A 115,343-nucleotide genomic window follows, 5' to 3' on the forward strand; every position below is an offset into this window, starting at 1 on the left:
AGATCTGTCGGGCTTTGGAGGTCTGCTTGGGTCATGGTCGGCATCCTTGTTGGAGGTTGGAAACATCTAGCCGCGCGGTGCGCGAGGAATCTTTCCGGCGCGAAAGATCCTTTTTGGATCGCACGCCTGCGAGGGGCGCCCGCCGGCGCGCAGCGGGTTCATTTCGTTTGGGTCCCCCTGTCCCGCAACGGCAGAAGCGACATCGATGCGAATACGCCATCGCGACGGATCAATGCGTGGAACAGCCCCGCCGCCAGATGCAGCAGCACGAGGGCAAAGAACGCGAACCCGACATAGACGTGGGCATTCCAGAGCAGCGTGTGCATCAGGTCGCTCTGCGGCAGCAGCGCGGGAATTCGGATCCCGCCATACAGGATGACCGGATAGGCCGCAGCCCAGAGCATGCCGATACCGAGCAACGGCATGACGATCATGAGGCCATACAGCAGCTGGTGCGACAATCCTGCTCCCAACTTCATGGTTTTCGAAAGATCGGCCGGCAATGGCGGCGCACCGTAATGCAGGCGCAAGGCCAGCCTGATCAGAACGAGGACCAGCAGGATGAATCCGGTCGTCTTGTGAACCAGGATGAGCGGGAGATATTTCGGCGCGACGGTGGAGACCATGCCGACGCCAATGAACAGCATGGCGAGGACGCAGACCGCCATCAGCCAATGCAGAACGCGCTGGATCAGGGCAAAACGATGAGGAGCGCTGGTCATGGCTTGGCCGTCTCGGTTCGCGGATAGTCCCTGGCTTCGGCCGCACGCAGATCGTAGGATTTGCGGTAGACCGACGAGCGTGCAGCCGGGAACGGATCATCCGACACCCGGATTCCCTGCGGCAGGACGGTCGGATCGAAATTGATGTCGCGGCACGGTCCATCGCGTTCCGGCTCGATCCGCTGCACGATCAGCGTTCCGACCTCCACCTTGCGACGGTTCTCCGGCCAGGCCTTGCTCGGGTCCGCGGTCGGATCCCCGGGATCGGCGACGGTCGTGACCATGGTCCAGCGTTGCGGGCCGGCCGTGCGGACCCGCTCCACGATCTCCTGCTCGAGAAAATCCGGGCCGCGTTTTTCCAGATCGGCTTGCGAGACCGGCACGCCCTTCGCCATCGGCACCAGCGACCATCGCACCGCCCGCTCGCCGCCCTTCGCGTCCGTGAAGATGAAGCTGTTGAGGCCGTTGTAGAAATCCTCCGCATAGCTCGTGGTCCAGGGCGCTGTCTTGGCCCAGGCTGCGAAGGCAGCAAATTCCGGATTTGCCTGGATGAAACTCTTCATCGCCTCCGGATCCTTCTTGCCGGATGCAATCAGCAGCTCGTGAAACGCCTGCGGCGTCGACACTGCAAAAACCGGCGGGTTGATCAGCGCCATCCGCCACTCTTCGCCGTCCGCCGCTGCGATCTGCAATCCCAAACCGCGCACGCGCACAGTCGCATCCACGGCGTTCGGGTCGGCCGTGCCAAGATTGAAGCGGCCCAGCGCCGGATACGCGCCTCGCTCGAAGACTCTGGCCTTCGAGAGCTCCGCGCCATTTCCATTCGCCTCGAATGTCCCGGTGAAGCAGATTCCCTTGGCATGATTTCGCCGGTGCCCGAGCGGCGGACCGCTCGGAGGCGTCAACGCCGCGATCATCCGTTCCGGCGTCAGACGCTCCGGCGAGAGCCATCCCGCGGTGTATGCGAAGGCAGCCGCGCCGCCGCCGAGCACGGCTGCAATCAGGACGAGGGATCCAAGCCCCGAACGTGGTAGCTTGCCTTGGTTCATTCGGTCTCCTTTGCGATGCCCGGACCGCCCGGCGATCGGGTGCGCGCGGCACTCTTTCGAGCGACGCAGCTTCCTTGTAGCCGGCGACCAGGGCTCGATCTTTTCGAACCCACCGCCAATTTCGCGAAGGCACGCCTGAGCTGTCTTCGGCGTTCGCCGGACCCGGCTTCGGGCATTCTCGAAATTTTTCGTGCAATTTGACAATCGATCGTGATGCCCGAAAAGACCCACCCTGCGCCCCGCCCTATTTCAGATGCGCTTCGCACGATGGCGGCGGTCGACTCCCGAACGATGGACCGTGTCGCGACGGGGCCGCCAGCGCCGCAGAGGCTGGAATGCGATTGGGAATCGAATGAGCAAAGTGATCATCGTCACGGGTGCTGCAAACAGCATCGGGCGAACCACCTGCCGGCAACTGATGCAGGCAGGCCACACGGTCTACGTTTCGAGCCGGGAAATGAGTGGCCCTATTGCGCAGGAGATCGAGGAGGCTGGATCAATTCCCGGCCAGCCCGGCCCCGATCTACGCACGATCGAGTTCGACGTCTCTTCGGAATCCTCAGTGACCTCGGCCGTTGAGACCATCATCGCCGAAAACGGCCGCCTCGACGTGGTCGTGCACAATGCCCGGCAAGTCGTTTACGGACCCGCAGAAGCCTTCACGCCGGAGCAGCTCGCCGAGCTCTACGATACCAACGTCCTGATCGCACAACGCCTCAATCGCGCGGCATTGCCACAATTGCGCAAGCAGGGTCAGGGCTTGCTGATATGGATCACGTCAAGCAGCTCGCGGGGCAGCTCGGTTCCGTTCCTCGGCGCCTGTGCTTCAACGGAAGCCGCCCTGGATTCCCTGGCGCTCAGTTACGCCGGCGAACTCGCGCGTTGGGGCGTCGAGACGACCATCATCGTCCCCAGCGCTCTCGGACCCGGCCACTATGTCCGATCCGGCCGGCCGCAGGATACTGTTCGGGCGGAAGAATACGCAGATGGTCCAACCGCCGATTTGAGTGAAATCGCGCTTGCGGGTCTCGCGCAGCTTTCGCCGAAGGATACGGCCCCACAAGATGTCGCAAGCACGGTTGCGAATGTCGTGAACATGCCGTTCGGACAACGTCCGCTGAAAGTTCATTTCGGCCCGGATGACGATGGGGCGGCAGCTGTCGACGCCGTCGCCGACCGCGCTCGCACGGAACTGTTCCGCCGGATCGGCCTGGAGGATATTCTCAAGCCGGTGTTGATCCGATGAGATCAGCCATCGGCGGAGATTTGCCCAATCGACGGTCGTTTCCTGAAAAATCAGGACTCTCCCGGAGTTCCCATCCCTCCGGACGAAAGTGATCAGCGACATCCATCGGTGATACTTTACCGCGATACTGGCGGATGTTACGTTCGAAGCTGCCACCGCGGTCACACGTTTCGGCCCGAGTTCAAGTCCCCGAGTTCAAGTTATGGAGTCGACGAGTCGGTCGTCGGATTTGATATTTCCAAATGGTCCACCGCTGGCAGAGCAACGCCACAACAGCCACGACCGGACCCTCTCTCCAGGAGAGCTCCGCTCAAGAGATTTTCGTCTTTGGGCCGTTCCGTCTGGATGCCTCGCAGAGACGTATCGAGAAAGATGGCAATCCGGTCCATCTGTCGGCTCGCGCATTTGACCTGCTGCTGACACTGATCCGGCATGCGGGCGACGTCGTCAGCAAGGGCGATCTGATAGCGAGGACTTGGCCCGGCTGCAGCGTCGATGACAACAGCCTGCGCGTCCATATCGCGGCACTCCGCAAGGCGCTCGGGGACGGCACTGCCGGCGCCAAATATCTGAGCACGGTCTCGGGACAGGGTTATTGTTTCGTCGGTTCGGCCGCGAGCCCGGAGCAGAATCAACCTGCACCAACCAAGCCTGTTCGCGCGCACAACCTGCCGGCACATCCCTGGCAGATGGTAGGCCGCGAGCAGACCATCGAGGATATATCGGAAAGGCTCAAAGCCCAGCGTTTCATCACGGTCGTCGGCCCGGGCGGCATCGGCAAGACGACGGTCGCTGTTTCCGCGGGCCACGCCCTTCTCGCGGAATTCGCCGGCCAGGTTCACTTCGTCAGTCTCGGCGAGACCCGCGACGCCGCGCTGGTTCCGGCCATTGCAGCATCTTCGCTCGGGCTGCGGGCGCGATCGGACGATCCCTCAAACAGTCTTGTGGCATTCCTGCGCGACCGGCGGATGCTGCTCATTCTGGATTGCTGCGAGCATGTCGTCGATGCCGCTGCGGCGCTGGCCGAGCGGCTCTACCAGGAGGCACCGCAGCTGCACATCATGGCCACGAGCCGGGAGCTGCTGCGGGTCGAAGGCGAGCACACATATCGTCTCTCGCCTTTGACGAGCCCGCCGGAAAACGCCGTTCTGACGGCCGAGAGCGCGATTGCCTACACCTCAGTAAAGCTCTTCGTGGAGCGCGCAGCCGCGGCTGGAGGTGAGTTCGGATTGACGGATGCGAACGCGTCGGACGTCGGCAACCTCTGCCGTCGGCTCAATGGCATCCCGCTCGCGATCGAGCTCACCGCCGGCCATGTGACCGCATACGGCGTCAAGGCCATGGTCCAACTCCTCGACAAGCACTTCAATCTGCTGTGGGAAGGACGACGCACGGCGCTGCCCCGGCACCGGACGCTTCGCGCAACCATCGAGTGGAGCTACGATCTCCTATCCGAGCCCGAACGGGTGGTTCTGAGCCAGCTATCCGTGTTCGTCGGCAGCTTCACCGCCGATGCGGCCCGAGCGATCGCCGGCAGCGATGCGACCGGCGACGACACGACCATGGCTGCGCTCGACAACCTCGTGGCCAAGTCGATGCTTGCCCTGAACCAGGGCTCGCAATCGATTCGCTACAGGCTCGCGGACGCGACGCGGGCCTACGCGCAGGAGAAGCTCGCCGCCAGCACCGACGCCGAAATCGTGCCGCTACGCCACGCGTCTTACTTTCGGGATTTGCTTGAAAAGACTGCCGACGAGCCGAACGAAGGCCTGTCGTCGATGGCCGATCAATTCGGCGACATACGCAGCGCACTGGCGTGGTGCTTCTCGGATCGAGGCGACCGTAGAACCGGCGTCGGCCTCGCTGCCGCGGCGATCCCCATGTTCTTCAAGCTGTCGCTCTTCACCGAATGCCAGCTTTGGGTCACGCGCGCAATCGAAGCGCTTCAAGAGACGGGCGGAAGTGTCAGGCACGACCTCGCACTTCATGCCGCGCTGGCGTCGGCACGGATGCTGACGGGACAAATCGACGAACTGGGTGTCGGCTATCTCGACAGAGCGGTCGGGTTGGCCGAAACAATTGGCGATGTCGCCGGCCAAATCCGCCTGATTGGCCGACTGCATCTGCTCCAACTGCTCGTCGGCAATTTTGACGACGCGCTGGCCACCGCAAAGCGCGGCGAAGCGATTGCCCTCGCCAAAAGCGATTCCATCGGGGTGGCGCGCATGCGCATGTTGCTCGGAACGTCCTGCCATTATCTGGGCGAAGTTGCCGCGTCTCGCTCCTACGTCGAAGCGGCGCTGTCCCATCCGGGCCTGGAGGGCGACTCCCGTGGCGGACTGACGTCCGATTACCCGAGGCGTCCTCAAATCACCCTCGCCCGCATCTTATGGCTCGAGGGACATCCCGATCAGGCCACGGCGACGGCGCGCCAAGCCATCTCCGATGTGATCGCCATCAACCATCCGACCATACTGTGCATAGCGCTGCCCTGGGCATTCGGCGTTTTTCTTTGGAACGGGGATGTGGGCGTGTGCGAAGAGCACATTGACAGGCTCCTCGTGGAGACCCGCAAGCACAATCTCGCCACCCTCCAGACGGTCGGCGACGCTATGAAAGGGATTGCGCTATTGGCCCGCGGCGAGAGTGATGTCGGGCTGGCCATGCTGAACGCATCCGTCAAGAAGCTGCAGAGCCAGCGCTACGGCGCGGCGGCCGGACTTTGCGTGCCGCTCGCGGAAGCTCTGGCGGCGTCAGGTCGTGGAGATGAAGCACTCGACATCCTCGATCAGGCGATTGCCCGGGGCCGGCGTCGCAACTTCATGGTGGAGATGCCGGACATGTTGCGGGCAAGGGCGGATGTGCTGATCCGCAAGGACAATCCCGACTTCCTGGAGGCGGAGCGGAGCCTGGCGCAATCACTTGACCTGGCCCGACATCAGGGGGCGCTCGGTTTTGAGTTGCGCACGGCAATCAGTCTTGCAGGGCTATTGCAGCATCGGGGCCGACGCAGAGAAGCGCAAGACGTGCTTGCTCCAATCCATGGACGATTCACCGAGGGGTTCAATACGCCTGTCCTGAAAGCGGCCAGCGGATTGCTGGCCGAATTGGCCTCTCCGCCTTCGGGCTCGCTCGCCGCGAGTTGATGGCTGCGCAACAGCCGCGCCTAAGGGTGCGCGAACCCGCAGCGACATGCGGCGTGATCGCAATCCCCTGTGGGCCGGGTCGTGCGGCTGGCCGCGATGCCGTGCAATCCGGATAGAAGCGCGCGGCGTGGAAAGACCGCGTCGACGGGCCGGCGCATTCTTGGTCCGGCAATAGGACTTCGAAGCCAATGTTCTGGAGCACGGGGGATGCGGCGCTCGCAGAGGCCGCACCTGCGTCCGATGATATGTATCGGACGCCGCCCCCGGGGCATCCCGTGGCACCGCGCGTCAGCTCTATGAGGTCGAAAACTCAGTCATCATTGCTCTCGCGAGCCTGAGATCCGCGGTCTCGAAACCTTCGGTGAATTGGCCGTACACGAAAGCCAGGGTTTGGTGTGCATCGGCGGGACGGCCCTGACTCGTCCTCAACCGTGCCAGGCTGATGGCCGCCCTCAGCTCCCAGAACAGCGCACCTTGCCCGCGCGCCACTTCGAACGCCTTGTCGAAGCACTGCTCGACGGCGATAGCCGAGCGACGCTCGCCGGGATGCCGGAGCAACTCGCCCTTGATGCGCCAGAGCTCGGCCGCGTACCACCGTTCATCCCTCGCCTCGCAGCGCGCAAGCGCCTCGTCCACGGTCGCGAGCCCCAGCGATACTTCGCCGACCTCTCCGAGACATGCCGCCAGCTCGCCGAGAGGAAGCAGGAAGCGCGGCAGGAAACGCGCCTCGCCCGCCAGCTCGAGCGCCTTGCGCAGCAACGTCAGTCCGGCGGCGACATCGCCACCTCGCGCCATCACCATGCCCCTGAAGGCGCGCGCCCACACGTTCCACAGACGGATCGGATGACGTTCGGTGTGCTCAAGCAGCATGGTGCAATAGCCTTCCGCAGCATCGAGATCGCCGGCCAGGAAAGCAATCGGACAGGCACCCTGGCCAAGCACGCTGCAGAAGGTCAGAGCGTGACCACTCGCACGGCCCTCCTCGACATTGCGCTCCACGACGCTGAGTGCCTGATCCGCCAACCCGAGAAGCCACAGGATGCGCGCCTGGAAATAGCGCGCCGAGGCTCGCAGATCGAACCTGAAACGGATCACCTGAGGCTTCGCCGCCAGATCGGAAAGGCGAGACAAGGTCCGCCCAATGTGATGATGCGCCAGCCGCTGGTCACCGAGGTAGTGCAGCGTGGTGGCAAGCAGCCGATCACCCATCATCCGGTCGACGGAATTGTTGGAATCGGCCACGATATCCGCGAAGCGGTGCGCGAATTCCAACGCCTTGCGGAACTCGCCGTTGTTGAATTGATCGATGCACAGCCCCCAAAGCGCACGCAACAGATAGTCGCTGTCGCCGAGCTGCTCGGCCAGCTGCAGGGTCGCAGCCCAGGCCGGACCGGCCTCCCGAGCCCTGCCGACGCCGTACATCAGTGACCAGCCAAGCGCGGCCGACAATTGCATGCGGAGCCGCAATGCGCCCGCGGCGCTGTCGTCGAGGCTGGCCAACGCCAGTTCGGTCCGCTCGCGGCACTCGGCGAGGAGCGACAATTGTACCCATAACGGAACGGCCCCTGCGGTCAGCGCCACTCCGATCTGCGCATCTCCGCCGGGCGAGAAAGCCCAATCGAGGCTGGATCGTACGTTGTCGATGTGCTGGCCATAGAAGCCGAGCCACTCCGCCTGCGGCTTCACTTCGCTGTCAGCTTCCGCATTCACAAAGAACCCGCAATAGTATCCGGCCTGGCGGCGCGCTATGCCGGGAAATTCGCCGTTGGCGTGAAGCTTTTCCAGCGCGTAGGCGCGCGTGGTGTCCAGCAGGCGATAGTACGGGCGCTCGCCGCGAATATCCGCAAGGACGAGCGACTTTGCCACCAGGTTGGCAAGCTCCGCGGTGACATCGCCCATCCCTTCGCTCGCGACCGCGATCACGGCATCGAGCAGAAATTCTCCGGCAAACACGCCGAGCCGCCGCAGGACTCGCGCCTCGGCGTCCGGCAGTAGATCGTAGCTCCAGTCGAGCGTCGCGCGAAGCGTTTGCTGCCGGGGCAACGCGGTACGCCGGCCGGTCGTCAGAAATTTGAACCGGTCGTCGAGAAGTGCCGCGATCTTCGGCGGACTGAGCATCACGGCGCGTGCCGCCGCGAACTCGATCGCGAGCGGAATGCCATCCAGCCGGCGGCAGATGGCTGCGACGGCATCGAGGTTCTCTTCGTCGAGCGCGAAGCTGGAGCCCAGCGCTTTCGCTCTGGTCGTGAACAATTCCACCGCCGTGTAGGCCGATGCGGCATCAGATCCGAGCCGGACTTCGGGCGGCACACCCAGGGGCGGAACGCGATAGACCTGTTCGCCATCAATGCGTAGCGCTTCGCGACTTGTCGCCAGGATGGTCGTTCCGGAGCAGTGGCTGACGATCGTCTCGGCAAGTTGGGCCACGGTATCAACGACATGCTCGCAATTGTCGAGAATGAGCAACAACGGCCTGGCACCAATCGCGCGCGCGATGGAATCCGGGGTGATCTCCTCCCCTTCGAGCTTGATACCGAGCATACTGGCGACGGCCGAGCACACGAGCTTGGGATCGGGCAGCGAGGCCAATTCGACCAGCAACCGGTCGGCCGCAAAACCGGCTGGCAGCGTCCTGGCGGCTTGTAGTGCAAGTGCTGTCTTGCCAATCCCGCCAGGCCCGACGAGGCTCACGACGCGATAAGCCGACAGAAGGTCCCACAAACGCGCGAGCGCGGTGGTGCGGCCGATGAGAACGAATGATGCATTGGGAATGTTGGTCGACGGCAGTGGCTGGGGTGCGGCAGATTGTAGCGGGGCATCCATCTGCCGGGTCCGCCATGAACCCAGCAGGCGATAGCCCCGGCCGACCGTTGTCGCCAGCATGTCACGATCCGAACCAAAGGCCTTCCGGATCGCCGCGATATGGACCCGAAGTGCACTCTCCTCGACGAAGACGCCGCGCCAGACACGCTCCGTCAGGTCATTCTTGGTGACCAGCCCGCCTTCGGCCTGAGCCAATTCCGCAAGGATCTCAAAGGCACGACCGCCCAGAGGAACGGACTCTCCCATCGAGCGCAGTTCGCGTCTGGCAAGATCGATCTCCCATTCAGCGCAGGCGTAGACGGGGCGCTGGCTTGGCTCGGCCATCATCGGCATAGCCCCAGGCAGTTGCTTGATCTTGCGCCCAGCGTATCACCAACGCTTTCAAAATACACAACGTGTCCGGCGACCAAGGCCGCCAGACATTCGCCGCAAATATCGCAATGCTCGCGCGTCAGCAGCCGCGACAGATGGATCCTTCCAGCATTTTCTCGACCCGTGCGTCCTCCTTGTCGATGGTCGCATCCGAGCCGAGCAGCGGTCCCTTCGTCGGATGACCAACCCCCTCCGATGACGGGAGCGCGGTGCCGAGCGAGTTCGTTCCCGGCGCAGCAGCGCTGGTACCGAGCGCGCCGCCGCTCTCCATCGACATGTGGGATCCCATGCCGCCGCCGCGGGCAGATGCAACGCCCGAGAGCGCAAGGCTGGCGACGACGCAGAGACACCAGAGCAGTCTCATGGCTCACACTCCTCATGTTGTATGACCTGCACCTAGAACTGGACCTCGCACACGATTCAACCATGCACGATCGCGCGAGCAACTATGACAATTGTGACAAAGTTCGGCTTCGAGGACGCATCAGACCTTGGTAACCGCGCGCCCTGCCTGATATTCCCGTCATCTTCTCGCAGGAGTGATGCACTGCAAGCGGGGTTTTCCGGCCGGACTGCCTATATAGCCCGGTATAGAAAGCAATTCCGGAAACGCCACCAGCCGAGCAGCGACCATCGCCAAGCGACTCTCCGCACATCACAAGCAATGGAGAATCGCTATGAGTGCATTCAAAACCCTGATCGCCGCAGTGCTGCTCTCAACGGCAACGATATCGTCCGCCTCCGCGGCCTGGTCCTATGCCGATCAGGAGCCCGCCGCATTTGCATCAATGTATCCCAACCGCGACGTGCTGAATGGCGGCGCATTGACGCCGGCAGGACGAATGGGTCTCGAGCGGTCCGGTGGCGCGGCTCCGGTGTTCGGAGCGGGCCAGATCTACAACCGCCACGGGCATCGGTGAGCGGCGGCAACACGCAAAGGCGAATTGCCGCGTAACCATGCCTGTCCGTGCCCCCGCTCGGAGTGCGACCGCGCCATGCGGCGCACGCCGCGGGTCCGGAGCCTCGATAGATATCATCGGCCCCGAACGTTTGTTCGCCACGACGGCGTAGAAGGCCCCCCAGGTCGGGCGCCGGTGACGGGCCAATCCTACGCACACCATTGTAAAACTTCACAGTTCTTCAGCTTCTGTAATCCGGCTCGCGGCGGGTCCCGCGCTACACTCCGGCTATCGACTGTTGGACGAGCAGGCCCTCCATTGGCGCTATACCGCCGCCCGGCAGGCACGATGACCAGCAGCGCCATGGAGGCATCGCTTGATCACCAGTGGAATTGGCCATTTGAGTCCGGGCATTGCGAGGCGTCTGCGAACACTAGCGGTCGTCACCGTCATATTTGCAGCCGGCGCAGCCAGCGCCTCTGCGCAACAGCGATACGATCCCGGCGCGAGCGACACCGAGATCAGGATCGGCAACATCATGCCCTATAGCGGCCCGGCATCGGCTTACGGCATCATCGGCAGGACGATGAGTGCGTATTTTCGCATGGTCAACGACAACGGCGGCATCAACGGCCGGACAATCGAGTTCATCTCCTACGACGATGCCTACAACCCGTCCAAGGCGGTCGAGCAGGCACGACGGCTCGTCGAGGACGACGAAGTGCTCGCGATCTTCGCCCCCTTCGGTACCGCGAGCAACGCCGCCATTCAAAGGTACATGAACAATCGCCACGTGCCGCAATTGTTCGCCATATCGGGAGCATCTCGCTGGGCTGATCCCGTCCACTTTCCGTGGACGATCGGCTGGCTACCGAGCTACCGAACCGAGGCACGCATCTACGCAGACTATATCCTGACACATCACCCCGGCGCCAGGATCGGCATCCTCTACCAGAACGACGACTTCGGACGCGATTATCTGGCCGGCCTGAAGGACGTGCTGCAAGACAGGTACGCGCAAATGGTGGTTGCGAGCCTGCCATATGAAATCAGCGAGCCGACAATCGACTCGCAGATCGTGGCGATCAAGGCGGCCGCCCCCGACATTTTCATCAATGTCGCCACGCCAAAATTCGCGGCTCAGGCGATCAGGAAGCTCGCCGAGCTGGACTGGCATCCCGTCCACATCATGACGAACGTCTCGGTTTCGGTCGGCTCGGTGCTGACGCTCGCAGGACTGGACAACGCGAAGGGAGTTCTGAGTGCGGGTTACCAGATGGACGTGACCGACCCGCAGTGGGACTCATACCCGGGCATGCAGCATTTTCGCGCGTTCATGGCGAAATACTATCCGGACGCAGATAGATCCGAAAGCGGCCCGCTGGTGGCATTCAATATGTCGAGCGCGCTCGTTGAGGTGCTGAGGCGCTGTGGCGACGATCTCACGCGCGAGAGGATCATGCAGGTGGCGACGGACCTCGACATCGAGGGTGCGGCCTATATTCCCGGCGTCCGGGTCAAGACATCGCCGACGGATTTTCACCCGATCGAGCATCTCCAAATGATGCGCTTCACCGGCGAGAAGTGGGAATGGTTCGGTCCGCTCATGAATGGCCATGCGGACCAGATAACGCTTTCGCCCGGCTAGCGAGCGACCGCGTTCGAGATAACGCACGGCCGACGACTTCGTGCAAAGGCGAAAATGATCGTTCAATTGATACTGCTCATCCGACACATGCGTACACATGTCTGGCAGGCGAGCCGAGGCGTTCCCGGCGTCGCTTTGTCAAGGAGACGTGCAATGACTACACTGAAGCTCTTGTCGGCCGGACTGATGGTTGCGGCCATGATCGCCTCCCCCGCGATGGCTCGTGAAGGCAACAACCAGGCGCGTCGGACCGATGCCGACGCCTATGCGTCGGTTCAGCGCGTTCCGGTGACGTCCAAGCGCAACTGTGTTCGCGCTCCCGACGTCGGTGCGTACGCGAGCGACCCCTGGCGTCGGCCTCCGTGCGAGCCCAAGTCGGGCTATTGAGCACCCCAACCGGGGCGAGCCCCCTTACCGCGAGGCAATCGTCAGCGCTGACTTGAAGAAGTTCATCTCGGCGTTTGGCTTCCGTCTCACGGACGTGACTGGAGGAGGAATGGCGGCCCTATGAAGCCCCGTTCTTCCGACCGGCCATCGCTATCCGTCAACCCACATATTTATCGGATGCGATGCCAGCTCCATCGCGGGCTGCACCAACTTCGTCGTTGCAGTCTCCGCCCCCATGGGGCCGCTCGCGGCGATGGCATCAAAGATCGACCCCGGCCGCAGCGGCATCTCGCCATCGACTTGGCGTGTCACCTGCGAAGCGCCTGAACGTCGTCGTGAAGTGGGCCTGGCTCTGAAAACCCACTGTGAGCGCGACCTCAACAATCGGCATCTCGCAATCCAGCAACAAGTCCTTGGAGCGCTGTATGCGGTGCCGCAAGATATATTCGTGCGGCCTGCAACCCGTCGCGGCGCGGAATTGGGCGGCGAAATGCATCCGGCTCAGGCCGGCGGCCGCGGCAAGATCCGCCAGCACGATTTTCTTGCGGAAGTGAGTCTCGATATAGTCGAGCACCCGCTTGAGCCGCCACCTCTGCAATCCCTGGACCGGCCTTTCAGAACTGCATTGGCCGACGCGGGCTCGCTCGTCGAACTTCGGCTGCGCCTCGGACCGCAAGGCAAGAAGCCGGGCAATGACGGCAAATCGCAGGGCGTCGACACAAAGAGCGCTATCGGTGGCCTTCAATCGCTCCACCGCGACGAGCGCTTCGGACAGGCGCTGAACCACCGGATCATCGTCGTTACAAATGGGCGCCGTTGTCACAGAGTTGGGTGTCGTGTCGCGCGCCGGATTACACGGGGATATGCTGGAGCTGCGCCGTGGCCGCCCTTCGATCGCAATGACCAGACCGAGCCGCTCGAAGGCAATCGTCGTTGCATCAAGGGGGGACAGATCGTCCCTGCCCGAAACGATGGCGGGGGCGATGACCTTCGGAAGCGGCGCAATCGACGCCATTGTGATGGCCGAGCGGAAATCTGTTTCGTCCGCGGCGACGGTCGCCTGGGTGTAGCCATGCTTCGGTTGTCGTGACGATATTGGCTGAGACATGATCTTACTCTGGCAAGGATAATCCAAACGATGACGCCCCATTCCGGCGAAGCGCATCGATCGAAGAGTAAGGTAGCAAGGTATGGCCCGATCGCGAGTTAAGAGGCGCAAAATCAGGAAACTTCAGGCTCTCCTTCGCCGACATGCCGACACCGTCGAAGCGATACGTCGTGCCATCGTTTCAACCGAGATGCCGCGCGACATCCTGCAAGTCGCGATGTGAACAGGTGTTGCTTCGACCGATCGATAACGAAGAGACCAAGCAGGCTGCCGAGCTTCTGAACCGTCGCGACGCGAAATCCCCTGCCCTGTGCTGCTGTCGGGATGTGCTGCACGCTCCTTCCGGCCCGCTCTCCCATTTTGGCACTCCCATTCGTCCTCACGAACTCGTGTAGCAGGCAACGAGCGTTTCCGACGCATGCATCGAGCCATGGCGAACAGCCGCCTACTGAGAAGGTCGTCTTGACACCCCAACGGCCTCCCCTGTAGGACACCTGGGCATACTGACGCTTTCAGAATCTTGCAGGGGCGGTGATCTTTGGGGGTCTCGTCACTCTCCTAGATTGCGGCAGTGAAGCTGATTCACGGACCCCCCTTATGTCGCCTTCGCCCGCTGTACGAACCTACTCTTTCGGTAACTGGCTCATCGATTGCCAGCGGAGAGAGCTGAGGTGCGACAACATCACGGTGCCGATCGGAAGCCGCGCATTCGAGATTCTCGAGAAACTGGCGGGTTGCGCCGGTCATTTGGTGACCAAGGATGATTTGATCGGAAGTGTCTGGTCAGGCCTGGCCGTCGAGGACAACACGCTCCAGGTCCATATCTCCGCCGTCCGCAAGGCGCTGGGCAAAGATCGCGATCTCCTCAAGACGATCTCGGGCCGTGGATATACCCTCGCCGGGACCTGGCGAAGCGGTCATTTGGATCAGCCCGCGGCGACAACGGTATCCGTCCCGGCCATCGAATCCTTTTCGAATAACCTGCCGAACACGCGCGCTCCTCTTATCGGGCGCGAGGATTGCGTGAGCGAAATTGCCGAACTGATGTTCGCATATCGGGCCGTGACTTTGGTCGGCCCGGGAGGCATCGGGAAAACAAAGCTAGCCATCGAACTTGCGCGCCGGGCCGCATCCTCATTCGATGGTTCGGTGGCGCTGGTCGAGCTCGCGACCTTGCATGATCCGGCACTTGCGACATCGACCACCGCCCGTGCGCTCAAGCTGGCCTTGAGTGACAAGGAGTTTTCGGCCGCCTGCATCGCCCAGGCCATCGGGTCACGGCGTCTGCTTCTCATCTTGGACAATTGCGAGCATGTCATCGACATCGCTGCACAGATCGCGAGTGCTGCACTTCGCTATTGTCCCAATGTCACTATTCTTTCGACCAGTCGGGAAGGCCTCCGCATCGATGGCGAATACGTCGCGGCGATCCCGCCGCTGTCGGTTCCGGACTCTGGTTTGCGCGATCCCGGTTTGCTGTTGCAGGCAAGCGCCGTGCAGCTCTTCGTCACTCGCACACGGGCGCTCCGCGCGAACTTCGCTCCGGGCGCGGACGATCTGCTGAAAGTGGCTGCCATCTGTCGCCGGCTCGACGGAATTCCGCTTGCGCTGGAATTTGCCGCGGCTCAGGCCGCGAATCTTGGGGTAGACACCGTCTTGCTTCGCCTGGACAGGCGAATGGAGTTGCTGAGCGGCGGCCGCAGGGACCAGCTGCCGCGGCACCAGACCCTGCGAGCAACGCTGGACTGGAGCTACGATCTGTTGTCGCCCGACGAGCAAAGGCTGTTGTGCTGGCTCGCGGTGTTTCCGGCAGGTTTCACTCTCGATGCGGCCATTGCAATGATGGACGACGCGTTGTCCCGGTCGGACGTCATCGAAACACTGTTCAATCTGGTCGGAAAATCGCTGGTCTCGCTCGATCCCTCCTTCGAAGGGCGGTGGCGTCTGCTTGAGACCACCCGCGCTTACGCCCTGGAGAAGCTGGCAGAAGCAGGGCTGTGCGAGCAGGCCAGCAGACGGCATGCGGGCTTTCTCAGGCAGCTCATCATGCCACTTGGCGATGCCTCCCCCGCCTCCGACGATCTCACCCGCCTTGCCCAGGAAATTGGAAACGTGCATGCGGCGCTCGACTGGGCCTTCGCCCCCGGCGGCGATGCCGCGCTCGGCGTAGAGCTAACGGCCGGCTTTGTGCCGGTGTGGATGCAACTGCTGTCCTTCATGGAATGCTCGACCCGGATCGAGCACGCTCTCGCCCATCTCGACGGAAAGCTGACCTGCAATCCAAGGCTCAAGGCGCAGCTCTATGTCGCGCTGGGGTTCGCGCTTCTCAATACGACTGGCTCGGCGGATCGCATGAAAGCGGCCCTGAACATCGGCCTTGCGCTCGGCGAAGAGCTGTCCGATCTCGAGCTTCAGCTCAAGGCTGTTTGGACGCTGTGGAGCTATAATCTCAACTCGGGCCAATACGACGCGGCCAAGAGTGTCGGAGAGCGATATCTGGAGATCGCCCTTCGCACGGGAAACCCCGCCAACGAGACGGTAGGCCGCCGCCTGATCGGCGCCGCCACCCATTTTTACGGCGCGCAGGAGGAAGCTCGACGCGAACTGACCCTGTCCCTGGACCACTCGGCTCACGGATTGAAGGACGGCACGAACCAGATGTGGTTCCTGCTCAACCAGAGCGTCCTGGCAAAGGCCATGTTAGCCCGCGTGCTGCTGCTCCAGGGAAAGATCGCCCAGAGCAGATCCCTGGCCGCGGAATGCCTCGAGGAGGCGCAGCGGGAGAAGGACAAGCTCGCTATCGCTTACGCGCTGCGGAACGCCGTGTGCCCCATTGCGCTGATGACGCATGATGTCGCCACTGCCGATCAGGCGATAGCGTCTCTCCTCGAGCTCGTCACGCGCGAGGGAATAGCTTTCTGGACGAGCTGGACGTCCTGCCTGAAGGGGCAGTTGCTCGTCCTGCAAGGCAGACATCACGATGGAATAGAGCTGCTGCGCAGCGGACTGAAAGCGCGGGCCGAGAACGGTTGGCTGATGCGCAATCCCGAATTTCTCGGATCGCTCGCCGAAGGACTGTTCGCGGTCGGCGAGACTGCGCAAGCCCTGGCCGCCGTGGAAGAAGCCCTGACTATCTCCCGGCAAGGCCAGCAATTGTGGTGCCTTGCTGATCTGCTGCGGATCAAGGGCGAGATCCTGCTTGCCGATGGATCGTCAGATCAGTCCCGCTCGGAAGTCCTGTTCTCCGAGGGCCTGTTCGTTGCCAGAGAGCAGCAATGCCGCTTCTACGAGCTGAAAGTCGCGGCAGCCTGGGCAAGGATCATGGCGGCGTCGGACCGCCAGCAGACCGCGCTCGATCTGGTCGGTCCGGTCAGCGCTCTGTTCGATCGGGAGGTCGATCTTCCCGCGCTCGCCTTTGCGCGCGGTCTCGCTGCAAGTCCGGGCATCTCGATTTCGACCTGCGGCGACGACGGGCCCGCGTCCTGCACCTGCCACTAGGTTGCTGATCTTTCGACCGGGACGACATGTCCTGCAGCGCTGGACCAGCCCTCACACTCAATCCTCCGGATCCTACCAGATGAGCATCTCCCGACGACAGGTCTTAGGCGGTGTTGGCGCGTCGGTGTTTTCGCCCGGCATCATCCGCGCCCAGGGCACGAGACCGATCAGGATCGGCGAGATCAACTCCTATAGCAGCGCGCCCGCGTTTACCCTGCCCTATCGTCGCGGCTGGCAGTTGGCGGTCGAACAGCTGAATGCGAGCGGGGGCCTCCTCGGGCGAGAGCTGCAGGTCATCAGCCGGGACGACGAAGGCAAGCCGAGCGTCGCGCTGCGTGCCGCCGAAGAACTGGTGCGGCGGAATGACGTCGATCTTTTGGCCGGCGCATATCTGTCGAATGTCGGACTGGCGATCAGCGACTTCGCCCGGCAAAACCGGATCCTCTTCGTGGCAAGCGAACCGCTCACCGACGCTCTCGTTTGGGAGCAAGGACATCGATATTGTTACCGGCTCCGCCCCTCGACATACATGCTGGCAGCCATGCTGGTGGAGGAGGTAGCTCAATTGAAGGCGACGCGGTGGGCGACGATCGCCCCGAACTACGAATACGGGCAGTCGGCCGTAAGATGGTTCACGCAGCTTCTCAGCCGCCGCCGTCCCGACGTCGAGTTCATCAACAGTCAGTGGCCGCCGCTGGGCGCCATTGATGCCGGCGTGGTCGTCAACGCTCTCGCGCAGCAGAAACCCGAAGCGATCCTCAACGTCACCTTCGGACCCGATCTCGCCAGATTTGTCCGGCAAGGCAATGACCGCGGCCTGTTCGAAGGGCGACACGTCGTATCGTTCACGACCGGCGAACCCGAATACCTTCTTCCCCTCGGGCAGGACGCGCCGGAAGGATGGATCGTGACCGGCTATCCGGTGACCGAGGTTTTGGATCATGCCAACCGCGCCTTCGTGTCGGCCTATTCCGCGCGATATGGCGAGGCTCCCACGATGGGGTCCGTGGTCGGTCACGCCTTGATCAGCTCCATCGTGGCACCGATTGCGAAGCTTGGGAAATTCGATACCGAGGCGATGGCCGACGGCTTTGGCAACGTCGGCTTCGAAACGCCGTTCGGCCGGGCGATTTGGCGTTCCATCGACCATCAGAGCACCATGGGGACCTTCGTCGGCCGCACCGCTGTACGGGGCAACAAGGGCGTGATGGTGGACTGGAAATACCGGGACGGTGGAACGATGCTGCCGCCCGACGCCGAAGTCTTGAAGCTACGCCCGGCAACGTGAAGCGCCGGTACGGCCAAGGCTACGCGAGCCGACGTGTCGTCGCCCGATCCGCACGCGGTGCGGCGGGAGTCCTGTAGCGGCGCCGCCTCAGCATCCCGGCGGCAAGATCGGCGACACTCCCGGCGTTGGCGCCGCGCCTGAGGCGTTGGCCGGCAACACGGTCGCAGGCGCTGCGAGGTTCATCGAGACGCCTTCCGCGCAGGCCGTGCTGTTCGGGCTCGGCATGACGGCGGCGTTTGGATCGATGCCCGTGCCGCCAGCGGCGCTGGTGTCCGCCACGATCGTGCCGGGCGCGAGACTGGACGACACTTGCGGGATCGAGAGCGGCAGGGTCGCAGCGCTCGCCGCGAGGCCTCCCGGCGTCGAGCTGCATGCGACCGTCGTCCCCGTTCCCGCCGGTGCCGCTGCGGGAATTGTTCCGGTGGTGCTGGCGGTTTGCCCTGTGACCGGCAATAGCGGAGCGCCGATGCCTGACGCTGACGAGCCGATGCTCGATACGATCGGGGTCGCCGGCACCGGCATCGGAGACGTCAATGGGGTGGCGCAGACGACGACCGTGCCCGGCGTCGTCGGATCCGAGGCGAGCGGAACAGGCGCCAGCGTCGTGTCGGGAGCGCCAGGCTCGGTCGTTGCGGAAAACGGACCCGGACTATTGAGCGGCGAAGTGACGATCGCCCCCGGTACGGTTGGAAGGCCCATCGCCGTAGTGCCCATCGTTGAGACCTGCGCCTCACTCGAGGAACAGCCCAACAGCAGGACGATCATTGTTGCGAGCACGGCCCGGATCATGCCTGTGCTCCTAACTGACTTCGACCTTGCGAATGGTGACCTTGCTGCCCTCCGCCAGGTTCACCGCCGGATTGAGCACGACCTGATCGCCGGGCTGGAGGCCCTCGCGCACTTCAACCGTGGTGCCGAAGTCCCTTGCGATCGCGACGTGCTGCAGATGAACGGTGCCATTCCGCACGACCGCGACATGAAGACCGTTCTGATCGAAGACGAGCGCATCGGACGAGACTGTCATCGACGGCGTCTTGCGCGGGATCGACAGCTCGACCGTGCAGTAGATACCGGGACTTAAGGCACCGTCCGGATTGGGCACGTCGATCTCGGTCAGCAGAGTCCGGCTTCCCGGCTGCAATGCGCTTGCGATACGTGTGACTTTCCCCGGAAACGTCCGCCCCGGAATCTCGGGGACGCGAATATCCGCGTCGACGCCCGGCGCGACTCCGAAGGCCTCGTCCTGCGGCACGAAGACCTGGGTTCGGATCACGTTGGAATGCATCAGCGTGAACATGAAGGTCGACCCGGCCTGCACCAAGCTGCCATTGTCCACGTTGCGCTGTGTGATCACGCCGTCGAACGGCGCCACCACGCGCTGATAGGCCTTCTCCTGCTGGAGGACTCGAATCTGGGCTTCCTGCGCTGTGATGTTCGACTGGGCGACGCCCACGGCCGCCTGCTGTGCACGCAGGGTGAGACGATCGTTGTCCCCCTGCTGTGCCGTCAGCCAACCTTGCTTGACCAGATTGCTGTCCCGCGCGTTGGTGACGTCGGCAAGCTCCCGGCTCGCTTGCGCCTGCTGCAAGGCGGCCTGGTTTTGGGCCAACGTCGCCTGGGCCTGGGCGATCTGCTGGTCGAGCTCCGGAGCGGTGATTTCCGCGAGAAGATCGCCTTTCTTGACGCGATCGCCGATATCCACATAGCGCTTTTCGATATAGCCGCTGGTCCGCGCGAAGATATTCGCTGCCTCGAACGCGGTCGTCGTCGCCGGCAAGGTAACCTTCATCAGGTCCCCGCTGGGCCGGACCGCCGCCACCCGCACTTCCGGAATGGCGGTTCTCACCTGCTCCGCCACTGCAGCGACCTCACGCGCCGCCTGATAGTGCCGCCAGCCGCCAATGCCGAGACCGCCCGCGAGCAGCAGAAGCATCCCTCCTCCGAGCAGCGCGCCGCCGTAACGGCGTCCGGATGGCGCGCCCTTGCCGGGGAGCTCGACGATCCGGCGGCTCTCCGCGTCGGGCGGGTCCCTTGCCTCGTCGTCATTGGTCCGCACACGAACGTCGCTCATTCCGGTTGCTCCTCGAATACGCCGTGGTGAGGCTTGCCATCGTTACCTTTGCGCAGCATGGCAAAGAGGTACGGCACGATCAGCAATGTCGTCGGGGTCGCGAACAGCAGTCCGCCGATCACCGCGCGCGCGAGCGCGGCGTTCTGCTCCTCGCCCGGACCTCCGAGCGCCATCGGGATCATGCCCACGATCATCGCGGCGGCAGTCATCAGGACCGGACGGATCCTGGTGCGGCCCGCGCTCAGCGCTGCCTGGAACGCGGAATGTCCTTTCAATTGCTCATCACGCGCGAACGTTACGAGCAGGATGGAATTCGCGGAGGCAACGCCGACCGCCATGATCGCTCCCATCAGCGAGGGCACGTTCAGCGTCGTTCCGGTGATGAACAGCATCGTCACGATGCCGCACAAGGTAGCCGGCAGCGCCATGATGACGACGAAGGGATCGCCGAAGTTCTGGTAGTTCACGACCATCAGCAGGTAGACCAGGATGGCGGCAAACAGCAGGCCGAGTCCGAGATTGCGGAACGACTGATTCATGCTCTGGATCTGTCCCAGGACCTGGATCGAATTGCCCGGCTGGAGCTGCTTCTGGAGTGTGGACGTGACCTTGTCGATATCGGCCGCGACGCCGCCGAGATCGCGGCCCTGGACGCTTGCATAGACGTCAAACACCGGCTGGACGTTGGCCTGGTTCGAATTGGTGGGGACGCTCCCCCGCTTGAACGTCGCGACATTGCTGAGGAGGCCGGGCACCGTCTGCCCGCTCGCGGCAACCGAGGCCGACACCGGCGTGTTTCCCAGTGCGTTCAGCGAATTGGCCCTGTATTCGGGCGTCTGCACCGCCAGGTAATACGGGATGCCCGACGTCGGATCGGTCCAGAAGTTCGGCGAGACCTGAGCCGACGAGCTGAGGCTGACATTGATATTGGTCGCCACCGTGCTGGCGTTGAGCCCCAGCTGCGCGGCCCGCGTGCGGTCGATGTCGGCATAGAACGCGGGAGCATCGACCTCCTGCTGCAGATGCGCATCGACGACACCGGGAATTGCCGCGAGAGACTTCTGCAGCTCCTTGGCCACGGACAGATTGTTGGCGCCGTAGCCAACCGTGCGGACATCGATCTGCGCCGGAAGGCCGAAGTTCAGGATCTGCGTCACGATATCGGCCGCCTGGAAATAGAACGTGTCCTCCGGGAATGCCGCCGGCAGCACCTGGCGCAGCTTCCTGACGTAGTCCGCGGTCGGCTTGTGTCCGTCCTTGAGCGACACGAGAATGGTGCCGTCGTTCACGCCGATCGTCGAGCCGTCGGTGAATGCGAGATTATAGGGACGCGCCGGAAGCCCGATATTGTCGACGATCAGCGCCCGGTCCCGCTCCGGAATCACTCGGCGGATCTTGTCTTCGACCGCCTGGAAGATCGCTTCCGTCTTCTCGATGCGGGTGCCCGCGGGCGCGCGAACGTGGAGCTGGATCTGGCCTCCGTCGATCAGGGGATAGAAGTCCCTGCCGACATAGACGAACATGGTGGCGCCGAGCGCCAGCACCAGCACCGCGACGACCGGCACGACGACGCGATGTCGAAGCAACGTCAACAGCAAATCGGAATAGCCGTTGCGCAGGCGTTCGAATCCGCGCTCGAACATCGCAGAGGCGCGGCCGAAGATGCCCGACCGGCTTCCGCCCTCGCCATGGCGCCGTTCGCCCTTCAGCAGCAGGCCAATGGTGATCGGCGTCAGCGTTCGCGACAACGCATACGACGCCAGCATCGCGAACACCACCGCCAGACCCAGCGGGGTGAAGAGGTATTTGGCCGGCCCTTCCAGAAATACGACCGAGGTGAACACACAGCTGATGGCGAGCGTGGAGACGAGCGTCGGCACCGCGATTTCAGCCGCCCCGTGCAGTGTCGCATCAGCCAACGGCAGGCCTTCCTCGGTCCAGAGCCGGTGCGTGTTCTCGATCGTCACCGTCGAATCGTCGACCAGGATGCCGACCGCGAGTGCAAGCCCGCCGAGCGTCATCGTGTTCAAGGTCTCGCCGAGACAATACAGCACGACCAGCGAAGACAGCATCGCCAGCGGGATCGAGATCAAGACGACCAATGTCGATCGCCACGATCCCAGAAACAGCAGGATCATCAGCGCCGTGAGGCCGGCCGCGATCGCGCCCTCGCGCAGCACGCCATCGACCGAATGGGTGACGAAAACCGACTGGTCGAACAGCTCGTTGATCTTCAGCCCTGCAGGAGCCGACGCGCGAATCGAACTCAAGGCTTTCTTCACCCCATTGACGACAGCGAGCGTCGAGGCATTTCCGTTCTTGATCACGCTGAGCAGGACGGCGCGATGACCGTCCTCGCGCACGATGTTCTGCTGGACCTGGGAGCCGTCCCGGACCTGGGCCACGTCCTTCAGGAAGATCGTGGCCCCGTTCACGAACTTGACCGGGATCATGTTGAGATCCTTGATCGAGGCCGGCGTGGCGTTGGTTCGAACGGTGTACTGGGTGTTACCGATTTTCGCCGTGCCGGTGGGCAGGGTCAGATTCTGGGTGTTCACCGCATTGACGATGTCGAGCGGCGTCAATCCGCGCGACAGGAGCTTGTTCGGATCGATGTCGACCATGATCTGGCGGTACTTGCCGCCGGCAGGCGTGGGCAACGTCACGCCCGGAACAGGCGCCAATTGCTGCCGGATACGATAGATACCGAAATCGTATAATTGCTGCTCGTTCAGACTATTGGACTCGAGGCTGAGCTGCAGCACCGGTACGCTCGATGCATTGAACTGCACGATGATCGGCGGCTGAATGCCCGGCGGCATCAGGGCGCGGATGGCGTTGGTTGCCGAGACGATCTGCGAGATCGCGAGGTCGAGATTGACGTCCGGCTGGAAGTAGATCTTCTGAACCGACAGGCCGTTGAGGGTTTGCGCCTCGATGTTCTTGATACCGCTGACATTGGCGCTGATCGAATACTGGCTGTAGGTGCTGACGCGCTGCTCCATCTCAGGCGTCGACAGGCCGGTGTAGCTCCACACCACTGTGACGACGGGAATGCGGATCTCCGGAAAAATGTCCGTCGGCATCGACCAGATCGCGATGCCGCCGAGGAACAGGATCAGCGCTGCAAGCACATAGAACGTGTGCGGAAACCGCAGCGCGAAGCGAACAATTCCCATGGTGGTTCTGCCTGAAGCAAGTTGCGCGGGATCATTGAACAGATGAGGACGGGCGGGCATCCGTTCAAATGAAAACGAATTCAGATGCTCCGCGGCAGGACAGACATCATTCGTACCGGCATCACCGCTTCTCGATCGCTCATGGAGCGGTGAGCTCCCGCGGCCGTGAGCCCGGGACGCCGTCGGGGCGCTTGCGCGCCGCATCCTGCACGGCAAGAATTGCGGCTCGCCTGACCTTGGCAAAGGCGCGGATCTCGATCTGCCGAACCCGCTCGCTGGAGATCGAAAGCTCAAATCCGAGTTGGTCCAGCGTAACCGGGCATTCCGCCAGCCGCCTCGCCTCCAGAATATGACGCTCGCGCGCCGTGAGCATGCCCAGCGCAACGCGCAAGGCGTTGGTACGGCGCTCTGTCTGCTCATGATCGGCAAGCACCGTCTCCGCGTCGATCGCCTGATCGACCAGCAACGCTTCCCATTCGGTTCCTTGCTCGTCGTCGCCAACGCGCGCGTTCAGCGACATGTCACCGTTCAGGCGGGAATCCATCTCGATCACCTCACGCGCCGTGACGTCGAGCCTTTCTGCAATCGTCTCGGCGACATCGGGCGTGAGCGCCGCCATAGCGCCGCCCGCGGCTTTCCTCATCTCGCTGCGGAGCCTGAAGAACAACTTCTTCTGTGCTGCCGTCGTGCCGATCCTGACCAGAGACCAGGAGCGCAGGATGTATTCGTGAACCGAGGCCTTGATCCACCAAACCGCATAGGTGGAGAACCGCGCACCCCGGCCGGGTTCGAAGCGTGACGCCGCGATGACGAGGCCGAGATTTGCCTCCGCAATCACGTCCGCCAAGGGCAGACCGTACCCCTTGTAGCCGCGCGCCACTTTGGCTGCGAGCCGGAGATGGCTCGTGACGAGCGCGTTCACGGCACCGCGGTCCCGCGTCTCCTGCCAGCGGCGTGCAAGCTGCTGCTCGTGACCGGGCTCAAGCAGTTCATAGCGCTTGATGGCCGCGGAATAGGCGCTGAGGAAAGGGGGCGATGGGGCTCCGGCCGCTACGGCCACAGCACTATTCCTCGCGACTTCGTGGCGGATCTGCATCTGTCACTCCCACATACGAAACCGGCGAGCGGACTCTAGAAAGCCTCCGAAGGAGGAGGCCACTGAATTGAGCGTAACAAACCTGAATTCGCCTTCAGACATTCGGCATGTCCTGGCATCGAGAACATCGCGCATCATGAGCGGCATCACATCTGGTTGACGGTTGCGAGAGTTGGGGTGCGGGACCGGCATGCGGCGGCTTTCCTCGCCCTCCCGGTCCAGGCAAGGATCTCGATCCGCCCGCCAGGAGCCGGACCGATGATCAATCGAAAGCCATGCAGCTTGACGATGGCAGCCACCAGGCTCAGTCCCAGCCCAACCCCCGGCGTGTTGCGCATCTTGTCGGAGCGATAGAATCGCCGCAGCACCGCTTCGCGCTCCTGCGTGCTGATGCCGGGTCCGGTGTCACTTACGCGCACGAGCGCCGTGTCGTCTTCCGACACCAGTTCGAGCCTCACCTGGCCGCCGGGCGGCGTGAACTTGACGGCATTGTCCACGAGATTGGCCATCGCTTCGAACAACAGGTCCCGATCGCCCCACACCTGCACATTGCGATCGATGACGACGCCAAGCCCGATACCCTTGTCTTCGGCAATGGGCTCGTAGACATCGCACACCTCGCGCAGGATCTCGTCGAGCGCAACGTTACCGAAGCCGGCGGTGCGGCGGCTGTTCTCGATCTCGGTGAGGCGCAGCAAGGCGGTGACGATCGCGAGCGACTGATCGATTCCGGCCATTGCCTTGTCCGTGACCTCCTGGAGTTGCTCCAGGGTGGTCGCATGCGTTCGGCCGCGCTCCAGCGCCAGGCGTGCGCGCGTGAGCGGCGTCCTGAGGTCATGGGCGATATCGTTGCCGACACCGGCCAGCGCGTTGATCATGGTCTCCATCTCGGCGAGCATGCCGTTGACGATCCTGGCCAGTCGCGCGAACGGATCGTCGGAATTGTCCTCCGGAAGCCGCTCGCGCAACTCCCCGGCCACGATCCGCTGCACCCGCTGGTTCACCTCTTCCACGCGTCTCTGGGCGCGAACGCTCAGCCACGCACCGGCCAGCAGACAGAGGCAGAACGCCGGCAGCAGGCCAAGCGCGAGCGCCTGCCCAACGACACTGGAGATTTCGCGCGTCTCATCGACGTTCCGTCCCATCACCAGGACGTCGCCGTTCTCAAGACGCCTGCCCACGACCCTGATGACCGGTCCGTGGACCGCCGATTTCTCAATGAGGTCGAGCCGCACACCCTGCGCCGCTCCGCCGAGATCGAGCGCGCGCGGCAAGCTGTCGATGTTGCCGGCAAGCCGGGTGCCTGCACCATTGAAAAGTCCAGCGTACTGCACACCTCTGGAATCCTGCTCGAGGTGATCGGAGATCGCTCCGATGCGGCGCGCCGACGGTAAATCGGCGATGAAGTTGATCCGGGTCGTGATCATGCGGTCGGATCGTGCGATCAGATAGTCGTCGAGCTTCCAATAGGTGAACGCGAACAGCCCGACCACGAACAGCGCAAATGCGGCCGCCACCGCCAGGGCCCAGAGGAACGTGTTCGAACGGATGAACTGAATCTGGCGCATCGAACCGGCACTCGATATTCGTCCGAGATGTGCTCCGCGAGCCCCTGGGTTTCGCGTGTCTATGCGCGCGAACGCAGAATGAAGCCGGAGCCGCGAACATTGTGAATGAGCTGCGTATCGCCGGGACCGTCCACCTTGTGGCGCAGCCGGCCCATATGCACGTCGATCAGATTCGTCGTTGCCGGAACGAACTTGTAGTTCCAGACCTCTTCGAGCAGCATCGCGCGCGTGAGCAACTGATCGCTCCGGCGCATCATGTATTCGAGCAGGCGGAACTCACGCGGCAACAGGTCGATCTCGCGTTCGTCCCGTCGCGCGGTCCGCTCGATCAGGTCGAGTTCCAGCGGCCCGACATGCAACGTGGTCTCGCGGCTGTCCATCGGACGGCGCAGCAATGCCTCTATGCGCGCGACGAGCTCGATGATCGCGAACGGCTTGGTGAGATAGTCGTCTCCCCCCATACGCAGTCCGCGTACCCGATCGTCCACGGCGCCGAGCGCACTCAGAACCAGAACCGGCGTCCCGACCCGATCCTTGCGCAGGGCCTCGATGACGGTCAGTCCGTCCATTCCGGGCAGCATGCGATCGACGATCATGGCATCCGGACACGCCGCGCGCGCCCGATCGAGACCGTCGACGCCGTCAGGGGCCCATTGGACCTCGAAACCGCGATCGGCGAGTTCGGCGACGATCACCTCGGCGGTTTCGGCATCATCTTCGATCAGAAGAATCCGCGTCATCATCCTGCTCCCACGTTCTGCGAGGCGTTTCGGCCTGCGGCGGAGGAGCACGGGCTCGGCGGTCCGGGGCGTCATGTTCAATGCCCGCCCGCTCTGAACGCGCGGCGCCGCGCCAGCCTGCCATAGGCCACTCGTTGTCTGACGAGATAGTCCTGCGGAGAATGGGGCACCACTAAATAGCGATTCAGGAAGCGCGCCGTGCCCGTCGCCAACAGGGCCAGCGCGATGGCCATACGCCTCGCTGTCGTCGTGATCATCTTCCGCCTCCATTCTGAACTGCGCTTTCATGAACATATGCCTGTGATGCGCTCCCTGTTACTCTCAAGGCAACGGATGTTGCGCATTCGCACGATCGTGCTTGCAACGCCGCGCCGGCTCACAGGCCGTTGAGATCCGGTGAGCAATTCGTGCATTTGGACAACGCCCGACCGTCCATACTTTGATGGGGAGCCGCTTGGTCGGCCTGATGTCATCAAGGAGAAGCCGAATGACCACTCTCAAACTCTTGTCGACGGGATTGATTGCAGCCGCCGTGCTCGGGGGACCCGTCATGGCTCGCGAGCACCATGCCGTCATGCGACAGCCCGCGATGACAACCGATACGGTCGCATCGGGTGCGCCCTTCTATCAGCAGGGAGGCCGCGTCTGCGTTCCCGCGCCGCGCGTCGGCGCTTTCGCGACGGCGCCGTGGACCGGCAACAACGTGCCTTGCGAGCCCGGCACGGGCAGCTTCTGATCGCCGCATTTCCTTGGCCGGCCGGGCGCCTCGGTCGGCCGCTCCTCATCGAACGACGGGGGCGGGCTTGAACGTTCAGCCCGCCCCTTCTGTGGGCCGCGGCCCCCGCGGCAGGATCACCTTCCCTACCGGCGCGCCTCGTTCCTGAAGTCGAATTTAGTGGGATTGCCGCGCATCGCTCCTACCTCTCATTTCATCACGAGCCTTGTCATCAGGAGCTTTGGCGACGGCACGACGCGGAAGCGGACTGCATGGATGACCAGGCAGATCGACACGAAAGGAGTGTCCCATGAAACGAGCAATCATGATTTTGGCAACCGCGGCGCTTGCCTCGACCCTGGCCATCGGCGTAGCGGAGGCGCATGGCGGTGGCGGCGGGGGCCACGGTGGTGGCTTTGGCGGTGGCGGCCACGCCGGTTTTGGCGGTGGTGGCTTTGGCGGCGGACACATGGGCTTCGGCGGCGGCGCGCATTTCGGCGGCATGGCGCATGAGGGAGGCTTTGGCGGCGAACATCTCGGATTCGGCGGTCGTGCCGGCGGCATCGGCCTGCGCCAGCATGCGTTTCACCGCTTTGGTCACTATCGATCCGGATACGGATTCTACGGCGCCTATCCAGATTGCTACGATTGGTACGAGTTGCACCCCGACCAGCCGTTGCCGCTGAGCTGCAGCTAGTCTGCACACACAGCGCTCCGCCGTCGGTCCAGACCTACCGCGGAGGTTGCGGCGCCGGCCCGCTCACGACTGACTTGGCCGAGCCTGGCTCGGCCATTTTGCGATGCTGCTTCGCCAATAAGCGCTAGGAGGGGCGGAAGCCCGGAGGCATCGTTCGCCAGACTTTGTCTTTGAGGCAATACGCACGGACGCCCTCGGGAATATCTTCGGCGGCGCCGCCCTCATATTGCTCGTAAAGGAGCGCCGGGAACAGCCTCCCCTTGATGACTTTAATCATATCACCGCGTCGAATGTCCGCGCCGGCCGTTCCCGTCAGAACCGACATGATCCCTCGCCAAGCGCACGTAGGATGCCAAACGAGCTCGTCGACCGGACGGGCTTGTCTGAAGCTATCTCGAAGCGGAACGGTCTTCCAATAACCCGAAAGGACTACTCCCTGATCGGGCCGTCCTTGCGGCCGGATGCCGGAGGCGCCGCGAGGATCCGGCTACGGAGCGCGCGCAGGCGGTTGGTTTTGAGCAACAGCGGCCCCGCCAACGCGGTTACAATATAGCGGGGCCGCCTGCCCTACGGACGTCGGTGTTTAACCTGGGTCCGAAGGCTGCCGTATTCTACGCCGAGCGGCCGAGAACGAGGACTGGTCGAAAGAGGCACCCATTCGGAGCGTCCAGACCGGCATTCTGATTCAGATAGCCCCTCTTTCTGAAGCGGAAGGGCAGCGGAAGTGGCGCGACCGGACCATCTATTCGACCGTCACCGACTTCGCGAGATTCCGCGGCTGGTCTACGTCGGTCCCCATAATCGCGGCACTGTGATAGGCAAGGAGCTGCAGCGGCACCGCGAGAGCCAGCGGCGCCACGATCTGGGGCATATCCGGCAACGCCAGGATCGAGCAACCACTGGATGCGGCGAGTGAAGCACCTTTCTGGTCGGTCAACAGGATGATGCGCCCCCCACGGGCGATCACCTCCTGCATGTTCGACATGGTCTTCTCGAACGTTGCGTCGCACGGTGCAATGACGATGACCGGCAGGCCCTTGTCGATCAGCGCGATCGGTCCATGTTTGAGCTCACCGGCCGCATAGCCCTCTGCGTGAATGTAAGTGACCTCCTTGAGCTTGAGGGCTCCCTCCAATGCCAACGGATAATTGGTGCCCCGGCCTATGAACAGAGCGTCTCTGGCCCTGGCGATCTCGCGCGCGAGCTCATGGACTTTCGGCTCCAGTTCGAGTGCGCGGGCCATACAGCTTGGAATCTCGGCAAGGGATCGGACGAGCGAGCGCTCGTCTTCGGCCGAGAGCACCCCGCGACGGCGACCGGCCGCGATCGCAATGCAGAGCAAGGTTGCCAGCTGACAGGTGAACGCCTTCGTGGATGCAACCCCAATTTCCGGACCGGCCAATGTGGGCATCACGATGTGGCTCGAACGAGCCATCGTCGAGGTTTGCACATTGACGACCGCGAGAACGCGCTGGCCGTGGGTCTTGGCGAACTCCAACGAGGCGAGCGTGTCGGCCGTTTCGCCGGATTGCGACACGAAAATCGCCAGATTGCCCGCGCCAAACGGAACGTCGCGATAGCGGAACTCCGATGCAATATCGATCTCGACCGAGAGCTTGGCGTAGCGCTCGAACCAGTACCTCGCAATCAGACCGGCGTAGAAGGCGGTGCCGCAAGCTACAATCGAGACGCGATCGACTGTCGCGAAGTCCACATCCACGCCCGCCGGCAGCCTGATTGTCCCGTTGGGCGCGATGTATTGTGCAAGCGTCTGCCCGACCACGTCCGGCTGTTCGTGAATCTCCTTTGCCATGAAGTGGCGATGCTCGCCCTTGTGAACAATCACGGCCGCGCCGGCAATTTTGGCCGACGCACGGCGCAGACGCGCGCCGTTCACGTCGATAAACTCGATCTGCTCCCGGGTCACGACGGCGAGATCGCCGTCCTCGAGATAGGCGACAATGTCGGTCAGAGGTGCGAGCGCCATCGCATCCGAACCCAGAAACATCTCGCCGCACCCGTAGCCGACGGCAAGCGGCGAGCCCTTTCGGGCACCGATCAGGAGATTGTCGTGCCCCTCGAACAGGAAGGCGAGCGCGAACGTTCCGTTCAAGCGCGGGAGCACCTTACGCACCGCTGCGACCGGTTCGCATCCGTTCTTCCGCTCGCGGCTGACGAGATGCGCAACCACCTCGGAGTCGGTTTCGGTCGTAAAGTGCGCGCCGGCCGCTTTGAGATCATTGCGCAACTCTCGATGGTTTTCGATGATCCCATTGTGCACGATCGCCACGCCGTCAACCATGTGAGGATGCGCATTCGTCTCATCGGGACGGCCGTGCGTTGCCCAGCGCGTGTGACCAATTCCAATCCGCCCGGCAAGCGGCTCCGAGTCGAGCCTATTCTTGAGGTTTGCGAGCTTTCCGACCGCGCGACGTCGCGTCAGCGAACCGTCCTCGAGAGTGGCAATACCGGCCGAGTCATATCCCCGATATTCAAGCCGCTTCAGCGCATCCAAAAGGAGAGCAGAGGCTGGGCCTCGCCCGACGACACCAACAATTCCGCACATGGCCTCTCTCCGAGCATCTACCAACGGCCCCACGAAGCGCAACCGCGATCGGGGGCAACCTCCTTAATGCGACGGCAGCGGCTTGGCGCCCTCACCTTTGGCCTGCCCTGCTACGCATGCTTCAGCGAGACGCTCAAGCTAGCCGCCTCCCGGCCGCCCGCGCGCCTGTCGAATATCGTCGACAACATTGGCGAGTAGTATCGTGGGACGTCAATTCTAACACACGCAGCCGCCGATTGTATGATGATGACGGAGTAGACCTCTTGCCCCTAGGCTCTGCACTTGATCGCTACACCGGCACCTGCATGTCCTATCGTGGCAGCAGACACCGCCCGAGCCGCCATCAGCATCTCTCGACGCGCCGGTCATTCGTGCCGTGGCAAATTCGTTCGATTTGCCGCGGCCCGTTCGAGAGCTCGGCGGCTATGCTATTGAGCTGATGAAGCGCTGGAACTTGCGTTGACCGGAGCAGATTGAATGCAAGATGCTCCTTCCGAAACATCGAAAACAGTGAGACTCCTGCCGAGTTCGTTGCCAGCGCATAATCCACCACAAAGGCAGCGGCGATCTCGGTGAGGTCGCCCCGGTATCCCATCTCGTGAAGGCCGTTCAGTATTTCTTTCTCCGATCCTAGCCTTGCGACAAACGGATTGACGCTCGAAAATGATCCATACGTGACAAACGTCCTGCGCAGCATGGTCTCCGTCGATCTCTGAAGATTCGGCTCGAACGGATTATTCGCGATCTGTATCAGCCGGTAAGGTAGCGATTCATGGAGGCCGTCAATTCCGCCCTCGTTATTGCCTGCAATCGAAATTGCCCGGGCCTTCCCGTCCTGGACGATGCGCTCGACCGCTCGAATGATGTCTTCGCGAACGACCTCTTCGCGGGTAGGACGGTGGAGAGCAAGCACATCGACATAATCCGTGCGAAGTCGCCTCAAGCTGTCCTCGATGCTCGTCCTGATCAGCTCGGCCGATAGCGGCACCTTGAAGGGCTTCGACTTCATTGCGGAGAGGCGCGGTTGGATCCCGGGAAACGCCGCAAGAGCGGCGCGCGCCATCGGCTTCAGGATCCGCATAGCGGCGGAGGTATCACGCGGGCGCATCCCGACCTTTGTGCAGATATAGACGCTGCCGCGCTTCGCGGATGCGAATTGGCCCAAAATCGACTCGGCCATCCCATCGCCATACGAAGGTGCCACGTCGTACCAGGTTATTCCGGCGTCGTACGCGCGCTCGAGCCCCTCGATCCCCCTGCGAGCCCCAACGCGCCCTCCGAGCGACGCGCAGCCGAAACCGATGCTCGATACGTTCGCGCCGAGAGCATCAACACGGACCATCTTCATCGCAAACACCCCTGACCACGCCGTTTGCGCTCAAGTCACCGACGTCGATCGTGCGACGCCGCGTACTTCCAAGCCGACGGCCACGTCCGGCAAGCCGACGCTGAAACAACTCTGCAGGTTTGCCTCGCTTCATCTTCATGCAAATGGATGATGACGGGGTTCGCTGGGACATTACATACGCTACGCCCCTGGAATTTGAGACAGTGGCGAGGATGCACGGAGTAATCCGTTCGAGCGGCCGGTGGCGGCTTGGCTCCGCCGCCATCGTCAGGTGCGCTCATTTGCGCAGTCGAGATGCGGCGCGATTGAGAGTTAACTTGCTGCGATCGGTGGCGCCTTGTTCGCCGTTCGAAACTCCATCAAACTTGGACAGCGAATGTCATCTCGCTCAGAGCAAGTTGCCGACGACGTTCTGGTGACCGGAGCTGCCGGCTTCATCGGTTTTCATGTCGCCCGTCGGCTGCTCGATGAAGGGCGCCGCGTCGTCGGATTGGACAACATCAACAGCTACTACGATCCCGCCCTGAAGCGCGCGCGCCTCGACATTCTGCGCCGCGATCCGCGTTTCTCCTTCGTGCAGATGGATCTCGGACATCGGTCGACGATGGCCGAGTTGTTCGCAAAGCATCGTTTTGCGAGAGTGATCCATTTAGCCGCTCAGGCCGGCGTCCGGTATTCGATCGATCAGCCGCACGCCTATGTCGACGCCAATCTCGAGGGGTTCCTCAACGTCCTCGAAGGCTGCAGGCATAACGCCTGTGGTCATTTGATCTACGCATCGTCATCGTCCGTGTACGGCGCCAATGCGGAGTTGCCATTTTCGACCCGGCATAAAGCCGACCACCCCGTCAGCTTCTATGCCGCGACGAAGAAAGCCAACGAGCTGATGGCCCATTCGTACAGCCACCTGTACCGCCTCCCGGTCACCGGCTTACGGTTCTTTACGATCTACGGCCCGTGGGGCCGGCCCGACATGGCGATATTCCTGTTCGCCGACGCGATCGTCAAAGGCAGGCCGATCAAGCTCTTCAACCATGGCAGGATGCGGCGCGACTTCACCTATGTCGACGATGTCACGCGCGTCGTCTCGCGGCTGATCGAGCGCGCTCCGGAGGACAACGCCGATGCGGCGGGCGCACCGGCCAAGCTCTACAACGTGGGCAATAACCGCCCGGAAGCGCTGATGCACGTCCTTGACTTGATCGAGAAGGAGCTCGGACGAACCGCAGCGAAGGAGATGCTGCCGATGCAGCCTGGGGATGTTCCGGAAACGTTTGCCGACGTTGGCGATCTCATGCGCGATACCGGGTTTTCGCCCTCCACCCCTATCGAAACCGGTATATGCAATTTCGTCCGCTGGTATCGCGACTATTACGCGATATGACCTTTTCGAGATGATGTCCCCCAAGGGCCGAACCGTCCACACCCGACCGATCGGCGTGTTGGTTGCAATTTCTGCGCGGCGGTGATGGACGACCAGGCGGGAGTTGAGAAAAGGGCGCGGCCCCGGCGGGGGCATTGGGGATTCGCAGGGCCGGGGCCGCAGCGCTGCGCCGAAGTGGGCTCCGTCGACGCAACATCATCGTAGTCCTCGAGAAGCAATTGTTCATTCTGAATTCGTGGTCATACCGATCAACGTCGGAGTACCCATCAATGATGATTGAGCCCTCCTAGAATAGCCGCTTGCTATGCTCCCCCCGGCGATGCGAAATCTCGACCGTGATGCGGGGGGCTCGCTGCAGTCATCGGAATGTTCGCGTTGTCCGGAGACGTCCATGCCGCGGTATTTCTTTCATATCCACGACGGTCATTCAGTGCTCGACGATGTCGGACTTGATCTCCCCGACATTTCCGCGGCACGGACCACTGCGATCGAATTGAGCGGCGAGATCCTCAAGCACGACGTGATGGACCCACTCCTTCATTACATTTCCTGGCAGGTGGAAGTCAGCGACAGCCCCGAGCTTGGCGGCCGGTCGCTGTTCGTTCTTCAGTTCTCTGTCGAGGGATAAGAGAGCGAAAACGCTGCTTTGCCGGCGCTTGCGCAATCTGACGGTGCAATAGTCGTTCGGCTGCGCTTCGAAAATGCCCGCATATCGCGCTGCAACAGCGCGAGCTGATATCTAACGTCCCCCGGGCACCGGATCCGATCCAGCACGCGCCGGTTTGTCCTGCGCCGAATTGGCGCGGTCATCCTGCGAGATGGCGAGGGCAGCAAGCGCAGTGCGATTGCCGATTTCAAGCTTCTGGAAAATGTTGTGGAGGTGAACCTTGATGGTGCCGTCTGCAATGTTGAGCCGGCGGCCAATTTCCTTGTTGGACAGACCACGAGAGACCAGTCGCATGATCTGCCGCTCGCGCTCGGTGAGTACCGCGAGCGCACTTTCCGGATTCGGACTGTGCTCGCGAGGCGCGGCCTGATCGGTGGGCGATAACGGAACAACGGTCTGGCCGTTGGCAATGTCTCGCAAGCCTTGCACCACGGCTTGGCCAGTCATCTCCTTCAGAAGGACGCTGTACCCGGCGGGGGCGCCCGCCAACACAAGATCGCAGTCCTCGCTGGGCGCGAAGAACACAAAGCGCGTTGGTCGGCTGTCCGAATGGCCGAGCGAATTGTTCATCAGAGCGGTCAGCTCCGGCATTGCCGCATCCATGATCGCAATGTCGGGCGCAAGCGTCAAAATTGCCTGGATGCAGCTCGCAGCATCGCCGCAGGATGCAACGACCTCGAAATCGGGTTCTGAACCGAGAACACTTGCGAGACCCTGCAAGACCATTGGATGTCGGTCTGCAATCACTACAGTCGCACGACGCATCGGGCGCTCCCTAACCTGCCGCCCCCAAAATTCCCGCGATTGAAGCTACGGGCCCCCGCCCTTGCCGCTCCAACATTAATTGATCACCAACAAATAAACTTCGAACAATTCCCTAAAGTATCATTTGGCGAAGCGGACCTATGAGGCAAATAACCGCACGAGTCTGTGATCGCAATATACATCAAGTTCGCCGGATCAAAGGGCCGTATGAACCCGGTGGTCTCGGCTCATAAAAGCTGGCGAGCGGTCTATCCATTTGCAAATTTGGCAAATCCGAAATCATCGCGTTGGAGCAAGGCTTTCGCGAACGGATTCACCCGCTCACGGCGAACATTCAAAGGTTGAATCTGTATTCTCTTTCGCTCCCAAGTCAATCTCCGACGACCGTTCACCAACAGCTCGGGGACCCATCGGCCTATAACCAAAGGTATATAGGCAAAATCGAAAGATCGAATCTAACCTTCAGCAATTATTAACTAAACGGCGCCCGGCTTCTGCAAATCAGAAAAAACGGGCCATGTGACGCTTTGTTCCTTTTCCTGCGTGTTTTTCATTCAAGTTGTGTCATTGCGTTGGTTGCGGAGGGTAAGATGAGGAGGCGGCAGTCCTGCAAAGTTGTTTTGATCGGACGAAATATTTTGCTGCGAGAGGGAATTTCACAAATACTGCATGCGGCAGATTTTCAAATTGCGGTGTCGGCCTCGAGCACCGATGAAGTTACAAGCACACTCCAGGCACATCAGCAGCTCCTGTTTGTTATTATCCACAGCACCGGCGAATTCGATGCAGCCCTGAAGCACATCGGATTTGTAAGAGAGCACTATCCGGACGCGCGCGTAGCGATCGTTTCGGACCACTACCGGCCGGATGAGTTGATCGCGGCCTACAAGGCCGGCGCCAGCGGCTATTTCGTCGACGTCAATTCATGCGACGCATTCATCAAGTCCATTGAGCTCGTGACGATGGGCGAGACGGTGTTTCCACCGGCCTTCCTGTCATTCGTGCTCGATAGCGGTCTAGATCGCGAGCCTCAGCTTCAGCCCGCGATCGAAGAGCGATCAAATCTCCTCGTTGCGGCCGAAGAACGGATAGCACCTCATCTGTCACCGCGAGAGCGGGCGATTCTCTCCTATCTGATCGAGGGCAATTCCAACAAGTGCATTGCGCGAAAGATCGATATTGCCGAGGCGACCGTGAAGGTTCACGTCAAGGCGATCCTGCGCAAGATACGGGTCCAGAACAGGACGCAGGCCGCAATTTGGGGAATGAACAACGGATCACTGGTGCGGGTCTCGAATGGTCACGCGCTGCCGTTGTCAATCGATCGGGAACCTACGCTCAGCCTTGTGCCAAGCGACCGCGGACGTCACGAAATCGGCGCCTCGGAGCCGGACTAGCCTGGCCGATCGGCCTGACGTCCCATCAAGCCCTCAATAAATTCCGGGCGGCGCCCATACGCGCCGCCCGGCTAACCGCGCCGGACTGATCTCTCGAGCGAGAGGATCAGAACCTGCCCGTGGATCGGCAACATTTCGCGGGGCGTCTCCTGCATTCAAATGATGCGCGCGGCGACCGAGCAGCTAGAACGCATCGTCGAACCAGTATTTCTGGTCGCCGCAGGAACCTGGTGACCGGCAAGCATCGAACCTCATAGCGGTCGCTTGCCCACCTGGATGATCCGAGCCCCCTGCTTGCCATGGAGCATGATACGGATGTCTCCGTCCCACTACACGCGAATTGGCCTGGCCGGCGCCGCGGCCGTCGTGCTTGCACTGGCGGGCATCGCTGCCGCACAGACGCTTGGAAAAACCAAGCTGACGACTGCCAGCAGCATGAACCTGCCCGACTATCTCGTTCCGGTCACCGACCCCGACACCGGCGCCACGATCGTCCGGATAACAACCCCGGGGCCCTTGGGCGCTGGCTTGGCCTGTCAGCGAGCCTATTGCACCCACCGATATTCGAGCGCGCAGGCCTGGAACGCCGACCAGACTTTGCTTCTGATCGCCAACGGCTGTAACGGGCTCTGCTTTCTGGACGGACGGACATACGTTCCGCTGTTCCGCCGGCAACGCGAAGACGAGTGCGAGTGGCACCCGCGCGATCCCGAGCGCATGATATGCGTGATCGGTCGCAAGATCTCGCTCTGGACGCCGAGAACCAACGCCGAAGAGATCATGCTGATGGCCGATGGCTATCGCGGCCTTCAGTTCGGACCGGGCAAGGGCAATCCCTCTCAGGACGGCCGGCGCATCGCCGTGCGAGGCACGCGCGCCGACGGCGTCGTTGTCGCATTCGCGTTTGACCTCGTGAGCCGACAGAAGTTTCCGGATATCGAAGTGGGAAAACTGCCCGGGCGAGACGGCGTTTGCGAGATATCTGCCCTGGGCAGCTACATCAGATGCAGCCGATGGGTCGACGGAAAGGATGAGGCATTCATCTTTACCGTCGCAGGCGATCTGGTGCAAAGCTGGACCGAACATCACCGTCCGAGTCATGGCGACATGGCCGTGGACGCCGACGGACGCGAGGTATACGTCGGAATCAGCAAATCTGATCCCGACATATACCAGGTGATCAAGCGCCGGCTGGATGACGGCGTGGTGACCGCCCTTGCTCCGCGTGGAGAGGCCTCGCATGCGTCCACGCGCGCGATCCACTGGCCCGGCTGGGTGATTCTAAGCTATGGCGGCGATCCAGCCGAGATCGCCCAGCTACCAAAGTTTGCGCCGTTCGCTCGGGAAGTCATTGCTCTGCGAATTGACGGCAGTGGCGAATTCCGACGCATTGCGTACACACGCAACGTCCCGCACGACTACTGGAACGAGACTCACGGCTCGCCGTCGCCCGACGGTTCCCAGGTGATCTGGTCGAGCAATTGGGGGGTAGCGGGCGGCCCCGTGTTCGACTTCGTAACACGTCTCGATGGCCCTGATCGGACCAGCGCCTTGTCCCGATAATGATCAGCGGCGGCTCCGTCAGGCGTGACCCACGCGAGCCAGTGAGCCCGCTGCCGATGTACGCGCTCGCGCCCGGATCGCCTTGTTGGCTGCCTTGATAACCGAGGGACGCAGGATCTGGAGCGCGTCCCGGATCGTCGCCCCCCAGGACTGGTGGCGAAATCTTCCGCGCAATCTTGCAACCCGTAATGCACGCACGACCGTTTCGGGATCCGGAAGTCCTTGCTTGTCCTCGACCAGGCTCCAGGTCAGATTCTTGAGATCAAGGGTCTCCTCATCGATCTGAGTGAACGATTTGGACGCGGTAATGTTCTCGTGATCCGTCATATCGTAGAAGATCAGGCCGTCGTCGATCGCCACCATGTCGCCATGACAGGCGAGGTCGACGAAGAACAGCTGGTCCACTCCCCACCTGATCGACTTGTAGTTTCGCATTAAGCAACCCGCCTGGATGACCTCGCTGCTGATCAGCAGGGTCGACGGCACGATCCCCAGCACCCGGGTCTTGCCGACCAAATAGAGATCAGTCAGGCACTGCTGGCTCGAATACAGCGTAACCTGCCCTCCCCGGCGGTATTTTATGCCTTCATCCTGAACGAGATGAGATGTGGAAGTCATGAACGCAGCGGCGGGGTACGTCCTCGCCAATTCCGCAAAAGTCTCGAGCGATCCCGGCACGAGCCAGTCGTCGTCATGCAACACTTTGATCCAGTGGCCGCGACAGGCGAGCATCGCGCTGTTCGTATTCTCAACCTGGCCCCGTCCTCGGTGGTTCTCGACAATCCGAATACGGGAATCGCTCCGCGCGTATTCAGACAGAATGCTCCAACTGACGCCCTTTGGGCCTTCGTCGTCGCTGATCACCAATTCCCAGTCGGAGTAATTCTGCTGCAGCACGCTTTCGATCGCACGGCGTATCATATCCGGTCGACGGAAGGTTGGTATGGCCACCGAAATCATGGGGCGGGCGTCCGGATCTCGAATGCCCTCCGACCCGTCGGGCTGCAACAAGTTCATCGCTTTTCCCTCAAGCTCAGCTCGATGAACGGTATGCTGACTGGAACGCCCAGCCATCCTTCATTTGCATGATGGTATCGATCGGTCGATTCTAACTCTCCCGGCGCCGCCGTGTTTCTGCCAACCGAGCTGACCGCGAAACTTCGCGCCTCGGAATGATCATCGTCATGCAAATGAAGGATGGCTGGGCGCTCCGGTCAGCCTACGCTCTCCCGAGCAGCTAACCGCTAGAGATGGGTGGCCCCTTGCACAAATTGCATCAACTGCTCACTCGCATTCGAGAGGAGCCCGACAAGGCTCGGTTCCTGCTATCGCGCGGACTGTGGGTGAGCGGATTGTGCCGCTTTATCACCTTCGGCTTTCCCGCCGGATACAGAATGCGCTTCTATCCCAGCTCCATGTCCGCAGGACTCTGGCGCAACCGAAACCTTCGCGCCGATGACGCCGACTTCGTCGGATCTTACCTGCAACCCGGAGAAACCTTCGTCGATGTCGGCGCGAATGTAGGACAGCTGAGTCTCGCGGCGGCCATGCGGGTTACCCGATCCGGACGAGTCATTGCTATCGAAGCACATCCGCGCATCTGCAAATACCTGCTGGGCAACATTCGCCTGAACGGATTGACCGTCGAGGTCCACAACACGGCGATCGGCAGCACCGAAGGCGAACTCGTCTTCACGGACTTTCGGAGTGATGACATGAACTTCGCATGCGCTACGCCTCCGGCCGGCAGCGCGGCGCTCCGAGTACCAGTACGAACCCTCGATTCGATCGTCGAAAATCGGGTGATCGACCTTCTGAAGGTCGATGTCGAAGGATTCGAAGTCGATCTCCTCAAGGGCGCCGCCCAGACCATTTCCAATTGCCGATGTCTGTACATAGAGGATTCCGAGCTCAACCTTCGGCGGGCCGGCACCTCGCGTGCGGAGCTGTATGACCGGCTGACCGATCACGGGTTTGAGCTCTTCCATCTCAGAGCGGGACGACTCGAGCCGGCGTCTCCCGACATACCGGGCCCGGACGACGATAACCTGATCGCCGTCAGACCATCCGCCTTGTCGGACCTGCTCGCGCGGACCGGCCTTCGGCTTGCACAGCTCACGTCCCCATCGCCTGTAGATCGGCGTCTCCCGTCGGCGCGGCTTGCGTGAGCATCCATCATCCGCCCACAAGCCACGCGCATCACAGCCGGGGTCCGGCCCCACGATCGGGCTCCATGCGTCGTCTATTCCGCAAACGCGAGCTGTTCATGCAAACCCTCCTTCGATTCCGCGACACTTCAGTCAACGTCATGCGAACGAATGATGGCGCGAACCCCACTCCATCCTACGATCGAACCGAAATAGATTGCACAGTCGTCGCGACGATCTTGCCCTTTTTAAAATGAATTCTGGACCGAGGAAGTTCTTCATGGCCGCGAAACCGGCGACCGGTCCGACGCGGACAGGAGCCCTTGTTCGTGCGGCGGCGGGCGTCTCCGCCCTCGCACTCACCGGCCAGCTCATGCTCGTAGCGGCCATTCCCATCCTCACCCGGCTCTATTCGCCGGAGGATTTTGGAATCTTCACGATCTATCTCTCAATCGTGAACATCGTCGGCGCGATAGCCGGACTTCGCTTCAGCACGTCTCTTTATGTGGTCGAGGACAGAGCTCACGCGCTGGTCGCGCTCAAGCTCACACTCGTGGCGGTCTGCTTTACGACCTCCGTTGTGCTCACCGCGGGATACATGCTGTCGGACGTCGTGCCAGGACGACTGCAACATCTTACCTACCTCGTACCCATCGGGATGGCCGCGGTCGGCGTTGCCGACGCAATGAACTGCTGGTGCTTGCGCTTCAATCATATGCGTGACTTCGGCATGGGCCGCCTCATCCTGCCGGCGTCGATGGCACTGCTCCAGGTGAGCTTCGGCCTTGCGCACCTCGGGGACGATGCAATGATCCGAGCCCACATCCTGAGCCAGGCTGTGCTGATCACATTTCTCTGCGTCCGGCTCCTGAAATGGGAGGACATCCGCCGCATCGCGCAAGCCTCGTGGGGCTCGGTCGCGGCGACGGCGCGGCGAGAGTACAAGTTTCCCCTGTTCGAGCTGCCCTCGGCCCTTGCGGGATTCGCGATCATCAATCTCCCCGCAATCTTCATAGGCTCGCTATTCGGTACCGCATTTGCCGGGCATTTTGGCGTCGCCGCCCGTCTCGTGACGGGTCCGGTCACCCTGATCGCCTTGCCGCTCAGCAATGTCTTCGTGGCCGAGGCCAGCAAAGACTTCGATCGTCATCATCTGCTCGGCACCGCATGCGGCCTGTTGGTCGTTGCGGCCGGCCTGATCGTTCTGCCGGTGCTCGGCCTTGGATTTGTCTCCCCCTACGTCGTCGTTCCGCTGCTCGGAGAATCCTGGATACCTACGGGTCAGATCATGGGCGCCCTGGCGCTCATGTGCGCCGCACAAGCCTTGTCGACGCCCATTCAAGAAGTCCCGACGCTTTTTCGTCGTCAGGAACTGCGTCTGCTGGTCGATCTGGTGCGGGCCGTGTTCGTATTTGCCCCGCTCCTCATCGGTGCTCATCTCGGCCTCGACCCGTTGCAGGTGATATACATGATGGCCGCCGGAGGAGCTACCGGCTACGCCCTGGGAATTATCGTGGCGCTGTTTCTCTTGAATGGGCCCGGCGGCGCGCGGACGTCGGGCGCGCCGATCAATGGGCCTGTGTGACCCAGAGGGTCGAAAGAGCACGCCCCGAACGTCGCGTCCGCTCGAGGAGGCGGGACATGGAAGACAGATGCACTGGGGCGAAAATAACCGATTTCTTGGGCGCGACCATATGCTTCATGCAAATGAATGATGAGAGGATTTTCAACGTCTTCATACTCCAATTTTGGAGCTCGGCCGGTCGGTTGCATTCCAATGAAACTACGACCATTGATTGATACAGGCGAGGATCTGGCTTCTCCGCCCTCGTGCATTGCGGCGGCGGCGCCGCCCGTGCTTTTCCTACTGCCCGGCTCACTTGGTTATGGAGCCAGCCTTGCCGCCCTGACAGCCTCAATGCGCGAAATTGCACATGTCGTTCCGATCCGCTACCCGGATCTCGGCAAGATATTGCAGGGTCAGGACAACGTTTGCGATATGGCTGCTGCTGCCGTGGAGCAGATCAATCGCATCCAGCCACGGGGCCATATCAGACTTCTCGGTCATTCCCTCGGTGGGGCGGTCGCCTTCGAGGTCGCGACGCGAATGTTTGCCGCCGGCCGCTCGGTGAAGTTCTTCGGAATTCTCGACACCAGTCTCATGGGCGAGCGCAGTTCTGCATGGGAGACGTTGACCCGCACGATCCGTCGAATCCGCAACAACCGGGTCACCGCGCCCCGGATGGTCTGCCGTGCCCTCGCCAAGGCAACCGTTGCGCTCGGCCATCAAGCTAACCTGGCCCGGATGCTCGATCGCCGCACGAAGGGGCAGTTCGATCTCACGTCTTTCAGGCTCAAGCAGGAATTGCAGGAAGTCTTGCGCGCGAAGGCCTACTTCCGCTGGTTGGCGGAGCCGAAATCGATGCTGCCGTTCTCCGCCGTTCTGTTCCGATGCCAGCGAAAGAAGATGCCGCAAACTTTGGGATGGGATCGTGCGTTTGCCCAGATCGATGTCGTCCCAAGCGCAGGCACTCACACCGATCTGGTCATGCCGCCTTACCTCGCGATGAACTTGCACCTCGTCCAGAAGGCGCTGTCGCAAACCTACTCACCGGCCGAGTTCCCCCAGAGAGAGGCGGATTGTTCACGTGACCTTGCAAGCAGCCCACAGCCAAACCGAACCCGCGTTCAGTAAAGACGCCCTGGTCCTGGATGCGCCATCGGAGGTCGCGCGCATCGTCGCGTTCTTGCGCGACCGCGTCCTCGGCGTACTTGGCCGACGCGGAGCCATCGTCGGACTTTCCGGCGGCATCGACAGCTCCGTGGTCGCAGCGCTCTGTGCACGCGCATTTGGAAATACGAAGGTCCTCGGTCTGCTGATGCCCGAGCGCGATTCGTCTTCCGATGCGCTGAGGCTCGGCCGGACGGTTGCTGCGCAGCTGCGCCTCACGACAGTCGTCGAAGACATTGCACCGGCGCTCGAAGCATTGGGTGCATACCGCCGGCAGCGAGAGGCGATCCAAGCCGTCGTACCCGAGTACGGAACCGACTGGAAATGCAAGCTGGTACTCGGCTCGGGTTCGGAGAGCGCCGGCATCAACATCACCCGCCTGACCGTACAAAGCCCGGACGGCGAAACCTCCACCGTGCGTCTTCCGCCCGAGGTCTACCTGCAGATCGTTGCTGCAACCAACTACAAGCAACGGGTCCGCAAGATGACCGAGTACTATCACGCGGACCGCCTGAAATATGCCGTGATAGGTACGCCAAACCGGCTCGAGCACGATCAAGGCTTCTTCGTGAAGCAGGGTGACGGGGATGCGGACGTCATGCCGATTGCGCATCTCTACAAGAGCCAGGTCTACCAACTGGCCGAGTACCTTGGCATCGACGACGAGATCAGGCGACGGCCGCCGACGTCCGACACATTCTCGCTGCCGCAGAGCCAGGAGGAGTTCTATTTCGCTGCCCCCTATCGATTGACAGATGTTTGCATGTACGCGGTCAACCACGGCATTTCCGCCGACAACGTGGCCGAGGCCGTAGGTATAGCCACAGCGCAGGTGCAGAAGGTCTTCAAGGACATCACCTCCAAGCGTCGCGCGACGCGCTATCTTCACACCCCGCCTCTGCTCGTTGATGCGGTAATCGAGGACTAGACGGCATGTGCGGCATCGCCGGCATCGTGGTGCTGAGTGCGAACGCTCCCAGTCCTTCGCGGAAAGCGCTCTTGCGGATGGCCGGGGCGCTTGCACATCGCGGACCGGACGAACGGGGCCTCTACCGGGACCAACGCGCGGGCCTGGCGCACGCCCGGCTCTCGATCATCGACATCGCGGGCGGGCAACAACCTCTCTCCGATCCCGGCGGGCCCGCCTGGATCGTGTTCAACGGCGAGATCTTCAACTATGTCGAGCTGCGCGAGCAGCTGATCTCGCTCGGCCATCGCTTCCGCACCCGCAGCGACACGGAGGTCGTCATTCAGGCCTATCGCGCCTGGGGCGAGGCAGCATTCGAACGGATGAACGGGCAATGGGCGCTTGCCATCTGGGACGCCTCCGCCGGCCGCCTCGTCCTGTCCCGTGACCGGACCGGAATCTGTCCGCTCTATATCTGCAACCATCAAGGCCAACTCTACTTCGCCAGTGAGATCAAGGCCATCTTCGCGGCAAATCCGGCAATCCCTCGAGCGCTCGATCCAGCGGGCATCGACCAGACCTTCACCTTCTGGAGCAGCGTGCCGCCGCAAAGCGTGTTTCAGGGGATCACGGAAATTGAACCGGGACACGTCCGTAGCTACCTGCGCGGCGCGGTCCGGGACCGCGCATTCTGGACTCCCTGCTATGCGACCCGGTCCGACGAGCATCGCATTTCGTCCGCTGGCTGCAATGACGATGTGATCAATGCCGTGCGCAGCGCACTGGAAGCGGCTACGGCGCTACGAATGGTGCGGTCCGACGTCCCCGTGGGAAGCTATCTCTCCGGTGGCCTCGACAGTTCGCTTGTTGCAGCACTGGGAAGCCGGTTCGCAGGCAGGCGCTTCCAGACGTTTTCCGTGCGCTTTTCCGACGCTGAGTATGACGAGACCTCCTATCAGCGCCTAATGGCACGCACGATCGCGAGCGAGCACCACGAGCTCATGGTCTCGCGGCAGGATATCGCCGAGGTATTTCCCAAGGTCATCTATCACACTGAGCGGCCAATTCTGAGGACCGCCCCTGCACCGCTGTTCCTGCTCTCAAAGCTCGTGCGCGAGCGCGGCATCAAGGTCGTGCTGACCGGCGAAGGCGCAGATGAAATGTTCGCCGGCTATGATGTGTTTCGGGAAGGCAAGATCCGCCGTTTCTGGGGCCGCCAACCGGCCTCAACGCGGCGCGCCGCCCTTCTGAGCCGGCTCTATCCCTACATCTCGCGATCGCCGGTCCACATGCAGGCCATCGCGCTCAAGTTCTTCGGACACGGCATTTCTGCCCCAGATGCGCCCGGCTTTGCTCACTCTCCGCGTTGGCGCAGCACCAGCGCGATCAAGCGCCTGTTCTCCGAAGACATGCGCGCGGCGACTTCGCGAGCCGACCCGGTGACCGAATTGCTCGATCGTCTGCCGCCGGATTTTTCCCGCTGGACGCCGCTTGCACAAGATCAGTACCTCGAGACCAAGACGCTCCTGGCCGGATACCTGCTCTCCTCCCAGGGAGACCGGATGCTGATGGCGCATTCGGTCGAGGGACGCTTTCCATTCCTTGACGACGACGTCGTCGAGCTCGCGAACTCCCTTCCGGACGCCTGCAAACTTCGTATCCTCGACGAGAAGCACGTCCTTAAGCGCGTCACCCAATCGCAGGCTCCACCAGAGATCGTCACACGCAAGAAGCAGCCCTACCGGACCCCCAATGCGCTCTGCTTCGTCGACAGGGATGCCCCCCCTTATGTCGACGAAGCGCTTTCAAGCGCAAGCGTCCGCGCCGCCAACATCTTCGACCCGGTGGCGGTCGAACGGCTGCGCACCAAGTGCCAAGCCCATGCACACGCCGGCGATGGCGACCTGTCCAATTTCGACAACATGGCGCTCGTCGGCGTCTTGTCCACCCAGCTCCTGTTCCAGCAATTCGTCGCGGACCGGCCGGAAGCACCGCACCGCCTCGAGCTCAGCGTGGACGTCGACCACCAGGACGTACCGGGAGTTTACGCATGATCAACAATCCTGTGCCGCTCCTGCACGATTACCTGATCAACGCGGCCCATCAAAGCGGCGCGAAGGTCGCGCTCGTCTGCGACGGTCATCGGGTCACCTACGACCAGCTCGAGGCGTGGTCGAATGCGGTCGCGCACCACCTGGCCGAGGCCGGCGTCGAGCGCGGCGACCGTGTGATGATCTTTGCCGATAACACCGTCGAGGCAGCCGTCAGTTTCTGGGCCGTCCTCAAGGCCAACGCGATCGTATGCCTCATCAATCCTCTCACGAAACCCGACAAGCTCGGCTATCTCCTCAATGACTGCCAGCCGACCGCGCTCATTACGCAAACGCGCCTCTATGCGACGTTCCGCGAGCCTGCACGACATTGCCCGTCCTTGCGCCGCGTGATCGTGTCCGGCCCTATCGACGACGTCGATTTGAACGCACTGCCACATGCGGTGCGATGGAACACCGCAACGGCCACCGAGCACGACGCAGCACCCGCGCGCCGTTGCATCGATATCGATCTCGCCGCCATTGTCTACACCTCGGGCTCGACCGGCGAGCCCAAAGGGGTGATGCTGACACACCGGAACATGATGACGGCGTGTACGTCGGTTTCCTCCTATTTGGATGTCCGTGACGATGACGTCATCCTCAACGCTCTGCCACTCGCCTTCGACTACGGCCTGTATCAGATGATCATGGCCGTACGCGCCGGAGCACGTCTTGTTCTCGAGCGCTCGTTCGCTTTCCCCGCCGAGACGCTTCGGCGTGTTGCGGAAGAGAGAGTGACGGGTTTTCCCGGCGTGCCGACGATGTTCTCGACTCTGCTGCAGCTTGAGTCGTTGAAGAGTTGCGATTTATCCAGCATTCGCTACGTGACGAGCACCGGTGCCGCACTGCCGGTCCGGCACCTGGTGCAGCTGAGGCACACGTTCCCCGGCGCACGCATCTACTCCATGTACGGTCTTACCGAATGCAAACGCTGCACCTACCTGCCGCCGGAGGACCTCGATCGTAAGCCGTCGAGCGTAGGCATCGCCATCCCAAATACCGAAATGTGGATCGTCGACGAGCATGACCAACGGGTCGGCGCCGGCATCGCCGGACAGCTGGTGATCCGCGGTGCGACCGTCATGAAGGGTTATTGGCGAAAGCCCGAAGCGACTGCGAAGAAACTCAAGCCCGGACCGCTTCCCGGCGAGCAGGTGCTTTACACCGGCGACTACTGTCAGATGGACGCCGACGGATATCTGTACTTCGTCAGCCGGAGCGACGAGGTCATCAAATCACGCGGCGAGAAGGTCGCGCCCAAGGAGGTGGAGAGCGCTTTGCTGGACATTCCCGGCATAAGGGAAGCGGCAGTCGTCGGCGTTCCCGATGATCTGCTCGGCCACGCGATCAAGGCATTCGTGGTCATCGACCAGGGGCGGCCGATCGACGCCAAGCAGATCCAGCTTGAATGTCACAAACGCCTCGAGAGCTTCATGGTCCCCAAATACGTCGTTATCGTGCCGGAACTGGCGCGCACGGACACGGGCAAGATCAACAAGAGAGAGCTCATCACCGGATAGCTAGTGGACGACCAATCGACGCACCCGCTTTCATATGGAGCACCAACGCAATGACACTGGTCTTGGCACCCGACCGCTGCAAGGAGCAGATCCGCGCTTTTCTGACATCGAATTTCTACATCAGCGACATCGCGTCGCTGAACGACGACGCTTCCCTGCTCGACCAGGGAATCATCGATTCGACCGGAGTGCTCGAGGTGGTCGGGTTCATCGAGTCGACCTTCGGCATCGCCGTCGACGACAATGAGATCCTGCCCGAGAATCTCGATTCAATTCGGGGCATGGCACGTTACATCGCCAGCAAGGTTAACTTGGCCGCCGATACCTGACCGACCGGCGCGTTCGGCAAGCGGAGGAAACGAGCTGTCCTGTGACTCGATCGCGGCTTGGCACTCCGGGGCTTCACCCGGCCGCCGGGTGCGGTGTTTTTTCGCCCTTCGCGAACCCTTCCGCATGAGCTTCCTAGTCAAGGCGAATTCCGTGTCTTCCGGAGAGGTACGCCTCGACTGCACGACTGCGTGGACAACCCGCCGGCCTTCCTCTGCCGTCCGATTCCAACGCTCTCATGCAAACGAACGAAGACGCAGGCATGGTTTGCTCCTACCTTTTTCCTGAGAAGCATATCTCGTTTTTTTTGAAGCGTATTTTTTTGAGTACATGGAGGTTCAGATGAAAGCGGTAGTTCAGTGCGGCGGCAGAGGAACTCGACTTCGTCCACATACGTCCATTTTGCCAAAACCTCTCATGCCAATCGGCGCCCGTCCCGTCCTCGAGCTCGTTCTCAAATGGTTGAGACGGAACGGGATCGGAGAGGTCTTCGTCACCACCGGTTATCTGGGCCATCTGATCCGCAGCGTCTGTGGCGACGGCAGCCAGTGGAACATGCAGATCACCTATACGCAGGAGCTCGAGCCGCTCGGCACGATCGGTCCGCTGTCATTGCTGCGAGAACAGCTCAACGAGCCGTTCCTGGTCCTCAACGGCGACGTCCTGACAGACCTGAACCTGAACCAGCTGATCCACAATCACCGAAAATCCGACGCCAACATCACCATCGGAACCTCCGTTCGGAGCACGAAGATGGACTTCGGTGTGATTGATGAAATCGATGGACGCGTGACCGGCTTTCGCGAGAAGCCGGAGCTGACGAACCTCGTCAGCATGGGAATCTACTGCATGAATCCGGTCGTCCTCGAGCGCATTCCGTCGGGCGTCCCCTTCGGATTCGACGACCTGATGTTCCAGATGCTCGAGGAAGAAGCCCGCGTCAACGTCTTCAAGCACACTGGCCTGTGGCTCGACATTGGCCGGGTCGAGGACTTCCTGAAAGCCCAGGACATTGCGTGGGACGAGCAATCGACTGCATTCGCAACTGCGGCTGCGTGACGCAGCGTCACCCTTCGCATGGGGAATGAACGGGAAGAGGAACACATGCTGTTGGTATCAGAGCCGGCCCTGGGAATTGACGAGAAGGAAGCTCTTGTTGCCGCAATCGATAGCGGCTGGATCACCATGGGGGATCGCGTACGGGAATTCGAGCAAACGTTTGCACGCATGCATGACGCCGAGGACTCGGTTGCAGTCGGATCATGCACGGCGGCACTTCACCTCATCCTGCATGCGCTCGGCGTCGGCCCCGGCGATGAAGTCCTCGTTCCATCTCTCACGTTCGTCGCCACGGCCAATGCCGTGCTCTACGTCGGAGCACGGCCCGTGTTCGTCGATGTCCAATCCGGGACCGTTCCCCTGATGTCCGCGGCCGACGCGCTCCGCAAGTGCACTTCGCGGACGAAAGCGGTGATCCTCATGCATTTTGGGGGTTACCTCGCTGATCGAGAGGAGTGGCAGGCCTTCGCTCGCAGCAAGGGTCTGCTCCTGATCGAGGATGCCGCGCATGCGCCCGGCGTCAAAGGGGTCGGCACGTTTGGCGATGCAGCCGCATTTTCCTTCTACGGCAACAAGAACATGACGACGGCTGAAGGCGGCGCAATCATAACGCGTCACCGGATCTTGAACGACATGATCAAGCGCGCCAGGTCGCATGGCATGACCACCAACACGCGCCAGCGCCTCGTCAGCCGCAGCCCCGAATACGATGTGACGCTTCTTGGATTCAACTACCGCATGGACGAGTTGCGCGCTGCGGTCGGCCTGGTGCAGCTGCGTAAGTTGACAGGCTGGAACGACACCAGGCGGCATCTGTCGCTGCACTATCGGCGGCGGCTCGCCGAGCGTTGCCCTTCGGTCCTGGTGCCATTCAACGCGTCGTGGGTATCGGCCCACCATCTCATGCCGGTCCTTCTCCCTGCGGCAAGCGCGCGGCAGCCCCTGATCGAGCATCTCAGCAAGCGCGGCGTTCAGACGACCATTCACTATCCCCCGGTGCACAGGTTGACGTTCTACCAGGATCAGTATCCGGGCATCAGCCTACCCAACACTGAGGATTTTTGCGGACGTGAGCTCACCTTGCCGCTCCATCCCGCGATGACTCCCGCCGACGTCGATCACGTGGCGGACAGCCTCGCGGATGGACTACGGGCAACCTGTCCCGCGGAGGTCGAACAGGCATGAGCGAAACGGTCAATGCGGGATGCGCTGGGCCGGCAGCTCCGGCCGTGCGCTTGCGGCGCCTCGTCGATTTCCTCTGTGCCGGGATGGCCATAATCGTCTCGTTGCCGATCCTGTTGGTCATTGCGCTTGCAGTGTGGATCGAAGGCGGGCGACCGATACTGTATTCGCAACTTCGTCTCGGGCTGAACGGGGCGCCGTTCCGCATGTACAAGTTCCGGAAGTTCAGAGCCGATTGCGACGATCGCGGAAGTCCGCTCACGATGGTGAACGACAACCGCATGACGACGATCGGCGGGCTGCTGGCTGCATTCAAGCTGGATGAGCTACCGCAGCTCTGGAACATCCTGCGGGGTGACATGTCTTTCGTCGGCCCGCGGCCCGAGACGCTCGTATTTGCCGACTGTTTCAGAAACGGATTCGAAAAGATTCTGGAACACCGGCCAGGCCTCGTCGGGCCATGCCAGGTTCTCTTCCGCCATGAAAATGAGCTGTTCCCGCCGGACGGCAATGTGGCGGATTTCTATCGGGAGGTCCTGTTTCCCGCCAAGGCGAAGATCGACCTGGCATATTATTCCAATCGAACCGTCACGTCCGATCTCCGGTGGATCGTTCAGGCCGTCTGGATCGCCGTGGGGGAGCCGCTTCTCAACCGCATGCGAAGACCCCGACCGGACAGCCAGAGCGGCGTAGCGCCAACTGGCGGATCTGTCGGTGCGAACTCATTTCAAAAGTAGACGGGTGATCAAATGGCGACTGAAAAGCGAACTGTGCTTCTGGTAGGTGGTGCTGGTTACGTGGGCTCAGTGATCACGGGCCATCTCCTGAGAAAGGGTTGGCACGTCCGCTGCCTGGATCAGCTCATCTACAAGAACGAGAGCTGTGCCTGGCCTTATCTGAGCGTTCCGCAATACGAATTCATGCAAGGCGATATTCGCGATCCCCGTTTCGCCAATCAAGCACTGAAGGGTGTGGATGACGTCGTCATCCTGGCCGGGCTCGTCGGCGATCCGATCACGAGCAAGTACCCCGACGAAAGTCACGCCATCAATCGGAATGGCGTCGCGTCCTTCATCGACGCGATGCAACATCATCCGGTCGATCGGCTCATCTTTGTGTCCACCTGCTCGAACTATGGGCTCGTGGAAGAAGACACAGCCGTCGACGAGAATTACCCGCTCGCACCACTCTCCCTTTACGCCAAGCACAAGGTGGAGATGGAGCAGAAGATCCTGGGTCTCAAGGGAAAGGCTGGATTCCATCCAACGGTTCTCCGCTTTGCGACGGCCTTTGGCCTTTCCTCGCGAATGCGCTTCGATCTCACGGTGAACGAATTTGTGCGTGAACTGCACCTGGGAAAAGAACTGCTGGTATTCGATCCCAACACCTGGCGTCCTTACTGCCATGTTCGTGATTTTGCCCGCGCGATCGAGGAAGTGCTCCGCGCGCCCACCAGCAAGGTCGCCTTCGAAGTCTTCAATGTGGGCTGCGAGGAAAACAACTTCACCAAGCTGATGGTCGTTGAGGAGATCATGCGGCACATTCCGCGATCGAAGGTGACCTATCAGGAGCGCGGCGCCGATCCCCGAAATTACCGCGTGAATTTCGACAAGATCCGCCGGGTATTGAATTTCACGCCTGAAATCAGCGTTCAGCAAGGGATCAGCGAGATCCTCGCTGCCTTGAGCCAGGGCCTGTTCGACCACGTCGAGGAGCAGAGGCACTTCTTCGGAAACTACGAGATCTTTCTTCCGACCGCCCGCATACCGGATTTGAAGATAGCCGGCTGAGAAGGATCTTCTATCAGTATCCCTAAATCGCGAGCGACGAAGGCTCGGTTGCATCGGGAGTTCGTCCATGAAATGCAAGAAGCAAGGCAGGTCCTCTTCCACCCTCCTGCTGGGTCCATGCGCAGCGGTTCTGTTTTTCGCGACAAGCGGGCTATCCCTTGCCGCGCCATACAAGCTCGGACCGGGTGATACCATCGAGATTTCGATCGGTGGCCTCCCCGATCAACGCAACCGCACGCAGATCCAGATCGACGGCACCATCCCTCTCCCGGGAGGGGGGACGGTTGAAGTTGCCGGCCTGACCCCGGCGCAGATGCAGAACCGCATCGAGACGCTGCTGCAGGCACGGATACTGCGTCAACGCCTGACCGACGGACGCGACCAGGCATTCGTGGTCAAGCCCGGCGACGTCATGGCAAGCGTCGTGGAATATCGGCCGGTCTATGTTTCCGGCGACGTGCTCACGCCCGGACAGCAGACGTATCGGGCTTCAATGACCGTGCGCCAGGCCGTGGCAGTGGCCGGCGGTTTCAGCCTGTTGCGATCGCGTGGCATGCAGCCCGGCGCCACCGACCCTGCGGATCTTGTACGGGACTACCAGTCTCTCGCCACCGAATACACCAAGGAATATTTCCATATCGTCCGAACCGGCGCGGAGCTGGATGGCCGCGACACGTTCGACGCCACGCCTCCAAGCGACATTTCGCTGCCCGCGAGCGTGATCGGTTCGGTCGTTCAAGCCGAGAAGGACTCTCTGAAGACCTCGCAAAGCGACTACCGCACGGAACAACGCTTCCTGGACGACGCCGTAAAGCAAACGGACGCGCAGTTCGCTACGCTCAAGAAGCAACAGGAAGGTGAAGAGAAGGGCGTGCAGGCCGACGAAGAGGAGCTCGAACGGGTCATGAAGGCGTTCGGCTCCGGCCTGCTCGCAAGTCCTCGTGTCAGCGAAAGCCGGCGCGCCCTGTTGCTGTCCTCGACCCGGCGCCTGCAGACGAGCGTCGAACTCATGCGGCTCCAGCGTCAGCGTGAGGACTTCGTGCGGCAGGCGGGACGTGTCACCAGCCAGCGCACGATCAATCTGCTCAGGGAGCAGAAGGACTCGAACGTTCGATTGGCGGACTTGCGCGTGAGAATGCAGGCGCTCAGCCAGAAACTGCAGCCCATCGGCGGCTCGGGTGCCATCCCCGTCAATTCAGGCGAGCTCAATCCCGACGTGGTCGTCGTGCGGCGGCTCGGTCAACAGTGGGACAGGATACCCGCATCCGTCGACTTCGACGTGGAGCCAGGCGACGTGATTGAAGTCACATTGCGCCCTGCGCCGGCCTTCTCGAATTGAGCACGAACAGAGGTACTCCCTTAAGAGTAAGCAGGGCGCTCCTTCCGGAGTAGCTTCCGCATACCTCCATGGCTGCTCCCGGGAGGCTTAAACCCGCCTTGCTACCCCTTCAACCCACGTTGCTACCTCTTCGTTGATCACAACCGGGTCGATGCCCGGAAGATCGGCAACTTTCACCCCCTCCGACGGCCGCGGGGTTACCCCCCATTCAACGTTGCCATGCTTGGCAGAAGTTGGGAATCTTTGTGGCACGTTCACTCCATCGGGTCAGCGCGGCCGGGGGAATAAAATGTTGAACTTAAGCCAAGCATTGCCAAGGTCTACCATTGCTCTACAGCGTCATTCTTCTGAATCAATATTCAATATTTCAAGTCCCGTTTCATCTGCTCATTCTGACGCCCAGAACCCCAAGCAGGACGGCTTGCGCGGGGTGCTCGCGCGGATCGGCTGCGGACAGGTCTTGCTCAGGCGCGGCAAGGTCATCGAACTCAGTCCGGCCGGCCGCGCAATATTGGAACGCGAAGCGCGCGTGGATGCGAGCCACGAAACGCTCTATGGCGCCGTCAAGCAACTGGTTCACCGCGCCGGCGCACAGTTTCCGGCAGGCTCGACTTCCTGGTTGGCGACATCCACCAAGGAAGGATTTACCGCGCTGATCAACCAGGTCGCGAATGCATGGTCCGACGAGACCATCGCATTGATCCTGCTGGATCTCGACGCGCATCCGGAGCCTTCGCCGCGGACGTTGCAGCGGTTGTTTGGATTCACCGCTGCCGAAACCCAGCTTGCTCTCGAGTTGGCGCGAGGCAACAACCTGATCGACATTGCTCGTTCGCGACGATTGAGTCGAACGACAGTACGCTCCCAGTTGGCTTCCCTGTTTGTCAAAACACAGACACGCCGGCAAGCAGACCTGATCGCGTTGCTGGGCCGCCTCGCCGTCCTGCCCTAGCGTGCACGCGGAATACGGTGTCGCGTTGTCTCGACTGGTCGGACATCGACGTGCTTCGCGGCGCGTTCGGCAAACATGCACTCGCGCCGCGTCGTCTTTTCAGCCCTGTTCGAGCACGTCCGCCAACCGCTCACTTCCGCTGTCATGCGAATGAATGAAGACAGGCCGCAGCCACGTCCTAACCTGATCCTGTCAAACTTTCGCCGGGAAAACCGGGGGCCTCCGCGAAGATTCACATCTTGCCGGGATTGCTCAAAGGGCTGGAAGGAACCAACATGGCGCTGCACTTGCTTTGCGTAGGAGGCGAGGATCACGCTCTGCGTATCCCGTTCCTGGCGGCTCTGCAGAGCCGCGGCCTCCGCGTGAGCGCGGCCGGCACTGGTGCAGTCTCTGCATTCGCGAAGACCGGAATCCCGTATCATCAATATCAGTTCGACAGATTTGGCGTCGGCTTTGCCGATCGCGCGGCCATGGGCCAGCTGGCGCGGCTCGTGAAGAGCGCTCGGCCCGACGTGATCCAGACGTTTGATACCAAGCCCAACCTGTTTGCGCCGCTGACGCTTCGCGGCTCCGTACCCGTTGTGCGCACGATCAACGGAATGGGATGGGTATTCTCATCGACAGAACTGAGAGCCCTGGCCTTCCGCCCCGTCTATCTGGCGATGCAACGCCTGGCTGCTTGCTGGACTGCGGCGACGGTTTTCCAGAACAAGGCCGACAGCAGCTTCTTTCAACGACACCGCCTGCTTGGAAAGAGCTCATCTGTCATCATCGGAAGCTCGGGGATCGATGTCGGCGCTTTCGAAGCGGCGCAGGCGCGAACGGCCCCGCCTGGCGAGCTGCGCGCCGAACTCGGGCTGGGCGATGCCGAGATTGTCCTGACAGTAAGTCGATTAACTGTCCAAAAAGGAATCACAACGCTCCTCGAAGCGGCCAAGCTCGTGCATGAGGTCCGCCCGAATGTCCGCTTTCTGCTCGTCGGTCCGCGCGAAAGCGAGGGTCCATTCGCGGTAGGTCAGGCGCTGATCGAGGCGCACGCACCATATGTGATTGCGACCGGCGCCAGATCGGATATTCCCGCGCTTCTGGGTATCGCCGACCTCTTTGCCTTTCCGACTGAGTATCGTGAAGGCATTCCCCGTGTTCTTTTGGAAGCCGGATTGGCTGGCGTGCCAATCGTCGCCTCCCGCATGCCGGGGTGCGATGACGTGGTCCGCGAGGACTGGAACGGCAAACTTGTAGCGCCGCGCGACCCGCGCGCGCTCGCGGCCTCAATTCTCGACCTTCTTCAGGATTCCACGCGTGCAAAGACGATGGGTCAACGCTCGATCAACGTGGTGCGCAAGGAGTTCGACCTGAACGTCGTCGCCGATCGCTATGCCGAGCTCTACACGCAGCTGCTTTCCCGCAGCTATTCCAGCGGCTGGCGGGCGGCGGCGCACAGCAGCAGTGAAGTACAATGATCGGCAGTGCCCTTCTTGCGCTTGGCCTCGTGCTTGGGACAGCCTCGCAGCTGCGTCTTCCCAGCTTCCCCCTGGGCATCGGGGAAGCCTGCCTCGTCCTCTGGCTCGGTCTCGCATCCCTGCATCTCTTGGTCGGCTCAAGAATTTACAACCCCCAAGCCCTGCTCTGGCTCGTTGCATTCTGGGGCTGCTTTGTCTTGATTCAGAGTTTCGGGGGCTTCCTTGCATTGCTGCGCCCGGAGATCGTCGACCCAGAGCTCGTCGTGCACGACATCTTCGCATATCTCCTCGTGGCGGCCCTCACTTGCCTGGTGGCTGCAACGTTGAGACCCGAGGATACCCTGCGCCAATCGCTGTGGTTCCTGATCGGATTCTGGATCGTCGCCGTGGCGGTGCAACTTGCATTGGGCTGGGGCTATCTCAGCATCTCGTCGGTGGATCCATGGTATTGGGACCGGTTCCGCGGGTGGTCGGAGAATCCAAACCAGCTTGCAATCTACTGTGCGGTCTTGACACCACTCTCGCTTCACATGGCTCTGACGGCCAAGCGGTTTGGCCGGATCGTCGCAGTGTTTAGCTGCATCGTAACATTCGTCGTCGGCCGGCTGACGAAGAGCGATACCTTTCTTATCTCGATGTCGCTGTCGATCCCGCTGCTCATTGCGCTGCGCTTGCGAAGCTGGCTGACATCACCCGAACATCGATGGAGCCTGCGTTTCGCAGCTGCAGCGATCGTCGTTGTGGCCATAATTCCGCTCTCGCTCTCACTGCTTCCCTACGGGGTGGCAACGGCGAATGATGTCGAGGGGCTGGCCGCCGGCATGATGAAGGATCGTGGCGGTGAGGCAACGAAGGCGACCGCCAATCTGCGGCTAAGTCTTTGGCAAGACGCCTTGCATGCCGGACTGGAGTCCGGGTCGCTTGGCCTTGGACCCGGGCCACATCTGGAGAAGCCAAGCGGAATCACGGACAAGGGCGTAGCGCTTCCGGTGGAAGCTCACAGCACTCTTCTGGACGTGTTTACCCAAGGCGGACTGCCTGGCGTGATCGCCATTGTTAGCCTGCTTGTCGGCACGTTTGCGCTCCTGCTTCGCGCGCGGCTCGACGCCTTGGCTGTCCTGATCTTTGCACTCGCCGTCTTCAGCATCAGCCATTTCATTCTGCGGCATCCGACCGTGTGGTTTGCCGTCACGCTGGGCCTCATCCTGGGCTCGGATCGGCGCTCATTGGCGCATGCGCGAGTTGGAAGTTAAGTCATGTGTGGAATTACAGGAATACTTCAGACGCCGCATGCTGCTCGATCCGCCGACCTGGCGGCGATCGGGCCGATGACGGCTCGCCTGCGCCACCGCGGTCCTGATGCGGACGGGTTCTGGAGCGATCGTGACGCCGGCGTTGCGTTCGGACATCGCAGGCTGTCCATCATCGATCTCTCCGATGCGGGCCGGCAACCAATGCTTTCGAGCGACGGCCGCTTCGTCATTACGTTCAACGGCGAGATCTACAACTACAAGCCATTGCGGCAAGAGCTCGAGTGCGCAGGCAAGCGCTTCACCGGCAATAGCGATACGGAGGTCTTGCTGGCGCTGATCGAGAGATGGGGCCTGGAGAAGGCCCTCCAGCGCTGCAATGGGATGTTCGCAATCGGCTTGTGGGATCGCCGGAACCGCACGCTGCACCTGGCCCGCGATCGAATGGGGAAAAAGCCGCTCTACGTCGCGCGGACGTCGAATGCGGTGGTGTTCGCGTCGGAGTTGAAGGCCATCGCGGCATTCCCCGATTTTCACCAGGAGATCGATCCGGGCGCGGTTGCCGAGTTCCTAACCCGCGGATGGTTGCCGGAAGACCAGTGCATATGGCGCGGCGTCTTCAAGATTCCACCCGGGGGCGCCCTATCGATCCGTGCCGAGGAGCTCTCGGTCCGCCGGGATGCCGCAGCACTACAAGAGCGCGCGCGCTCCTGGTGGTCGTTGACCGATGCCGCGCAAACGGGCCGCGCAGCGCTGGCCACTGCGGATGACCAGCAGCTCGTCTCCCACGCTTGCGATCTGCTCAAGGCCGCGGTCGCCGACCGAATGGTTGCCGACGTTCCGGTCGGGCTGTTCCTGTCGGGCGGAATAGACAGTTCGACCGTCGTTGCCCTGATGCAGGCCCAATCGGCGCGCCCGGTACGGACCTTCACGATCGGATTCGGTGAGCGCGCCTTTGATGAAACGGCTAACGCTGCGGCCGTGGCGCAGCACCTCGGCACCAGCCATACCGAGCTACGTCTCACCTCCGCGGACGCCAGAGCGGTCATCCCCGAACTTCCAACCATCTGGGACGAGCCGTTCGCCGATGAATCGCAGATCCCGACACTGCTTCTGTCTCGACTTGCACGGCAGGACGTCACCGTTGCGCTTTCGGGCGATGGAGGTGACGAGTGCTTCGGGGGGTATTCCAGGCACGTACTTTCCGCCCGCTTAGCGCCTCTGCTGAACTCCAACCGATCGATCCGGACCATGGCCGCGAGCGGTGTGGCGCTGCTCGGGCGCGGCATGCGCGAAAGCGTCGCCGAAACACTTCGTCTTCCAGGTTGGTTGCAGAGGATGACACACGGCGACCGGATCAACCGCCTGGCAGACCTTATTGGCAGCAACGACGTCGGCGAGATGTACCGTCGGTCGACGCGGCTTTCCGAACTGCAGTTGACGCGAACCCAGGCAGGCTCGGAGCCTGACTCGATCCCGCCGCTCAACGATCTGCTGTCTGATTTTATCGTTCGGGATATGCTTGGATATCTCCCGAGCGATATTCTCGTGAAACTCGATCGCGCGAGCATGGCCACGAGCCTGGAGGCTCGTTGCCCGCTTCTGGATCATCGCGTTGTCGAGTTCAGCTGGGCGCTGCCGAACTCGGCGAAAGTGCGTCATGGTCAGGGAAAATGGCTCCTGCGCCAGGTCCTCGGCCGTTACCTGCCGCGCCACCTCTTCGAGCGACCGAAACAGGGCTTTGACGTGCCGATCGGCTCCTGGCTGAAGGGACCTCTTCGTTCGTGGGCGTCGGACCTCCTTTCGGAGTCGCGTCTTCGCAACCAGCATCTTCTGGACGTTTCCCGCGTGCAGGAGTGCTGGCTTCAACATCTTAGCGGTCGCCGCGATTTCTCACGACCGCTGTGGGCTGTCTTGATGCTGCAGTCCTGGCTCGACTCAGCAGTTACCTCCGGGCCGTCGCGAACAGCAGGCGTGATGGAACCGGCGCAATAAAGGAGCAGGCGATGGAAGCGTTCACAAATAAACGGATTCTGCCGGTGACTGTCCTGTCCCAGGGCCGGTCACAAGGCGACGAGCCACCTCCAGATGACGCCATCGCGGCATTCAAGCATGTCTTCGAGAGCATCAGGCGGTACAAGCTCTTCATTGCCAAAATGATCGGCGCGGGCGCGCTGCTCGCAGTGCTCGGTGGTATTTTCATGTCGCCCACCTATCTCGCGACGGCACAGCTTGTCGTGAGCGCTCGAGCTGGCGGAGCGGCCGACAATCCCGGTGCACCCGGCAATTCCACGCCGACTGGCGGTTCGGACGACCCGACGATCGACACGCACGTAACGGTCATGTCATCCGATGCGTATCTGCGGCGGCTCCTGCCGGCATTGAGGATGCTCGACAACCCGGCCAACGAGAACGGCACGGCTTCGCTGCTCCGCACTGCCTTGTCGAAGATAAAGGGATTCCTCTCGTTCCGGAGAGACCAACCGAGCGATGGCACGGCGGTGGCAGCATTGAAGGGGCGCCTGAAGGTCAGCCAGGAGCGCCGATCCAGAGTTATCAGCGTAATTGCCAGCGACGCCAATCCGCAACGGGCCGCAGACATCGCGAACCTGGTCGCCCGATCCTACGCTGACGAGCTAGTCCGGCAAAAGCGGGCTGTGGAGCTCCAGGCTCTGGACGCCATCGCAACACAATCAGCGAATGTTCAGCGCGAATTGTCGACGGCGAAAGCGGAATGGGACGCCAGTCACTCAGGTCAGATCTCGTCATCACCGGCAGCCGCACAGGCCGCCGCCGCGTTGGAGTGGAAAATAACCACGCTGGCGCAGCAATATGAAACACTGATACGAAAGCGGCAGGATCTCACCACGAAGGGCGTGGTCGCCGAGCCAGACGTGACCGTCATCGCGGACGCCTCACCACCCGACTTTCCGAGCTCGTTGAACCCGTTCCTCCTTGTTCCACCGATCACGATTATCTTCGCGCTCCTGGCATGTCTCGTCGCGATCATCCTGAAGCACTTCGATCGAAGTCTGCACACAGAGGCGGAAGCTGCAGAGGCATTGGACATCCCGTGCGTCGGGTTGATCCCCTCGATCCCGCCGGAGCTGAGCATCTCGCCGCAGCGCTTCGTAGAGCAATCGGCTGTCTCGCATAACAGGGCCGTTCGCTCGACCGTCGTATCCCTCATGGCCGCCGATCCGGTCTCGCCACAGACGCCGCATGTCATCCTGGTGACATCCAGCCTGCACGGTGAAGGCAAGAGCGCGATCGCCTGGAGTTTCGGCTTTTGTGCGGCGCAACTCGGACAGCGCGTTCTGTTCCTGGATTTCTCTCAATTGCCCCGGCGCGTCGGCGGTGAGGCTGCGGATCTGTTCAAGCTGTTGGCGCACGACGGAGCGGCCGCCAAGGCCGTCCAGCACATCCCGGAGCTCGGACTCGACTACATATCGTCAAGATTGTCCGAGGGCAGTCGCCTGGGGCCGTTGGCGGGTCCGAAAGTCGCCTCGCTGTTCGATCACTTCAGAAACACCTACGATCTCGTCGTCATCAACGCACCATCGCTGGATGACGCGCCGGAAGTGCGCCTCCTCGCCTCCTGGGCGGATCACGTTCTACTTGCCGTCCGCGCCGGAAGCACGAGCCGCGACGTCGTACGGAGCACTTTGAATCGGTTTGCCGGGACGTCGGATCTCGATGCTCGTGTCAAGCTCTGGTGTGTCCTGACGCACGGAGTACCGTCCGAGCTCGCGCCCTCGGATCTGGAGCCGTCATCGACATCGACTTTGATGCATTACTATCGCCGCTTCAAAACAACGGCGGTACGGTGGACAAGCATCGAACCTGTAATCAATGTTTCCGACCACGCTGAATCTGGCCTGAGACCACGGCAATGACCCCCAGGCGGCTTGGGTTAATCACCCGGGTCTTTCGATAGAGCAGCCAGCCGATCGACCAGACGGTGGCTGCGAAACCGGCATCCTTCGTTTGAAGTATGCGTGCCCAAACCTGATTAAATACGTTGGGACAGCAAAATGACGGGTACGGTGATGCGGCTTCAGATATCTGGCGATCCGTCGGGTGATCCATGTGACGCCCTTGACGCGCACCTGCCCTCGACCGTTGAGCAAGCTCCAGCGACGCCGAGCTGGCTGAGCCCCGTGGGAGTCCCTCTCGATCTGAACGGTCCGGTCGATCGATCATTCGATCCCCTGGAAGCCGGCTTTGCGTGCGTCCCCGCCATCGAACACCTGATTGCGGTGACGGCGAAGTTCGCCGACAGGGTCGCAATCAGCGACGGCAATCATAGCTTCACCTACGCGCAGCTGTTGTCCCGCGTCTTGACCTTGGCCCAGGCGATCAGCGTGTTGATCCCGGAGCAGGAAGCCGTCGGATGGCTACTGCGCAGCTCGGCCTGGCAGCCGATCGCTATGCTGGCCTGCATGGCGGCCGGACGAGTCCTCGTCCCACTCAATCCCCGCGATCCAGTTCAGCGGCTCACGGCTATCGCCGCAGCCGCCCGGATTTCCGTGCTGATCGGGCAAGACGGCGACAGCTCCGCCGGGTGGATCCAACACCACGGCCTGCGCTGGCTCGACGCCGCCGGCGCCAGCGACCCTTCCGCAGCAACTTCAACACTCCCCCAGGTTTCGGTCGATGCGCCTGCCGTAGTGCTCTATACCTCCGGCAGCACCGGAGCTCCGAAGGGGGTCGTCAACAGCCAACGCAACCTGCTCCAGCGCGTCCAGCAATATGTGGACGCCTGCCACATAAGTGCGACAGACGTCTTCATGCCTCTGAGCGGCCCCACCACGATCGCCGGTTGCCGGGAGATGCTGTCGGCTTTGTTGACGGGGGCGAAACTGCACATCGTCGACGTCGAGGCGCTCGGATTGCGTGGCGTTCTTCGCCAGATCGCCACGCAACAGGTGACGATCACATACGTTGTACCCGCCCTGGTGCGTGCACTGATCAACGCAAGCCGGCCAGGCGATCTCGACTCGCTTCGCATGATCCGCATCGGCGGGGAGAAGGTCCTGTGGACCGATATCGCGCTCGTTCGGCGAGCGATACCACCGGGTTGCTTCATCCAGGTCAGCTATCTGTCGACGGAAACCACCGGCACCCAGTGGTTTCTTCCCAAGCAATGGCGAGAGGACGGCGTCAGCGTTCCTGTTGGCTACCTGCTTCCCGGCATATCGTACGCCGTGGTTGACGAAAGCGGGAAGCCCGTCCCGCACGGTGAAGTCGGCGAACTGGTGATCAAGAGCAGGTACGTCATGCTCGGATACTGGGAAGACGGACGGCTTTCTCCGGCATCGCCCTCCCCGGATGACCCAAAGTCTCGCATCTATCAGACCGGCGACCTCGTCACCGTGGATACGCACGGACTGATGCGGATCGTTGGACGGAAGGGACGCCAGCTCAAGATCAATGGCCAGCGTGTCGAGCCGGCCGAGCTCGAGAGTGCGTTGCGCAAGCTCACCTATGTGAAGGACGCTGTCGCCGTCGTGACGGACGCGAACGAGTTGGTCCTGTTTGCATCGCCGGCCGATCCACAAAAAGCGCACTTCCGGACCGACGTTCGCAACAGCATCCGGCAGGCTGTTCCTGCGGCTTTGCATCCGACCAGGCTGCACGAGATACCGGAGATGCCGCGCCTTCCAGGAGGTAAGATCGATCACGCCAAGCTGAAGCTGCTCGATCTCGAAAGCAAAACGACCTCGCCCGCGCCCGTGCCGACGATGCAAGGAATGGCCGAGGCCAACAGGATCGTGCAGCAGGTGTGGAGCAGCATCCTCGGCGTGCCGGAAGCCGCCGGACGCTGGGATGAGGCCGGCGGTGATTCCCTAAAGCTCCTGCGCTGCGTCATGGATATCGAAGACCTCATCGGCCGCGAAGTCAGCATGGAAGCGTTCACGGTCGATATGAGCGCTGAAGACATGATCCGGGCTATCGCGACGGTGGAGCCACCGGTGCGGCAGCGTCTAAACGACCAGATTCTCCCAGGTCTTGTCATACTGCCCGGCTCCATGGGGTATGGCCCGAGCATGGCCGCATTTGGCGCTCAGCTCGGCAAGGTGGCGCGGGTGATTCCGATTCGCTATCCAGATCTGAGCTGGAGCCTCGCGGGACGCGATTCCGTGCAGGAGATGGCCGCGATGGCCGTCGAACAGATCAATGCAGTCCAACCACGCGGCGACGTCCGAATGATCGGCTATTCCCTGGGCGGCGGCGTCGCCTTCGAAGTCGCAAGCCGGTTGATCGAACAAGGTCGTGCCGTCAAATTCCTGGGCATCCTCGACACCAATGTCGGCCCTCGCAGAGCAAATCACCGGGAAGCCCTCTCTCGCACGCTACAGCGGATTCGATCCCATCGAGTGACGATCTACCGCATGTTCTGTCGCTCGGTGGCGAAGTTCGCCGCTCGCTTGGGCCAGGAGGCTCGATTCTGCAGGCTCATCGACACCATTACATGGCCTCGCCTGGCAAACACGCGCTTCATGCTCAAGCTCGAGCTCGAGGAGATTCTCCGGATGCGCGCGTTCGGACGCTGGGTCGAGGATGCCAAGCCTCGTCTAGCCATCAAGGGAACTGTCTTTGCCTGCCATCGGCCTGGCGTCACGCCGCGCCTCGGATGGGACTCCCTGTTTGAAGAACTGGACGTGATTCCGATCGCCGGCGGACATCTTGATCTGGTGGTCGAGCCCCACCTCTCGATCAATCGGCCCGTCATCGAGCGCGCGATCGGGGCGTCCTGCTCCTGATCCACACAACACAATGCTTTTTGAGGGGCCGGTCCTGCCCACCACAGGACAGCACAGAGAGATCACGCGGGTTCGGCTCAAACCTGGCTCGAACCCGCCGTCTCGCGCTTGGGCGTGCCGCGTACGATCATCAGGGCCGCAGGTAGCTCCAGCCTTGCTCCTGAAGCTCCATCAGGCGAACAACCCCGGATTTGGTGACCTTCGCTTGCGTGATGAGAGGCACTTCCTTGCCCTCATTCTTGGTCATGTTCTCTCGTGTATTTCCGCAGGCCGAGAACGTAAGCTCGGGCGTTGTTTCGGTCATCATCTTGATGCGCCCCTTCACAGGCGAGGTATCGTCTCGCAGCATGTGCAGTCCTGGCCCGTATGCGACGACTTCGACTTCGACTTTTTGACTGAGGTCGCCGTAGTGCTGAACGACGTTGCTGACGTTGTTGAGAGCGAGATTCATGACGGCCGGATCGTTGACGTCGACATGGATGACAACTCGATGCGGCGGCTGCTTCCGAGGTGTCGCAACACCCATTCTGGCATTTGCGTTCCTGGCGGTAGTGCTGGGATTCTTGGTGGAGAGGGTGGATTGCGCAGAACCGCGGGTTTCGATGCCGCTAATGAGAACCAGTCCGACAGCCGCCACGCCGGCAAAAATGGCAAATGATCTGCTCATGGCTGTGCTTCCTGCGTGTGTGACGAAGCGTGCACGTCGCAAGCTATTTAAGCGTAACCGTCGGGGCAAGCAGCTTTGGGCAAAGGTCCGTCCGATCTACTTAATTCCCATCGTCGGCGCACTACTCCGTTTTGGCTACCGCAACTGCGACATCGACATCGCGTCGATGAAAGCGCCGTCATGGACGATATGCCATGATCGCTGCCAGGCATCATGATCCCTACCAAGCAGTTGGGCGTCTCAATGGGGGTACACGGATTCGGCCTGTCGAAAGGAACAGCCGTCGCGCTGACCACAGCTGCGCGCCGACCCGGGCACCGGCAATTTGCATTCCGCGGACCAGGATCGTTCGACGTCGCTGACGGCTCACGCGCATGCGACAGAGCCGGCCGGCTCATGGTGGTTCTGATCACCTGCTTTCTGCCGGTTCTGACTGGAACTGCCGATGCCAAATCCCAGGACGACAGCGACCGTGGCGCCTCCTACATCACACCGGCGATGCTCGATCAGTGCGGATGCACGCGCGGACCAGAACAGATCGACGGGATCAAACAAAGGCTGAAGCTCGCCCAACGCGCGGACGAGGCGCGACCCGCCGCGACACAGCCCGCTGGAAGCAGGCCAGCCGCGCCCGGATCGCGCGGAGCGAGGACCGCGACCGAGCAGCCCCGCGCGGCTGCCGATGCCCCTGCGCGGGACATGACGTCCACGCCGCCCCCGGTGTCAACTCCGGCTCAAGCTGCTTCCGAGGCGGAGCGGTTCAACCAGAACCTGTTGCTGGATCAGGAGCGGCAACGAGCGAACAAGCTTGCGCGCGAATTGGCTGCGGCTCGAGTGGAGCTCGACGCGGCGCGGCAGACCCAGACGCACACTGTCCGCGCCATCGAGATTGGTATTCAGCAAACGCAGGCGCTCGAACAGGAGCGGGTAAAGACCGAAAATCTGTCACGTGAGCTCTCTTTCCTGAAGACGGAGCTCGACGTCGCACGGGTCGCGGCTTCAAAGGCCATGCAGGCGCCCGAACCCGAGCCGAAACAGGAGCGGCCGGTCGACCGACGGAATGGAGCCAAACGCTTTGCCCTCCAACTTGCCTCGCTTCGCTCGGAGCTTGAGGCTTCGCGCAACGCAGCATCCGAAGCCACGAAGTCCGCCGCGGCGGAGGCAGCACAAAGGCGGGCTCTCGAGCGCGAACTAAAGCAGGAGCAGGACAAGACAGAAGCCCTGATCAGCGAACTCGGCACCCTCCGGATCGCGGCCTCCGAGACCACGAGGGTCGGCGCTGCAGATGTCGATCAAAAGCTGGCGCTGACACGCGAGCTCGAGAAGCAGCGGGACAGAGCCGAGAGCGCGGACCGCCAACTGCAGTCCCTTCAGGCCGAACTCCGTGCAACGCAAACCGCGAGCTCTGAGTTGGCTGCGGCTCGAGCCGCAGACGCCGAGCAAAAACTGGCACTGAAACGAGAGGTCGAGAAGCAGCGGGACAGAGCCGAGAGCGCGGACCGCCAGCTGCAGTCCCGTCAGGCTGAACTCCGTGCAGCGCAAACCGCGAGCTCTGAGCTGACTGCGGCCCGAGCTGCAGACGCCGAGCAAAAACTGGCACTGAAACGAGAGGTCGAGAAGCAGCGGGACAGAGCTGAGAGCGCAGACCGCCAGCTGCAGTCCCTTCAGGCTGAACTCCGTGCGGCGCAAACGGCGAGCGCTGAGCTGACTGCGGCCCGAGCTGCAGACGCCGAGCAAAAACTAACGCTGAAACGAGAGGTCGAACAGCAGCGCGGCCGCGCGGACGCTCTCGCGCGCGAGGCGGCGTCGCTGAAGGATCAACGCGACCTGGCGCGGGCTGAAACGTCGGAGGCTGCACGAGCCGCCGAGGCCGCCACAAAGGCGGCAGCCAAGCGCGAAAAGGAGCAACCGGGCAACGGCGCCGCAATGCTCCAAACGTTCGCATCCGCCCGGGATCATCTGGCCGCATGGAATGCTTCCGCGGTTGTGGCGGCGCCCTCGCGTGAGCCCACCGGCCGCGCACCGAGCCAGAGCAGCCTCCAGCCTGCTGCTTCGCCTCCGCCCGCGCCGTCAGCCTCCGCCCCGACGCCACCGAGCGCGCAGATCACAAAGGGGACTGCCCTGCCCGGCGCCGACTCGAAGGCCATGGCTTCGGTGGAGCGACAGGCCGCCGCGAGCGGAGCACTGCGCCCGCTTGCGAACGAGGAGCGACTGCTCGCGCGTGCCAGCGCATTGTTGCGGCAGGCCGACATCAACGGTGCCCGCGGCTTGCTGGAATACGTGCTTGGACATGGCAGCGCGCAAGCAGCCTTTATGCTGGCCGAAACTTACGATCCTCACGTGCTGCAATCGTGGGACGCTCGCGGCGTCGCCGGCGATTCCGCGAAGGCGCGCGAGCTGTATGAACGAGCCCAGGCTGGCGGCATTCGAGATGCAGAAGGACGGATCAAGGGGCTCAAATAGCTGCTGGAGCGAGCCCCGGAAGCCAGACCAGAGAGTGGAGAGGCCCATGTCATTGAGTAAGCTCGCGTTCACGGTCGCATTGGCACTGGTCGGCCTGCAGCTTGCTGCCAACGCCCAATCTCGCGCGCCGCGAGACCCGCCGGCGCCGACCGCGCCGCGGAATGCTGATACGGCCGCAAAGGAACGTATCAATGCATGGACGGTGGGGCTCGCCGGAGGACTTATCGAGGGCGCACCGCTTCGGCTCGCCGCAGAGATCGCACGCGTCGCCAACGAGGAGGACAAGCTTCACGTCATTCCGATCGTGACGACAGGTGCGACCGAGAACGTCAATTCGTTGCTCTATCTCAGGGGCGTTGATGCCGCGATCATCAACATGGATGCCCTTGACGAGTACAAGGCGCAGGTTCCGTCGATCGAAAAGCGCATCGTCTATGTTCTCAACCTCTTCCCGGCCGAGCTGCACGTCTTCGTGCGTCCCGAGATCAAGTCGCTCGACGACCTCAAGGGAAAGAAGGTCAATTTCAATACCCAGGGTACGGCAGCCGCCTATTCCGGTCCGCTGATCTTCAGCCGGCTGGGACTGAACGTCGAAAAGATGTTCATTCCCCACCAGGTCGCATTGCAACAGATGAAGAGCGGCGAAATCGCAGCGGTCGTCTTCATCACATCAAAGCCGGTCGACGCCTTCTTGAAAGGACGTTGGGATGATGGCTTCAAGTTCCTGCCGATCGAATACGACCCCAGATTTGAAGACTATTATCTTCCGTCGTCCCTCGATTCAAAGGACTATCCAAACCTCGTGCCTGCCGGCAAGCGGATCGCGACCATTGCCGTCCCGACGATTCTTGCCGCCTACAACTGGCAGCCGCAGACCGATCGCTATCGGCGCATGGTGCGCTTTGTTGACCACCTGTTCGGACGGCTCGACCGGCTGCAATCCGCTGGCTTCGATACGAAATGGAAGGACGTGAATCTCCGCGCCGGCGTCCCCACTCTGGCCCGGTTTGGTCCGGCACAGGAATGGCTCGATCGCTCGCCCAGCGCGACAGTCGGATTATCGCGATGAAGCGAACCGGTACCCTTGCGGCCGTCTTGCTCGCGGGTATCGGTCATCTAAGCTGCGCGCAAGCCGGCGACACGCCAGATCGTTCGAGGGCATGCGCGAAATTTCAGGGAATGGAGCACATGACATGCGTCGACGAGCAGGTTGGGGAAGCACCTGAGCAATCCTTCCAAGCTCCGCCGCAAAGTCCGAACTGGATCTTGAGCGAAACGACATCACCGGTGGACCACAAGCCGCAGATCGCCGCCCGGATCACCGCACGAGCCGGCGCGAAGGATGGGCCCTCGTCGCTCGCCATTCATTGTCGCGCGAATCGGACCGAGCTGTTGCTCTCCGCGGCGGGTTCCTGGACCAACACTCCAGGCACCGACATGAGGGTCGTATTCCAGATCGATGATCAACCGCCTGTCGATCAACGATGGAGGGTTGCTGATGGCGGACGAAGTCTCGCCTTTCCGGGCGACGTCGTCCGCTTCATCAACTCCATGCCAGGGGCGGGCCGGCTTCAGACCAAAGTGTATGCTGGAACGGCTGCGCCCTACGAGGAAACATTTGAACTGACAGGTCTGGACGCCGTCCGCCGGCGATTTGCAAAGGTCTGCACCTGGCCGCCCAGCTGAAAAACGGCAAGCTGAACGGCTGACGGGGAAGACGTCACGCGTGAGGTGTGAATGCGATGAGCGAGACAATCAACGTAGCCGAGGCTTACGAGCGAGGACGTACCCAATTCATGGGAATCGAACTGCAGGTTGCTCCCGGCGCGCTGGTGCCGCGGCCGGAGACGGAGTTGCTTGGCAGGACCGCGGTTGAAACACTGCGCCGGACACACCTGCCCTCGCCGCGGATCGTCGACATGTGCTGCGGCGCCGGCAATCTGGCGTGCGCGATCGCGCTCAATATTCCCGACGCTCGCGTCTGGGCGAGCGACCTGACTGACGGATGTGTCGAGCTCGCGCGACGCAATGCCGCGAGCCAGGGCGCGGAGTCCCGCATCACCGTGCTCCAAGGTGATCTGTTCAAAGCTCTCGCAGGCCTGCAACTCGAGCACACCATCGATATGATCGTCTGCAATCCGCCCTATATCTCGGAATCCCGGCTCAACGGCGATCGCGCCTCTCTGCTCACAGACGAGCCGCGCGAGGCATTCGCCGCCGGGCCCTACGGACTGAGCATCCATATGCGCGTTACAAAAGACGCACCTCGCTACTTGCGGCCGGGAGGACTTTTGTTGTTCGAGGTGGGCCGCGGCCAGGATCGACAGGTGGCAACCCTGCTCGAACGCAACGACGCTTACGAAAATGTCCGCGTGGTCTTGGACGACGCGGGCGCCGGTCGCGTCGTCATGGCCTACGCGAAGGGATAGCCGGGTTCGAGCCCTTCCCCCACAATGATCGTTGGCATTGCAGCGTAGCACCCTGAACCCGGCGACCCTTGCACAGGCCGGTCAGCGAATCAGCTCTCCCGCATCCCGCGCCGGATCGCGTCCGTGATCGGCTGGGTCAGATAAGCAAGAATAGTGCGTTCTCCGGTTGCGATCAGGACGTCGGCCATCATGCCCGGCTTGAGCTTCTCCCGGACTTTGTCGGGGAATTGCGTCACCTGGACCGAGACTTTCACCTCGTAATAGGGCTGATGGGTGACATCGTCGCGCGTGGCGTCGGCCGAGATCGAAAGAACCTCGCCGACGGCGATCGGGGTGGAGCGCGCCTTGAACGAGGGAAGCCGCACCTCCGTCGGAAGGCCGAGCTGGACGTGGTTGATATCAAGCGCCGACACCCTCGCGGCCACCACGAGAACGTCGTTGTCCGGCACGATCTCCATCAGCACGTCGCCCGCCTTGATCACGGCACCGATCGTGTGAAGCTTGAGGTTCACGATCCGCCCCGATCGCGGTGCGCGTATTTCCATCCGCGCCAGAACATCGACCGCGACGCGCAGCTTCTCGCGCGCATCGGCAAGCTGGGCGCGCGTGTCGGCGAGCTTGCCGGTCGCTTCCTCCAGCACCTTCTGCCCGACCTGATCGATCTGGAGCCGCGACTCGTCGATGATGCGGCCATAGCGAGCGATATCCGCTTCATATGCGCCGATCTTGCCCTCGAGATCCGCTCTGGAGCGCTCCAGCGTGGCGACGCGTGCGAACGGTACGATGCCCTGATCAACGAGCGGCTTGAGCTTGGTGTATTCCTGACTGACACTGTCGAACTGCGCGCGCGCGCCCTTGTTCTGCGCGGTATTCCCCTGGATCTGCCGCTGCGCCTGCGCAATACGTTCCTCGAGGATCGAGATCTCGATCTTTCGCGCAGCGCGACGTTCATCGAAGCGCCGCTTCTGGTCACCCATCGCGCGTATCGCACTCGGATCGGACGTCTTCTGGAGCAGCTCGGTCGGAAACGTGATGCTGTCCTTTCCTTCGGCTTCCGCCTGCAGGCGCGCCTCCTCGGCAACTGCCGAGTAAACCGCCGAGCGGGCGATCTCTTCCTTGGCCCGCTCCTGGGTCGGATCGAGCCGCAACAGGACCTGGCCTTCCGCGACATGAGAATCGCCCGTGACCAACAGGTTCTGGACGATGCCACCCTCGAGATGCTGCACCACCTTACGGTCGCTCTCGACGACGACGGAGCCGGGGGCCACCACGGCACCGTCGATCGATGCGAGGGCGGTCCAGCCGCCAAATACGCCGAAGGTCAGGAAGACGACCAGGAAGCCTCGCCGTGCGGGGGTCTGCCAATCGCCCGACGGATCCTCATCGTTGCCCACTGACCCTCGGGGCCACAAGGTCGGCAGTTTCACCTTGGCAAGATCGACCAGCAGTTTCGCCCTGGCAAGATCGACCAACGACTTTGTCATGGTCTCCGCCTTCGCAAGGAGCTTGCTCGGAGGGCGCGGCTCCTGCGCCGCTTTATCGGTTTTGTTGAACTGCTTCAAAAGCTCCGCCAGTTCGTTGTGAAGAGCGTCCGTTCCCCGCTGCAACATCTTGTCCATTATTGCCTCGTCGCGTGCGCCTGACGCGCTTGATTTGAAAGCTGCGGCTGACGGTGAGCCCCATCGGTTCGATGGTTGCCGTCAGCATGGTGATGACGATCGGCGCGATGATGTTCAGCGGGCTCGCGCACGTCACGCCGCATCGGCGCGACCGTTTTGCCGAGCAGCGCAGGCAGCATTTCCTCGCGCGTGCCGATCTGCCCGAGCCGTCCGTCGTGCATGAACACGATCTTGTCGACCGCGGCGAGCAGGTTCGGGCGATGATTGATGATCACGATCGTCACCTTGCTCTGCCTCAGTCGCTGGATCGCATCGGCGAGCGCGCGATCGCCGTCGCCGTCGAGATTTGCGTTCGGCTCGTCGAGCACCACCAGCACCGGCTTGCCGAACAGCGCGCGGGCGAGCCCGATGCGCTGCCGCTGGCCGCCAGAAAGACCTGCGCCATTATCCCCGATCACGGTGTCATAGCCCTTGGGAAGACGCTGGATCATCATGTGCGCCGACGCCAGCTGCGCTGCCTCGACGACCGCCTCGTCGGAGGCGTCGTCGCGGAAACGTGCAATGTTGTCACGCACGGTACCGGCGAACAGTTCGACATCCTGCGGAAGGTAGCCGAGGTTCTGTCCAAGGAAATTGGGATCGAAATGCCTGACGTCGTTGCCGTCGATGCGGACGCAGCCGTGCACCAGCGGCCAAGCGCCGACCAGGGCCCGCGCCAACGACGATTTTCCGGAACCGGACTGGCCGACCACGGCGACGACTTCGCCAGGGGCCAGTCGGAACGAGACGTCGGCGATGGCCGGTAATTGCGATCCGGGGACGAGCACCGTCGCGGCCTCGACGGAGATTTCGCCGACCAGGGCCGGCAGCCGTGTCGGCTGTCGCTCAGTGGCGCGGTTCGCAAGCGCGCGATCCAGCCGGGCATATGATGTGCGCGCGGCAACCAGCGCCTTCCATTGCGACACCGCAGCCTCGACGGGCGCGAGCGCGCGTCCCATGATCAGCGAAGCCGCGAACAGAACGCCCCCGGAGATCTCTTGCTGGATCGCGAGATAAGCGCCCACTCCCATGATGGCCACCTGAATCGCCATGCGCAGGAATTTGGAGATGGCGAGCAAGGTCCCGCCCCGCTCTCCGGCCGTCGCGCTTTCCAGCAGCGCCTGACCATGAGTTACCGCCCAGGCGGCGCGGACCGCGGGTCCCATTCCAAGCGCGCGGATCGCTTCTGCGTTGCGCAGCGAGGACGTCAACCGGTCCAGTGCGTGAAGGTTCTTCGACGCGGCCGCATTCAACGGCGCCTTCGTAACCCGCTCGTTGAGGAAGGCGAGCGTCAGGATGATGATCGCGCCGATCAGGGCGACCAGGCCGATCAGCGGATGAAGCAGGAAACACATCGCGAGGAAGATCGGCGTCCACGGCACGTCCATCAGCGACGTGATGACGCCCCCCGACAGCACCTCACGCAAGGTGTCGACATCGCGCAGCAGCTGAACATGATGCGAGCTGCTCGTGCTCAGCGCCTGTCCGAGCGCGGTCTCGAACGTCTCGCCCGAGACGAACCGGTCGAAGCGCAATCCAGTCTGCACGAGAACCCGGCTGCGAAAATGCTCGAGCGTCGCGTAGCTGATGAAGAGCACGAGCGCGATGAGCGAGAGCAGTAGCAGCGTCATCCCGTTTCGGCTCGTGAGCACCCGATCGTAGATCTGCATGGTGTAGATCGGCGATACGAACACCAGCAGATTGATGAAGATGGATAGTCCACCGGCCGCGAGCAGACCGGGACGTATCCGACGGAAGACATCCGCGAGCGCAGACTGTTTTGCCGAAGCGTGCTTTGCCGAAGCGTGCATGTGCATATCCGGGCCGCCCTTGGCCGGGCGGCGGTAAACGGTTGAAAAATTGCATGCGATCGAGCGTCGAGACGCCCGCATTTCAACATTCCGCCGTGCGCGGAATGGCACCCCGCCTCTCGACCGCCCCGGTGGTCGCGAGGAACTCCCCAGAGTGGACATGCGCGCAGCGCACCGCGCGCATGTCCTTGTTGATGTAGACGACCTACGAGCTTACGAGTGCCACCCGTGGTGATCGTTGTGGTGAGACATCAGATCAGCCAGATGCGCTACGAACGAGCCCGTGTCCGTCGTATCCGTCTGCCCCGAACCGGCATCCGCAGTCGTGGTCGACGTCGCAGTGTGACCCCGCCACCAGGAATGATCTCCGGATGCGGACGACGTGCTGGTATTATTGAGCCACTGCGAGAAATCGAGCCCGCCACCGTTGTGGTTGTGCCCGCCACCGCCGTTGCCCACCTGCCAGGACGAACCTCCCGACCCGCCGCCGTGGTGATGACCACCCCAGCCGCCGGTATCCGTACCGCCGGTCGACGGATCGGTCGTTCCGTCCGAGCCCGACACGGGAGGAGTGCTTCCGGTGCCACCGCCAGCATCGGCAACCGGCGGCGGCGTGGTGCCGCCCGTCCCGGTGCTACCGCCAGCGTCGCCAACCGGCGGCGTGTTGCCGTCCGTGCCGGTGCTACCGCCAGCGTCCACCGGCGGCGGCGTGGTGCCGCCCGTCCCGGTGCTACCGCCAGCGTCCACCGGCGGCGGCGTGTCGGTCACCGGATCGGTAACGGGCGGAGCTGTCGCGCCCCCCGTGCCATGGCTCGTATTGTGCGCAAGGAACACCTGCTGCAGTGCCGGCAAATTCTCGAGCGCAGTGTCGCCATTCTGCGATCCCCACGCGTAAGCATAGTCAAAGGCCGGATTGGGAACGAGGTCCGCCCAATGATCGATCATTGCCTGCGCTTGCGCGGCAGTCGGCACAGCGACCTGGCTGCCGGTTTCGGTGGACCAGCCGCCGCCCCCGAACGCCTGATAAACCGGAACGATGGAGTCGAGCGGGATCCCGGCTTGCTCCGCGGCAGAGACGTACTTGTCGATCGTGCTGAGGTCGACGTTCGGACGGTCCGTCCACACCGGGTACCAATCGAGACCGAAGTAGTCGATGTGGGTGTTCGCCTGGTTGTAGCTGTTCATGTAGTTCGGATCGTCTGATGATCCCGTGTTCATCAGGACGGTGAACGTCTTGGCCCCGGGATCGTGCTGATGAATCCAGTCGGATTCAGCTTTCAGAGCCGCGGGGTCGGCCTGCGGTCCCCACTGACCGGTCAGATCGGGCTCATCCACAAGGTAGAAGCCGAACACTTTCGGATTGTTGAGGAACGGCGTCACCTGGTCGATAAACTCTTGGGTCACGCCTTGGTACTGATCGAGCCAGACCAGACCCTGCACGCCGCTGGGCAGTGCATTCGCCTGGTCGACATACTGGATATCTGCGAGATTAAAGCCAGCTTCAGCTGGTGCGAAGTTACCTTGGGAGTCCAGACCCCCGCCCGCAGCGTAGTGTAATGTTGCCAATGATATTCCCCTGTCAGTGTTGAAAGCCCCCAGTGACCTGTAGGTCTGAGCGCCCGACAACCGATCGTGCGTCCCACCGAGGTGAACGTATGTTTACGTTTGAGGCAGGAATCTCCGTTCCATTGGGCGTAACCAAGGGATTATTGTGCTGAAAGTTTGCACAACAACTGGCCAGCGCTGACCGCCATATCTGAGCGAAAACTTGTTTTGAAAGACGATTCAAAGATATGCGGTCAATCGAGGCCGAGAAGATCAATGTTGAATCTGGCACAACGCCGACGAAATTCTTCAGTGCCGGTCGCAAGCAGCAAACCGGATTGATGTTCGTGGATTACCCCCGATGACGGATGTTCTCATCGAAGCGTTTCCGTTGTTCAGTAAAGGGCGTGGCGCAGGTAGAGAGAAAATCCAAGCGGATCAGCGCTCCTGCAAGCCGGTATTTTGGCACCGAAGCCGAACCCGTTTGCGGGGGCAATTGCGAATCGCGGAAGTATTAGGCGCTGGGTTGCCTTGCCGCTCTTTAGCACCGTGGCTGGAGAGCTCTTTTTGATAGCGCGCGCGAATCGAATTCGTCCCACCCGTTCGCTGTGCCGCGCGCTAGCGATTTTTCGAGTAGAATCAGCTCATTTGCTGCCGAGGACGTCATGTCAGGGTCGGCCCAAACGAACCTCAAGTTTCCGCCGGGTTCACGAATTCAGGTAAAGCCGGCAGCCGGTCCTCGCTTAGCTGGAAAGACCGGGACCGTGGTTGGGGCCGGATACTATCCGAAGAGCCTCCGCGTCATTCTGGACGGATCGAAGGGACCAATTACTCTTCACGTGGACTACGTGGCCATGATCAACACGTGAAGCGGGCGCCGCGTCCACGGCCCACTTGCGGAAAAAGGCGTTCTTCAATGTCGCGTTTCGAGTTACCCCAGAAGTATAGCCGGCCTCTGCTCCAGCATTAGGCCGCTCTTTTGACCCATTTCAGCCAATCTTTGTTAGTTGCTCGTTGCTCGGGGGAGGATCCATCAATCCCGGAGCCTGCGATGTTCAAGCAAGTAATTTCTGCGTGCTGCCTCGTTGTGATCACCTCGCTCAATTCCGATGCACGACCGTACCGCATACAGCACGCCTCCGAATGCAACGTCACCATGCCATGCGACTTCTCGAACTACGCGCAAATCTCGAACCAGCGAAGGGAGGTGCGAGACTCATTGCGTATACATCGAACCAAACAACTCACCGTCGTCGCCAATACAAATATTGCGGCGCCTGACGGCCCGGTCAGCACTCGGATCGTTGGCGGCCGCCCCGCGGGCTGCCCGTCCTCATTCTGCGGTTGTGCCGCAGCCCTGCGCCTGTTTGGTCGCATCGTTCCGGAATTGAATCTCGCGGCAAACTGGCTGAGATTTCCGCGTACATCGCCAGCAGCAGGAATGGTCGCGGCAAGACGCGGGCACGTTTTCGTCCTCGAGCAGCACATCGGGGGCGACGTTTGGATGGCGTACGACGGCAACTCAGGTGGACACACAACGAGAATACACGCGCGTTCTTTGAGGGGGTACACGGTTGTGAATCCGCGCGCGACGCTGACTTGAATTTAGCCCTTTATCGAATCGGCAACACGGTTGCCAAGTACCGGCATGCTTTCACTGGGACAGCGGCAACCTCTCGTCGCTGAGGCGCTGTTATGATCCCCGGTCGAAACACGACCTGATCGCTCCACGCAACCATATTTGGATGGTAAGGGAGCTGGAGGCAAATGTGCTGGCGGCGCCGATCGGCGGCCGTCAGCCAGAACCGTCAGGCCACGACGGATATCGCGCGCCCCCGCTCTCGCATCGCTCCCTGGATAGCCTTCTCAAGGGCGGCCTGATCGAACGGCTTCGACAGTCGGTGCAGATTGGAACGCGCATCGATGGGAAGCTCCGCATACCCGGTGCTCAGGAGGATGACCATACCGGGACGCTCCACGACCACGGCTTCAGCAAGCTGCAGGCCGGTCATGACCGGCATCGCATAGTCGGTGACGACAAGTTCGATGGTCTGGGTGCGGCGGAGGAGAGCCAATGCCTCTTCGCCCGAGCGTGCCTCGACCACCGCATGCCCGAGATCCTCCAGCATTGCCGCCGTATTCTCGAGCACGAGAGGGTCGTCATCGACCAGAAGCACGGAAAGCCGGCGGTCGGCCCGAAGCATCGGTGCCGGAGCCTCCGCGCGCGGTGCGAGCACCGCGGCCTCCTCCTCGGCTACCGGCAGCCAGATCTCGGCCGTCGTGCCCACTCCAAGGCGGCTCTTCAGGACGAGCCTGCCGCCGGACTGCTCGGCGAGGCCGTGAACCATCGATAGTCCGAGCCCGGTGCCTTTGCCGATACCCTTCGTCGTGAAGAACGGCTCCTGAGCGTGCTTGAGCGTTTCCTCGTCCATGCCGCAGCCGGTATCGCTCACCGAGAGCGCCACGTAGCGGGGAGCGCCAGCTTCGCGCTGCTCGTCTCGGGCGGAGATGGTTATCAGGCCGCCCGCCGGCATCGCATCACGCGCGTTTACGGCGAGATTGAGGATGGCCAGTTCGAGCTGGTTGGCGTCAATCTTTACGTTTGGCAGGTCCAACGGAAAGAGTGTGTCGATACGGACGCCTGCCTCGAATTTCAGCAGTGACGCCATGCCCCGCACCAGTGCGGCGATATCGACGACAGCCGGCTTGAGATCCTGTTTGCGAGCGAAGGCGAGCAAGCGCTGGGTTAGCAGAGCGCCCCGCTGCCCGCCTTGCATCGCGTTGTCCACGAGACGCTGTATCTTCGGATCATCGGTTTGCAGGCGTTTTTTCAGGAGCTCGAGGCTGCCGAGAACGGCGGCGAGCAGGTTGTTAAAATCGTGGGCCACGCCGCCGGTAAGTTGACCGATGGTCTCCATTTTCTGCGACAGCGTCAGCGCTTCGCGTGCCCGATCCAGCGCTTCCTGTGCCCGCCTCCTCTCACTGATGTCGCGCACGATGTTGGCAAACCCAGTGATCAAGCCGCTTTCGTTCCGTACCGCGACCAGGGTTGCCTCCGCCCAGAAACGGCTGCCATCCCGGCGCACGCGCCAGGCTTCCACTGCTGACTTGCCGTACCGCTCCGCCTCCAGGAGAGCACGTGCTGGCGCCCCGGACGCGCGGTCTTCGTCGGTATGAAGGATCGCGTAGCTGGTCCCAACGATGTCGTCGCCATACCCCATCAGCCGGCGCGCCCCGAGATTCCAGTTTCCCACGGCCCCATTCGGCTCGATCATGAACATGGCGTGATCGGCGATGCCCTCCACCAGGAGCCGAAAGCGTTCTTCACTTCGCCTCAGTGCGCTGGCCTCGCGTTGGGCGCGCTCCGCCGACACCCGATCGTAGACGGCAGCGGCAATCCCAATGCTCAGGATCAGGATGGTGGCGCCGGCCAGCAGAAATGCCAGCGGCGCCCGACCCACGAAATGTCCAGCGTGTTCGGCCATGGTGTTCGCTGGCACGAACAAGGCACCTTCCATAGCCGCGTAATGCATGCCGGAGATCGCGAGACCCATTACAAGTCCTGCGAACAGTCGCTGCGTCGCACTTGTCTTGCGAAAGGCAAGCCAGAGCGCCACGACCGAAGCGCACATCGCGATCACGACCGAGAGCACGACCCACCAAGGATCGTACGCGACGGATGCCGCCATTCTCATCGCGCCCATGCCCGTATAGTGCATGCCGGATATGGCGAGCCCCATCGCCAAGCCGGACACCAGGAGCGCCTGCGGGCGTCTTCCGACCACGGCAAAGGCCGCGGCCGCGACAACAATGGGGACGACAAGCGATAGAAAGGTGAGGAATGGATCGTAGGAGATCTCGACCCCGGGCAGCCTGAAAGCCAGCATGCCGACGAAATGCATGGACCAAATGCCGCCGCCCATGGCGGTGGCCGCGGCTGCAAGCCAAGCCGGACGAGCCCGCCCAGACGCGGCACGCATCCGGGTCGCGAGGTCGAGCGCTGTGTAGGAGGCGAGCGCGGCGATCAGGATCGACAGCGCCACAAGAACGGGATCGTGAGAGGCCGTATGGTGATTCATTTCCACCAGGTGGTAATGGAAATCCAGGGCAAATTCACCCTAGGTTGAAGGCATCGGGGCCCGCCCGGCCGCGATCCGTGGCACCCTGTCGGCAAATTCAAGCCGGATCCAGCCGTCGGGGGCTGTTTCCGCCCCGCCTTCCCTTGGGGATTTGAACCGGACCAGGCCTGTGCTGGGTCAGGCTCCATGCGCGGACCAAGCGGAGGATCGTGCCCCTCACGTGCGCCGCCCTGCAAATTGGGCAAGCCGGCCGCCTATTGCACCGCGAAGCCAATTGCGCCGCAACATTCAAAATGAGACTGCCCGTCAAGCCGCACGATGCGCCCATACGTGCACTGCATCCGACTTCGGTTAGCCTTCGTTCAACAGCCGGGCGCCTTTCGGGAGCCACGGCGCTGCGCCAATTCAGCGAAAAATTTGGCTACAGAGGGAGGAATGCAATGTTGAAATGCAGTGTGGGACTGATCGCTCTAAGCAGCCTTTTTCTTTCAGGCGCGGCAATCGCCCAGGAAAAGATCAAGGTCGGCGTCACGGCAACGCTGGAAGGCACCTACACGGTGCTCGGCGAGGACGGCATGCGCGGCCACCAGACGGCGCTCAATGTGCTTGGCAAGAAGGTCGGCGACAAAGAGCTTGAATTCATCGTTGCTTCGACCGACGCGACGCCGGATTCCGCGGTGCGCGCCGTACGCAAGCTGATCGAGCAGGACAAGGTGCAGATCCTGTTGTCGCCGCTCTCCGGCGACGAGGGCATCGCGGTCAAGAACTTCGCCAAGACGCATCGGGAGCTGACTTTCATCAACGCCGCCTCCGGCGCGCAAGAAACCACCTATGTCGATCCCGCGCCGAACTTCTTCCGCTACAACATGGATGGCGCGCAGTGGCAGGTCGGCCTCGGCAAATACGCTTATGAGGACAAGAAGTATCGCAAGATCGCGACCGTCGGCGAAGACTATTCCTTCATCTACACGCAGGTGTTCGGCCTCGTGCTCGAATTCTGCGGCGCCGGCGGCCAGGTCACCAACCGGCAATGGGTGCCGCTCGGCACCAAGGATTTTGCCTCCGTCATCGCGGCGCTGCCCGACGATGTCGATGCGATCTATCTCGGCCTGGGCGGTGCGGATGCCGTCAACTTCCTGAACCAGTACCAGCAGGCTGGCGGCAAGGCGCATCTGATGGGTGGTTCCATCATGATCGACCAGACCATCCTGTCCTCCAAAGGCAACGCCAAGAATGCGCTGGTCGGCACCATCGCTGCGAGCGGCCAGGCCGACACCTGGGAGGATCCGGGCTGGCAGAAGTTCGTGAAGGCGTATCAGGACGCGTTTCCGCCCAACAAGCGCTTCCCGAGCCCGTCGCTTCTTGCGACCAACTATTACGGCTCGACCATGGCGCTGATCCTCGCGCTGCGCGAGGTCAATGGCGATCTTTCCAACAACCAGGCCAAGTACAAGGAGGCGCTGGCCAAGATCGAGATCGACGCACCGAACGGCAAGATCAAGCTTGACGCCAACCGCCAGGCGATCGGCACCAACTTCGTCACCGAGGTCGTCGATGACGGCAAGGGCGCGCTGTTCAGCAAGGTCGTGAAGGTGATCCCGAACGTGAACCAGACGCTCGGTTACGATCCGGCGGTGTTCGCCAAGATCGGACTGCCGAGCCGCACGGTTCCGGAATGTAAGAAGTACTGACGCATTCATCGTCGCTCGTTTCGCATACCTCTCCGGCAACCGGGGCGATTTGCAGGCGCGATATCTTGCGCTCTTGCAATCTCGCCCCGGTTGTTGAACGCTGACTGAAAAGACAAGAACATTCGGGAGGGAAGGCATGAGCCGGGCGCTTGCCGTCTTTCACGGCCGGTTTGGTCGGGCGACGCTCTATCAGTTGAACCGCCCCTTCAACGTGCACGCACATCGCGAAGGTCATCTGATCTTCCATGTTGGCGGCCTGTCCGCATGCATCGACGTCTGTGACGGGCACTACGACCTCACGGAAAGCTCCATCGTTGCGGTCAATCCCTGGGAGCCTCACAATTTCCTGCCGTCCGATCTCGACGGTGGCGCGATCTTCTTCGTGCTCTACGTCAATCCGGAGTGGTTCGCGCCCGACGCGCCCGGCGCCGACCGCCTGCGTTTCGGCCGCACCCAGTTCAAGCGCACGGTCGCGCTCGACAAGCACATCAGACGAACCGCAGCGCTTGTGTGCGGCGCACCGTCACTCTCCAGCCTCGATGCCGAGCTGCGGCGACTGATCGACATCTGCTACGACGAAAGTTGGCAGCAGGCCGAGATCGCGCGCGACGCGCGCACGGCCGGCGCCGTCACCGACTTCCGCGTGCGCAAATGCATCAAGCTGATGTCTGAAAGTCCGGGCGCCGAAATGGAGCTCGACACGATCGCGCGCGAATCCGGCCTGTCGCGACCGCATTTCTACCGGCTATTCCGCACCCAGACCGGCGTCACGCCGCATCTCTACCTCAACACCCTGATCATGGAACAGGCGCTGGAAGCCCTTGTCGCCGGCGAAGCACCCATCGCCGACATCGGCTTCGACCTCGGCTTCTCCTCGCAAAGCGGATTCACACGCTTCTTCACCGCCAATGTCGGGATGGCGCCGACCGATTACCGCCGCGCCGCCAAGGTTTTGCGGGCCTGACCGCGCGCGAAAAGATACTGACGATCAAACGCTCCCCTTGTGCCCTCGCTAAGATGGTCGGAACGCGATCCCGAAAAGAGGATCGCAAGTCCGGGAGGACGCACGTCCATGGCGAGGTACGCAGCCTACGCAAGGCTGTTCGACCAGCGTTCAAAGCATGAGGCAGGGCAAGGTCGACGCGGCCTGATCGCTCCCTCCTCCCGCTTGCGGGGGCGCGAGGCCGGGATGAGGCGGTTGACATGACGCGCTTCGTCGAACGCCATCCGGCCTGGGCCCTGATCGTGATCATCGCGATCGCGCTTGCACTGTGGCTGACCCTGGCGGTGTGGCCGCCCGGACTTGAAGAGGCGATCGGCCGCAAGCGGGTCTTCCTGAACGCCGTGTTCAACGGCATCACGCTCGGCGGCCTCTACTTCCTGGTCGCCAGCGGTTTCACCCTGATCTTCGGCCTGATGCGCAACGTCAACCTCGCGCACGGCTCGCTGTATTTGTTCGGCGGCTATGTCGGCTACGCCATCAGCGCCTCGACCGGCTCCTGGCTCCTCAGCTTCATCGTCGCCTTCATCCTGACGGCGCTGGTCGGCGTCCTGCTTCAGCTCATCGTCTTCCGCCGCATGGAGGGCCAGGACTTGCGGCAGACCATGGTGACGATCGGGCTCTCGATCGTCTTCGCCGACCTGATGCTGTGGGCTTGCGGCGGCGACTTCTATCAGATCCAGACGCCGAACTGGCTGATCGGCCCGATCGAGCTGCCGCTGATCACTGCGGTGAAATCCTCGGGCGAGCCGGTCTATCTCCGCTATCCGCTGGTCCGGCTGGTGATCTTCGCCGCCTCCGTCGTGATCGGCCTGGCGATGTGGCTGGCGCTCAACCGCACACGCATCGGCATGATCATTCGCGCCGGCGTCGACGATCGCGACATCCTGGCCGCGACCGGAGTGCGGATCCAGCTCGTCTTCGTGCTGGTCTTCGCGCTCGGCGCCGGGCTTGCCGGCATCGCCGGCGTCGTCGGTGGCACCTTCCAGTCACTCTCGCCCGGCGAAGACATCCGCTTCCTGCTTGCCTCGCTCGTCGTCGTCATCGTCGGTGGCATGGGCTCGATCCCCGGTGCCGCCCTCGGCGCGCTGATCATCGGCCTCGCCGAACAGCTCGGTTCGGTCTACATCCCGACCTACGCCATCGTCGTGACTTTCCTGATCATGGTGCTGGTACTGGCAGTCCGGCCGCAAGGCCTGTTGGCGAGGCGCTGAGATGTCGCTCGCCCACGACGCCCGCGTCACCGTTCGTCCCGCCGCAGCGGCGCAGCGCCCCAAATTGCGCGGATGGCCCGAGATCAACAATCCTGCAGCCTGGATCGTCGCGGCCATTCTTCTGATCATGCCGCTGATCGCCAACGGCTTCTTCCTGATCGAGATCTTTGCGACCACGCTGATCCTCGGCATCATGGCGCTGAGCCTGATGTTCCTCGCCGGCTACGGCGGCATGGTCAGCCTGATGCAGCTCACCATCGCAGGCTTCTCCGCCTATATGGTCGCGGTGTTCGGCGTCAGCGGCAACGCCAATATCAGCCTGGGTTGGCCGTGGTGGCTCGCGGTCCCGATGGCGCTTGCGCTCGCGACCATGTTCGGAACGCTCGGCGGCGCGCTGGCGGTGCGCACCGAGGGCATCTACACCATCATGATCACGCTCGCGATCGGCGCGGCGTTCTATTATTTCACCAATCAGAACTGGGCGATCTTCAACGGCCATACCGGCATCAACACCGTCGCCACGCCGCATTTCTGGGGCGTCAACTGGCGCGCCGACATTCCCTTCTATTACATCGTGCTCGCGGTTGCTGCGCTGTGCTACTTCGCCGTTGAATACATCTCCCGCGCACCGTTCGGCCTGGCGCTGCAGGGTGTGCGCGACAATCCCCGCCGCATGGCTGCGCTCGGCTTCAACGTCAATGCGCACCGGGTCGCCGCCTACGCCTTCGCGTCCTTTGTCGCGGCGCTGGCCGGCGTGCTCCAGGTCTGGAACTACCGGCAGATCTCGCCGGGATCCGTGAGCGTCGGCGCCTGCATCGACATTCTCATCATCGCCGTGGTCGGCGGCATCACGCGTCCCATCGGTCCGTTCATCGGCGCGCTGATCTTCGTGCTGCTACGCACCTTCGCGCTCGACTTCCTGGTCAAGCTCGGGCTCGACGGCAACCGCTTCCGGCTGCTGATCGGTCTCGGTTTCCTCGCCATCGTCTTCTGGTCCTCGGACGGCGTGATAGGGCTCTGGCAGAGCTGGCGACAGCGCCAGCGATCCGGCGCGGCCCGTTCAAGCGGACGTCACGGTCAAGGATCCGGCCATGGATAGCGTCGCGCAACGCCTCTCGGCCGTCGGCGCCGGCGCGGCGCTGGAGCTTCGCGGCGTGACGCGCCTGTTCGGCGCGCTGGCCGCGCTCACCGACGTCACCATTACCGTGCGTCCCGGCGAGCGGCGCGCGGTGCTCGGCTCGAATGGTGCCGGCAAAACCACCCTGTTCAACTGCATCACCGGCGATTTCCCGCCCTCCTCCGGCACCATCCGTTTCTTCGGCGAGGACGTCACCCACTTCCCGCCCTACGAGCGCATCCGCCGCGGTCTGCGCCGGACCTACCAGATCTCCGCGCTCTTTCCCGGTCTCACCGTCCAGGACAACGTCTACCTCGCCTGCCGCGGCGTCTCGCGCGGGCGCTTCTCGTTCCTGCGCCCCGGACAGAACGACGCGCTGATGAGCGCGGCCGATAATCTCGTGCAGGCTGTCCATCTCACGGGCGTGAAGGACCAGCGCGTCGCCGAGCTTGCGCATGGCCAGCAGCGCCAGCTCGAGATCGCACTGGCGCTCGCGGGAGCGCCGCGCTTCGTGTTGTTCGACGAGCCGGCCGCGGGCCTGTCTCCGACCGAGCGTGCCGAGCTGGTCGAGATCCTGACCTCGCTGCCGGCGCATATCGGCTACATCATCATCGAGCACGACATGGACGTGGCGCTACGCGTCGTCGAGAGCGTCACGATGATGCACAACGGGCGCATCTTCAAGGAAGGCCTGCCGCAGGAGATCCAGTCCGATCCCGAGGTGCAGGAGCTTTACCTCGGAGGCGGCCATGAATGAGGCCCGCCGCTCCGCCGCCGCCCTCGAAGTCCGCGGCCTCGACGTCTACTACGGGCATTCGCATGCGCTGCAAGGCGTGGATCTGACGCTCGAAGCCGGCGTATTCTCGGTGGTCGGCCGCAACGGCATGGGCAAGACCACGCTGTGCAAGGCGATCATGGGACTGGTGCCGGTCAGTGGCGGCTCGATCCGCGTCCGCGGCGACGACATCACCCAGCGGCCGCCCGCCCACATAGCCCGGCTCGGCGTCGGCTACGTGCCACAGGGCCGGCGGCTGTGGCGCTCGCTCAGCGTCGACGAGCATCTGCAGCTTGCCGCGGGCCTGCGGCGCGGGCCGTGGACGGTCGAGCGCATCTACGAGACCTTTCCGCGATTGGCCGAGCGCAAGGATCATGGTGGCGGCCAGCTCTCCGGCGGCGAGCAGCAGATGCTGGCGATCTCCCGCGCGCTGCTCACCAACCCGCAGCTCCTGATCATGGACGAGCCGACCGAGGGGCTTGCGCCCGTCATCGTCGCCCAGGTCGAGGAGATGCTGGTGCGGCTTGGCGAGGACGGCGACATGTCCGTGCTCGTGATCGAGCAGAATATCGGTGTGGCCACGGCCGTGTCGCGCAACGTCGCGATCATGGTCAACGGCCGCATCAACCGCATCATCGATTCCGTGCGCCTTGCCGCGGACCGGGAGTTGCAGCAGCGCCTGCTCGGCGTCGGACTCCACGCCGAGCTCGAGCCCGCCATCGACGTGCCGGCTGCAGGCACCGGGGCGAAGGCCGCACCGCAGCCGTCCCGTCCAGGCGGCCCGATCCGCGTCTACATCTCCAATCCGACGCCGCCCACCCGATGGTCACAGCCAGTCCCGATCGCTCGCATCGAGGCCGCCGCCCGCACGCTCTCGACACAGGTGGCGCGTCTCGACGAGACCGCCCGGCGCCGGCGCGAGCCGGTCGCGGCGCAGATGCAGGGACCCCCGGTCGTGCTCGTCGTCGGCACGCTCGACACCAAGGGCACGGAGCTTCGCTTCATCCGCGACATCATCGCCGGGAGCGGCCTGCGCACGCGACTGGTCGATGTCTCCACCAGCGGCCGGCACGCAACCAGCGACGTCTCCGCCCAGGAGATCGCGTTGAACCATGGGCGCGGCGGATCGGCGGTGTTCGGACCCGACCGCGGCGCCGCCGTCACGGCGATGGCCGAGGCCTTCGCCAGCTGGCTGCGACGCCAGAGCAATGTGGCCGGCGTGATTTCAGCGGGCGGCTCGGGCGCGGCGTCGCTGGTCGCGCCGGGGATGCGGGCCCTCCCCGTCGGGGTGCCCAAGCTGATCATCTCTTCCGTCGCCTCCGGCGACGTCGGGCCCTATGTCGGCCCCGCCGACATCACCATGATGCATTCGGTCACCGACGTGCAGGGCCTCAACTCGATCTCGCGTGCCGTGCTCGCCAATGGCGCCTACGCGCTGGCCGGCATGGTCAGGGCCCGCCTCGATCAGCACGCGCGGAAGGATCGCGGCGACGGCGGATTGCCGTCGGTCGGCCTCACCATGTTCGGCGTCACCACGCCGGCGGTGCAGAAGATCGCGGCCGACCTGCGCGAGGATTTCGAATGCCTCGTCTTCCACGCCACCGGCGTTGGCGGCCGCTCAATGGAGAAGCTCGTCGATTCCGGGCAGATCGCCGGCGTCATCGATCTCACCACCACGGAAATCTGCGATCTCCTGATGGGCGGCGTGTTCCCGGCGACCGACGACCGCTTCGGCGCCATCATCCGCAGCCGCCTGCCTTACGTCGGCTCGGTGGGCGCGCTCGACATGGTCAATTTCGGCGCCCCGGACACCATTGCGGAGCGCTACCGCGGCCGCAAATTCCACGTCCACAACCCGCAGGTCACCTTGATGCGGACCACGGCGGACGAGAACGAACGCATGGGCCGCTGGATCGCCGATCGGCTCAACCAGATGGACGGCCCGGTACGCTTCTTCCTGCCCGAGGGCGGCGTCTCCGCGCTCGACGCGCGAGGACAGCCATTCTGGGATCCCGATGCCGATGCGGCGCTGTTCCGTGCGCTGGAGCGGAACGTGCGGCAGACCGCCAACCGTCAGCTCATCCGCGTCCCCAAGAACATCAACGATCCCGAGTTCGCCTCCACCATTGTCAGCGCGTTCCGGACCTTGTTCGGCCGCACCGGGGCGCGCCGGAGACTAGCGAGGTGATCGATGGCCCGGTTTGAACGCGCAGAACTGTTGAAACGCTTCCGCGACATGGCAAAGCGCGGCGAGCCCATCATCGGCGGCGGCGCCGGCACCGGCCTGTCGGCCAAGTGCGAGGAAGCCGGTGGCGTCGATCTCATCGTCATCTACAATTCCGGCCGCTATCGCATGGCCGGCCGCGGCTCGCTTGCGGGATTGATGGCTTATGGCGACGCCAACGCCATCGTGCTGGAGATGGCCGGCGAAGTGCTGCCCGTCGTGACCAGGACGCCAGTGCTCGCTGGCGTCAATGGCACCGACCCGTTCCGCGACATGGACGTTTTCCTGGACCAGTTGAAGGCGCTCGGTTTTGCCGGCGTGCAGAACTTTCCGACCGTCGGCCTGATCGACGGAGTGTTCCGCGCCAATCTCGAAGAGACCGGCATGTCCTATGCGCTGGAGATCGACATGATCGCCAAGGCGCGCGAGAAGGACCTGCTGACGACGCCCTACGTCTTTACCGAGAAGGAAGCCGCGGCGATGGCGATCGCGGGCGCGGATATCATCGTCTGTCACCTCGGCCTCACGACCGGGGGCAGCATCGGCGCGCAGACCGCACCCAAGCTCAAGGATTGCCCGGCGCGCATCGACACCTGGGCCTCCGCCGCGCTCAGCGTCAATCCGGACATTCTGGTGCTCGCCCACGGCGGACCGATCGCCGATCCGGACGACGCCGATTTCATCATGAAGAACACCCGCTACTGCCACGGCTTTTACGGCGCCTCCTCGATGGAGCGGCTGCCGGTCGAGCGGGCGCTGACGGATCAGGTACGCAAATTCAAGGCGATCGGCGCGCGATAACGCCGGAAGGTCGAGGGAGGGAAATATGTCAGGGACTCTGGTCGGTGAATTGATCCTCTGGCTGATCGTCGCCATCGTGGTGATCGTGGTCGGCGTCTACATCGTGAACTGGCTCTACCATCGTTCGTCCAAGGAGACCTCATTCGTCCGGACCGGCCTGCTCGGCGAGCGCGTCGTGATCAACGGCGGCGCCTTCGTGCTGCCCTTCATCCACGACTACACGCCGGTCAACATGAACGTTCAGCCGATGGGCATCGTGCGCTCCCGGCAGGACGCCGTGATCACCCGTGACCGCATGCGCGTCGACATCGAGGCCGACTTCTATGTCCGCGTCCAGGCCACCCGCGAAGCCGTGTCCATCGCCGCCGCCACGCTCGGCCGCCGCACCATGGAGCCCGAGCAGCTCCACGCCCTCCTCGCCGGCAAATTCATCTCCGCGATCCGTTCAATTGCCTCGGAGATGACCTTGGAGCAGATGCATGAGCAACGCGGCGAGTATGTGGCCCGCGTCAAGGCGAACGCGGCTGAGGCCCTCGCTCAGAACGGACTCGAGCTGGAGTCCGTCGCGATCACCGATCTCGACCAGACCGATCTCGAATTCTTCAATCCTTCGAACCGCTTCGACGCCGAAGGTCTGACACGGCTGATGGAGGACATCGAGGCCAAGCGCAAGCTGCGCAACGACATCGAGCAGGATTCTATGATCAAGATCCGCTCCCGCAATCTGGAGGCCGAGCGACAGGCCCTCGAGATCGAGCGCGAAAGCGAGACGGCGCGCCTCGAGCAAGAGCGCGACATCGAGATGCGCCGCGCCCTGCAACGCACCGAGGTCGCGCGTGAGCGGGCCCTGCGCGAGACCGAGGCCGAGCAGGCGCAAATTTCCGCGCGGGAGACCATCGAGAAGGCACGCATCGCCAACGACCAGGCGATCGCGGAAGCCCGCATCGCGTCCGAGCGCGAGACGCGCCAGCGGGAGATCGAGCGCACCCGCACCATCGAAGAGAAGGAACTGCTCGCCCGCGAGGAGATCGAGAAGACCCGGATCGCCAACCAACGCTCGATCGACACCAGCCGCATCGCCTCGGAGCGCGAAGTGCGCCAGCGCGAGATCGAGCGGATGCGTACGATCGAAGAAGCCGAGATCGCCGCCCGCGAGGGGATCGAGAAAGCGCGCATCCAGCAGGACCGGGTGGTGACCGACGCCCGTATTGCCAATGAAGAAGAGACACGGCGCCGCGAGATCGAGCGGACCCGCGCCGTGGACGAAGCCGAGATCGCCGCCCGCGAAGCGACCGAAAAGGCCCGCATCGCCCAGACCATGATTGTCAATGTCGAGCGCATCGCGTCGGACGAGCGCACCCGCGCGCTTGAGATCCAGCAGGTGCGCACGATCCAGGAAGCCGAGATCGAGGCCCAGCGCGCGGTCGAGGCCGCGCGCATCGCCCGCGAGCGGACGCTTGCCGCCGAGCGCATCGCCGCCGAGCAGAATACGCGGCAATTGGAGATCGAGCGCAACCAGGCACTCGACGTCGCGGGAATCACGGCACGCGAGGCGACGGAAGCCACCCGTATCGCCCAGGAAGAACGCGTTCGTTCACTCGAGATCGCCCGCAACCGCGCCGTCGAGGAAGCCGACATCGCCTCGCGCGAAGCGATCGAGGCCGCGCGGGTTGCACAGGAGAAGGCCATCGCCGCCGAGCGGATCCAGGCCGACAGGGAGACCAAGGCGTTGGAGATCGAGCGGACCGCAGCGATCGAGGCGGCTGACCTCAAGCGGCGCGACGTGATCGAGCGCCAGCGGATCGGCGTCGATCTCGCGCTGGAGTCCGAGCGGATCAATTCGTCCAAGAAGCGCGAAGTGCTCAATATCGAGCAGAAAAAGGCGATCGAGATCGCGGACGAGGACCGCGTCATCGCGCTCTCCACCAAGCGCTCCGAACGCATCGACGCCGACCGCCAGGTCAAGCAGGCCGAGATCGTCGCCCGCAAGGACGTCGAGACCACCGACGTCTCACGCGAGCAGGCGCTGGAGGCGGCGCGGATCGAACGCCGCCGCTCGATCGAGCAGCTCGAGGTCGCCCGCGTCCAGTCGCTGCAGGAAGCCGAGATCGCCGCGCGCGAAGAGGTCGAGCGTGCCCGCATTTCGTCGGATCGCGGCCTGGATGAAGCCCGCATCGGCCGCGAGCGCGAACTGCGCAAGCTCGAAGTCAACCGCGAGAAGGAGGTCGAGACCGTTCTGATGGAGAAGGCGATCGCGATCCACCTGAAGTCGCTGGAAGAGTCCGCAGCCAGGGCCTCGGCCGAGGAAGCGCGGATACATGCGACGGAGGCCACCGAGCGTGTCATCACCGCGCGCGAAAACGAAATCGCCAGGCGTCGCAAGAGCGTGGAAATCGTGATTGCCGAGAAGCAGGCCGAGGAGACCCGAATTGCCGCCGAAGCCGAGCGCGTGCGCGCGGCCGTCGAGGCCGAGGCGCAGCGGCTGCTCAACGAGGCCGAGAACGTGCTGACCGACCAGGCTCGCTACTCGCTGTTCCGCAGGAAGCTGCTCGACCGCATCGAAGGCATCGTGCGCGAGAGCGTCAAGCCGATGGAGAAGATCGAGGGCATCCGCATCCTCCAGGTCGACGGCCTCAACGGCAACGGCCATGGCGGCAATGGCGGCCGCAGCGCCACCGACGAGGTGATCGACTCGGCGCTGCGCTACCGCGTCCAGGCGCCGCTGATCGATTCGCTTCTGGCGGATATCGGCGTCGAGGGCGGCAGCCTCGCCAAGATGCCGGGCCTGATCCGCGAGGCTCGCGACATGCAAGGCATCAAGGAGTCCGCCCGCAAGGGCGGCGGTGGCGGCGGAGGCGGCGAGAAGCCGGCTGCAGCTCCCTCGCCTTCCACCGAGGGCGAGCCGCCCGCGGAGCGCAGCCCCCGGAAGAAGAGCTGAGGTCGCATCATGGCCCGCGTCTATGTCTCAACCGTCGTCAATGCGCGCAACGATCGCGTCTGGGCGCGGGTGCGCGACTTCAACGGCATGCCGAACTGGCATCCCGCGATCGCGGAAAGCCGCATCGAGGGCGGCGAGCCCTCGGACAAGATCGGCTGTGTCAGGGATTTTCGCCTGCGCAACGGCGACCGCATCCGCGAGAGGCTGCTCGGCCTTTCCGACTACGACATGTTCTGCACCTATTCGATCCTGGAATCCCCCATGGGCGTCGAGAATTACGTCGCGACGTTGCGGCTGACGCCGGTCACCGACGGCGACCAGACCTTCATGGAATGGACCGCCGAGTTCGACTGCGCACCCGAACGGGAAGCGGAGCTCGTCGGCAATATCGGCGGCGGCGTGTTCCAGGGCGGCTTCGACGCCCTCAAGCGCCAGTTCGGAGGGTGAACTCCGTGCCGCATATCGTGAAAAGCACGATCCTGGATGCGCCCACCGATGCGGTGTGGGACGTGCTGCGCGATTTCAACGGACATGATCACTGGCATCCGGCGGTTGCGAGCTCCACGATCGAGCGCGCGCACTCCCCTGACAAGATCGGCTGTATCAGGCGCTTTAAGCTGCAGGACGGATCGGAGCTGCGCGAGCAATTACTGGCGCTCTCCGATCTCGAGCAGACCTTCAGCTACTGTCTGCTCGATACGCCGGTGCCGATGTTCAACTACGTAGCGCATGTCCGCCTGCTGCCGGTGACCGACGGCGACCGCACCTTCTGGCACTGGGAGTCGCGCTTCAGCACCCGGCCGGAGGACCGCGATCGCATCGTCCACATGGTCGCGGAAGACATCTATCAAGCCGGCTTCGAGGCGATCCGCCGGCACTTGAAGGAGGCGGCATAGCAATGGCCGTGACAGTGAAGACTTTTGCCAGCACAAGCGAAGCGGCCGGCGCGCTGTCGGCAGATCGCGGCGCACGCTATCTCGGCGGCGGCACGCTGGTGATGCGGGCGCTGAACGAGGGTGACGTCTCTGTCTCGACCGTCATCCGCGCCAGCGACCAGGCCCTGACCCGGATCGACGCGTCGGGCCCGCGCGTGACGCTCGGGGCCGGCATCACCTTCGCAAAAATCCTCGCCGAGCGCGACCTGGGCTTCCTGCACGCCCCTGCCCGCTCGATCGGCGGACCTGCGGTGCGCAACATGGGCACGGTCGGGGGCAATTTGTTCGCGCCAAGTCCCTATGGCGACTTCACGGTGGCGCTGCTTGCGCTCGATGCCACCGTCGCCGTGCAGGGCGGCTTTGGCACGCGCGACATCGCCATCGAAGAATTCTTGCAGGCGCGCGAGCGGCAGGCCGGCACGCTGGTGCTCTCGGTGTCCTGCGCACGGCCGGCGAGCGCGGACGCCTTCCGCTACCACAAGGTCGCCCGTATCAAGCCAAAGGGCGGCTCCGTCATTACGCTCGCAGCCCATCTGCCGATCAGCGGCGGACGGATCGCCGGGGCACGGATCGCGCTGGGCTCGATGGCACCGACCCAGATTCGGGCACGCGCCGCCGAGCGTGTGCTCGAGGGACGTTCGTTGGATGCCGCGACCATCGCAGCCGCGGCGTCCGCCGTCACCGAGGGCACCTCACCCTTCGATAACGCGCTCGGCAGCGCCTGGTATCGCCGCGAGATCGCCGGCGTCCATCTGCGCCGTCTCCTCTCGGGTCAGGAATAGCTCGTCATGGCCAAGACCGCCCTGCAATTTCGTCATAACGGCCGCGACGTCGCGATCTTCGTCGATGGCGGCACCAATCTGCTGGTCGCTCTGCGCGAACTGATCGGCGATATGACGCCGAAGTTCGGCTGCGGCCAGGGCGGCTGTGGCACCTGCAGTGTGCTGATCGACGGCGAGTTGCACCTGTCATGCCTGACGCTGGCGGAAACCGTCGCCGGCCGATCGGTAGAGACGCTCGACGGCCTCAAGCAGGGTCCAAACCTGCATCCGCTCCAGCGTGCTTTCGCCGACAATTTTGCCGCCCAATGCGGCTATTGCACGCCGGGCATGCTGATGGCCGCAAAGGCGCTGCTCGACCGTAATCCGCAGCCTAGCCGCGCCGAGGTCGTCGAGGCGATCTCCGGCAACATCTGCCGCTGCACCGGTTACGAACCCATCATCGATGCCATCCTTGCCGCTTCGGGCGGCCGGGCCAGTGCCTAAAGGATTTTGTCATGCTGGAACTGCGCAAGGACATTTTCGCCGACGAGCGCGACGACAATCTCAATGAGATCGGCAAGGGCACGCAGCGCCAGGACATGCTCGGCCATGTCACGGGCACGTCGAGCTATTTCAACGACCACAAGCTTCAGGGCATGCTGCACCTGAAGGTGGTCCGCTCGACGCAGGCGCACGCGCAGCTGCGCCATATCGATACCACGGAAGCCGAACGCTCGTCCGGCGTACGCCGGATCATCCGCGGCGCCGACGTGCCGCGCAATCTCAACACGCTTCTCAGCCTCATCAACTTCGGCAAGGACGACGAGCCTACGCTGGCGGTGGACAAGGTCCGCTACAAGGGCGAGCCGGTCGTCGCCATCGTCGCGGACAGCGAGCGCGAGGCGTTCGAGGCCATCGCAAAGGTGCGGATCGACTACGCGCCGCTGCCGGTCGTGCTCGACGTCGAGGACGCGCTCAAGGCCGGCGCGCCCGTGGTCAACGGGACCTATCCGAAGAACGCCTTCATCTATCACGACGTCCATGATCACCAGAAGCTGCGCTTCGGAGATGCCGACGCCGCGCTCGCGACGGCCGACCACGTGCTCGAACAGCGCTACCAGATGTCTCCGATCGAGCACGCGCCGACCGAGACCAATGGCGCGATCGCCGCGCCCGACACCAACGGCCGCTACGTCGTCTACACCTCGACGCAGGCGCTGTTTTTCTCGGTCGACACCTGCGCCAAGATCCTGGACCTGCCATCCAACACCTTTCACTTCATCGGTGGCACGGTCGGCGGCGGCTTTGGCGGCAAGGTGGATACGCTGACCGAGCCGCTCGCGATCCTGGGCGCGATGCTGACAGGGCGTCCCGTCCGCTATGTGTTCGGGCGTGAGGAGGAGATGCAGTACGGCCCGCCCCGCGGCGCTGAGCGCATCTACATCAAGGACGGCGTGATGCGGGATGGCCGTGTCATCGCGCGAAAAATCCGCGCCTATTTCGACAGCGGCGCCTATACTAGGCTGTCCAGCTACGCCGCCGTGAAATGCGCCGCGCATCTGCCGGGGCCCTATACCATCCCCAACGTCTATGGCGACGTCTATTGCGTCTTCACCAACCGGACGCCCGCGACGGCGATGCGCGGTTTCGGCGTCACCGCGATGGATTTCGCGATCGAGTGCCAGATGGACAAGCTGGCCAACCTCGTCGGCATGGACCCGATGGAGTTCCGGATCCTCAATGCCTATCGCGACGGCGACATGAAGGCGCATCGGCGCGAAGCCAAGAACACCGCGCTGATCGAATGCGTCCAGGTCGCCGCCGAGAAGGCGAAATGGCCGATCCGCGAGGAGTTCAAGCGAGCGTCGTCGCGCAAGGACGGCGGCGGCAGCCGCGCCGTGATCCCGCCGACCCCGACGGATTCGCGCAGCCGGCCGGCCGCGCCAGTCCAGCAGCGCACCAGCTATGACCGGCTCCCGCCCGCCGTCACCCGCGAACCACCGCGCGAGCCGCCGCCTACTGCGCCGTCACCACCTCCACCGCGGCCGGCCGCGCCCTCGCATGGCGCGCCCCGCTTCTCCTCCGTGTTCGGCACCAGGAGACGCTGATGACCCGGCATCGCGGACGCGGCATGGCGTCGATCAACTATCCCATCGGCATGAATCTCGGCGGCGATCCCAGCCAGGCCTTGGTTCATTCCAACCCGAGCGGCAAGTTCACGGTGGCGCTGTCGTCGATCGATCTCGGCCAGGGCATGAAGTCGGTGACGCGTCAGATCTGCGCCGAGACGCTGGGCGTTCCCGTCGAGGACGTCTATGTCGACACCGCGGATTCCGACACCGGTCCGCATTGCATGGGCTCCTTCGCCTCGCGCGGCACCCATCGCGTCGGCAATGCCGTGATGGCCGCGGCGCGCGAGGCACGCGGCGTGATGATGGAGGCAGCCGCCGAGGAGCTCGAGGTCAACGCCGCCGATCTCGAAACCGACGGACGCGGCAACATCCACGTCAAGGGTGCGCCGCATCGCTCGATCTCGACCAAGGACGTCGCCATCGCCGCCCAGTTCAAGCAGGGCAAGACCATCTCCGGCCGCGGCATATTCCTCGTGCCTCTGTCCAACGTCGACCCCGAAACCGGCGAGATGTCGCCGGCGACCTGCTACGCCCATGCCTGTCTCGTGGCGGAGGTCGAGGTCGACGACGAGACCGGTGAAGTCGCGATGGTCCGCATGGACTCCGCCTATGAGCTCGGCCGCGCGCTCAATCCGCGCCTGGTCGAGCAGCAGCTCGTGGGCGGCGCCTGGATGGGCATCAGCCACGCGCTCTACGAGACGACGGAGCCTCACTATCCCGACCCCGTTCACGGCCCCCGCGACTTCGTCGAATATCTGATGCCCGGCCCGGGCGACATTTGCCCGCACGATATCGCCGTGCTGGAGCGCCCCGCGCCAGATGGCCCGTTCGGCGCCAAGGGACCGGGCGAAATGTGCGCCAATCCCGTGCTGCCGGCTGTCGCGAATGCGATCTTCAACGCCGTCGGCGTGCGCATCGACGATCTGCCGATTACGCCGGAAAAGGTGCTGCGCGCGATCAAGACTCAGGGCGGCGCGCGGCCACAGGCGCGACGCTGAGACTGGCCATGGCAGTTCGCAGCAACATCGTTGGCATCGACAACCCCGAGGCGCTGGAGAAGGCGCTTCGGGCGGCCTATTACCTCGCCGATGAGGGGCTCGCGACCGCAGCCTATCTCGGCCTTGCCCTCGGCAAACCGCTCCTGCTCGAAGGCGCCCCCGGCGTCGGCAAGACCGAGGCCGCGAAAGCCATCGCCGCCGTCCTCGGCCGCCGCCTCATCCGCCTGCAATGCTACGAGGGCATCGACGCCTCGGCCGCGCTCTACGAGTGGAACTATCCACGCCAGATGCTCGCGATCCGCCAGGCTGGCGACGAGAGCATCGACATCTATGGCGAGACGTTTCTGATCGAGCGGCCGATGCTGGCGACGCTTCGCGCGCCCGACTCGACCGTGCTGCTGATCGACGAGATCGACCGCGCCGACCAGGAATTCGAGGCGTTCCTGCTCGAATTTCTCTCGGACTTCCAGATTTCGATCCCGGAACGCGGCACGGTGCGCGCGGCCGAACGTCCTGTCGTCGTGCTGACGTCGAATCGAACGCGCGACCTGCACGAGGCCCTGCGCCGCCGCTGTGTCTATCACTGGATCGACTATCCCACCGAAGAGCGGGAGGCGCGTATCGTGATGCTGCGGGCCTCCAGCGTCGCCGAGGCGACTGCGCGGGCCGTCGTCGCGGCCGTCGGCAAATTGCGCCGCGAGCCGCTCAGCAAGGCACCGGGCATCGCGGAAGCGGTCGACTGGGCTGAAGCGGCGACGCTGCTTCACAAGGGCGGCGCGCGCTGGCCCGACGCCTTCAAACGCTCGATCGGCGTGGCGCTGAAAGACGAGGAAGACCTGCACTTCATCTCGCCACGGCTCGACGTCATGCTCGCGGAGGCAACCGCATGAGCACCGAGCCGGAGCTTCCGCGCGCTGCCCGCATCTTCGTCTCCTTCGTCGCGCTGCTGCGCGCCAACGGCTTCGCCGTCGCGCCCGAGCAGACCACCTCCTATCTCGCCGCGATCGAGCTGCTCGGGCCGCGCGACCTCAACGACATCAGGCAATCGGCACTGGCCACACTCGCCCCGCCACCCGAGCGCCGCACGACCTTCGACCGGCTGTTCGACCTGCACTTCCGTGGCAGCGAAGCCATCGAACATGTCGATGATGGCGAGGACGACGAGACTGTCCGGCTCCAGGAAGAGGGCCGCGGCGAACAGGCCCCCCTGTTCTCCGACGATGCCAACGAATCGGGCCTCGCCGCGACGCGTACCGAGGCGCTGGTGGAGCGCCGCTTCGCCCAGCTCTCCACCACCGACGCGCTCCGGCGCCTGGCGCGCGAGGCCGCGCGGCGCCTGCCGCAGCGTCGCGGCCACCGGCGCATGCGCGCCCGCCGCGGGCCGTTTGCCGACCTTCGCCGGACCTTGCGCGACAGCGTGCGGAGCGACGGCGAGATCCTGCGGCTCGGGCACCTGAAGCGGCGCCAGCGCCGGCGAAAGCTCCTGCTGCTGATCGACGTCTCCGGCTCGATGAAGACGCGCACCGAGGAGAACATGAAGCTCGCGCATACGCTGGTGCAGGCCGCGCCCAATGTCGAGGTCTTCACCTTCGGCACGCGGCTGACCCGCGTCACCCGGCCGTTGCGTCTCAAGCGTCGCGAGCAAGCGCTGAACGCGGCTGCGCACCTCGTCAGCGACTGGGACGGCGGCACCCGCATCGGCGACGCGCTGCAAGCCTTCCTCGCGGTGCCGCGGTTCGGGGGTTACGCGCGAGGCGCAGCCGTCGTCGTCGTGTCGGACGGGCTGGAGCGCGGCGAAGTCGATGCGTTGCGCGACGCCGTGGCAAAGCTGTCGCGGCGTGCCTGGCGCGTGAGCTGGCTGACGCCGCTCGCGACGGGCCCGGACTTCCGCCCGCAGACCGAGGCGCTGGTGGCCATCCAGCGCTTCGTCGATGATCTCGTGGATGGCGGTTCAAGCGCGTCGATTGTCGCGCACATTCTGACGTTGGGACGGAGGAAAGCGGCGTGAGCGACATTGTCGACGGCCATCATCACATCTGGCGGCAGGCCGACCTGCCCTGGCTGACCGGCCCGATGCAGCCGCGCATCTTTGGACCCTACGAGCCGATCCGTCGCGATTATCCGATCCGGGAATATCTCGACGACCTCGAGGGCACCGGTGTCGCCCGTTCGGTCTATGTCCAGACCAACTGGTCCAATGACCGTTTCGAGGACGAAGCCGCCTGGGTGCAGCAGACCGCCGACGAGCACAGCTGGCCGCATGCCATCGTCGCCTACGCCGATTTCGCCGTCGACGACGTGCGCCCGCAACTCGATCGCCTGAAGCGCTATCCGCTCGTGCGCGGCGCGCGCATGCAATTGCACTGGCACGAAAATCCGCTCTATCGCTTCGCGGCCAGGCCCGATCTCTGCGTCGATCCCATGGTCCGCCGCAACATCGCGCACCTGGCCGATTACGGCTGGAGCTTCGACCTCCAGGTCTTCACGCCGCAGATGCCGGACGCGGCGCAACTCGCCGAGTCCTGCCCTGGGGTGACCTTCATCCTCCAGCATGCCGGCATGCTGGAGGACCTCTCGCCCGCGGGCCGGGCCGCCTGGCGCGCCGGGATGGCCCGGCTCGCGCTCTGTCCGAACGTGGTCTCAAAACTCTCCGGGCTCGGCACCTTCATCCATCGCAACGATCCCGCACACATCGCGGCCGTCCTTACCGATACCGTCGCGATTTTCGGCGCGGAGCGCTGCCTGTTCGGCTCCAATTTTCCGATCGAGAAATTGTGGACGAGCTATCGGGAGCTCGTCGACGCCTTTCGTGCCGCGGCCGCGAAGCTGACGACCGAGCAGCAGGACGCGATTTTCAGGACGACGGCAACGCGCGTCTATCGGCTTTGACAGACCAAGAACGGAACAGGGAAGGGAAACGAATGGCGCTGGAGATCAAGATCCTGGACTATGGCGATATCGAGCTGGAATCGAGCTTTCTGGTCCTCGGCCGCGACTGCGGCCGCACCCGCCGCGTCCTCACCCTCGGCTTTCTGATCCTCGGCGGCAAATATCCGGTCGTGGTCGATACCGGTTACCGCTCCAACCAGATCATGGAAACGCTCGGGATGCGCGGCCTGCAATACCACGAGCACATGATCGAGAACCAGCTCGCCCGCCACGGCGTGCGCATGGGCGACGTCCGCTTCGTCTGCCATACCCATCTGCACATCGACCACGCCGGCAAGGACGATCTGTTTCCGATGAATACGACCGTCGTCCTCAACCGGAAAGAACTCGAATATTCCGTCTCCGGGTTGATGCATCCGCAATATCCGGCGCCGGACATCAAGCATCTCATCGACCGACTGCACACCAAGAGTGCGCTGCGCTTCCTCGACCTCGAGATCACAGGTCCTATCGAGCTGATGCCCGGCGTCTATTGCGACGCCGCCAACGCCCACACCGAGGGCTCCATGAACATCATCGTCGAGACCGCCGACGGCATTGCCACCATCTGTGGAGACGTAATCTACGATTTCAACGACCAGATCGTCACGCCCTTCCACGAGATTCACGACTGGGAGCCGCGGACGACGGGAAACCACGGCACCAGCAAGCGGGCCGAGAAGGCCTCGATCAAGAAGCTGCTGAGCAATTCGCGCTATTTGCTGCCGGTGCACGACAGGCCGGCCAAGATCGAGGGCGGCATGGTGGTCGGACGCCTGCACGACCAGGTCCCCGGCCCGATCGTGCAGTCGCTGCCCGCGCGGAACTGGTTCCCTGCCTGACGTGAGCTAAGGATATCGACCGATGACGCATGTCACCTTGCGCTCCGAATTCGAAAGCCTGATCGACCCCTACGCGCGGGTCGCGCAGGTCGGAACGGGTTTTGACTTCACGGAAGGGCCGATCTGGCATCCGGTCGATCATTATCTCCTGTTTTCGGACATGCCGGGCGACGTGCGGCGGCGCTGGGATGCGCGGCGCGGCATCGCGGAGGTCAAGCGCCCGTCGAACAAATGCAACGGCATGACCTATGACGCCGAGCTCAATCTGATCGTCTGCGAGCACGCGACCTCGTCGCTGATCCGTGAGCGACCGGACGGGCGGCGCGAGGTGCTGGCTTCGCACTTCCAGGGACAGGAGCTCAACAGCCCCAACGACGTCTGCGTGCACTCCTCCGGCGCCATCTATTTCTCCGATCCCTGGTATGGCCGCATGCCGGTCTACGGGGTCGAGCGGCCGCGCCAGCTCGGCTTCCAGGGCGTCTATCGCGTCATGCCGGGCGGCGAGCCCAAGCTCGTGGTGGACCGCAATTTGTTCGACCAGCCGAACGGGCTGTGCTTCTCGCCCGACGAGAAGCTGCTCTATGTCAACGACACCGTGCAGGCGCTGATCCGCGTATTCGACGTCAACGGCGACGGCTCGCTGTCGAACGCGCGCGTGTTCGCGAGCAGCATCCGCTCCGAGCTGGAGCCGGGCCTGCCCGACGGCATGAAGTGCGACCAGCATGGCAATGTCTGGGTCACCGCGCCCGGCGGCGTCTGGGTCTATTCACCGCGCGGCGAGCTGCTCGGGAAAGTCCGCGTGCCCGAGCTCGTCGCCAACCTTGCCTGGGGTGGCCCGGATTTCCGCACGCTCTATTTGACGTCGACGCATTCGGTCTATGCGATCCCGACCAAGGCCGGGCCGCGCCACGAGCCCTATATGAGCGGCAAACGCGGCAGCGGCGGCGCAAACGCCGGCCCCGCGGCTGCAGCGCCCATCCTCGCCGACGGCGAGATGCGGCTCGATCCGAGCCGTTGCGCCATGATCATTCAGGATCTTCAGAACGACGTCATCATGGATGGCGGCGCGTTCGCCGAGTCGGGCGCACCGGGTCATGCGAAACAACAGCATGTGGTCGAGAACGTCCGGCGTCTGGCGGAGACAGCTCGCGCGCGCGGCGTCGCCATCATCCATGTCTGGTTCGTGGTCGAGCCCGGCGCACCCGGCGTGACGCTGAACGCACCGCTGTTCGAGGGTCTCGTCGACAGCAAGGCGATGGTGCGCGGCAGTTGGGGCGCCGCCCCGGTCTCGGGCCTCGAGCCGCGGCCCGGCGATTTCGTCGTCGAGAAGATGCGGATGAGCGCCTGGGAAGGCACCCGGCTGGAGACGATCCTGAAAGCGACCGGCCGCGACATGATTATCAACACCGGCGCATGGACCAACATGTCGGTCGAGCACACCGCGCGCACCGGCGCCGACAAGGGCTATTTCATGATCGTGCCGGAAGACTGCTGCTCGACCATGAATGCCGACTGGCACTCCGCCTCGATCAACTTTGCCATGCAGAACGTCGCCGTCGTCACCCGGGCGGATGCCGTCATCAGAGCGCTGGGATGAGTGGTGGCAAAGCTCTTGCACCTCTCCTGCTCGCCCCGTGCCGACTCCGAGTCGAGCGCCGGCGCGCGCGTCTTTCTTGACGGGTTTCGGCAGGCCCGTCCGGATTGGGATATCGACGTCGTGGATCTCTGGCGCGAGCGGCTGCCGGAATTCGCAGGTCCCATCGTCGAGGCCAAATATGCGCGGATGAAGGCGCAGCCCTTCAACGACGCACAGCGCGACAGCTTTGCCGAGGCCGAGCGGATGGCGCTGCGGTTTTCACTGGCCGATCGGGTGCTGATCTCGACGCCGATGTGGAACTTCAGCATTCCGTACAAGCTCAAGCAATGGTTCGATGTCATCGTCCAGCCCGGGCTTACCTTTCGGTTCGATCCCTCCCTGGGATATCTCCCGCTGCTGAAGGACCGGCCGACCACGGTGATTCTCGCTAGTGGCAGCGATTTCGCCACCGGAATGAACCGCGGGCGCATCGACATGGCAACGCCTTACCTGCGGGAAATTTTGCGCTTTATCGGTATCAGCAATGTCCGTTTCGTGCCGATCGGGCCAACCACCGGACCGCAACAGCCCATCGAGGCTGCCCGCGAAAGGGCCCATCAGCACCTCGCAGCAATGGCGGCGAACTTCTGAGCACCGTCGAGGCCGCTGCGGCGCTTCACGACACCTATCGAAGCAAGCTGCCCATCACCTGCGAACGCTAATCACGGCAGGTTGTCCCGCAGAAAAATGTCGATTCGGATGCGCTCCTGGTCGGGGCTGATGGGCTCACCCGAACAATGCGCGAGCAAAACTCGCGCCGCAGACCGCGCCTCGTGGCCGGGATCCTGGTTGATGATCGCATCGAGCGTGCCGCGGACCAGGAAACGCCGCGTGTACTGGGTCAGCTCGTGCGTGATCCAGACCACTTCACGCGCGCGGCCCAAGTCCTCCAGCGCATTGGCGATGCCGCGGTTCCCGGCGCCGCAGCAGTAGATACCGCGGAGATCGGCGTGGCGCGCCAGCAGCGCCGCCGTGAGCTCGCGCGTGCGCTCGCTGTCGTCGCGGCCTTCGATCACCGGCAGCGCGAGCAGGTTCGGATACTCGCTGGACAGGATCTGGTGGAAGCCGAATTGCCGCTCGGTGTGATCGCGCAGCGACAACGATCCCGCGATCACGGCGACCTTCCCCTCGCGGCCGGTGAGGAAACGTCCCATCAGCGTTGCCGCAGTTCGCCCCGCGGCCGGGTTGTCGATTCCGACATAATGCAGACGGCGCGAGCTCGGCGCGTCCGACACAAGGGTCACCACGGCGACCCCGCGCGCGGCGAGCTCGTCGATCGCGGCGCGCACCCTGGGATGGTCCAGTGCGATGACGGCGACGCCCTGATAGGCCGGCGACAGGTTTTCCAGCGCACCGGCGAGCACATCCGGATCGAACACGTCGACATGGAGGATATCGATGAAGCCGCGGTGACCGGCAAGCCAGTCCGCGGTGCGCTGGACCTGCTCGGCCAGGTTGGTCATGAAGCTGTTGCTACCGCTCGGCAGTACGAAGGCGAAGCGGAAGGTCTGCCCGCGGGCGAGCCGCGCGGCCGCGACGTCGCCCCGATAGCCGAGTTTTGCCACCGCGGCCTCGACACGCGCGACGGTCTTGGCGCGCACGCCCTCGCGCCGGTTGACGACGCGGTCGACGGTTGCGAGCGAAACGCCCGCCGCACGCGCGACGTCCTCCAGCGTGGCGCGAACCGCCGGCTGCGTCGCACCGGCTGTCATTCCCGCGCGGCCCACAGCATGCCGCGAGTCATCAACGTTCGGATCTCCGGTACGTCGAGCTCGTAAGCGCGGTGGCCGAGCGAGGAGTAGAACACCCTGCCCGCGCCGTATCGCTTCTTCCAGACCACCGGCATCACCACGCCGTCAATCCAGGGCGCGTGCTCGCCGGTGAAGGTCGTCGTCGCCAGCACCTCGTTGGCGGGGTCGACATGCATGTAGTACTGCTCGGAACGATGCTCGAAACTCTTCAGCCCCTTCATGATGGGGTCATCCGGCTTCGTCAAGTCGACCTTGTAGTCGATGATGTTGCCGGGATGCGCGACCCACTGCCCGCCACACAGGAACTGGTAGTCGACGGACTCGCGGAACGCATCGCACATGCCGCCATGGTGGCCGGCGAGCCCGACGCCGCCACGCACCGCTGCGCAGAGATTGAGCGCTTCCGCCTTCTCGATCTTCGACATGGTATAGATCGGGATGATCAGCGACAGATCGTGGATCGCGGGATCGGCGAACGCCGCCGTCGTGGTCTCGACCCGGACCTCGAAGCCTTCCGCCTTCAGCCAGCCGCGGATCATCGAAGCGCAGAGATCGGGATCGTGTCCCGGCCAGCCGCCCCATACAATCATTGCCTTGCGCATGGTCATTCCCTCAGTCGATCTGTCCGGTTTCACGTCCGGCCGGCAGCATTGCCGGCCGCTCGACGCAGCTGCCGATCTTGACGCGGCGTCCTTCGTCGGCGGAGGTCTGGAACGCCTCCATCACCTCGAGCACATGGAAAGCGAGCACGCCGCTGGCGCGATGCGGACGGTTGTTCAGGATCGCGGAGGCCATGTCGGCGACACCGATGGAACGAAACTCGCCATCGACATGACCGTGGGTCAGCGGCACCGGCTCCCATTCACCGCCAGTCTTCGCGACCTGCACCTCGCCGCCGAACCGGTTCGGGTCCGGCACCAGCATGCTGCCCTTGTCGCCATAGATCTCGATCGGCGCGTGCCGGTGCTTCGGGACGTCGAAGCTCATCGCGATCGAGACGACCGCCCCGCTCTCGAATTCGAGCGTGCCGGCGACATGGGTCGAAACCTCGACCGGGATCAGGGTGCCGTTCATGGGCTGGCTGGTGACCAACCGTTCGGATTTCGGGCGCGCGGTCGAGCCCATCACGCTTGCGACCGGGCCAAGCAGCTGCACGAGATCCGTGATGTAGTACGGCCCCATGTCGAGCATCGGCCCTCCGCCGCGAAGGTAATAGAAGCCTGGCGACGGGTGCCAGCGCTCATGGCCGGGGCAGCCGAAGAAGACGCTGCCCGCGACCGGAGTGCCTATCGCACCATCGTCGATCAGCTTGCGCGCGGTCTGGTGCCCGCCGCCAAGGAACGTATCGGGCGCGCAACCGACGCGAAGGTCCTTCTGCGCGGCGAGATCTATCACCTTGCGGGCTTCCGCGACGTCGATGCCGAGCGGCTTCTCGGAATGAACGTGCTTGCCGGCGTTCAGCACCGCGAGGCTGACGTCGGTGTGGGCAAGTGGCACGGTGAGATTGATGACGATCTCGACATCCTCTCGCTTGAGCAGTTGGTCGACCCGCATCGCCGGCAGCCCGAAGGCGGCGCCCTGCCGCTCTGCCGCGTCGCTGCGCATATCGGCGAGCGCCCTGATTTCCATGACTGGAAAGCGCTGGGCCGCCTTCAGATAGGCGGTGCTGATATTGCCGCAGCCGATGATTCCGATGCCGACTTTTCTCATTGTGATCTCCGTGAGGTATCGTTCATCCCTTGACCGCGCCTGCGGTGAGGCCGGCGACGATGTGCTTCTGCGCCAGAAGAAAGAGAATGATGGTGGGCAGGATCGTCAGCGTGATGAAGGCCAGGATCAGGTGCCACTCGGACGAATACTCGCCCTGATAAACCATGATGCCGAGCGGCCAGGGATAGAGCGCATCGGTGTTGAGCATCACCAGCGGCAACAGATAGGCGTTCCAGCTGTTGACGAAGGTGATTGTCCCGACGGTCGCCAGGATCGGTCGCGACAACGGCAGCGTCACATAGCGGAAGAATTTGATGTAGCTGCAGCCGTCGACCAGCGCGGCCTCGAGCAGTTCATAGGGGATGTCCTTGAAGAAACGGCGTAGCAGCAGCACGCTCATCGCGAGGCTGAAGGCCACCTGCGGCAGTGCCACGCCAAAATAGGTGTCGAGCAGCCCGAGATCGCGCACCTTGATGAAGAGCGGCAGCACCGCGGTCGCGGCCGGAAACAGCAGGCCGAGCGTCAGGTAGCTCAGCAGCATCGATGAGCCGTAGAACCTGACATGGGCGAAGGTGAACGCCGCCATCGAGGCGACGATCAGGGTCGGGGTCACCGTGAGTGTCGAGATGATCAGCGAGTTGCGCAAGAGCTGCCAGTAACGCGCGGAGAACAGGATGTCGGCATAGTTCTGCCACTCCCAGTGACGTGGCAGGCCGAACGGATTGACGCGCAGTTCGCCGAGCGATTTAAAGCCACCGAGCAAGGTCGCGAGCAGCGGCACCAGCACGAAAACGGCAACGACGGCGAGGAACACCGCCTTGAACAGCACGGCAGGATCGAACGGCGTACGATTGGTCTCGGTGCTACTCATCACGCATGAACCATCGCTTGTACGTGAAGGCAAAGGTCACGCAGATCGTGAACAGAATGACACCGATGGCGCTGCCATATCCGACCCGCATGCGGGAGATGCCGTTGTTGTAGAGGAAGCTCACCAGCGTGTTCGAGGAGTCCGCAGGCCCCCCGCGCGTCAGCGGCATGACGAGGTCGAACAGCTGCAGCGAGCCGACGATGGCGAAGAACACAGAGAGCCGAATCGTCGGATAGAGCAAGGGGATGACCACGTGTCGCAGGGCTTGCGAACGCGTCGCGCCGTCGATGCGCGCGGCTTCGATCAGGCTCTTGTCGAGGCCCTGGAGCGCCGCGATGAACAGCATCATGTGGAAACCGAAGTACTTCCAGACGACGACGATCAGCACGGCCAGCATTGCCGTGTCGGTCGAGGCCAGCAGATGCGGGGGCTCGGCGCCGAAGGTACGCCAGATCGAGGCGACAAGGCCGTAATCGCCGTCGTAGACGAAGCTGAAGATCAGCCCGGTCGCGATCTCGGCCAGGATATAAGGCATGAAGAACAGCATGCGCAGCGCCACCGCCCCGCGAAAGCGTTCGGCGAGCATCAAGGCCAGCGTGAGCGCAAGCGGCAGCTGGATGGCGAGCGAAACAGCGATGATCAGCCCGTTGTTGCGCAGCGCGAGCCAGAAGGCGCGTGTCTCCAGCACGAAACGGTAATTGTCGAAGCCGATCCAGTTGGTCGGCCTGCCGAACCCGTTCCAGTTGAAGGCCGAGTACCAGGCCGCCTCGCCGATCGGCAGCACCACGAACAGCGTGAACAACAGCAGCGCCGGCGGCAGGAACAGGATCAGGACCGTCAGCCTGCCGTCCCAGCTCGGGCCGCGCTCGGCGACCTGCGGGAGCTCACCGGCAACGTCCATCGCCGACACGCTCGCGGCCCGGCGTGCCACCGTCAGTTACCCTGCTTCCACGCCGCCTCGATCGCCTTGGCCGCGTCTTGCGGGCTCATGCTGCCGCCGGCGATCTCCGCGGTGACGTCGTTGACGACGCGGCCAACCGAGGGGCCGAGGCTCTGGTCATAGAAATTCTGGTGGTAGTTCGACTTCGCCAGATTGGACGCGATCAGCTTCATGAAGGCGTTGTTGAGACCGGCATCCGCGCCCTGCACCACCGGGATGATGAAGTTGCCCGCAGCAAGCCGCGTCTGCACGTCCCTGGAGACGAAGTATTTCAGGAAATCGACGGCCTCCTTCGGCGAGCCCTTCGTGATCAGCCAGCCGGTGATGCCGCCGAGCGTATCGGTTGGCGCGCCCCTGCCGCCCGCCACGACCGGGAAGTCGAACCAGCAGATCTTCTCTTCACTCAATCCGACCTTGTCGGCGGCAAGCGCACGCTGCAAATGATAGACCGTGCTGATGGCGAGCGTCATCGCCGCCTTGCCATCGCCGAAATAGCCGACCGCCTGCGGATTCTTGAAGCCGAGGAAGCCGTTCTGGAACGGCTGCAGATCGACCAGCTGCTTGAACAGCTCGCCGGACTTCTGGAAGGTCTCGCCGGCGAAGCCGCCATTCTCGCCGCGCAATGCAGCGTCGAAGGCCGGCTTGCCGCCGACCCGCACCGCAAGATGCGTCCAATAGAAGTGCAGCGGCCATTTGTCGGCGCCACCGACCACGATCGGCGTCACGCCCGCTGCCTTCAACGTCTTCACCGCGGCAAGCAGATCGTCCCAGCTCTTGATGGCGGCAGGATCGACCTTGGCTTTCGCCATCAGCTCCTTGTTGCAGAGGAAACCGACCTGCGACAGCGCGGTCGGAAGACCGTAAACGCGGCCGTTGGCCGTGAAGGCCGCGAGCGCCGCCGGCGTCAGGCTGTCGCTGTAGCCCTTCACCTGATCGGTGATGTCGTCGAGGACGCCAGCCTCGATCTGCGTCTTCAGGACGCCGCCGGCCCAGCTGTAGATGATGTTGGGCCGGTCCTTGGATTGCAGGATGGTCGGCAGCTTGGCCTTGTAGGCCTCGTTCTCGAGGAACTGCATCTCGACCTTGATGCCGGGATGCGATGCCTCATAGGCGCGCGCAACCTCCTCCCAGATCTTCACCTGGGCCGGATTGGCCTCGATGTGCAGCCACTTGACCGTCGTGTCGGCCGCGGCGGAGTTGGCCCAAAGCAGGCATGCGGCGGCGGCGAGTCCCAGCTTCCCGAGCAGTCTCATCACATTCCTCCCAACCGGCTCTTATTCTTTGGATGCAATCCTGCCTTCGATTTTTGAGGTACGCAACTAAAATTCTGATCTATGCACCTCACGCGGGGAATGGCTAAGGTCTGCGGGAACATTGGGCCGAGCATCGCTCCGCCGTTACGCAAGCCGAGAGGTACCCATGACCGCCATTTATTCCGACCTCGCCGCCAAGGTCGTTCTCGTCACCGGTGGCGCAGCAGGAATTGGCGCTGCGATCGTGCGGCGCTTTGCGCAGCAGAAATCCAATGTCGTGTTCTTCGACATCAAGGCGGACGAGGGCCAACGCCTGGCACGCGAGCTGTCGGATCAAGGTCTCACCGCGCATTTCATGCGCGTCGACGTGACCGATATCGCCGCGCTACGCGCCGGCGTTGCGGAGGCGCGCAGCGCGCACGGGCCAATCAACATCCTCATCAACAATGCCGCGCATGACGAACGGCACAAGACCGAGGAGATGACGCCGGAGTATTGGGACGACCGCATCGCGGTGAACCTGAAGCACCAGTTCTTCGCGTCGCAAGCCGTGCTGCCGGACATGAAGGCGGCAAACGCCGGCGCCATCATCAATTTCGGCTCGGTGTCGTGGATCGCCGGACAAGGCGGCATGGCCGCGTACACCGCCAGCAAATCAGGCGTGGTCGGTCTCACGCGCTCTCTGGCGCGCGATTACGGTCCCTACAATATCCGCGTGAACGCGATAGCGCCGGGCTGGATCATGACCGAGCGCCAGCTCGAAAAATGGATGACACCGGCGGGCGAGATCGAACTGCAGCAGCGACAGTGCCTGAAGCGCCGGCTGGTGCCGGACGAGGTCGCGAAATTCACCGTCTTCCTCGCCTCCGACGAGGCCTCCGCCTGCACCGCTCAGCACTACATCGTCGATGGCGGCTGGGTCTGAGATGCTTTGAGAGTCGTGGGCGGGACCAGCGCTCGAACCTGGGCCACACTAATTAACAGTTAGCGTGGCTCCGTCCAGTTGTTTGCACAAGCCGAGGTCGCGAAGCCTATTGGAAAGAAGCCAATGGCACTTTCAATCAGCTCACACTGATAGCGACCGTTCAGCCGTGTTGCTGCGCGGCGTCCGGACGTGCGGGGGTGACGGCCTCGCGTATCATTCCGGCGACCAGCTTCGGCGCGGTGATCGGCGATGCATGATCGACTTTCTCGGAGCGAACCTGCGCACCCATCCGTCGTGCCAGGAATAGCTGTGTCGCCGGATTGATCATTCGATCCTCTTCGGCGACAAGGTACCACGACGGCTTTGCCTTCCATTCGGCTTTCGGAGCCTTTTCCTGGATTGCCGCGACGGCAATGGGTCGCTGGATCGCAGCCAGGAGCGCAGCCTGCTCGGGTCGGGCATGCTGGCACCAGGCCGCGCCAAACCGGTCGTTCGGCATCCAGAGCAAACCATGACTGTCGGGAGTGAGTTTCGGCGCCTCCGGCGACGGCTTGTCGCGATAGAATATTTGCGCGACTGTTTCGCCTTCGTCGGGAGAGAGAGCCGAAATGAAGACCAGCGACCGCACTCTCTCCTGCGTAACCGCACCAATCACGGCACCGGCATAGGCATGCGCGACGAGGACAACCGGCCCGTCTGTCCGCTCCAGCGCTCGTTCAAGCGCCGCAACATCATCTGAAAGCGATGTGAGCGGAATCGGCGCCGCCATCGTCTTCAGTCCCGCGGACTGCAGCAGCGTAATGACGTGCGCCCAACTTGAACCGTCGGCCCAGGCGCCGTGGACGAGAACGACGGTGGCGTCCATCCCCGCCGCTTCCGATCTTCTGCTGACGTCGCGGGCGACCTTCTTGCTCGCTCGGACATTTGCAACCGCTGGCGCAATCACGCCGAATTGTGCCGCCGCAACTGTCGTTGCCGCAGCACCGACGAAACGCCGGCGATCGTGGTTGATTTCGTCGGACATGGATCCTCCATTGCTCTGGCGGCTTGCGTTGACGCATCTCCGCCTACCCTGACCTCCCGCTATTCGGCGACGCGACCAAATTGGTTACAGGCGGAGGATCATTCCAGCGATCACTTCCCGACTGCCCCCGCCTCTGCCCTTCGCGCCAGCCGGATGACCGAAATCATCAGCACGAACGGTTCAGAGACGCTAATCCTGCGAAAGCGTTCTTCCACGCAGGTGCTAACATGTCTCCCCGCGTCGTCATTGAGGGGGCGTTTGCCAGGAGCGCCGCGCGAACCTCGAAGGACCTCAGGGATGACAGAAAAGACAAAGATCGAGCGCCGCACCTTCGTCCAGGTGATGACCGCTGCATCGAGCGCCGCTCTATCACTGGCGCTTCTACCGCGACGCGCGGCCGGCCAATCCCCAAACGACCCCGCTTCGAACGCTTCCGATCAGTTCGAGACAAAGGAGATCAAGATCGATGACAACACCATTTTCATCAGGCGCTACGGGAGCGGATCCCCACTGCTCATGGTGCATGGATTTCCTCGAACCAGCCTGATGTGGCGTCATGTGGCGCCGCATCTCGCCGGCGATCGCACGGTCATCTGCGTCGATCTTCGTGGATATGGCCGCAGCGGCGTTCCCGCTTCCGCGGAGGATCACTATCCCTATTCAAAGCGGGCGATGGCGAATGAGCTTGTCGCCGTGATGGATAAGCTCGGCTTTTCCAAATTCGATCTGGTTGGACACGATCGCGGCGGTCGCGTTTCCTACCGCCTTGCGCTCGATCACCCGGAGAAGGTGCAGCGTCTCGCAGTGTTTGACGTGCTGCCCATCTCGGAAGCCTGGGGCCACGCCGACGCAAAGTTCGCCATGACCTACTGGCCATGGAGCCTACTCTCGCAGAAAGCACCGCTTCCCGAAAAATACCTGATCGGCGCGCCGGACGCGGTATTCGACAATCCCTTCGGCCAGGGCTCATTCGGCCCCGAAGTGAAAGCGGAATACATCGAAACCTACCGCGATCCGGCTCGGGTGCATGCGATCTGCGAAGAGTACCGCGCGGCCGCAACCGTGGATATCGAGCATGACAAGGCGGACCAGAAGGAAGGCCGGCGCATCAAGTGCCCTATGCTGCACCTCTGGGCTTCCGGCGGGCCGCTCGATACATTCTACGAGCAGAATGGCGGCGCATTGGGAATTTGGAAGAAGTGGGCCGACAACGTACAAGGTCGGGCCGTCAAGGGCGGTCACTTCTTTCCCGAGGAAAACCCCACCGACACAACGGAGCTTCTCACCAAATTCCTCTCGGCCTGAACGGCGGCTGTCACCTCCACGGCGATGTCGCCCCTCGCCAACGAGGACGAATGTTCAACGTTGTGAAACTGGTCTTTGAGCCGACGATCCCAGATTTCGACCTGGCTGGCCACAGCCAGACGATGGCCGGCGAACGAACGATCCTCGCCGGCCCAGCTTTGTTCAGCCGATCTCCCGCCGGACCATGGCTGCCGCGTCGCACATCGCCTTCAGCTTTCCGAACGCCGTTGCGCGCGGCATGTACTTCATGCCGCAATCGGGCGCCGGGACCAGGCGGTCCGGCGACACGTATTTCAAACCGTTGCGGATACGGGCGGCCACGGTGTCGACGCTCTCGATCGCGGGATCTGCGAGGTCAAGCACGCCGAGCATGATCTTTTTCGACGACAGGTCCTTGAGCACGCCGAGGTCGAGCTTCGGCTGCGCGGCCTCTATCGAGATCTGGTCGGCAATGGTGTCGTCGAGCTCGGCGAGGAAGGAATAGCCGGCCGGCTTGTTCGTGCCCGGCACGACCGCCGCATAACCGAAGCAGAGATGCACGACGGTCGGCACCGTGATGCCCTGCAATGCGCGGTTGATCGCCTTGACGGCATAGCGTTTGGCGAGATCCGGATTGTTGCGCACCCAGGGCTCGTCGAGCTGGATCACATCCGCGCCGGCCTTTTGCAGATCGAGCGCCTCGGCATTGACGGCCTCGGCCAGCGCCATCGCAAGCTCCTCCTCATCCTTGTAAAACTCGTTCTTGGCCTGCTGGCTCATGGTGAACGGGCCCGGCAACGTGATCTTGGCGGCACGGTCGGTATTCTCACGCAGGAACTGCATGTCGTGCAGCTCGACCGGTCCCTTGCGCTTCACGGGACCCACGACGCGCGGCACCGGAGTCTGGGTGTTGCCGGTGCGCGCCACGATCATCGCGGGATTGTCGCCGTCGATGCCGTCGAGTGCGGTGGCGAAGCGGTTGGAGTAGCTCTCGCGGCGGATTTCGCCATCGGTCACGATGTCGATGCCGGCGCGCTCCATGTCGCGGATCGCGACGATGGTCGCATCGTCCTGCGCCTCCTCCAGATGCTCCGCCGGCAAGCGCCACATGTCGTGCAGGCGCGTGCGCGGCACCACCTTCGACAGCATCGCGCGGTTCACCAGCCATTCCGGCTGCGGGTAGCTGCCGACCACCGTGGTCGGCAGGAGATGCGTTGGCATGGGCATGGGATTCTCCTTCTTATTGTTATAGAGCGCGGCTCTCACGCCGCGCGCGTCGCCGTGGCCGATCCCTCGTCCGTGACGGGGTTGCGCAGGATGCCGATGCCGGAGATCTCGATCTCCACGAAGTCGCCGCCCTTCATCCACAGCGGCGGCGTGCGATAGGCACCGACACCGCCGGTCGTGCCTGTCACGATGACATCGCCGGGCGCAAGCTCGGTGAACGTCGAGCAGTAAGCAATCAAGGCCTGCACGTCGAAAACGAGGTCGGAGATCGGGGCCTTCTGCACCTCGACACCGTTGAGCCGGGTGATCAGCGTCTGCTTGGTCACATCGGTCAGCTCGTCGGTGGTCACCATCCAGGGCCCGAAGCCGCCGGTGCCGGCAAAGTTCTTACCCGGCGCGAATTGCGAGGTGTGGCGCTGCCAGTCGCGGATGCTGCCGTCGTTGTAGCAGGCATAGCCGGCGACATGGCTGAGCGCGGCATCGCGCGAGATGCGGCGACCGGCCTTGCCGATGATGACGGCCATCTCGCCCTCATAGTCGAACCGCTCGGATTCCAGCGGCCGGATCATCGGCTGGCCATGGCCGACCTGGCTGTTGGCGAAGCGGGTGAAGATCATCGGATGCGCCGGCGTCGGATGCCCGCTCTCGGCCAGATGCGTGGCATAGTTGACGCCGATGCAGAAGATCTTGTCGGGATCGGGTACCGTCGGCTGCAGCGCGACATCCTGCAGCGCGTAATCGGGCTTCTCGCCGGCAAGTTTCTTGAGCTCGTCAAGCGTTCCCTTCGCAAGCAGCGCCTTCAGCGTCGGATATGCCTTCAGGCGCTTGCCGGCATCGATGACGCCCCTGTCGGTGACGATGCCATAGCTCGCGGTGCCGGCGATCGTGAAGCTTGCAACTTTCATCAGTCAAACACTCTCTTCGATGGAGGACACATAGTCGTTGATCGGAAGCGCAATCTCGCCGCTGCGGATCGGAACACATTGCGGCGGAAAGTCCTGGCGAAAGCGGACGCCGGCCGCCTCGGCAGCGTCGAGGAACCGCTCGAGATGGTCCATGGCGCCGGTCGGAAGATCGTGCAGCACCATCAGCGTCCAGGGCTGCTGGCTGCACTGCTCGAGCGCGCGGTCGGTCCAGCCATCAGGGTCGTCCCAATCGCGCGGGATCGCATTCCAGAGCACGCAGCTGTGCTTGTTGCGGGCGAGATAGTCCACGACGGAGGGTTTCAACAGCCGCGCATCCAGATTTCCGCCGCCACCGAACGGCCGGAACCAGCGCTGGGGATGCGCGAGATCGGAGATCGCAGACTGCGTGCGGCCGATCTCGTTCTCTGCCGTCTTGCTGTCCTTCTGCTCACCGAGCGGAATGCTGTGCGTAAAGGTGTGATTTCCGATCCAGTGCCCCTCCCCGTGCGCACGCACCGCAAGGCTGCGCCGCTCGGGGTCACCGAGCTTCTCGCCGATGACGAAGAAGGTGGTCTTGATGCCGCGCTCGGCGAGAATGTCGAGCACACGTGGCGTCACCTCCGGATCGGGGCCGTTGTCGAATGTCAGGGTCAAATCGTACACGCCAGTACCTCAGGTCGCCGGCTGCATCGCGCCCGACGTGATCTCATCATTGGCTTGACCGGCCCGCGTGCCGGTCTGCCAGATCGCCGCCTTGCGCTCGATCCAGCGGATCGCGGCGTTGAAGGCGATGGCAAGGAACAGCACCAGCAGCACGCCCGCGAACACGTGCGGGCTGTCGAGGATCGTCCGATAGCGCGAGATCAGATAGCCGATGCCGGCCGATGAGATCAGCATCTCCGAGACCACGACGCCGACGATGACCAGCGCGCCGCCGACGCGCAAGCCCGACAGCACCGTCGGGATCGCCGCCGGGATGATGACGCGAACCAGCCGCTGGCTGAGCGTCGCGCCCATGCTGCGCGCGGCGAGCAGGAGCTGCGGGTCGATGGTCTGGATGCCGGCGGCGGTGGCGAGCATCGTCGGCAGGAAGCCATAGATCGAGGCGAACGCGATCTTGGACTCCGAGCCGATGCCGAGCCACACCGTGAAGACAGGATAGAGGATCACGAGCGGCACCGCATACAGGCTCGACACCATCGGCATGATCAGGACGCGCGGACGTGGCAGGCTGCCGACAATGGCGCCGAGCAGAATGCCGCCACCGCAGGCGAATGCCATGGAGACCACGACCTCGTAGAGCGTCACCGCGAGCGCATGCCCGTATTCCGCGGCATCGGTCCATCCGGCGATCAGCGTCGACGACAAGGACGGCAGGAACAGCTCGGGAATGAGACCGGTGCGCGGCAGCAGCTCCCACAGCGCAATCAGGCCGATCACGATCAGATATCGCAGCGTTTTCGCACTTATTCTGGCGCTCATGCCCGCCTCACGCCGATTTGCGGATGTGCCGCCAGATGCGGTCGCGCAACGCACCAAAGGCGTCCCCGCTCAGCATCTCGTAGGTGCGGGGCCGCGGCAGCTGGACCTGGAGATGATCGACGATGCGTCCGGGCCGCGCCGACATCACGATCACCTCGTCAGCGAGATAGACGGCTTCGGTGAGGCTGTGCGTGACGAAAACGACCGTCTTGCCGGTCGCAGCCCAGATCCGCAGCAGCTCGTCACCCATGGTCATGCGCGTCTGCTCGTCGAGCGCTGCGAACGGCTCGTCCATCAACAGCACCGGCGGGTCCTGCACCAGCCCGCGCGCGATCGAGACGCGCTGCTTCATGCCGCCGGAGAGTTCGTGCGGATGGCGTCCGCCGAAGCCGTCGAGGCCGACCAGCTTGAGCGCGTCCTGCGCCTTGGCGCGGCGCTCGGCCCTGGGCACGCCGCGCAGCGCCAGCGGAAACTCGACATTGTCCTCGGCCGTCAGCCACGGAAACAAGCTCGCCTCCTGGAACACCACGCCGACCCTGTCGGGGTCGGGCTGCGGGATCGGCGCGCCGCTGATGGTGATCGTGCCGGACGTTTGCTGGCGCAGACCCGCCATCATCATCAAAAGGGTCGACTTGCCGCAGCCGCTCGGGCCGACCAGCACGACGAAGCGGCCGGGCTTGACCTCGAGCGAGACGTCCTCCAGCGCGACGACGTCCTGCGACCTCGTCTTGAAGACCTGGCCGACGTTCTTCACCTCGATCGCGCCGGCCCGCGCGGCGGGCTTCAACGGGGTCACATTCGCCAATGGCTGCATCGCGTTTCCACCCATCTGACAAGCTCGTTGAAGGTCATGGCGATCGCGGCGACCATCACGACGCCGGCGAGGAGCTGCTTCATCTGGAAATTCTCGCCCCAGGTCGCGATCTGGTGGCCGATGCCGTCGCGCGAGGCGTACATCTCGGCCAAAATCACGCCGGTGAGGTTGAAGATCATGGAGATCCGCAACGCCTCGAGCAACACCGGCAGCATGCTCGGCAGATAAACCCGGAACGCCGTCTGCCATGGCGTTGCGCCATAAGAGCGCGCCACTGTGAGATGCTCGACCTTGACCGATTCCACCGCCGTCGTAGTCGACATGATCACGATGAAGATCGTCGAGAAGAAGCCGAAGCCCACCTTCTGGGCAAAGCCGACGCCGAACACCAGGATGAACATCGGCAGGAAGATCGACTTCGGGATGCTGAAGGCGAAGAACAAAAGCGGCTTGGCGACGTCCGCGAAGTAGCGGTTCTCCGCGACCAGGAAACCGATCACCGCACCGAACGGCACGGCCAGCGCGAACGCGGCCAGCACCTCGGTCGCGGTCACCATCAGATCTTTCTGCACCGCCGCGCGCTGCAGGAGATCGCCGAGCGTCACAAAGGTATCGGAGGCCGACGGCAGCAGTCGCGGATTGACGATGCCGGTGCGCGACAGCACCTCCCACAGCGCGAGGACCGCGATGATGATCGCGATCCGCGCAAGGTTGATGACGAACGTGCTTTGCATCGTTACGGCTTGGTCGGGACGGGCTTGAACTTGGCCGAGATGACGTCCTCGACCGGCACGATGTCCTTGAGCCCACCGAGCTTGGCGAGATCGAGCGACAGCTGCACGGCCGCATTGACGTTGGCCGCGCCCATGTCGCCGCTGGTCTCGAGCTTCATGATGGTGTTGTCGTATTCCAGGCCCGCGATCTCCGGCGGCATTTCATAGAGCTCGGCGATCAGCTTGACGGTGACGTCGCGGTTGGCGCGCATGAACGCGACCGCGCCGTAGAGGGCGTTCACCGCCTTCTGCACCATCTGGGGCTTGGCCT

General features: G+C 63.0%; 94 protein-coding genes (2 of these 94 running past the window's edge). 58 read left to right on the forward strand and 36 right to left on the reverse strand.

Features of this window, described 5'->3' with window-relative positions:
• From AC5ZFO_RS00265 to AC5ZFO_RS00275, 3 genes are all read right to left on the reverse strand, one after another.
• On the reverse strand, window positions 1–35 hold the start of the coding sequence (locus AC5ZFO_RS00265) for a Dps family protein (protein WP_282518460.1). Its footprint begins 466 nt before the window's first position; only the first 35 of its 501 coding nucleotides appear in the window; it begins with the start codon at window positions 33–35; its stop codon lies beyond the left edge, outside the window.
• Window positions 36–158: 123 nt separating this feature from the next.
• Window positions 159–722 (reverse strand): cytochrome b, encoded by a 564-nt coding sequence (locus AC5ZFO_RS00270; RefSeq protein WP_282518461.1) that lies wholly within the window; start codon window positions 720–722, stop codon window positions 159–161.
• A complete protein-coding gene (locus AC5ZFO_RS00275; protein ID WP_282518462.1) occupies window positions 719–1,771 on the reverse strand; it encodes a catalase family peroxidase in 1,053 nt (350 codons plus the stop codon). Before AC5ZFO_RS00275 ends, AC5ZFO_RS00270 begins: the two co-directional genes overlap by 4 nt.
• 352 nt (window positions 1,772–2,123) lie before the next feature.
• Here AC5ZFO_RS00275 and AC5ZFO_RS00280 point away from each other — a divergent pair, with 352 nt between their 5' ends.
• Complete coding sequence (locus AC5ZFO_RS00280; RefSeq protein WP_282518463.1) at window positions 2,124–3,017, forward strand: SDR family NAD(P)-dependent oxidoreductase; 894 nt, start codon at window positions 2,124–2,126, stop codon at window positions 3,015–3,017.
• 242 nt (window positions 3,018–3,259) lie between these two features.
• Window positions 3,260–6,163 (forward strand): ATP-binding protein, encoded by a 2,904-nt coding sequence (locus AC5ZFO_RS00285; RefSeq protein ID WP_282518464.1) that lies wholly within the window; start codon window positions 3,260–3,262, stop codon window positions 6,161–6,163.
• Between the two features lie 294 nt (window positions 6,164–6,457).
• On the opposite strand, the gene AC5ZFO_RS00290 is transcribed toward AC5ZFO_RS00285, so the two are convergent.
• On the reverse strand, window positions 6,458–9,313 hold the full coding sequence (locus tag AC5ZFO_RS00290) for an ATP-binding protein (protein ID WP_282518465.1): 2,856 nt from the start codon (window positions 9,311–9,313) through the stop codon (window positions 6,458–6,460).
• Between the two features lie 124 nt (window positions 9,314–9,437).
• The gene (locus tag AC5ZFO_RS00295) at window positions 9,438–9,722 is read right to left on the reverse strand and encodes a hypothetical protein (RefSeq protein WP_282518466.1); all 285 of its coding nucleotides are present in this window, start codon (window positions 9,720–9,722) and stop codon (window positions 9,438–9,440) included.
• Between the two features lie 313 nt (window positions 9,723–10,035).
• Here AC5ZFO_RS00295 and AC5ZFO_RS00300 point away from each other — a divergent pair, with 313 nt between their 5' ends.
• From AC5ZFO_RS00300 to AC5ZFO_RS00310, 3 genes are all read left to right on the forward strand, one after another.
• Window positions 10,036–10,278 (forward strand): hypothetical protein, encoded by a 243-nt coding sequence (locus AC5ZFO_RS00300; RefSeq protein ID WP_282518467.1) that lies wholly within the window; start codon window positions 10,036–10,038, stop codon window positions 10,276–10,278.
• 355 nt (window positions 10,279–10,633) lie between these two features.
• Window positions 10,634–11,905: an ABC transporter substrate-binding protein gene (locus AC5ZFO_RS00305; RefSeq protein ID WP_282518468.1), complete on the forward strand. Its 1,272-nt coding sequence runs from the start codon at window positions 10,634–10,636 to the stop codon at window positions 11,903–11,905.
• A 153-nt stretch (window positions 11,906–12,058) separates the two neighbouring features.
• Window positions 12,059–12,292, forward strand: a complete 234-nt coding sequence (locus AC5ZFO_RS00310) for a hypothetical protein (protein ID WP_282518469.1) — start codon at window positions 12,059–12,061, stop codon at window positions 12,290–12,292.
• A gap of 259 nt (window positions 12,293–12,551) precedes the next feature.
• Here AC5ZFO_RS00310 and AC5ZFO_RS00315 read toward each other — a convergent pair whose 3' ends face one another.
• A complete protein-coding gene (locus AC5ZFO_RS00315) occupies window positions 12,552–13,400 on the reverse strand; it encodes a helix-turn-helix transcriptional regulator (RefSeq protein ID WP_496121003.1) in 849 nt (282 codons plus the stop codon).
• 597 nt (window positions 13,401–13,997) lie between these two features.
• On the opposite strand from AC5ZFO_RS00315, the gene AC5ZFO_RS00320 reads away from it, so the two are divergent.
• Both AC5ZFO_RS00320 and AC5ZFO_RS00325 read left to right on the forward strand, forming a co-directional pair.
• The gene (locus tag AC5ZFO_RS00320; RefSeq protein WP_496121005.1) at window positions 13,998–16,898 is read left to right on the forward strand and encodes an ATP-binding protein; all 2,901 of its coding nucleotides are present in this window, start codon (window positions 13,998–14,000) and stop codon (window positions 16,896–16,898) included.
• 79 nt (window positions 16,899–16,977) lie between these two features.
• Window positions 16,978–18,186 carry an ABC transporter substrate-binding protein gene (locus tag AC5ZFO_RS00325; protein WP_282518472.1) on the forward strand — a complete coding sequence of 403 codons (1,209 nt, stop codon included), beginning with the start codon at window positions 16,978–16,980 and terminating at the stop codon, window positions 18,184–18,186.
• An 87-nt stretch (window positions 18,187–18,273) separates the two neighbouring features.
• On the opposite strand, the gene AC5ZFO_RS00330 is transcribed toward AC5ZFO_RS00325, so the two are convergent.
• From AC5ZFO_RS00330 to AC5ZFO_RS00355, 6 genes are all read right to left on the reverse strand, one after another.
• Window positions 18,274–18,975, reverse strand: coding sequence for a hypothetical protein (locus AC5ZFO_RS00330; protein ID WP_282518473.1), 702 nt, complete (start codon window positions 18,973–18,975; stop codon window positions 18,274–18,276).
• 10 nt (window positions 18,976–18,985) lie between these two features.
• Window positions 18,986–20,257 carry an efflux RND transporter periplasmic adaptor subunit gene (locus AC5ZFO_RS00335; RefSeq protein ID WP_282518474.1) on the reverse strand — a complete coding sequence of 424 codons (1,272 nt, stop codon included), beginning with the start codon at window positions 20,255–20,257 and terminating at the stop codon, window positions 18,986–18,988.
• Window positions 20,254–23,436, reverse strand: coding sequence for an efflux RND transporter permease subunit (locus AC5ZFO_RS00340; protein ID WP_496121007.1), 3,183 nt, complete (start codon window positions 23,434–23,436; stop codon window positions 20,254–20,256). Before AC5ZFO_RS00340 ends, AC5ZFO_RS00335 begins: the two co-directional genes overlap by 4 nt.
• 139 nt (window positions 23,437–23,575) lie before the next feature.
• Window positions 23,576–24,532, reverse strand: coding sequence for an RNA polymerase sigma factor RpoH (rpoH, locus tag AC5ZFO_RS00345; protein ID WP_282518476.1), 957 nt, complete (start codon window positions 24,530–24,532; stop codon window positions 23,576–23,578).
• A gap of 146 nt (window positions 24,533–24,678) precedes the next feature.
• Window positions 24,679–26,100 carry a sensor histidine kinase gene (locus AC5ZFO_RS00350; protein ID WP_282518477.1) on the reverse strand — a complete coding sequence of 474 codons (1,422 nt, stop codon included), beginning with the start codon at window positions 26,098–26,100 and terminating at the stop codon, window positions 24,679–24,681.
• A 59-nt stretch (window positions 26,101–26,159) separates the two neighbouring features.
• Window positions 26,160–26,840 (reverse strand): response regulator transcription factor, encoded by a 681-nt coding sequence (locus AC5ZFO_RS00355; protein WP_014496376.1) that lies wholly within the window; start codon window positions 26,838–26,840, stop codon window positions 26,160–26,162.
• 487 nt (window positions 26,841–27,327) lie between these two features.
• Here AC5ZFO_RS00355 and AC5ZFO_RS00360 point away from each other — a divergent pair, with 487 nt between their 5' ends.
• Window positions 27,328–27,576, forward strand: a complete 249-nt coding sequence (locus AC5ZFO_RS00360) for a hypothetical protein (RefSeq protein WP_282518479.1) — start codon at window positions 27,328–27,330, stop codon at window positions 27,574–27,576.
• A 289-nt stretch (window positions 27,577–27,865) separates the two neighbouring features.
• Window positions 27,866–28,252 (forward strand): hypothetical protein, encoded by a 387-nt coding sequence (locus tag AC5ZFO_RS00365; RefSeq protein ID WP_282518480.1) that lies wholly within the window; start codon window positions 27,866–27,868, stop codon window positions 28,250–28,252.
• Between the two features lie 124 nt (window positions 28,253–28,376).
• Here the strand turns inward: AC5ZFO_RS00365 and AC5ZFO_RS00370 are convergent, their stop codons facing one another.
• The 3 genes from AC5ZFO_RS00370 to AC5ZFO_RS00380 all read right to left on the reverse strand — a co-directional run bounded on the left by AC5ZFO_RS00370 (window position 28,377) and on the right by AC5ZFO_RS00380 (window position 32,166).
• The gene (locus tag AC5ZFO_RS00370) at window positions 28,377–28,577 is read right to left on the reverse strand and encodes a hypothetical protein (protein WP_282518481.1); all 201 of its coding nucleotides are present in this window, start codon (window positions 28,575–28,577) and stop codon (window positions 28,377–28,379) included.
• A gap of 417 nt (window positions 28,578–28,994) precedes the next feature.
• The gene (gene glmS / locus AC5ZFO_RS00375; RefSeq protein WP_282518952.1) at window positions 28,995–30,818 is read right to left on the reverse strand and encodes a glutamine--fructose-6-phosphate transaminase (isomerizing); all 1,824 of its coding nucleotides are present in this window, start codon (window positions 30,816–30,818) and stop codon (window positions 28,995–28,997) included.
• Window positions 30,819–31,161: 343 nt separating this feature from the next.
• Window positions 31,162–32,166 carry an aldo/keto reductase gene (locus tag AC5ZFO_RS00380; RefSeq protein WP_496121011.1) on the reverse strand — a complete coding sequence of 335 codons (1,005 nt, stop codon included), beginning with the start codon at window positions 32,164–32,166 and terminating at the stop codon, window positions 31,162–31,164.
• A 376-nt stretch (window positions 32,167–32,542) separates the two neighbouring features.
• Between AC5ZFO_RS00380 and AC5ZFO_RS00385 the strand changes: the two genes are divergently transcribed.
• Window positions 32,543–33,550 carry an NAD-dependent epimerase gene (locus AC5ZFO_RS00385; RefSeq protein WP_282518953.1) on the forward strand — a complete coding sequence of 336 codons (1,008 nt, stop codon included), beginning with the start codon at window positions 32,543–32,545 and terminating at the stop codon, window positions 33,548–33,550.
• A 391-nt stretch (window positions 33,551–33,941) separates the two neighbouring features.
• On the forward strand, window positions 33,942–34,178 hold the full coding sequence (locus AC5ZFO_RS00390; protein ID WP_014496384.1) for a DUF6894 family protein: 237 nt from the start codon (window positions 33,942–33,944) through the stop codon (window positions 34,176–34,178).
• A 111-nt stretch (window positions 34,179–34,289) separates the two neighbouring features.
• Here AC5ZFO_RS00390 and AC5ZFO_RS00395 read toward each other — a convergent pair whose 3' ends face one another.
• Complete coding sequence (locus tag AC5ZFO_RS00395; protein WP_496121013.1) at window positions 34,290–34,982, reverse strand: LuxR C-terminal-related transcriptional regulator; 693 nt, start codon at window positions 34,980–34,982, stop codon at window positions 34,290–34,292.
• 590 nt (window positions 34,983–35,572) lie between these two features.
• Here AC5ZFO_RS00395 and AC5ZFO_RS00400 point away from each other — a divergent pair.
• Window positions 35,573–36,379: a LuxR C-terminal-related transcriptional regulator gene (locus AC5ZFO_RS00400; RefSeq protein WP_282518484.1), complete on the forward strand. Its 807-nt coding sequence runs from the start codon at window positions 35,573–35,575 to the stop codon at window positions 36,377–36,379.
• 315 nt (window positions 36,380–36,694) lie between these two features.
• Window positions 36,695–37,942 carry a YncE family protein gene (locus tag AC5ZFO_RS00405; protein ID WP_282518485.1) on the forward strand — a complete coding sequence of 416 codons (1,248 nt, stop codon included), beginning with the start codon at window positions 36,695–36,697 and terminating at the stop codon, window positions 37,940–37,942.
• Between the two features lie 18 nt (window positions 37,943–37,960).
• Here the strand turns inward: AC5ZFO_RS00405 and AC5ZFO_RS00410 are convergent, their stop codons facing one another.
• Window positions 37,961–38,959, reverse strand: coding sequence for a glycosyltransferase family 2 protein (locus AC5ZFO_RS00410; RefSeq protein ID WP_282518486.1), 999 nt, complete (start codon window positions 38,957–38,959; stop codon window positions 37,961–37,963).
• A gap of 377 nt (window positions 38,960–39,336) precedes the next feature.
• Here AC5ZFO_RS00410 and AC5ZFO_RS00415 point away from each other — a divergent pair, with 377 nt between their 5' ends.
• From AC5ZFO_RS00415 to AC5ZFO_RS00500, 18 genes are all read left to right on the forward strand, one after another.
• Complete coding sequence (locus tag AC5ZFO_RS00415) at window positions 39,337–40,110, forward strand: FkbM family methyltransferase (protein ID WP_282518487.1); 774 nt, start codon at window positions 39,337–39,339, stop codon at window positions 40,108–40,110.
• Window positions 40,111–40,306: 196 nt separating this feature from the next.
• The gene (locus AC5ZFO_RS00420; RefSeq protein WP_496121017.1) at window positions 40,307–41,674 is read left to right on the forward strand and encodes a lipopolysaccharide biosynthesis protein; all 1,368 of its coding nucleotides are present in this window, start codon (window positions 40,307–40,309) and stop codon (window positions 41,672–41,674) included.
• A 192-nt stretch (window positions 41,675–41,866) separates the two neighbouring features.
• Window positions 41,867–42,784, forward strand: coding sequence for a thioesterase domain-containing protein (locus AC5ZFO_RS00425; RefSeq protein WP_282518489.1), 918 nt, complete (start codon window positions 41,867–41,869; stop codon window positions 42,782–42,784).
• Complete coding sequence (nadE, locus tag AC5ZFO_RS00430; protein WP_282518490.1) at window positions 42,738–43,748, forward strand: NAD(+) synthase; 1,011 nt, start codon at window positions 42,738–42,740, stop codon at window positions 43,746–43,748. Before AC5ZFO_RS00425 ends, nadE begins: the two co-directional genes overlap by 47 nt.
• Before the next feature lie 5 nt (window positions 43,749–43,753).
• Window positions 43,754–45,781, forward strand: coding sequence for an asparagine synthase (glutamine-hydrolyzing) (gene asnB, locus AC5ZFO_RS00435; protein WP_282518491.1), 2,028 nt, complete (start codon window positions 43,754–43,756; stop codon window positions 45,779–45,781).
• Window positions 45,778–47,340, forward strand: coding sequence for a class I adenylate-forming enzyme family protein (locus AC5ZFO_RS00440; RefSeq protein ID WP_282518492.1), 1,563 nt, complete (start codon window positions 45,778–45,780; stop codon window positions 47,338–47,340). Before asnB (AC5ZFO_RS00435) ends, AC5ZFO_RS00440 begins: the two co-directional genes overlap by 4 nt.
• 50 nt (window positions 47,341–47,390) lie before the next feature.
• Entirely contained in the window at window positions 47,391–47,669 is a 279-nt protein-coding gene (locus AC5ZFO_RS00445) for an acyl carrier protein (protein ID WP_282518493.1), read from the forward strand.
• Window positions 47,670–48,009: 340 nt separating this feature from the next.
• Entirely contained in the window at window positions 48,010–48,726 is a 717-nt protein-coding gene (locus AC5ZFO_RS00450) for a nucleotidyltransferase family protein (RefSeq protein ID WP_063986521.1), read from the forward strand.
• Window positions 48,727–48,771: 45 nt separating this feature from the next.
• Entirely contained in the window at window positions 48,772–49,911 is a 1,140-nt protein-coding gene (locus tag AC5ZFO_RS00455) for a DegT/DnrJ/EryC1/StrS family aminotransferase (protein ID WP_282518494.1), read from the forward strand.
• Window positions 49,908–50,645, forward strand: a complete 738-nt coding sequence (locus AC5ZFO_RS00460) for a sugar transferase (protein WP_282518495.1) — start codon at window positions 49,908–49,910, stop codon at window positions 50,643–50,645. Before AC5ZFO_RS00455 ends, AC5ZFO_RS00460 begins: the two co-directional genes overlap by 4 nt.
• A gap of 12 nt (window positions 50,646–50,657) precedes the next feature.
• Window positions 50,658–51,698, forward strand: coding sequence for an NAD-dependent epimerase/dehydratase family protein (locus tag AC5ZFO_RS00465; RefSeq protein WP_282518496.1), 1,041 nt, complete (start codon window positions 50,658–50,660; stop codon window positions 51,696–51,698).
• 67 nt (window positions 51,699–51,765) lie between these two features.
• Window positions 51,766–53,037, forward strand: coding sequence for a polysaccharide biosynthesis/export family protein (locus AC5ZFO_RS00470; protein ID WP_282518497.1), 1,272 nt, complete (start codon window positions 51,766–51,768; stop codon window positions 53,035–53,037).
• A gap of 289 nt (window positions 53,038–53,326) precedes the next feature.
• Window positions 53,327–53,989: a helix-turn-helix transcriptional regulator gene (locus AC5ZFO_RS00475; RefSeq protein WP_144030703.1), complete on the forward strand. Its 663-nt coding sequence runs from the start codon at window positions 53,327–53,329 to the stop codon at window positions 53,987–53,989.
• Between the two features lie 239 nt (window positions 53,990–54,228).
• A complete protein-coding gene (locus tag AC5ZFO_RS00480; RefSeq protein ID WP_282518498.1) occupies window positions 54,229–55,452 on the forward strand; it encodes a glycosyltransferase in 1,224 nt (407 codons plus the stop codon).
• Window positions 55,449–56,705 carry an O-antigen ligase family protein gene (locus tag AC5ZFO_RS00485; protein ID WP_282518499.1) on the forward strand — a complete coding sequence of 419 codons (1,257 nt, stop codon included), beginning with the start codon at window positions 55,449–55,451 and terminating at the stop codon, window positions 56,703–56,705. Before AC5ZFO_RS00480 ends, AC5ZFO_RS00485 begins: the two co-directional genes overlap by 4 nt.
• Window positions 56,706–56,708: 3 nt before the next feature.
• Window positions 56,709–58,697: an asparagine synthase (glutamine-hydrolyzing) gene (gene asnB, locus AC5ZFO_RS00490; RefSeq protein WP_496121023.1), complete on the forward strand. Its 1,989-nt coding sequence runs from the start codon at window positions 56,709–56,711 to the stop codon at window positions 58,695–58,697.
• Between the two features lie 11 nt (window positions 58,698–58,708).
• The gene (locus AC5ZFO_RS00495) at window positions 58,709–60,598 is read left to right on the forward strand and encodes a GumC domain-containing protein (RefSeq protein WP_282518501.1); all 1,890 of its coding nucleotides are present in this window, start codon (window positions 58,709–58,711) and stop codon (window positions 60,596–60,598) included.
• Window positions 60,599–60,736: 138 nt separating this feature from the next.
• Window positions 60,737–63,469 carry a non-ribosomal peptide synthetase gene (locus AC5ZFO_RS00500; protein WP_282518502.1) on the forward strand — a complete coding sequence of 911 codons (2,733 nt, stop codon included), beginning with the start codon at window positions 60,737–60,739 and terminating at the stop codon, window positions 63,467–63,469.
• Window positions 63,470–63,599: 130 nt separating this feature from the next.
• Here the strand turns inward: AC5ZFO_RS00500 and AC5ZFO_RS00505 are convergent, their stop codons facing one another.
• On the reverse strand, window positions 63,600–64,136 hold the full coding sequence (locus tag AC5ZFO_RS00505) for a DsrE family protein (protein WP_496121025.1): 537 nt from the start codon (window positions 64,134–64,136) through the stop codon (window positions 63,600–63,602).
• A gap of 396 nt (window positions 64,137–64,532) precedes the next feature.
• Between AC5ZFO_RS00505 and AC5ZFO_RS00510 the strand changes: the two genes are divergently transcribed.
• The 4 genes from AC5ZFO_RS00510 to AC5ZFO_RS00525 are packed head-to-tail and all read left to right on the forward strand — an operon-like array spanning window position 64,533 to window position 69,028.
• Entirely contained in the window at window positions 64,533–66,599 is a 2,067-nt protein-coding gene (locus AC5ZFO_RS00510) for a coiled-coil domain-containing protein (RefSeq protein ID WP_496121027.1), read from the forward strand.
• A gap of 46 nt (window positions 66,600–66,645) precedes the next feature.
• Window positions 66,646–67,668, forward strand: coding sequence for a TAXI family TRAP transporter solute-binding subunit (locus AC5ZFO_RS00515; RefSeq protein WP_282518505.1), 1,023 nt, complete (start codon window positions 66,646–66,648; stop codon window positions 67,666–67,668).
• Window positions 67,665–68,285, forward strand: coding sequence for a hypothetical protein (locus AC5ZFO_RS00520; protein ID WP_282518506.1), 621 nt, complete (start codon window positions 67,665–67,667; stop codon window positions 68,283–68,285). Before AC5ZFO_RS00515 ends, AC5ZFO_RS00520 begins: the two co-directional genes overlap by 4 nt.
• Window positions 68,286–68,341: 56 nt before the next feature.
• A complete protein-coding gene (locus AC5ZFO_RS00525; RefSeq protein ID WP_496121030.1) occupies window positions 68,342–69,028 on the forward strand; it encodes a N5-glutamine methyltransferase family protein in 687 nt (228 codons plus the stop codon).
• Between the two features lie 89 nt (window positions 69,029–69,117).
• Here AC5ZFO_RS00525 and AC5ZFO_RS00530 read toward each other — a convergent pair whose 3' ends face one another.
• The 3 genes from AC5ZFO_RS00530 to AC5ZFO_RS00540 all read right to left on the reverse strand — a co-directional run bounded on the left by AC5ZFO_RS00530 (window position 69,118) and on the right by AC5ZFO_RS00540 (window position 74,063).
• Window positions 69,118–70,512: an HlyD family type I secretion periplasmic adaptor subunit gene (locus AC5ZFO_RS00530; protein ID WP_282518508.1), complete on the reverse strand. Its 1,395-nt coding sequence runs from the start codon at window positions 70,510–70,512 to the stop codon at window positions 69,118–69,120.
• 134 nt (window positions 70,513–70,646) lie between these two features.
• Window positions 70,647–72,497, reverse strand: coding sequence for a type I secretion system permease/ATPase (locus AC5ZFO_RS00535; protein ID WP_404979682.1), 1,851 nt, complete (start codon window positions 72,495–72,497; stop codon window positions 70,647–70,649).
• A gap of 213 nt (window positions 72,498–72,710) precedes the next feature.
• A complete protein-coding gene (locus AC5ZFO_RS00540; protein WP_282518510.1) occupies window positions 72,711–74,063 on the reverse strand; it encodes a calcium-binding protein in 1,353 nt (450 codons plus the stop codon).
• 1,030 nt (window positions 74,064–75,093) lie between these two features.
• On the opposite strand from AC5ZFO_RS00540, the gene AC5ZFO_RS00545 reads away from it, so the two are divergent.
• Window positions 75,094–75,645 carry a hypothetical protein gene (locus AC5ZFO_RS00545; protein ID WP_282518511.1) on the forward strand — a complete coding sequence of 184 codons (552 nt, stop codon included), beginning with the start codon at window positions 75,094–75,096 and terminating at the stop codon, window positions 75,643–75,645.
• Window positions 75,646–75,850: 205 nt separating this feature from the next.
• Here the strand turns inward: AC5ZFO_RS00545 and AC5ZFO_RS00550 are convergent, their stop codons facing one another.
• Window positions 75,851–78,121, reverse strand: a complete 2,271-nt coding sequence (locus AC5ZFO_RS00550) for an MHYT domain-containing protein (RefSeq protein ID WP_496121197.1) — start codon at window positions 78,119–78,121, stop codon at window positions 75,851–75,853.
• 440 nt (window positions 78,122–78,561) lie between these two features.
• Between AC5ZFO_RS00550 and AC5ZFO_RS00555 the strand changes: the two genes are divergently transcribed.
• From AC5ZFO_RS00555 to AC5ZFO_RS00650, 20 genes are all read left to right on the forward strand, one after another.
• Complete coding sequence (locus AC5ZFO_RS00555; protein WP_496121033.1) at window positions 78,562–79,812, forward strand: ABC transporter substrate-binding protein; 1,251 nt, start codon at window positions 78,562–78,564, stop codon at window positions 79,810–79,812.
• A 136-nt stretch (window positions 79,813–79,948) separates the two neighbouring features.
• Window positions 79,949–80,776, forward strand: a complete 828-nt coding sequence (locus tag AC5ZFO_RS00560) for a helix-turn-helix domain-containing protein (protein ID WP_496121035.1) — start codon at window positions 79,949–79,951, stop codon at window positions 80,774–80,776.
• A gap of 239 nt (window positions 80,777–81,015) precedes the next feature.
• On the forward strand, window positions 81,016–82,026 hold the full coding sequence (locus AC5ZFO_RS00565; protein ID WP_014496420.1) for a branched-chain amino acid ABC transporter permease: 1,011 nt from the start codon (window positions 81,016–81,018) through the stop codon (window positions 82,024–82,026).
• A gap of 1 nt (window position 82,027) precedes the next feature.
• The gene (locus tag AC5ZFO_RS00570) at window positions 82,028–83,125 is read left to right on the forward strand and encodes a branched-chain amino acid ABC transporter permease (protein ID WP_282518513.1); all 1,098 of its coding nucleotides are present in this window, start codon (window positions 82,028–82,030) and stop codon (window positions 83,123–83,125) included.
• The gene (locus AC5ZFO_RS00575) at window positions 83,118–83,900 is read left to right on the forward strand and encodes an ABC transporter ATP-binding protein (protein ID WP_014496422.1); all 783 of its coding nucleotides are present in this window, start codon (window positions 83,118–83,120) and stop codon (window positions 83,898–83,900) included. The genes AC5ZFO_RS00570 and AC5ZFO_RS00575 overlap by 8 nt, the downstream gene beginning before the upstream one ends.
• Window positions 83,893–86,106 carry an ABC transporter permease gene (locus tag AC5ZFO_RS00580; RefSeq protein WP_282518514.1) on the forward strand — a complete coding sequence of 738 codons (2,214 nt, stop codon included), beginning with the start codon at window positions 83,893–83,895 and terminating at the stop codon, window positions 86,104–86,106. Before AC5ZFO_RS00575 ends, AC5ZFO_RS00580 begins: the two co-directional genes overlap by 8 nt.
• Window positions 86,107–86,109: 3 nt before the next feature.
• Window positions 86,110–86,943 (forward strand): phosphoenolpyruvate hydrolase family protein, encoded by an 834-nt coding sequence (locus AC5ZFO_RS00585; RefSeq protein WP_282518515.1) that lies wholly within the window; start codon window positions 86,110–86,112, stop codon window positions 86,941–86,943.
• A gap of 25 nt (window positions 86,944–86,968) precedes the next feature.
• Entirely contained in the window at window positions 86,969–89,881 is a 2,913-nt protein-coding gene (locus tag AC5ZFO_RS00590) for a flotillin family protein (RefSeq protein WP_282518516.1), read from the forward strand.
• 9 nt (window positions 89,882–89,890) lie between these two features.
• Window positions 89,891–90,328, forward strand: a complete 438-nt coding sequence (locus tag AC5ZFO_RS00595) for an SRPBCC family protein (RefSeq protein ID WP_282518517.1) — start codon at window positions 89,891–89,893, stop codon at window positions 90,326–90,328.
• A 5-nt stretch (window positions 90,329–90,333) separates the two neighbouring features.
• The gene (locus AC5ZFO_RS00600) at window positions 90,334–90,777 is read left to right on the forward strand and encodes an SRPBCC family protein (RefSeq protein ID WP_282518518.1); all 444 of its coding nucleotides are present in this window, start codon (window positions 90,334–90,336) and stop codon (window positions 90,775–90,777) included.
• 2 nt (window positions 90,778–90,779) lie between these two features.
• Window positions 90,780–91,598, forward strand: coding sequence for an FAD binding domain-containing protein (locus tag AC5ZFO_RS00605; protein ID WP_282518519.1), 819 nt, complete (start codon window positions 90,780–90,782; stop codon window positions 91,596–91,598).
• Between the two features lie 6 nt (window positions 91,599–91,604).
• Window positions 91,605–92,081 (forward strand): (2Fe-2S)-binding protein, encoded by a 477-nt coding sequence (locus AC5ZFO_RS00610; protein WP_038941740.1) that lies wholly within the window; start codon window positions 91,605–91,607, stop codon window positions 92,079–92,081.
• Window positions 92,082–92,092: 11 nt separating this feature from the next.
• Window positions 92,093–93,685, forward strand: coding sequence for a xanthine dehydrogenase family protein molybdopterin-binding subunit (locus tag AC5ZFO_RS00615; RefSeq protein WP_282518520.1), 1,593 nt, complete (start codon window positions 92,093–92,095; stop codon window positions 93,683–93,685).
• Entirely contained in the window at window positions 93,685–94,707 is a 1,023-nt protein-coding gene (locus tag AC5ZFO_RS00620; RefSeq protein WP_014496431.1) for a xanthine dehydrogenase family protein molybdopterin-binding subunit, read from the forward strand. Before AC5ZFO_RS00615 ends, AC5ZFO_RS00620 begins: the two co-directional genes overlap by 1 nt.
• 8 nt (window positions 94,708–94,715) lie before the next feature.
• A complete protein-coding gene (locus tag AC5ZFO_RS00625) occupies window positions 94,716–95,597 on the forward strand; it encodes an AAA family ATPase (RefSeq protein WP_028147224.1) in 882 nt (293 codons plus the stop codon).
• Window positions 95,594–96,715, forward strand: a complete 1,122-nt coding sequence (locus AC5ZFO_RS00630; RefSeq protein ID WP_282518521.1) for a VWA domain-containing protein — start codon at window positions 95,594–95,596, stop codon at window positions 96,713–96,715. The genes AC5ZFO_RS00625 and AC5ZFO_RS00630 overlap by 4 nt, the downstream gene beginning before the upstream one ends.
• Window positions 96,712–97,596 carry an amidohydrolase family protein gene (locus AC5ZFO_RS00635; protein WP_282518522.1) on the forward strand — a complete coding sequence of 295 codons (885 nt, stop codon included), beginning with the start codon at window positions 96,712–96,714 and terminating at the stop codon, window positions 97,594–97,596. Before AC5ZFO_RS00630 ends, AC5ZFO_RS00635 begins: the two co-directional genes overlap by 4 nt.
• 32 nt (window positions 97,597–97,628) lie before the next feature.
• On the forward strand, window positions 97,629–98,477 hold the full coding sequence (locus AC5ZFO_RS00640; RefSeq protein WP_282518523.1) for an MBL fold metallo-hydrolase: 849 nt from the start codon (window positions 97,629–97,631) through the stop codon (window positions 98,475–98,477).
• Between the two features lie 22 nt (window positions 98,478–98,499).
• Window positions 98,500–100,074, forward strand: coding sequence for an isochorismatase family protein (locus tag AC5ZFO_RS00645; protein ID WP_282518524.1), 1,575 nt, complete (start codon window positions 98,500–98,502; stop codon window positions 100,072–100,074).
• A gap of 3 nt (window positions 100,075–100,077) precedes the next feature.
• Entirely contained in the window at window positions 100,078–100,704 is a 627-nt protein-coding gene (locus AC5ZFO_RS00650) for an FMN-dependent NADH-azoreductase (protein ID WP_039157148.1), read from the forward strand.
• A 71-nt stretch (window positions 100,705–100,775) separates the two neighbouring features.
• On the opposite strand, the gene AC5ZFO_RS00655 is transcribed toward AC5ZFO_RS00650, so the two are convergent.
• Genes AC5ZFO_RS00655 through AC5ZFO_RS00680 form a run of 6 tightly spaced genes read right to left on the reverse strand, consistent with a single transcriptional unit; the run spans window position 100,776 to window position 106,638 of the window.
• Window positions 100,776–101,825, reverse strand: a complete 1,050-nt coding sequence (locus tag AC5ZFO_RS00655) for a LacI family DNA-binding transcriptional regulator (protein ID WP_282518525.1) — start codon at window positions 101,823–101,825, stop codon at window positions 100,776–100,778.
• Entirely contained in the window at window positions 101,822–102,466 is a 645-nt protein-coding gene (locus AC5ZFO_RS00660; RefSeq protein ID WP_014496439.1) for a ThuA domain-containing protein, read from the reverse strand. The genes AC5ZFO_RS00655 and AC5ZFO_RS00660 overlap by 4 nt, the downstream gene beginning before the upstream one ends.
• Window positions 102,467–102,476: 10 nt before the next feature.
• The gene (locus AC5ZFO_RS00665) at window positions 102,477–103,574 is read right to left on the reverse strand and encodes a Gfo/Idh/MocA family protein (RefSeq protein ID WP_282518526.1); all 1,098 of its coding nucleotides are present in this window, start codon (window positions 103,572–103,574) and stop codon (window positions 102,477–102,479) included.
• A 22-nt stretch (window positions 103,575–103,596) separates the two neighbouring features.
• Window positions 103,597–104,445 carry a carbohydrate ABC transporter permease gene (locus AC5ZFO_RS00670; RefSeq protein WP_496121043.1) on the reverse strand — a complete coding sequence of 283 codons (849 nt, stop codon included), beginning with the start codon at window positions 104,443–104,445 and terminating at the stop codon, window positions 103,597–103,599.
• Complete coding sequence (locus tag AC5ZFO_RS00675; protein WP_071915383.1) at window positions 104,438–105,376, reverse strand: carbohydrate ABC transporter permease; 939 nt, start codon at window positions 105,374–105,376, stop codon at window positions 104,438–104,440. Before AC5ZFO_RS00675 ends, AC5ZFO_RS00670 begins: the two co-directional genes overlap by 8 nt.
• Before the next feature lie 2 nt (window positions 105,377–105,378).
• Window positions 105,379–106,638: an extracellular solute-binding protein gene (locus tag AC5ZFO_RS00680; RefSeq protein ID WP_282518527.1), complete on the reverse strand. Its 1,260-nt coding sequence runs from the start codon at window positions 106,636–106,638 to the stop codon at window positions 105,379–105,381.
• A gap of 166 nt (window positions 106,639–106,804) precedes the next feature.
• On the opposite strand from AC5ZFO_RS00680, the gene AC5ZFO_RS00685 reads away from it, so the two are divergent.
• Entirely contained in the window at window positions 106,805–107,563 is a 759-nt protein-coding gene (locus AC5ZFO_RS00685; protein ID WP_282518528.1) for an SDR family NAD(P)-dependent oxidoreductase, read from the forward strand.
• Between the two features lie 160 nt (window positions 107,564–107,723).
• Here the strand turns inward: AC5ZFO_RS00685 and AC5ZFO_RS00690 are convergent, their stop codons facing one another.
• Window positions 107,724–108,428, reverse strand: coding sequence for an alpha/beta fold hydrolase (locus tag AC5ZFO_RS00690; protein ID WP_496121046.1), 705 nt, complete (start codon window positions 108,426–108,428; stop codon window positions 107,724–107,726).
• A gap of 456 nt (window positions 108,429–108,884) precedes the next feature.
• Here AC5ZFO_RS00690 and AC5ZFO_RS00695 point away from each other — a divergent pair, with 456 nt between their 5' ends.
• Entirely contained in the window at window positions 108,885–109,892 is a 1,008-nt protein-coding gene (locus AC5ZFO_RS00695) for an alpha/beta fold hydrolase (RefSeq protein ID WP_282518956.1), read from the forward strand.
• A gap of 162 nt (window positions 109,893–110,054) precedes the next feature.
• On the opposite strand, the gene AC5ZFO_RS00700 is transcribed toward AC5ZFO_RS00695, so the two are convergent.
• The 7 genes in view from AC5ZFO_RS00700 to AC5ZFO_RS00730 are tightly spaced (at most 35 nt apart) and all read right to left on the reverse strand, a layout consistent with a single transcriptional unit that may run on beyond the window.
• The gene (locus tag AC5ZFO_RS00700) at window positions 110,055–111,098 is read right to left on the reverse strand and encodes a uroporphyrinogen decarboxylase family protein (protein WP_282518529.1); all 1,044 of its coding nucleotides are present in this window, start codon (window positions 111,096–111,098) and stop codon (window positions 110,055–110,057) included.
• Between the two features lie 35 nt (window positions 111,099–111,133).
• Window positions 111,134–112,003, reverse strand: a complete 870-nt coding sequence (locus AC5ZFO_RS00705; RefSeq protein ID WP_282518530.1) for a fumarylacetoacetate hydrolase family protein — start codon at window positions 112,001–112,003, stop codon at window positions 111,134–111,136.
• A 3-nt stretch (window positions 112,004–112,006) separates the two neighbouring features.
• Entirely contained in the window at window positions 112,007–112,666 is a 660-nt protein-coding gene (locus AC5ZFO_RS00710; RefSeq protein ID WP_282518531.1) for a polysaccharide deacetylase family protein, read from the reverse strand.
• 9 nt (window positions 112,667–112,675) lie between these two features.
• Window positions 112,676–113,485, reverse strand: a complete 810-nt coding sequence (locus AC5ZFO_RS00715) for an ABC transporter permease (protein ID WP_282518532.1) — start codon at window positions 113,483–113,485, stop codon at window positions 112,676–112,678.
• 7 nt (window positions 113,486–113,492) lie between these two features.
• A complete protein-coding gene (locus AC5ZFO_RS00720; protein WP_282518533.1) occupies window positions 113,493–114,299 on the reverse strand; it encodes an ABC transporter ATP-binding protein in 807 nt (268 codons plus the stop codon).
• Window positions 114,278–115,033 (reverse strand): ABC transporter permease, encoded by a 756-nt coding sequence (locus tag AC5ZFO_RS00725; RefSeq protein WP_282518534.1) that lies wholly within the window; start codon window positions 115,031–115,033, stop codon window positions 114,278–114,280. Before AC5ZFO_RS00725 ends, AC5ZFO_RS00720 begins: the two co-directional genes overlap by 22 nt.
• 2 nt (window positions 115,034–115,035) lie before the next feature.
• Window positions 115,036–115,343, reverse strand: the 3' end of a protein-coding gene (locus AC5ZFO_RS00730) for an ABC transporter substrate-binding protein (protein WP_496121049.1). Its footprint extends 652 nt past the window's final position; 308 of the gene's 960 nt are visible here — the last part of the coding sequence; its start codon lies off the right edge, out of view; it ends in the stop codon at window positions 115,036–115,038.

This window comes from Bradyrhizobium sp. Unk1 (assembly GCF_059512345.1).

Bases quoted from the DNA above. Each gene is read 5' to 3' on its own strand.
- AC5ZFO_RS00270 (WP_282518461.1), bottom strand. From the start codon at position 722: ATGACCAGCGCTCCTCATCGTTTTGCCCTGATCCAGCGCGTTCTGCAT.
- AC5ZFO_RS00275 (WP_282518462.1), bottom strand. From the start codon at position 1,771: ATGAACCAAGGCAAGCTACCACGTTCGGGGCTTGGATCCCTCGTCCTG.
- AC5ZFO_RS00280 (WP_282518463.1), top strand. From the start codon at position 2,124: ATGAGCAAAGTGATCATCGTCACGGGTGCTGCAAACAGCATCGGGCGA.
- AC5ZFO_RS00285 (WP_282518464.1), top strand. From the start codon at position 3,260: ATGGTCCACCGCTGGCAGAGCAACGCCACAACAGCCACGACCGGACCC.
- AC5ZFO_RS00290 (WP_282518465.1), bottom strand. From the start codon at position 9,313: ATGATGGCCGAGCCAAGCCAGCGCCCCGTCTACGCCTGCGCTGAATGG.
- AC5ZFO_RS00295 (WP_282518466.1), bottom strand. From the start codon at position 9,722: ATGAGACTGCTCTGGTGTCTCTGCGTCGTCGCCAGCCTTGCGCTCTCG.
- AC5ZFO_RS00300 (WP_282518467.1), top strand. From the start codon at position 10,036: ATGAGTGCATTCAAAACCCTGATCGCCGCAGTGCTGCTCTCAACGGCA.
- AC5ZFO_RS00310 (WP_282518469.1), top strand. From the start codon at position 12,059: ATGACTACACTGAAGCTCTTGTCGGCCGGACTGATGGTTGCGGCCATG.
- AC5ZFO_RS00315 (WP_496121003.1), bottom strand. From the start codon at position 13,400: ATGTCTCAGCCAATATCGTCACGACAACCGAAGCATGGCTACACCCAG.
- AC5ZFO_RS00320 (WP_496121005.1), top strand. From the start codon at position 13,998: ATGTCGCCTTCGCCCGCTGTACGAACCTACTCTTTCGGTAACTGGCTC.
- AC5ZFO_RS00325 (WP_282518472.1), top strand. From the start codon at position 16,978: ATGAGCATCTCCCGACGACAGGTCTTAGGCGGTGTTGGCGCGTCGGTG.
- AC5ZFO_RS00330 (WP_282518473.1), bottom strand. From the start codon at position 18,975: ATGATCCGGGCCGTGCTCGCAACAATGATCGTCCTGCTGTTGGGCTGT.
- AC5ZFO_RS00335 (WP_282518474.1), bottom strand. From the start codon at position 20,257: ATGAGCGACGTTCGTGTGCGGACCAATGACGACGAGGCAAGGGACCCG.
- AC5ZFO_RS00340 (WP_496121007.1), bottom strand. From the start codon at position 23,436: ATGGGAATTGTTCGCTTCGCGCTGCGGTTTCCGCACACGTTCTATGTG.
- rpoH (WP_282518476.1), bottom strand. From the start codon at position 24,532: ATGCAGATCCGCCACGAAGTCGCGAGGAATAGTGCTGTGGCCGTAGCG.
- AC5ZFO_RS00350 (WP_282518477.1), bottom strand. From the start codon at position 26,100: ATGCGCCAGATTCAGTTCATCCGTTCGAACACGTTCCTCTGGGCCCTG.
- AC5ZFO_RS00355 (WP_014496376.1), bottom strand. From the start codon at position 26,840: ATGACGCGGATTCTTCTGATCGAAGATGATGCCGAAACCGCCGAGGTG.
- AC5ZFO_RS00360 (WP_282518479.1), top strand. From the start codon at position 27,328: ATGACCACTCTCAAACTCTTGTCGACGGGATTGATTGCAGCCGCCGTG.
- AC5ZFO_RS00365 (WP_282518480.1), top strand. From the start codon at position 27,866: ATGAAACGAGCAATCATGATTTTGGCAACCGCGGCGCTTGCCTCGACC.
- AC5ZFO_RS00370 (WP_282518481.1), bottom strand. From the start codon at position 28,577: ATGTCGGTTCTGACGGGAACGGCCGGCGCGGACATTCGACGCGGTGAT.
- glmS (WP_282518952.1), bottom strand. From the start codon at position 30,818: ATGTGCGGAATTGTTGGTGTCGTCGGGCGAGGCCCAGCCTCTGCTCTC.
- AC5ZFO_RS00380 (WP_496121011.1), bottom strand. From the start codon at position 32,166: ATGAAGATGGTCCGTGTTGATGCTCTCGGCGCGAACGTATCGAGCATC.
- AC5ZFO_RS00385 (WP_282518953.1), top strand. From the start codon at position 32,543: ATGTCATCTCGCTCAGAGCAAGTTGCCGACGACGTTCTGGTGACCGGA.
- AC5ZFO_RS00390 (WP_014496384.1), top strand. From the start codon at position 33,942: ATGCCGCGGTATTTCTTTCATATCCACGACGGTCATTCAGTGCTCGAC.
- AC5ZFO_RS00395 (WP_496121013.1), bottom strand. From the start codon at position 34,982: ATGCGTCGTGCGACTGTAGTGATTGCAGACCGACATCCAATGGTCTTG.
- AC5ZFO_RS00400 (WP_282518484.1), top strand. From the start codon at position 35,573: ATGAGGAGGCGGCAGTCCTGCAAAGTTGTTTTGATCGGACGAAATATT.
- AC5ZFO_RS00405 (WP_282518485.1), top strand. From the start codon at position 36,695: ATGTCTCCGTCCCACTACACGCGAATTGGCCTGGCCGGCGCCGCGGCC.
- AC5ZFO_RS00410 (WP_282518486.1), bottom strand. From the start codon at position 38,959: ATGAACTTGTTGCAGCCCGACGGGTCGGAGGGCATTCGAGATCCGGAC.
- AC5ZFO_RS00415 (WP_282518487.1), top strand. From the start codon at position 39,337: ATGCGCTTCTATCCCAGCTCCATGTCCGCAGGACTCTGGCGCAACCGA.
- AC5ZFO_RS00425 (WP_282518489.1), top strand. From the start codon at position 41,867: ATGAAACTACGACCATTGATTGATACAGGCGAGGATCTGGCTTCTCCG.
- asnB (WP_282518491.1), top strand. From the start codon at position 43,754: ATGTGCGGCATCGCCGGCATCGTGGTGCTGAGTGCGAACGCTCCCAGT.
- AC5ZFO_RS00440 (WP_282518492.1), top strand. From the start codon at position 45,778: ATGATCAACAATCCTGTGCCGCTCCTGCACGATTACCTGATCAACGCG.
- AC5ZFO_RS00445 (WP_282518493.1), top strand. From the start codon at position 47,391: ATGACACTGGTCTTGGCACCCGACCGCTGCAAGGAGCAGATCCGCGCT.
- AC5ZFO_RS00450 (WP_063986521.1), top strand. From the start codon at position 48,010: ATGAAAGCGGTAGTTCAGTGCGGCGGCAGAGGAACTCGACTTCGTCCA.
- AC5ZFO_RS00455 (WP_282518494.1), top strand. From the start codon at position 48,772: ATGCTGTTGGTATCAGAGCCGGCCCTGGGAATTGACGAGAAGGAAGCT.
- AC5ZFO_RS00460 (WP_282518495.1), top strand. From the start codon at position 49,908: ATGAGCGAAACGGTCAATGCGGGATGCGCTGGGCCGGCAGCTCCGGCC.
- AC5ZFO_RS00465 (WP_282518496.1), top strand. From the start codon at position 50,658: ATGGCGACTGAAAAGCGAACTGTGCTTCTGGTAGGTGGTGCTGGTTAC.
- AC5ZFO_RS00470 (WP_282518497.1), top strand. From the start codon at position 51,766: ATGAAATGCAAGAAGCAAGGCAGGTCCTCTTCCACCCTCCTGCTGGGT.
- AC5ZFO_RS00475 (WP_144030703.1), top strand. From the start codon at position 53,327: ATGTTGAACTTAAGCCAAGCATTGCCAAGGTCTACCATTGCTCTACAG.
- AC5ZFO_RS00485 (WP_282518499.1), top strand. From the start codon at position 55,449: ATGATCGGCAGTGCCCTTCTTGCGCTTGGCCTCGTGCTTGGGACAGCC.
- asnB (WP_496121023.1), top strand. From the start codon at position 56,709: ATGTGTGGAATTACAGGAATACTTCAGACGCCGCATGCTGCTCGATCC.
- AC5ZFO_RS00495 (WP_282518501.1), top strand. From the start codon at position 58,709: ATGGAAGCGTTCACAAATAAACGGATTCTGCCGGTGACTGTCCTGTCC.
- AC5ZFO_RS00500 (WP_282518502.1), top strand. From the start codon at position 60,737: ATGACGGGTACGGTGATGCGGCTTCAGATATCTGGCGATCCGTCGGGT.
- AC5ZFO_RS00505 (WP_496121025.1), bottom strand. From the start codon at position 64,136: ATGAGCAGATCATTTGCCATTTTTGCCGGCGTGGCGGCTGTCGGACTG.
- AC5ZFO_RS00510 (WP_496121027.1), top strand. From the start codon at position 64,533: ATGGTGGTTCTGATCACCTGCTTTCTGCCGGTTCTGACTGGAACTGCC.
- AC5ZFO_RS00515 (WP_282518505.1), top strand. From the start codon at position 66,646: ATGTCATTGAGTAAGCTCGCGTTCACGGTCGCATTGGCACTGGTCGGC.
- AC5ZFO_RS00520 (WP_282518506.1), top strand. From the start codon at position 67,665: ATGAAGCGAACCGGTACCCTTGCGGCCGTCTTGCTCGCGGGTATCGGT.
- AC5ZFO_RS00525 (WP_496121030.1), top strand. From the start codon at position 68,342: ATGAGCGAGACAATCAACGTAGCCGAGGCTTACGAGCGAGGACGTACC.
- AC5ZFO_RS00530 (WP_282518508.1), bottom strand. From the start codon at position 70,512: ATGACAAAGTCGTTGGTCGATCTTGCCAGGGCGAAACTGCTGGTCGAT.
- AC5ZFO_RS00535 (WP_404979682.1), bottom strand. From the start codon at position 72,497: ATGCACGCTTCGGCAAAGCACGCTTCGGCAAAACAGTCTGCGCTCGCG.
- AC5ZFO_RS00545 (WP_282518511.1), top strand. From the start codon at position 75,094: ATGTTCAAGCAAGTAATTTCTGCGTGCTGCCTCGTTGTGATCACCTCG.
- AC5ZFO_RS00550 (WP_496121197.1), bottom strand. From the start codon at position 78,121: ATGAATCACCATACGGCCTCTCACGATCCCGTTCTTGTGGCGCTGTCG.
- AC5ZFO_RS00555 (WP_496121033.1), top strand. From the start codon at position 78,562: ATGTTGAAATGCAGTGTGGGACTGATCGCTCTAAGCAGCCTTTTTCTT.
- AC5ZFO_RS00560 (WP_496121035.1), top strand. From the start codon at position 79,949: ATGAGCCGGGCGCTTGCCGTCTTTCACGGCCGGTTTGGTCGGGCGACG.
- AC5ZFO_RS00565 (WP_014496420.1), top strand. From the start codon at position 81,016: ATGACGCGCTTCGTCGAACGCCATCCGGCCTGGGCCCTGATCGTGATC.
- AC5ZFO_RS00570 (WP_282518513.1), top strand. From the start codon at position 82,028: ATGTCGCTCGCCCACGACGCCCGCGTCACCGTTCGTCCCGCCGCAGCG.
- AC5ZFO_RS00575 (WP_014496422.1), top strand. From the start codon at position 83,118: ATGGATAGCGTCGCGCAACGCCTCTCGGCCGTCGGCGCCGGCGCGGCG.
- AC5ZFO_RS00580 (WP_282518514.1), top strand. From the start codon at position 83,893: ATGAATGAGGCCCGCCGCTCCGCCGCCGCCCTCGAAGTCCGCGGCCTC.
- AC5ZFO_RS00585 (WP_282518515.1), top strand. From the start codon at position 86,110: ATGGCCCGGTTTGAACGCGCAGAACTGTTGAAACGCTTCCGCGACATG.
- AC5ZFO_RS00590 (WP_282518516.1), top strand. From the start codon at position 86,969: ATGTCAGGGACTCTGGTCGGTGAATTGATCCTCTGGCTGATCGTCGCC.
- AC5ZFO_RS00595 (WP_282518517.1), top strand. From the start codon at position 89,891: ATGGCCCGCGTCTATGTCTCAACCGTCGTCAATGCGCGCAACGATCGC.
- AC5ZFO_RS00605 (WP_282518519.1), top strand. From the start codon at position 90,780: ATGGCCGTGACAGTGAAGACTTTTGCCAGCACAAGCGAAGCGGCCGGC.
- AC5ZFO_RS00610 (WP_038941740.1), top strand. From the start codon at position 91,605: ATGGCCAAGACCGCCCTGCAATTTCGTCATAACGGCCGCGACGTCGCG.
- AC5ZFO_RS00615 (WP_282518520.1), top strand. From the start codon at position 92,093: ATGCTGGAACTGCGCAAGGACATTTTCGCCGACGAGCGCGACGACAAT.
- AC5ZFO_RS00620 (WP_014496431.1), top strand. From the start codon at position 93,685: ATGACCCGGCATCGCGGACGCGGCATGGCGTCGATCAACTATCCCATC.
- AC5ZFO_RS00625 (WP_028147224.1), top strand. From the start codon at position 94,716: ATGGCAGTTCGCAGCAACATCGTTGGCATCGACAACCCCGAGGCGCTG.
- AC5ZFO_RS00630 (WP_282518521.1), top strand. From the start codon at position 95,594: ATGAGCACCGAGCCGGAGCTTCCGCGCGCTGCCCGCATCTTCGTCTCC.
- AC5ZFO_RS00640 (WP_282518523.1), top strand. From the start codon at position 97,629: ATGGCGCTGGAGATCAAGATCCTGGACTATGGCGATATCGAGCTGGAA.
- AC5ZFO_RS00645 (WP_282518524.1), top strand. From the start codon at position 98,500: ATGACGCATGTCACCTTGCGCTCCGAATTCGAAAGCCTGATCGACCCC.
- AC5ZFO_RS00655 (WP_282518525.1), bottom strand. From the start codon at position 101,825: ATGACAGCCGGTGCGACGCAGCCGGCGGTTCGCGCCACGCTGGAGGAC.
- AC5ZFO_RS00660 (WP_014496439.1), bottom strand. From the start codon at position 102,466: ATGCGCAAGGCAATGATTGTATGGGGCGGCTGGCCGGGACACGATCCC.
- AC5ZFO_RS00665 (WP_282518526.1), bottom strand. From the start codon at position 103,574: ATGAGAAAAGTCGGCATCGGAATCATCGGCTGCGGCAATATCAGCACC.
- AC5ZFO_RS00670 (WP_496121043.1), bottom strand. From the start codon at position 104,445: ATGAGTAGCACCGAGACCAATCGTACGCCGTTCGATCCTGCCGTGCTG.
- AC5ZFO_RS00680 (WP_282518527.1), bottom strand. From the start codon at position 106,638: ATGAGACTGCTCGGGAAGCTGGGACTCGCCGCCGCCGCATGCCTGCTT.
- AC5ZFO_RS00685 (WP_282518528.1), top strand. From the start codon at position 106,805: ATGACCGCCATTTATTCCGACCTCGCCGCCAAGGTCGTTCTCGTCACC.
- AC5ZFO_RS00690 (WP_496121046.1), bottom strand. From the start codon at position 108,428: ATGGACGCCACCGTCGTTCTCGTCCACGGCGCCTGGGCCGACGGTTCA.
- AC5ZFO_RS00695 (WP_282518956.1), top strand. From the start codon at position 108,885: ATGACAGAAAAGACAAAGATCGAGCGCCGCACCTTCGTCCAGGTGATG.
- AC5ZFO_RS00700 (WP_282518529.1), bottom strand. From the start codon at position 111,098: ATGCCCATGCCAACGCATCTCCTGCCGACCACGGTGGTCGGCAGCTAC.
- AC5ZFO_RS00705 (WP_282518530.1), bottom strand. From the start codon at position 112,003: ATGAAAGTTGCAAGCTTCACGATCGCCGGCACCGCGAGCTATGGCATC.
- AC5ZFO_RS00715 (WP_282518532.1), bottom strand. From the start codon at position 113,485: ATGAGCGCCAGAATAAGTGCGAAAACGCTGCGATATCTGATCGTGATC.
- AC5ZFO_RS00720 (WP_282518533.1), bottom strand. From the start codon at position 114,299: ATGCAGCCATTGGCGAATGTGACCCCGTTGAAGCCCGCCGCGCGGGCC.
- AC5ZFO_RS00725 (WP_282518534.1), bottom strand. From the start codon at position 115,033: ATGCAAAGCACGTTCGTCATCAACCTTGCGCGGATCGCGATCATCATC.